This window comes from Cryobacterium sp. M96 (assembly GCF_002929845.1).
Lineage (GTDB): Bacteria > Actinomycetota > Actinomycetes > Actinomycetales > Microbacteriaceae > Cryobacterium > Cryobacterium sandaracinum.
Genome location: NZ_PJJS01000052.1, coordinates 115,344 through 202,820, shown reverse-complemented (window position 1 = coordinate 202,820; position 87,477 = coordinate 115,344). Strand labels below are relative to the sequence as shown.

At 65.7% G+C, this 87,477-nt stretch carries 89 protein-coding genes, 1 tRNA gene and 2 pseudogenes (1 of these 92 cut by a window edge); 49 read left to right on the top strand and 43 right to left on the bottom strand.

All coding sequences use genetic code 11. The features are described from left to right. Nucleotides 1–106: pseudogene (gene sufC, locus CXY79_RS16595) on the top strand (Fe-S cluster assembly ATPase SufC); the annotation flags it as partial. A gap of 4 nt (nt 107–110) precedes the next feature. Next, the gene (locus CXY79_RS12975) at nt 111–440 is read left to right on the top strand and encodes a metal-sulfur cluster assembly factor (protein ID WP_104102197.1); all 330 of its coding nucleotides are present in this window, start codon (nt 111–113) and stop codon (nt 438–440) included. A gap of 60 nt (nt 441–500) precedes the next feature. On the opposite strand, the gene CXY79_RS12970 is transcribed toward CXY79_RS12975, so the two are convergent. Both CXY79_RS12970 and CXY79_RS16590 read right to left on the bottom strand, forming a co-directional pair. Further along, nucleotides 501–2,180, bottom strand: coding sequence for a molybdopterin-dependent oxidoreductase (locus CXY79_RS12970; protein WP_233191469.1), 1,680 nt, complete (start codon nt 2,178–2,180; stop codon nt 501–503). A gap of 829 nt (nt 2,181–3,009) precedes the next feature. After that, nucleotides 3,010–3,333, bottom strand: a complete 324-nt coding sequence (locus tag CXY79_RS16590) for an OsmC family protein (protein WP_233191468.1) — start codon at nt 3,331–3,333, stop codon at nt 3,010–3,012. 384 nt (nt 3,334–3,717) lie between these two features. Here CXY79_RS16590 and CXY79_RS12960 point away from each other — a divergent pair, with 384 nt between their 5' ends. Further along, nucleotides 3,718–4,368 (top strand): TetR/AcrR family transcriptional regulator, encoded by a 651-nt coding sequence (locus CXY79_RS12960; RefSeq protein ID WP_104102192.1) that lies wholly within the window; start codon nt 3,718–3,720, stop codon nt 4,366–4,368. Nucleotides 4,369–4,427: 59 nt separating this feature from the next. After that, entirely contained in the window at nt 4,428–6,026 is a 1,599-nt protein-coding gene (locus CXY79_RS12955; protein ID WP_104102190.1) for an ABC-F family ATP-binding cassette domain-containing protein, read from the top strand. Nucleotides 6,027–6,103: 77 nt separating this feature from the next. Here the strand turns inward: CXY79_RS12955 and CXY79_RS12950 are convergent, their stop codons facing one another. Genes CXY79_RS12950 through CXY79_RS12940 form a run of 3 tightly spaced genes read right to left on the bottom strand, consistent with a single transcriptional unit; the run spans nt 6,104 to nt 7,490 of the window. Continuing rightward, nucleotides 6,104–6,943 (bottom strand): SURF1 family protein, encoded by an 840-nt coding sequence (locus CXY79_RS12950; RefSeq protein WP_104102187.1) that lies wholly within the window; start codon nt 6,941–6,943, stop codon nt 6,104–6,106. Then, nucleotides 6,940–7,188: a hypothetical protein gene (locus CXY79_RS12945; RefSeq protein ID WP_104102184.1), complete on the bottom strand. Its 249-nt coding sequence runs from the start codon at nt 7,186–7,188 to the stop codon at nt 6,940–6,942. The genes CXY79_RS12950 and CXY79_RS12945 overlap by 4 nt, the downstream gene beginning before the upstream one ends. Continuing rightward, entirely contained in the window at nt 7,185–7,490 is a 306-nt protein-coding gene (locus CXY79_RS12940) for a DUF3099 domain-containing protein (protein WP_233191467.1), read from the bottom strand. The genes CXY79_RS12945 and CXY79_RS12940 overlap by 4 nt, the downstream gene beginning before the upstream one ends. Nucleotides 7,491–7,619: 129 nt before the next feature. On the opposite strand from CXY79_RS12940, the gene fabG reads away from it, so the two are divergent. Then, complete coding sequence (gene fabG / locus CXY79_RS12935) at nt 7,620–8,330, top strand: 3-oxoacyl-ACP reductase FabG (RefSeq protein ID WP_104102181.1); 711 nt, start codon at nt 7,620–7,622, stop codon at nt 8,328–8,330. Here the strand turns inward: fabG and serB are convergent. Beyond that, complete coding sequence (gene serB, locus CXY79_RS12930) at nt 8,327–8,974, bottom strand: phosphoserine phosphatase SerB (RefSeq protein ID WP_104102179.1); 648 nt, start codon at nt 8,972–8,974, stop codon at nt 8,327–8,329. The genes fabG and serB overlap by 4 nt on opposite strands. Further along, nucleotides 8,971–10,215, bottom strand: a complete 1,245-nt coding sequence (glgC, locus tag CXY79_RS12925) for a glucose-1-phosphate adenylyltransferase (protein ID WP_104102176.1) — start codon at nt 10,213–10,215, stop codon at nt 8,971–8,973. The genes serB and glgC overlap by 4 nt, the downstream gene beginning before the upstream one ends. A gap of 80 nt (nt 10,216–10,295) precedes the next feature. Here glgC and glgA point away from each other — a divergent pair, with 80 nt between their 5' ends. The 3 genes from glgA (at nt 10,296) to CXY79_RS12910 (ending at nt 12,757) form a co-directional block, all read left to right on the top strand. Beyond that, nucleotides 10,296–11,477, top strand: coding sequence for a glycogen synthase (glgA, locus tag CXY79_RS12920; RefSeq protein ID WP_104102174.1), 1,182 nt, complete (start codon nt 10,296–10,298; stop codon nt 11,475–11,477). Nucleotides 11,478–11,573: 96 nt separating this feature from the next. Continuing rightward, nucleotides 11,574–12,356, top strand: coding sequence for an ABC transporter ATP-binding protein (locus CXY79_RS12915; RefSeq protein WP_104102172.1), 783 nt, complete (start codon nt 11,574–11,576; stop codon nt 12,354–12,356). A 149-nt stretch (nt 12,357–12,505) separates the two neighbouring features. Next, nucleotides 12,506–12,757 carry a type B 50S ribosomal protein L31 gene (locus tag CXY79_RS12910; RefSeq protein ID WP_104102169.1) on the top strand — a complete coding sequence of 84 codons (252 nt, stop codon included), beginning with the start codon at nt 12,506–12,508 and terminating at the stop codon, nt 12,755–12,757. Nucleotides 12,758–12,871: 114 nt separating this feature from the next. Here the strand turns inward: CXY79_RS12910 and CXY79_RS12905 are convergent, their stop codons facing one another. Continuing rightward, a complete protein-coding gene (locus CXY79_RS12905; protein ID WP_104102165.1) occupies nt 12,872–13,558 on the bottom strand; it encodes a 3'-5' exonuclease in 687 nt (228 codons plus the stop codon). A gap of 405 nt (nt 13,559–13,963) precedes the next feature. On the opposite strand from CXY79_RS12905, the gene CXY79_RS12900 reads away from it, so the two are divergent. Both CXY79_RS12900 and CXY79_RS12895 read left to right on the top strand, forming a co-directional pair. Next, nucleotides 13,964–14,863 carry an alpha/beta fold hydrolase gene (locus tag CXY79_RS12900; RefSeq protein ID WP_104102163.1) on the top strand — a complete coding sequence of 300 codons (900 nt, stop codon included), beginning with the start codon at nt 13,964–13,966 and terminating at the stop codon, nt 14,861–14,863. After that, complete coding sequence (locus CXY79_RS12895; protein WP_104102160.1) at nt 14,860–15,996, top strand: glycosyltransferase family 1 protein; 1,137 nt, start codon at nt 14,860–14,862, stop codon at nt 15,994–15,996. Before CXY79_RS12900 ends, CXY79_RS12895 begins: the two co-directional genes overlap by 4 nt. On the opposite strand, the gene CXY79_RS12890 is transcribed toward CXY79_RS12895, so the two are convergent. Both CXY79_RS12890 and CXY79_RS12885 read right to left on the bottom strand, forming a co-directional pair. After that, complete coding sequence (locus CXY79_RS12890; protein ID WP_104102157.1) at nt 15,984–16,583, bottom strand: histidine phosphatase family protein; 600 nt, start codon at nt 16,581–16,583, stop codon at nt 15,984–15,986. The two genes, CXY79_RS12895 and CXY79_RS12890, sit on opposite strands and share 13 nt — an antisense overlap. A 52-nt stretch (nt 16,584–16,635) precedes the next feature. Beyond that, entirely contained in the window at nt 16,636–17,496 is an 861-nt protein-coding gene (locus CXY79_RS12885) for a Sir2 family NAD-dependent protein deacetylase (protein ID WP_104102155.1), read from the bottom strand. 101 nt (nt 17,497–17,597) lie between these two features. Between CXY79_RS12885 and CXY79_RS12880 the strand changes: the two genes are divergently transcribed. Both CXY79_RS12880 and CXY79_RS12875 read left to right on the top strand, forming a co-directional pair. After that, nucleotides 17,598–18,401 carry an RNA methyltransferase gene (locus CXY79_RS12880; RefSeq protein ID WP_104102152.1) on the top strand — a complete coding sequence of 268 codons (804 nt, stop codon included), beginning with the start codon at nt 17,598–17,600 and terminating at the stop codon, nt 18,399–18,401. A 26-nt stretch (nt 18,402–18,427) separates the two neighbouring features. Then, nucleotides 18,428–19,660: a D-alanyl-D-alanine carboxypeptidase family protein gene (locus CXY79_RS12875; protein ID WP_104102150.1), complete on the top strand. Its 1,233-nt coding sequence runs from the start codon at nt 18,428–18,430 to the stop codon at nt 19,658–19,660. Nucleotides 19,661–20,049: 389 nt separating this feature from the next. On the opposite strand, the gene CXY79_RS12870 is transcribed toward CXY79_RS12875, so the two are convergent. Then, nucleotides 20,050–20,838, bottom strand: a complete 789-nt coding sequence (locus CXY79_RS12870) for an SGNH/GDSL hydrolase family protein (RefSeq protein WP_104102147.1) — start codon at nt 20,836–20,838, stop codon at nt 20,050–20,052. Between the two features lie 56 nt (nt 20,839–20,894). On the opposite strand from CXY79_RS12870, the gene CXY79_RS12865 reads away from it, so the two are divergent. Next, nucleotides 20,895–22,709: a DEAD/DEAH box helicase gene (locus CXY79_RS12865; RefSeq protein WP_104102145.1), complete on the top strand. Its 1,815-nt coding sequence runs from the start codon at nt 20,895–20,897 to the stop codon at nt 22,707–22,709. Nucleotides 22,710–22,798: 89 nt separating this feature from the next. Here the strand turns inward: CXY79_RS12865 and CXY79_RS12860 are convergent, their stop codons facing one another. Next, complete coding sequence (locus CXY79_RS12860; RefSeq protein ID WP_104102142.1) at nt 22,799–24,097, bottom strand: PLP-dependent aspartate aminotransferase family protein; 1,299 nt, start codon at nt 24,095–24,097, stop codon at nt 22,799–22,801. Nucleotides 24,098–24,203: 106 nt separating this feature from the next. On the opposite strand from CXY79_RS12860, the gene CXY79_RS12855 reads away from it, so the two are divergent. Continuing rightward, the gene (locus tag CXY79_RS12855; RefSeq protein WP_104102139.1) at nt 24,204–24,683 is read left to right on the top strand and encodes an Lrp/AsnC family transcriptional regulator; all 480 of its coding nucleotides are present in this window, start codon (nt 24,204–24,206) and stop codon (nt 24,681–24,683) included. Nucleotides 24,684–24,786: 103 nt separating this feature from the next. Here the strand turns inward: CXY79_RS12855 and CXY79_RS12850 are convergent, their stop codons facing one another. Then, nucleotides 24,787–24,990: a cold-shock protein gene (locus CXY79_RS12850; protein ID WP_035840308.1), complete on the bottom strand. Its 204-nt coding sequence runs from the start codon at nt 24,988–24,990 to the stop codon at nt 24,787–24,789. Between the two features lie 248 nt (nt 24,991–25,238). After that, nucleotides 25,239–26,075 (bottom strand): DUF3097 domain-containing protein, encoded by an 837-nt coding sequence (locus CXY79_RS12845; protein WP_104102232.1) that lies wholly within the window; start codon nt 26,073–26,075, stop codon nt 25,239–25,241. A 129-nt stretch (nt 26,076–26,204) separates the two neighbouring features. Here CXY79_RS12845 and CXY79_RS12840 point away from each other — a divergent pair, with 129 nt between their 5' ends. The 3 genes from CXY79_RS12840 to CXY79_RS12835 all read left to right on the top strand — a co-directional run bounded on the left by CXY79_RS12840 (nt 26,205) and on the right by CXY79_RS12835 (nt 27,484). After that, a complete protein-coding gene (locus CXY79_RS12840; protein ID WP_104102136.1) occupies nt 26,205–26,918 on the top strand; it encodes an SOS response-associated peptidase in 714 nt (237 codons plus the stop codon). A 69-nt stretch (nt 26,919–26,987) separates the two neighbouring features. Next, nucleotides 26,988–27,152: a hypothetical protein gene (locus CXY79_RS16055; protein WP_158250294.1), complete on the top strand. Its 165-nt coding sequence runs from the start codon at nt 26,988–26,990 to the stop codon at nt 27,150–27,152. 26 nt (nt 27,153–27,178) lie between these two features. Beyond that, nucleotides 27,179–27,484: a hypothetical protein gene (locus CXY79_RS12835; RefSeq protein WP_104102133.1), complete on the top strand. Its 306-nt coding sequence runs from the start codon at nt 27,179–27,181 to the stop codon at nt 27,482–27,484. Between the two features lie 9 nt (nt 27,485–27,493). Here the strand turns inward: CXY79_RS12835 and CXY79_RS12830 are convergent, their stop codons facing one another. Continuing rightward, a complete protein-coding gene (locus CXY79_RS12830; RefSeq protein ID WP_233191466.1) occupies nt 27,494–28,141 on the bottom strand; it encodes a DUF1345 domain-containing protein in 648 nt (215 codons plus the stop codon). A 145-nt stretch (nt 28,142–28,286) separates the two neighbouring features. On the opposite strand from CXY79_RS12830, the gene CXY79_RS12825 reads away from it, so the two are divergent. Beyond that, nucleotides 28,287–29,222, top strand: a complete 936-nt coding sequence (locus CXY79_RS12825) for a DnaJ domain-containing protein (protein ID WP_104102128.1) — start codon at nt 28,287–28,289, stop codon at nt 29,220–29,222. Here the strand turns inward: CXY79_RS12825 and CXY79_RS12820 are convergent. Then, on the bottom strand, nt 29,209–30,117 hold the full coding sequence (locus CXY79_RS12820) for a hypothetical protein (protein ID WP_233191465.1): 909 nt from the start codon (nt 30,115–30,117) through the stop codon (nt 29,209–29,211). The two genes, CXY79_RS12825 and CXY79_RS12820, sit on opposite strands and share 14 nt — an antisense overlap. 19 nt (nt 30,118–30,136) lie before the next feature. Then, nucleotides 30,137–30,289, bottom strand: a complete 153-nt coding sequence (locus tag CXY79_RS16050) for a hypothetical protein (protein ID WP_158250293.1) — start codon at nt 30,287–30,289, stop codon at nt 30,137–30,139. 125 nt (nt 30,290–30,414) lie between these two features. Here CXY79_RS16050 and CXY79_RS12815 point away from each other — a divergent pair, with 125 nt between their 5' ends. Next, nucleotides 30,415–30,777 carry a hypothetical protein gene (locus CXY79_RS12815; RefSeq protein WP_104102230.1) on the top strand — a complete coding sequence of 121 codons (363 nt, stop codon included), beginning with the start codon at nt 30,415–30,417 and terminating at the stop codon, nt 30,775–30,777. 348 nt (nt 30,778–31,125) lie between these two features. Beyond that, a complete protein-coding gene (locus tag CXY79_RS12810) occupies nt 31,126–33,354 on the top strand; it encodes an MMPL family transporter (RefSeq protein WP_104102124.1) in 2,229 nt (742 codons plus the stop codon). Between the two features lie 8 nt (nt 33,355–33,362). On the opposite strand, the gene CXY79_RS12805 is transcribed toward CXY79_RS12810, so the two are convergent. The 4 genes from CXY79_RS12805 to CXY79_RS12785 all read right to left on the bottom strand — a co-directional run bounded on the left by CXY79_RS12805 (nt 33,363) and on the right by CXY79_RS12785 (nt 37,205). Beyond that, nucleotides 33,363–34,505 carry an XdhC family protein gene (locus CXY79_RS12805; protein WP_104102121.1) on the bottom strand — a complete coding sequence of 381 codons (1,143 nt, stop codon included), beginning with the start codon at nt 34,503–34,505 and terminating at the stop codon, nt 33,363–33,365. Continuing rightward, nucleotides 34,498–35,250, bottom strand: coding sequence for an SRPBCC family protein (locus CXY79_RS12800; protein WP_104102119.1), 753 nt, complete (start codon nt 35,248–35,250; stop codon nt 34,498–34,500). The genes CXY79_RS12805 and CXY79_RS12800 overlap by 8 nt, the downstream gene beginning before the upstream one ends. Beyond that, nucleotides 35,250–36,053 (bottom strand): VWA domain-containing protein, encoded by an 804-nt coding sequence (locus CXY79_RS12795; RefSeq protein ID WP_233191464.1) that lies wholly within the window; start codon nt 36,051–36,053, stop codon nt 35,250–35,252. The genes CXY79_RS12800 and CXY79_RS12795 overlap by 1 nt, the downstream gene beginning before the upstream one ends. 465 nt (nt 36,054–36,518) lie before the next feature. Continuing rightward, nucleotides 36,519–37,205: a TetR/AcrR family transcriptional regulator gene (locus CXY79_RS12785; RefSeq protein ID WP_104102113.1), complete on the bottom strand. Its 687-nt coding sequence runs from the start codon at nt 37,203–37,205 to the stop codon at nt 36,519–36,521. A gap of 74 nt (nt 37,206–37,279) precedes the next feature. On the opposite strand from CXY79_RS12785, the gene CXY79_RS12780 reads away from it, so the two are divergent. The 4 genes from CXY79_RS12780 to CXY79_RS12765 all read left to right on the top strand — a co-directional run bounded on the left by CXY79_RS12780 (nt 37,280) and on the right by CXY79_RS12765 (nt 40,636). After that, the gene (locus CXY79_RS12780; RefSeq protein ID WP_104102110.1) at nt 37,280–38,272 is read left to right on the top strand and encodes a nitrilase-related carbon-nitrogen hydrolase; all 993 of its coding nucleotides are present in this window, start codon (nt 37,280–37,282) and stop codon (nt 38,270–38,272) included. Next, nucleotides 38,269–39,294 carry an agmatine/peptidylarginine deiminase gene (locus tag CXY79_RS12775; protein ID WP_104102107.1) on the top strand — a complete coding sequence of 342 codons (1,026 nt, stop codon included), beginning with the start codon at nt 38,269–38,271 and terminating at the stop codon, nt 39,292–39,294. The genes CXY79_RS12780 and CXY79_RS12775 overlap by 4 nt, the downstream gene beginning before the upstream one ends. Before the next feature lie 134 nt (nt 39,295–39,428). Next, complete coding sequence (locus tag CXY79_RS12770) at nt 39,429–39,929, top strand: CarD family transcriptional regulator (RefSeq protein WP_104102105.1); 501 nt, start codon at nt 39,429–39,431, stop codon at nt 39,927–39,929. A gap of 398 nt (nt 39,930–40,327) precedes the next feature. Further along, nucleotides 40,328–40,636 carry a hypothetical protein gene (locus tag CXY79_RS12765; RefSeq protein WP_104102102.1) on the top strand — a complete coding sequence of 103 codons (309 nt, stop codon included), beginning with the start codon at nt 40,328–40,330 and terminating at the stop codon, nt 40,634–40,636. Between the two features lie 500 nt (nt 40,637–41,136). On the opposite strand, the gene CXY79_RS12760 is transcribed toward CXY79_RS12765, so the two are convergent. Beyond that, nucleotides 41,137–41,219 (bottom strand) — tRNA-Leu (locus tag CXY79_RS12760). Between the two features lie 116 nt (nt 41,220–41,335). Here CXY79_RS12760 and CXY79_RS12755 point away from each other — a divergent pair. From CXY79_RS12755 to mshC, 3 genes are read left to right on the top strand one after another with little or no spacing between them, the layout of a single operon-like run. Beyond that, nucleotides 41,336–42,661: a M20/M25/M40 family metallo-hydrolase gene (locus tag CXY79_RS12755; protein ID WP_104102100.1), complete on the top strand. Its 1,326-nt coding sequence runs from the start codon at nt 41,336–41,338 to the stop codon at nt 42,659–42,661. 18 nt (nt 42,662–42,679) lie between these two features. After that, on the top strand, nt 42,680–43,534 hold the full coding sequence (locus CXY79_RS12750; protein ID WP_104102097.1) for an undecaprenyl-diphosphate phosphatase: 855 nt from the start codon (nt 42,680–42,682) through the stop codon (nt 43,532–43,534). Between the two features lie 13 nt (nt 43,535–43,547). Further along, nucleotides 43,548–44,828 (top strand): cysteine--1-D-myo-inosityl 2-amino-2-deoxy-alpha-D-glucopyranoside ligase, encoded by a 1,281-nt coding sequence (gene mshC, locus CXY79_RS12745; protein WP_104102095.1) that lies wholly within the window; start codon nt 43,548–43,550, stop codon nt 44,826–44,828. Here mshC and CXY79_RS12740 read toward each other — a convergent pair. Then, nucleotides 44,825–45,769 carry a proteasome assembly chaperone family protein gene (locus CXY79_RS12740; RefSeq protein ID WP_233191463.1) on the bottom strand — a complete coding sequence of 315 codons (945 nt, stop codon included), beginning with the start codon at nt 45,767–45,769 and terminating at the stop codon, nt 44,825–44,827. The genes mshC and CXY79_RS12740 overlap by 4 nt on opposite strands. A gap of 97 nt (nt 45,770–45,866) precedes the next feature. Here CXY79_RS12740 and CXY79_RS12735 point away from each other — a divergent pair, with 97 nt between their 5' ends. From CXY79_RS12735 to lnt, 10 genes are all read left to right on the top strand, one after another. Continuing rightward, nucleotides 45,867–46,571 (top strand): HAD family hydrolase, encoded by a 705-nt coding sequence (locus tag CXY79_RS12735; RefSeq protein ID WP_369827984.1) that lies wholly within the window; start codon nt 45,867–45,869, stop codon nt 46,569–46,571. Between the two features lie 26 nt (nt 46,572–46,597). Beyond that, the gene (locus CXY79_RS12730) at nt 46,598–47,629 is read left to right on the top strand and encodes a tRNA (adenine-N1)-methyltransferase (protein ID WP_104102090.1); all 1,032 of its coding nucleotides are present in this window, start codon (nt 46,598–46,600) and stop codon (nt 47,627–47,629) included. A 79-nt stretch (nt 47,630–47,708) separates the two neighbouring features. Beyond that, entirely contained in the window at nt 47,709–48,677 is a 969-nt protein-coding gene (locus CXY79_RS12725; RefSeq protein ID WP_104102087.1) for an FKBP-type peptidyl-prolyl cis-trans isomerase, read from the top strand. 34 nt (nt 48,678–48,711) lie between these two features. Continuing rightward, complete coding sequence (locus tag CXY79_RS12720) at nt 48,712–49,773, top strand: YafY family protein (protein WP_233191462.1); 1,062 nt, start codon at nt 48,712–48,714, stop codon at nt 49,771–49,773. Beyond that, complete coding sequence (locus CXY79_RS12715; protein ID WP_104102085.1) at nt 49,770–50,765, top strand: YafY family protein; 996 nt, start codon at nt 49,770–49,772, stop codon at nt 50,763–50,765. The genes CXY79_RS12720 and CXY79_RS12715 overlap by 4 nt, the downstream gene beginning before the upstream one ends. Then, nucleotides 50,766–51,113 carry a hypothetical protein gene (locus CXY79_RS12710; RefSeq protein ID WP_104102082.1) on the top strand — a complete coding sequence of 116 codons (348 nt, stop codon included), beginning with the start codon at nt 50,766–50,768 and terminating at the stop codon, nt 51,111–51,113. Continuing rightward, nucleotides 51,106–51,327 carry a twin-arginine translocase TatA/TatE family subunit gene (tatA, locus tag CXY79_RS16580; protein ID WP_104102079.1) on the top strand — a complete coding sequence of 74 codons (222 nt, stop codon included), beginning with the start codon at nt 51,106–51,108 and terminating at the stop codon, nt 51,325–51,327. The genes CXY79_RS12710 and tatA overlap by 8 nt, the downstream gene beginning before the upstream one ends. Nucleotides 51,328–51,374: 47 nt before the next feature. Further along, complete coding sequence (gene tatC / locus CXY79_RS12700; protein ID WP_104102077.1) at nt 51,375–52,127, top strand: twin-arginine translocase subunit TatC; 753 nt, start codon at nt 51,375–51,377, stop codon at nt 52,125–52,127. A 9-nt stretch (nt 52,128–52,136) separates the two neighbouring features. Continuing rightward, nucleotides 52,137–54,590: an RNA helicase gene (locus tag CXY79_RS12695; RefSeq protein ID WP_104102074.1), complete on the top strand. Its 2,454-nt coding sequence runs from the start codon at nt 52,137–52,139 to the stop codon at nt 54,588–54,590. 9 nt (nt 54,591–54,599) lie between these two features. Then, complete coding sequence (lnt, locus tag CXY79_RS12690; protein WP_104102072.1) at nt 54,600–56,144, top strand: apolipoprotein N-acyltransferase; 1,545 nt, start codon at nt 54,600–54,602, stop codon at nt 56,142–56,144. A gap of 35 nt (nt 56,145–56,179) precedes the next feature. Here lnt and CXY79_RS12685 read toward each other — a convergent pair whose 3' ends face one another. The 4 genes from CXY79_RS12685 to CXY79_RS12670 form a co-directional block, all read right to left on the bottom strand. After that, nucleotides 56,180–56,545 carry an RNA polymerase-binding protein RbpA gene (locus CXY79_RS12685; protein ID WP_104102069.1) on the bottom strand — a complete coding sequence of 122 codons (366 nt, stop codon included), beginning with the start codon at nt 56,543–56,545 and terminating at the stop codon, nt 56,180–56,182. 90 nt (nt 56,546–56,635) lie between these two features. Continuing rightward, entirely contained in the window at nt 56,636–57,379 is a 744-nt protein-coding gene (locus tag CXY79_RS12680) for a glycerophosphodiester phosphodiesterase family protein (protein ID WP_104102067.1), read from the bottom strand. A 6-nt stretch (nt 57,380–57,385) separates the two neighbouring features. Beyond that, entirely contained in the window at nt 57,386–58,345 is a 960-nt protein-coding gene (locus CXY79_RS12675; protein ID WP_369827983.1) for an SPFH domain-containing protein, read from the bottom strand. Nucleotides 58,346–58,365: 20 nt separating this feature from the next. Continuing rightward, the gene (locus CXY79_RS12670) at nt 58,366–58,836 is read right to left on the bottom strand and encodes an NfeD family protein (protein ID WP_174720217.1); all 471 of its coding nucleotides are present in this window, start codon (nt 58,834–58,836) and stop codon (nt 58,366–58,368) included. A gap of 116 nt (nt 58,837–58,952) precedes the next feature. Between CXY79_RS12670 and CXY79_RS12665 the strand changes: the two genes are divergently transcribed. Beyond that, nucleotides 58,953–59,744 (top strand): SDR family oxidoreductase, encoded by a 792-nt coding sequence (locus CXY79_RS12665; protein ID WP_233191461.1) that lies wholly within the window; start codon nt 58,953–58,955, stop codon nt 59,742–59,744. A gap of 58 nt (nt 59,745–59,802) precedes the next feature. Here CXY79_RS12665 and CXY79_RS12660 read toward each other — a convergent pair whose 3' ends face one another. The 5 genes from CXY79_RS12660 to dhaK form a co-directional block, all read right to left on the bottom strand. Next, nucleotides 59,803–60,327, bottom strand: coding sequence for an HdeD family acid-resistance protein (locus CXY79_RS12660; RefSeq protein WP_158250292.1), 525 nt, complete (start codon nt 60,325–60,327; stop codon nt 59,803–59,805). Nucleotides 60,328–60,651: 324 nt separating this feature from the next. Continuing rightward, nucleotides 60,652–60,864 (bottom strand): hypothetical protein, encoded by a 213-nt coding sequence (locus CXY79_RS15745; RefSeq protein WP_134342890.1) that lies wholly within the window; start codon nt 60,862–60,864, stop codon nt 60,652–60,654. 133 nt (nt 60,865–60,997) lie between these two features. Then, nucleotides 60,998–61,684 carry a dihydroxyacetone kinase phosphoryl donor subunit DhaM gene (gene dhaM / locus CXY79_RS12655; protein ID WP_104102056.1) on the bottom strand — a complete coding sequence of 229 codons (687 nt, stop codon included), beginning with the start codon at nt 61,682–61,684 and terminating at the stop codon, nt 60,998–61,000. Nucleotide 61,685: 1 nt separating this feature from the next. Beyond that, nucleotides 61,686–62,324, bottom strand: a complete 639-nt coding sequence (gene dhaL, locus CXY79_RS12650; RefSeq protein ID WP_104102053.1) for a dihydroxyacetone kinase subunit DhaL — start codon at nt 62,322–62,324, stop codon at nt 61,686–61,688. Between the two features lie 19 nt (nt 62,325–62,343). Beyond that, on the bottom strand, nt 62,344–63,345 hold the full coding sequence (gene dhaK / locus CXY79_RS12645; protein ID WP_104102051.1) for a dihydroxyacetone kinase subunit DhaK: 1,002 nt from the start codon (nt 63,343–63,345) through the stop codon (nt 62,344–62,346). A 224-nt stretch (nt 63,346–63,569) separates the two neighbouring features. Between dhaK and CXY79_RS12640 the strand changes: the two genes are divergently transcribed. Further along, nucleotides 63,570–64,334, top strand: coding sequence for an MIP/aquaporin family protein (locus tag CXY79_RS12640; protein ID WP_104102049.1), 765 nt, complete (start codon nt 63,570–63,572; stop codon nt 64,332–64,334). A 123-nt stretch (nt 64,335–64,457) separates the two neighbouring features. Further along, a pseudogene (locus tag CXY79_RS12635) lies at nt 64,458–65,921 on the top strand (FGGY family carbohydrate kinase). A 29-nt stretch (nt 65,922–65,950) separates the two neighbouring features. Here the strand turns inward: CXY79_RS12635 and trpD are convergent. Continuing rightward, on the bottom strand, nt 65,951–67,003 hold the full coding sequence (trpD, locus tag CXY79_RS12630) for an anthranilate phosphoribosyltransferase (protein WP_104102046.1): 1,053 nt from the start codon (nt 67,001–67,003) through the stop codon (nt 65,951–65,953). Between the two features lie 204 nt (nt 67,004–67,207). On the opposite strand from trpD, the gene CXY79_RS12625 reads away from it, so the two are divergent. The 5 genes from CXY79_RS12625 to CXY79_RS12605 are packed head-to-tail and all read left to right on the top strand — an operon-like array spanning nt 67,208 to nt 72,218. Then, nucleotides 67,208–67,777: a heme-copper oxidase subunit III gene (locus CXY79_RS12625; protein WP_241977815.1), complete on the top strand. Its 570-nt coding sequence runs from the start codon at nt 67,208–67,210 to the stop codon at nt 67,775–67,777. Nucleotides 67,778–67,799: 22 nt separating this feature from the next. Beyond that, nucleotides 67,800–68,612, top strand: a complete 813-nt coding sequence (locus CXY79_RS12620; protein WP_104102040.1) for a cytochrome c — start codon at nt 67,800–67,802, stop codon at nt 68,610–68,612. Between the two features lie 55 nt (nt 68,613–68,667). Continuing rightward, nucleotides 68,668–69,741, top strand: coding sequence for a ubiquinol-cytochrome c reductase iron-sulfur subunit (locus tag CXY79_RS12615; RefSeq protein WP_104102037.1), 1,074 nt, complete (start codon nt 68,668–68,670; stop codon nt 69,739–69,741). Beyond that, nucleotides 69,738–71,357, top strand: a complete 1,620-nt coding sequence (locus CXY79_RS12610; RefSeq protein WP_174720218.1) for a ubiquinol-cytochrome c reductase cytochrome b subunit — start codon at nt 69,738–69,740, stop codon at nt 71,355–71,357. Before CXY79_RS12615 ends, CXY79_RS12610 begins: the two co-directional genes overlap by 4 nt. 30 nt (nt 71,358–71,387) lie before the next feature. After that, on the top strand, nt 71,388–72,218 hold the full coding sequence (locus CXY79_RS12605) for a methyltransferase domain-containing protein (protein WP_104102031.1): 831 nt from the start codon (nt 71,388–71,390) through the stop codon (nt 72,216–72,218). A 280-nt stretch (nt 72,219–72,498) separates the two neighbouring features. On the opposite strand, the gene CXY79_RS12600 is transcribed toward CXY79_RS12605, so the two are convergent. The 5 genes from CXY79_RS12600 to CXY79_RS12580 form a co-directional block, all read right to left on the bottom strand. After that, entirely contained in the window at nt 72,499–72,921 is a 423-nt protein-coding gene (locus tag CXY79_RS12600; protein ID WP_104102028.1) for a cytochrome c oxidase subunit 4, read from the bottom strand. Further along, nucleotides 72,922–74,664, bottom strand: a complete 1,743-nt coding sequence (gene ctaD, locus CXY79_RS12595) for a cytochrome c oxidase subunit I (protein WP_104102025.1) — start codon at nt 74,662–74,664, stop codon at nt 72,922–72,924. A 3-nt stretch (nt 74,665–74,667) separates the two neighbouring features. Next, the gene (gene coxB / locus CXY79_RS12590) at nt 74,668–75,555 is read right to left on the bottom strand and encodes a cytochrome c oxidase subunit II (RefSeq protein ID WP_104171124.1); all 888 of its coding nucleotides are present in this window, start codon (nt 75,553–75,555) and stop codon (nt 74,668–74,670) included. A gap of 178 nt (nt 75,556–75,733) precedes the next feature. Continuing rightward, nucleotides 75,734–76,090, bottom strand: coding sequence for an iron-sulfur cluster assembly accessory protein (locus tag CXY79_RS12585; protein WP_104102019.1), 357 nt, complete (start codon nt 76,088–76,090; stop codon nt 75,734–75,736). A 137-nt stretch (nt 76,091–76,227) separates the two neighbouring features. Continuing rightward, nucleotides 76,228–77,649 carry a dipeptidase gene (locus CXY79_RS12580; protein WP_104102016.1) on the bottom strand — a complete coding sequence of 474 codons (1,422 nt, stop codon included), beginning with the start codon at nt 77,647–77,649 and terminating at the stop codon, nt 76,228–76,230. A gap of 73 nt (nt 77,650–77,722) precedes the next feature. On the opposite strand from CXY79_RS12580, the gene CXY79_RS12575 reads away from it, so the two are divergent. After that, on the top strand, nt 77,723–78,283 hold the full coding sequence (locus CXY79_RS12575) for a DUF3043 domain-containing protein (RefSeq protein WP_104102013.1): 561 nt from the start codon (nt 77,723–77,725) through the stop codon (nt 78,281–78,283). A 20-nt stretch (nt 78,284–78,303) separates the two neighbouring features. Here the strand turns inward: CXY79_RS12575 and CXY79_RS12570 are convergent, their stop codons facing one another. Beyond that, nucleotides 78,304–79,449: an alkaline phosphatase family protein gene (locus tag CXY79_RS12570; RefSeq protein ID WP_198411512.1), complete on the bottom strand. Its 1,146-nt coding sequence runs from the start codon at nt 79,447–79,449 to the stop codon at nt 78,304–78,306. Between the two features lie 91 nt (nt 79,450–79,540). Here CXY79_RS12570 and CXY79_RS12565 point away from each other — a divergent pair, with 91 nt between their 5' ends. After that, nucleotides 79,541–82,024 (top strand): DNA topoisomerase (ATP-hydrolyzing) subunit A, encoded by a 2,484-nt coding sequence (locus CXY79_RS12565; protein WP_104102007.1) that lies wholly within the window; start codon nt 79,541–79,543, stop codon nt 82,022–82,024. A gap of 54 nt (nt 82,025–82,078) precedes the next feature. Next, nucleotides 82,079–82,777, top strand: coding sequence for an SDR family oxidoreductase (locus CXY79_RS12560; protein ID WP_104102004.1), 699 nt, complete (start codon nt 82,079–82,081; stop codon nt 82,775–82,777). Nucleotides 82,778–82,797: 20 nt separating this feature from the next. Here CXY79_RS12560 and CXY79_RS12555 read toward each other — a convergent pair whose 3' ends face one another. Further along, nucleotides 82,798–84,879 (bottom strand): type IIA DNA topoisomerase subunit B, encoded by a 2,082-nt coding sequence (locus CXY79_RS12555; RefSeq protein WP_104102221.1) that lies wholly within the window; start codon nt 84,877–84,879, stop codon nt 82,798–82,800. A 173-nt stretch (nt 84,880–85,052) separates the two neighbouring features. On the opposite strand from CXY79_RS12555, the gene CXY79_RS12550 reads away from it, so the two are divergent. After that, nucleotides 85,053–85,289 carry a hypothetical protein gene (locus tag CXY79_RS12550; protein ID WP_104101999.1) on the top strand — a complete coding sequence of 79 codons (237 nt, stop codon included), beginning with the start codon at nt 85,053–85,055 and terminating at the stop codon, nt 85,287–85,289. 55 nt (nt 85,290–85,344) lie between these two features. On the opposite strand, the gene CXY79_RS12545 is transcribed toward CXY79_RS12550, so the two are convergent. The 3 genes in view from CXY79_RS12545 to CXY79_RS12535 are tightly spaced (at most 53 nt apart) and all read right to left on the bottom strand, a layout consistent with a single transcriptional unit that may run on beyond the window. Continuing rightward, a complete protein-coding gene (locus CXY79_RS12545; RefSeq protein WP_104101996.1) occupies nt 85,345–86,073 on the bottom strand; it encodes a type 1 glutamine amidotransferase in 729 nt (242 codons plus the stop codon). Further along, nucleotides 86,070–87,293, bottom strand: a complete 1,224-nt coding sequence (locus CXY79_RS12540) for a MurT ligase domain-containing protein (RefSeq protein ID WP_104101993.1) — start codon at nt 87,291–87,293, stop codon at nt 86,070–86,072. The genes CXY79_RS12545 and CXY79_RS12540 overlap by 4 nt, the downstream gene beginning before the upstream one ends. Before the next feature lie 53 nt (nt 87,294–87,346). Next, nucleotides 87,347–87,477, bottom strand: partial view of an RNA polymerase sigma factor gene (locus CXY79_RS12535; RefSeq protein WP_134570218.1) — the 3' portion only. Its footprint extends 1,177 nt past the window's final position; 131 of the gene's 1,308 nt are visible here — the last part of the coding sequence; the start codon falls outside the window, past its right edge; its stop codon occupies nt 87,347–87,349.

The following is an 87,477-nucleotide window of genomic DNA, read 5'->3' as shown; positions in this document are numbered from 1 at the left end:
CGTCTTCGTCGACGGCCGCATCGCCGAACAGGGCGGCCCCGAACTCGCCGACCGCCTCGAAGACGAGGGCTACGATCGCTTTCTCACCGAATCGAACGTAGGTTAGGCGCATGGTTTCCACGCTGCCCCCGGCGCGCTTCGATGAAATCGAAGAGGCGCTCAAAGACGTCATGGACCCGGAACTCGGTATCAACGTGGTCGACCTCGGGCTCATCTACGACCTGGGCTGGGACGATGAGAACGATGCCCTGATCATCCACATGACCCTGACCTCGGCCGGCTGCCCGCTGACCGATGTCCTCGAGGAGCAGACCGCCGAGGCGTTGGACGGCGTCGTCGACCAGTTCCGCATCAACTGGGTCTGGATGCCGCCGTGGGGTCCCGAGAAGATTACAGACGACGGCCGCGACATGATGCGGGCCCTCGGCTTTTCTATCTGAACTTCCCCTAACGCACGCGAAAACCCCGATCTCCTCCGGAAATCGGGGTTTTCGCGTGCGTTAGATGGACTGCCGATAGCCGAAGAACTCATGGTCGTTGTGGTACCCACCAAACCCCGCACCGATCTCAGAGAAGTCCTCAACGAACTCGATTCCCTTGATCCACTTCACCATCTTGAAACCCAGCTGCGTTTCGTTGCGCAACCGAAGCGGTGCTCCATGCCCGAAAGATAGGGTCTGCCCGTTGAGGTCATAGGCGAGCATGGTCAGTTTGTAGCTCATCTGCTCGATGGGTTGGGCGTCGTAGTACGTGCCACCGTCCGGACCCGCCGCGAAGGAATAGAAAATGACCCATTTCGCCTCGGGTTTCGGCTGCACCAGATCCAGGATCGTCTGCATTGAGATTCCGCCCCACTTCGCGACCCCTGACCACCCCTGAATACAGAAGTGCTGGGTGATCTGATCGTGATGGGGGAGACCCTGCAACTGTGCGAGGTTCAAATCGACGGGGTTCTCGACGAGCCCGTTGACCCGCAGTGTGTAGTCCGCGAAGTTGCCCGCTCGAAGCGCCTGGTATTCCTCGGAGTCCGGGTATTTGCCGTTATGCCAGAAGTACGGTGAAATGTCCTTCTCCATGTACTGGCCGGGGTTCGCGTCGATGTGTTCAAATAGGCGCTGCGCGCGACCGATCAGCGCGAAACCGACCTTCTGCACCACACGAGGATGCCGATAGGTGAAAGGCGTGGCTGCGAGCCATCCTCCGATAACGACGACCATCGAAGCCGCGAAGATCCCGATGCCGACCCACGATTCACTGTCCTGAGACGCATACATGTGGTTGAGGTTGCGCAGGGCCCCTGTGGTCATCACCAGGGTGACGTGCACAACGATGAACATGACGAACCAGCAGAGCACGAAGAAGTGCAGCGAACGGGCCACCTGGATGCTGAACACCGAGCTGATTTTGCGGAAGCGGGTCGACAGTGCGGGGGACATGCCGAGGCCGGTGACCAGGGCGAGAGGTGCCGCAATGAAAATGGTGATGAAGTAGGCGATCAGCTGCAGACTGTTGTAGTTGGTCCACCCGCTCTCGGCCGGCCAGTTCAAAGACAGGTACTGAAGGGCGGCCGACGCGGCGTTGGGGACGACGTCCCAGCTCAGCGGGACCACGCGCATCCACTGCCCCGTCGCAAAGATAAGAACGCAGAAGATGATTCCGTTGAGCAGCCAGACCGTATCGACGCCGAGGTGCCACCACCGTGCGAGACCGATGGAGTGACGGCGCCCCGGCAGCCCGACACCATCGGGCAAGGTGATTGAGTCCTCCTTCGCCGTGTAGAGCGGATCGCTCGGCACCGGCTTCTGCATGCGAAACCAGTCCTTACCCGGTGTCGAGTGCCGGGTCCAGTACAGCCGCGGATGGTCCGCCATGATGCTGACACCGGACCGGATGATGAAGATCATCATGAAGAGGTTCAGGAAGTGTTGCCAACCGACCCACGCCGGGAACCCGACCGGGGCGTTGTCGGGCAGTGCAGTCGCTCCCGGATACTGGCTCATGAAGTCCTGCACCGCGGGCATCTCCCGCAGCCCCTTGGCAATGGCGATCCCCACGATCAGCAGGACCAGTCCAATGGGTATCAACCACAGCAGATTGAACCACTTGTCCGTGCCGATCCGCACCCGCGGGGCAACGCCGTACTGGGCAGGGACCCGGCCGGCCCAGTGGTGATCCACCACGTGGTACCGCTTCGTGTCCAGTTCCTCCCGAAAACTTCTCCGCGTCCCCCCTGCTCCAATGTCTGTTGCAGGAATATTTCGATCAATCGAGTTTGTATCCATACCGTCCCCATTTGAGAAGCAGGACGCCTCCCCAACCGTGTCGGGAGTGCGATCTACAGCACCGTTATGCCCATCTCCTGCTTGCTGCCTGCAAGTATCCTCTAATTAAACGGAATATATTCCGCATTAATCCGGTTAAGCCCCCGAAGGAGTCGATCCGTGCCCTCGGCTTCTTCATTTGATCCGCATTTGATCCACTCCTGATCCACTCACGTCGAAGGGGCACCGGCCATCTGGCCGGCGCCCCTTCGACGTGTCCTGGGCGGTGATCCGATCCTGGTCACTCGTCCGATGTGTTCTCCTCCGTGCCCATTTCCCGAGCGCCCGTCTCAGCGGACGACGCCAACTCAGACGGCTCCCAATTCTCCAAATCGATCAGGGACGGGTGCGGCCAGACGTCGGTCTCACCCTCCTCGAACATGTCGCCCGCAGGGCTGATGGTTTCCTGTTCCTCATCTGAGCCGGACGGGGGAGACCCGTCCGGGTTCGGTTGGGGGTGGTGCGGCTGATTCGTGGTCCATCGTCGACCTCCTCACATTCGTGCAGCGACCGCTGCGGCTGCAGCTGCAGCCGACGGTAGGCCTCCGCCCTGTTCGCCGCGAGACGAGTGGGTGACTGCTTCACGGCGCACGTCGTGGAAGCCGGCGGATGGCCTATCGTGCGCCAGCTTCCACACGGTGCGCCGCGGGACGCGACAGGCCTGACCACCGGTCGGCATCGGATGCGGCTACGCCTTCGTGACGATGACGGACGCGGGAGTGGGGTTCGCGAACAGGTCGAGAACCGGGCAGTGCGCGTTGACGGTTGCCCGCAGCTCCTGGTAGCGCTCATCGGATTCGAGACCGGTGATGGTGATGTGGAGGCGGATCGCTGAGAAGCCGGCCCGCACGTCCTCGCTTATGCCGAACGGTCTCCGCACGTCGAGGTCGCCCTCCGCGGCAATCTCGATCTCGTCGACCTGGATGCCCAGCACCTGGGCGTTGAGGCGGTAGACGACCACCTGGCATAAGAGCAGGGCGCCGAGCGCAATCTCGACCGGGCTGGCTGCCACAGCGTCTCCGGCCAGGGTTCCGGGCTCGTCAGCGGGGAAGACATGCTTGCCGGCCGTGATGCGGGTGGCGACCGAGCCCTCGCCGGCCGCCGCGACCCGGTAGGTCAGTTTCTATTTCGACGCGTCAGCGCTGATGCGCTCACTCCAAGCGGTTCCGGCGGCGCTGAGGCGGCCAGCACGATCTTCGGCACGGGGGGAGAGTGCGGCGGGCGTCTGCACGAGTGTCATGCCTAACCATAGGAGGCCAGTCTGGCCCGGGCACCCCGCCCGGTCACACAACGTTATGGCCGAGCGCTTCCGCATGGTTCCCGGGCCGAAATGCACCCCGCTTGAACTTTATTCCAGTGTGTAGAATGAGATTCTAAGAAGAAGGGTGAAGTCCTGATGAGCATCAAATCGCGCCGGGAGGCTCAGTCGCGCGAGACCCGCACCTTGATCGTGCGGGCCGCGCTCCAGCTGATGCTTGAGCGAGGGTACATTTCCACCACTCTCGGCTCGATCGCCGCCGAGGCAGGCGTCGCGGTGCAGACCATCTACAACTCGGTCGGTGGCAAAGCCGCCGTTCTCTCCGCCGTGCTCGACCGCGCGGCCGCACGTGCACACGAACCGGAAGCCGGCCCCCCACCGCTGCGCAGTCAGATCGCCGAAGCGCGCACGGCCGCCGAGATCGTCCGAATCCTGACCGGCTGGATCGCCGACCTGAACGCCCAGACGTCCGGGGTGCACCGCGTGATCGCCCAGGCGGCCGGAGTCGATGCAGACATCGCGGAGCTGGAGGTGCGGCGTTCAGCCCAGCGACTTCTCCAGTACGGCGAGGTCGCGACCGCGCTGCGCTCACGGCACAGCCTGCGCGGGGGAGTGAGCGACCACGAGGCGGCGGCAACGGTGTGGGCGCTCGGGCATCCACAGGCCTACCGGTCTCTGGTCCTCGACCTCGGCTGGTCGGATGCCGCTTACCGGGACTGGCTGGCGAAGGCGCTCCAGGGGGCACTTTCGCTTCCCGGCGCACACCGAGGCGCAACCGATCAAATATAGTGGATAGTTGGCCCGCTTCGGCCAGAAAATTCTACGACTCCCCTGAACGGACTGTTGCTGTGCTGAGTGTGCAAAATCTCGAAATCCGAGTTGGGGCGCGCGTGCTCATGGAAGACGTCAGTTTCCGCGTTTCCGCCGGTGACAAGATCGGCCTGGTCGGTCGCAACGGGGCTGGTAAGACGACACTGACGAAGACTCTGGCGGGTGAGACAGTTCCGACCAACGGCTCGATCGACCGCACCGGTGAGATCGGCTATCTGCCCCAGGACCCCCGCTCGGGCGACCCGGACATGCTCGCTCGGACCCGAATCCTGGATGCCCGTGGCCTCGGCACGATCTCCCTGGGTCTTGCCCAGGCCGGTATCGACATGGGCAGCGACGACCCCAAGACCAGCGCCAAGGCCATGCGCACCTACGGCAACCTCACGGATGAGTTCAACGCGCTCGGCGGCTACGCGGCCGAGGCGGAAGCCGCGTCGATCGCCAGCAACCTGAACCTTCCCGACCGCATCCTCGACCAGCAGCTGCGAACCCTGTCCGGCGGACAGCGCCGCCGCATCGAACTCGCCCGTATCCTGTTCTCGGCCGCGGAAACGATGATCCTCGACGAGCCCACCAACCACCTCGACGCCGACTCCGTGGTCTGGCTGCGGGAGTTCGTCAAGAACTATCGCGGCGGATGCATCATCATCAGCCACGACATCGAGCTGGTCGGCGACACGGTGAACCGGGTGTTCTACCTCGACGCCAACCGCATGGTCATCGACATCTACAACATGAACTGGAGGAACTACCAGCGGCAGCGCGTGGCCGACGCGGACCGTCGTAAGAAAGAACGCGCCAACGCCGAGAAGAAGGCGTCGACCCTCCAGCTGCAGGCCGCGAAGTTCGGCGCCAAGGCGAGCAAGGCTGCCGCCGCCCACCAGATGGTGGCGCGCGCCGAGAAGCTCCTGTCCGGACTGGACGCCGTGCGGGCAGTCGACCGCGTCGCCAAACTGCGCTTCCCCGAGCCCGCCCCGTGTGGGCGCACCCCGCTGATGGCCACCGACCTCTCTAAGAGCTACGGCTCGCTGGAGATCTTCGCGGCCGTGGATCTGGCCATCGACCGCGGCTCGAAAGTGGTCATCCTCGGCCTCAATGGTGCGGGCAAGACCACACTGCTGCGCATGCTCGCGGGCGTGGATAAGCCGGACACCGGAGAGATCGTGCCCGGCCACGGCCTTCGGATCGGCTACTACGCGCAAGAGCACGAGACGATCGACGTCAAGCGCAGCGTGCTGGAGAATATGGTGTCCTCCTCGCCCAACATCACTGAGATGGAGGCGCGCCGGGTTCTGGGCTCGTTCCTCTTCACCGGCGACGACTCGCACAAGCCCGCCGGGGTTCTGTCCGGTGGTGAGAAGACCCGGCTGGCCCTGGCCATGATCGTGGTGTCGGGCGCCAACGTTTTGCTGCTCGATGAACCGACTAACAACCTCGACCCGGCCAGCCGCGAGGAAATCCTTGACGCCCTGGCGCACTATGCCGGGGCTGTCGTCCTCGTGAGCCACGACGAGGGCGCTGTCGAGGCGCTGAACCCCGAGCGCGTGTTGATCATGCCCGATGGCACTGAGGATCACTGGAACAAGGACTACCTTGATCTGATCATGCTCGCCTGATCACCCTTCCTGAGCACAGCACTGCCCGGGCCGACTGGCCCGGACGTTCGTGTCTCCGTGTCCTTCTGACCTGCCGATCATCTGCCGTCGATGAGCTCGTCCTCGATCTCCGAGTCGCTGCGCGGTTTGGCAGCCTGACGGCGGGCACGCTCGGCGGCGCGAACGCGCTCGTCCGGGTCGTCGAAGTTCACGGCTCGGTACTCTTGCCGGATAGCCCAACCCAGACCGACGAAGCCCATCAGGGCGAACACGAACCATTGGAATGCGTAGGACAGGTGAGGCCCCTCGTCTTTAACCGGGCGGGTGACCGCCACGGGACGTTCGTCCGGCGTCGGTTCCTCGGAAGCCATCAGCCCGTACGCGCCGGTGTACGTCGGAAGGTCCAGCCGGGTGGACACCTCGTCGAGGTTGATCGTCGCGATCTGGTCGCCCGTGGCCGATCTCCCGGCCAACGAAGGCTCACCGGCCTTGAGCCGGGCGGTGACGGTGACAACCCCCGAGGGGGCGGTTGGCACGGATGCCGGGGCGTCGGGGGTCTGCCCGGTCGGCAACCAGCCCCGGTTCACGATGAAGACCGAGCCGTCGGCGAGTAGCAGGGGAGTGAGAACCTCGAAACCCGGGTTGATATTGAGCGGGCGGTTGCGCACGATCAGCTCGTCGTCCGTCAAATACGTGCCGGTCATGACAACGGGCAGCCACTTCTGAGACGCGGAGAACGCGTCCAGGCCAGGCAGAGCCTCGGCCAAGGGAACCGGGTCCGCCGCATAGTTGGTCTCCACTTTGTTCATTTCGGAGAGTGCGTCGGAGCGGCGCGCGAGCTGCCAGAGACCGAGCCCGGAGCAGACGGCCGCAAAGAGGATGGTCAGCGCAAGGTATCCGGCCCAGCGCCGGGTGAACGCAAATTTCCAGCCGATCACGCCGGCCCGGCTTCCGGCTCTACAGCCTCAAGGGAGACCGGAAGAGGCGAGACGGCTAATGGGAAGTCTCGGCTGGCCAGGAAATCGCGGAGGTAATCGACGTGAAGGTCGCAGGCCAGCCAGGTCTTCACGCGGTCTTGAGCGTGAATACGGGGATTGCGCCAGTCCAACCGCCAGTCGGCGTTCTCACGACAGCCGGCGCGCGAGCAGTTCGTCGTTTCGAGATCGGCGCCGAGGCCGATCACGTTCCGCTCTCGTCATTGTCCGGTCCACGAGGCGGCGCCCGGAACACCTGCACGGCTCCCGGTCGGACGACCGTGGACGCCACGGCGCCGCCCTGAACGTTCGCAAAGACGACCGCGAAGTAGGGAAGGGCGATCGCGCCGATGGCGCAGACGAGCAGCCACCAGCCCTGGACGAAGAGCATCAGCACGATGCAGACCATCCGGATGCCCATGGCGATCGAGTATTTGATCATCCGGGCACGACGCAGCTCCTCGGGTGATGGGGGGAGCGAGGTGATCGACTGCTGCTTCATGGATGCCATCGATTCGGTCAGTCGGGGGAGTTTTCCCTGTAAATTCTACGTCTCGTCGGACTTAAACGTAGACGCCCTAAACTGGAAAACACGTGCGTACGGCTGTTCGTTCGCTGAGAAAAAGAGATTGGACCCAGCATGACGACTGGCAGAACTGTCCTTGTCACCGGGGGAAACCGCGGCATCGGATTCTCTATCGCGGAGGAGTTCATCAGGCAGGGACACCGCGTCGCGGTCACCGCCCGCTCTGGGGACGGCCCCAGCGGCAGCCTGACGGTGCGCGCGGATGTGACGGACGCCGCATCCATCGACGCCGCGTTCACCGAGATCGAGGCGGCGCTCGGCCCCGTCGAGGTGGTTGTCGCCAACGCGGGCATCACCAGGGACATGCTGCTGATGCGCATGAGCGAAGACGACTTCACCTCGGTCATCGACACCAACCTCAGCGGCGCCTTCCGAGTCGTGAAGCGTGCGTCCAAGGGGATGCTCAAGGCCCGGTTCGGCCGCATCGTGCTGATTTCCAGCGTGGTCGGCCTGTACGGCTCCGCGGGACAGGTCAACTACTCCGCCTCGAAGAGCGGTCTGATCGGCCTCGCCCGTTCGGTGACCCGTGAGCTGGGCGGGAGGGGCATCACGGCCAACGTCGTCGCACCGGGTTTCATCGAAACCGATATGACCGCAAAACTCTCCGAGTCGCAGCAGGCCGACTACAAGCGCAGCATCCCGGCGGGACGATTCGCGACTCCGGTCGAGGTGGCTCGGGTTGTCACCTGGCTTGCCGGGGACGACGCCGGGTACATCTCCGGCGCGGTCATCCCCGTCGACGGCGGACTGGGGATGGGGCACTAACCGCGCAGACCGAGTATCGGCAGGACCTGGCTCAGGTCGCGGGTATCCAGGGCCAGGTCCGCCTGCGCCCTCACGATCGGTTGCGCGTTGAAAGCGATGCCCAGACCGGCTGCCCGCATCATCGTGAGGTCGTTTGCTCCGTCGCCGACGGCGACGGTCTGGGGCAGGGCTACGCCCTCGAGGGCGGCCCACTCCCGCAGGGCCGCGGCCTTGGCGGCGGCGTCGATGACGGGTCCGACCAGGCCGCCGGTGAGGCAACCGTCGGCCACCTCCAGCCGGTTCGCCCGCCAGTGATCGAGGCCGAAGGCGGCAGCGAGCGGGTCGAGCACCTCGTGGAAGCCGCCCGATACCACCCCGATTCTGCTGCCCCGGGCGTGCAGGCCGTCGATGAGTTCCTGCACCCCGGGAGTCGGGCGGACGAGCCGCCCGACCTCCGCGAAAACATCCGTGGACAGTCCGGCCAGAGTCTTGACCCGGAGCCGTAGACTCTGCGCGAAATCGATCTCGCCGCGCATGGCCTGCTCGGTCACCTCGGCGACGAGAGCCAGCGAGCCGGCCGCATCCGCGAGCAGCTCAATGACCTCATCTTCGATCAGGGTGGAATCGGCGTCCAGGACGACGAGGAAACGAACGAACTCGGTCACGGGTGGACGTGGACTCCCTTGCCGACGACGGTGATGCCGGACTCGGTGACGCTGAAGCCCCGTGCGCGGTCCCGCTCACGATCAATGCCGACTTCCGCTCCGGCGGCGACCACCACGTCCTTGTCCAGAATCGCCCGACGCACGGTCGCACCGGGTTTGATCTGCACCCGGTCGAAGACGATCGAGTCCACCACCTGGGCGCCGGAATCGATGGCGGCCCAGGGGCCGAGAACACTGCGTTCGATGTGCGCTCCCGAAATGACGCAGCCGAGGGAAACGATCGAGTCGATCATGGTGCCGAGGAAGCCGCGTCCGTCCCGGACGAACTTCGCCGGCGGAGAGTTGAGCTGCTGGCTGAAGATGGGCCACTTCTGGTTGTAGAGGTTGAAAACGGGCAGTGCGCTGATCAGGTCCTGGTGTGCCTCGAAGAAGGAGTCGATGGTACCCACGTCGCGCCAGTAGTCGCAGTCGCGGTCGGTGGATCCGGGGACGTCATTGAGCTTGAGGTCGTAGACGCCGGCCTCACCGCGGGACACGAAGTCGGGAATGATGTCGCCACCCATGTCGTGGCTCGAGTCGGCGCGTTCGCCGTCGCGCAGGACGGCCTCGATCAGCGCCTCCGTGTTGAAAACGTAGTTGCCCATGGACGCGAAGACCTCGTGCGGGGCATCGGCGAGGCCGACGGCATCCTTCGGCTTCTCGCGGAAATCACGGATGCGGTCCGGCGTCGCCGCGTCGACCTCGATGACGCCGAACTGGTCGGCCAGACCGATCGGCTGACGGATGGCCGCGACGGTTGCGGCGGCTCCGGAGGCGATGTGAGCCTCGATCATCTGGCTGAAGTCCATCCGGTAGACGTGGTCGGCTCCGACGACGACGACGATGTCGGGCTTCTCGTCATGGATCAGGTTGAGGCTCTGCAGGATCGCGTCCGCGGATCCGCTGAACCAGCGCTTGCCGAGGCGCTGCTGCGCCGGCACCGATGCGATATAAGAGTTGAACAGGCCACCAGAAACGTGCCAGGTCTGGGAGACGTGACGGTCAAGGCTGTGGGACTTGTACTGGGTGAGAACCACGATCTGGGTGAGGCCCGAATTGATCAAATTCGACAGCGCGAAGTCGATCAGCCGGTAATGACCCCCGAAAGGAACGGCCGGTTTCGCACGGTCCTCCGTCAACGGCATGAGCCGTTTTCCTTCTCCGCCGGCGAGCACGATTCCAAAGATCTTCTTTGACTGCATGTCTTTACAGTAGAGCCATTCGTCACGTCGATCCAGCACGAGTGGGTGTGCCTCCGGCCAGCCTGCGCTAGCTTTGCCTCATGCGAGTGGATCTGTTGACCAAGGAATACCCCCCGGAGATTTATGGCGGAGCAGGCGTGCATGTGGCGGAGCTTGTGAAGGCCCTTCGCACCGGCATCGACGTCTCCGTGCGATGTTTCGGCGCGCTCCGCGACGCCGTCGACACCCACGCGTATGAGGTGCCGGCGGAACTGGCCGGCGCGAATGCGACGCTGGCCACGCTCGGCGTCGACCTCCAGATGGCGCAGGACGTGCAGGGCGCCGACATCGTGCACTCCCACACCTGGTACGCCAACGGCGCCGGTCACCTCGCGAAGCTCCTGCACGGGATCCCGCACGTTGTGACCGCGCACAGCCTCGAGCCGCTCCGCCCGTGGAAGGCCGAGCAGCTCGGCGGAGGCTACCGGGTCTCCAGCTGGATCGAACGCACCGCCTTCGAAGCCGCGGATGCCGTCATCGCCGTCAGCGGTGGGATGCGCCGCGACATCCTGCGCAGCTATCCAGCACTTGACGCTGCTCGGGTGCACGTCGTCTACAACGGCATCGACCTCGAACGGTGGAAGCCCACGGACGACCGGGACACCGTGCGGGCACTGGGCATCGACCCGGACCGGCCGGCCGTGGTCTTCGTGGGCCGCATCACCCGGCAGAAGGGGCTTCCCTACCTGCTCCGCGCGGCAGCCCTGCTGCCACCGGAGGTGCAGCTGGTGCTCTGCGCCGGCGCCCCCGACACCCCGGGCATCCTGGCCGAGGTCACGGCCGGGGTCGAGGCCCTCCAGCGCGAACGCTCCGGCGTGGTCTGGATCGATCGCCTCCTGTCGCAGCACGACCTGGCCGCCGTGCTCACTGCCGGCACCGTCTTCGTTTGTCCGTCGGTCTACGAACCGCTCGGCATCGTCAATCTGGAGGCTATGGCCTGCGGGCTGCCGGTCGTCGGGACGGCCACCGGGGGCATCCCCGAGGTGGTCGCCGACGGCGTGACCGGCCGGCTCGTGCCCATCGACCAGGCCACCGACGGAACCGGAACTCCCATCGATGCCGACCTTTTCGTCTCAGACCTGTCGCGCACCCTGATCGAGGTCCTCGCCGACCCGGCCAACGCCGCCGCGATGGGCCGAGCCGGCCGGGTCAGGGCCGAGCAGATGTTCAGCTGGACCCAAATCGCCACCCGCACCCGGGAGATCTACGCCTCACTACTCTGAGTCGGGCTCCGACTAACCGCCCAAACGGGTGCTGCAGGAATGCCCGGCACCCGTTTCGCGTGTCTGGGCATCGGCGGCGGCAGATAACATGGCTTTATGGTCAACGTTCTCCACTTCACCGACGTCTCCGTCGTCCGGGATGGCACACCCATCCTCGACTCAGTGAACTGGAGTGTTGATGACGACCAGCGCTGGGTGATCCTGGGCCCGAACGGCGCCGGCAAGACCACGCTGCTGCAGATCGCCGCCGCCCTCATCCACCCGTCGAGCGGAAGTGCCGTGGTTCTTGACGAACCGATCGGACGCACCGACCTCTTCGAGCTGCGGCCGCGGATCGGGTTCGCCTCGACGGCGATGGCCCGCCGGGTCCCCGCGAACGAGAAGGTCCTCGATGTGGTGATGACGGCCGCGTACTCCGTCACCGGGCGCTGGACCGAAGAGTACGAAGCCATCGATGAGCGCCGCGCCCAGCGGGTGCTGGGCGAGTGGAAGCTCGATACTCTGTCCGACCGTAAGTTCGGCACGCTGAGCGACGGCGAGCAGAAGCGGGTGCAGATCGCGCGGTCCATCATGACCGACCCCGAGGTTCTGCTTCTGGATGAGCCGGCCGCCAGCCTCGACCTCGGCGCGCGCGAGGAACTGCTGCAGCTCCTCGGCGGCTACGCGAGCGAGTCGGGGTCGCCGGCGATCATCATGGTCACCCACCACGTCGAGGAAATCCCCCTCGGCTTCACGCACGTCCTGCTCCTGTCCAACGGCCGCATCGTCAGCGCCGGGCCCATCGCCGACGCGCTGACCGCGGAGTCACTGACCGAGGCGTTCGGTCTGTCCATCGAGTTGCACGAGACCGACGGACGTTTCAGCGCCCGCGCGATCTGACCGCCACCGGATGGCGGTCACAGCCAGTGGATTCTGCTAAACTTGACAGTCGGTCCTCGGGCCGCACGGTTTTTTCTGCCGCACCTGGCGAGTCTGTACTCGCTAATCGAAGCGCAACTCACCAATCGAACAGCAATAAGGAAGTCTTCATGAAGTCTGACATTCACCCCACGTACGCTCCCGTGGTTTTCCGCGACCTCGCGTCGGGTGCGACGTTCCTTACCCGTTCGACGGTCTCCAGCTCCAAGACCATCGAGTGGACCGACGGAACCACGTACCCGGTCATCGACGTTGAGATCTCGTCGGAGTCGCACCCGTTCTACACCGGCAAGCAGCGGATCATGGACTCCGCCGGCCGCGTCGAGAAGTTCAACTCGCGTTACAAGGGCTTCGGCAAGTAGAACCGCGCCATACCGCGGCATCCTGCACATCGAAAGGGCGACCAGCTTCGGCTGGCCGCCCTTTCGATGTTGCTGCTCTGGGTCTGGTGTCGCTGTTGCTCGGGTGCTGCCGGGTCAGCGTTCGGGCCAGCCGCCCGCCGCGACGAACGCGGGGTCGCGTTCGCGGCGCATGTAGGCCTGGAAGCTTTCCGCCTGCTGCACGGACCACTGTGCCTGGAGCAGGTGCAGCTCGCCGACTGTGACCGGCAGGGTCTTCAGATGCGCCCGGGCGATGGCCTGGGCTACTCGGCCGGCCGCGATCGCATCCGCCCCGGAGTCGTGCGCGTCATCGAGGGGCACACCGTAGAACGCACTGGTCACTGCAAGGGTGCGCTTGCCCTTGCGGTACCGGTCGAGGGCCTTGTCGATGACGAGCGGGTCGACCACCGGCGACGGTGAGACCAGCGGGGCAACCCCGTAGCGAATCGACTCGCGGTTGAGCAGGGTGAGGTCGTAGGGCGCGTTGTACGCCACCAGAGGAAGACCCCGGGCGAGGTGCTCCCGGATCGTCGCGACGATCTCGGCCACCCCGTCGGCGGCGACCCGGCCGTTCGCGGCGGCATGCTCGGTCGTGATGCCGTGCACGGTGGTGGCCTGGGCCGGGATCTCGATTCCGGGATCCAGGAGCCAGTCCACGCGTTCGAGCACCTCCCCGGTCACATCGATGATCGCGACGGTGGCCGACACAATGCGGCTCGTCTCCACGTCGATGCCGGTCGTCTCAAGGTCGAAAACGGCGAGGGTGTCACTCCAGTTGCTCATGGGGAAAGCCTAGGGCCGACCACCGTCATCCCCGGGCGCCTCGGGCGTCGGCCCGCTGGCAGGCCGGCCAGCACCGAGTCTTCGATCCGAAAGGCGATCGGGTTGTGGGAAAAGCAGTTGAGGTCCGGCTGGTTCAAGAAGAAGCGGTGGTCGTGGAACCGGCGCCGCACGGAGTCGAGGGCCCAGTTCGAGTTCTCCGTGTCTCTGTGGAGATGCGTCCGGCGTAGTCACCGGTCCCGTCGCCGTTGCGGTCTCCGAAGGAGCGCACCATCAGCTCGGAGGACACGGCGCGGCGGTACCAGCGCGGGTCCCGGGTGACGCTTGATCGGGGCGGTGAAGCTCATTGCGTTCCCTCCCGCCCGAGGGCGTCCGGCGACAGCCGTCGGCCGCCCTAAACTTGGGACGATGAATGTTCCTTCGCCCTACGATTCGCAGCTCGTCCGGATCCCTGTCAGGGTCCGGGACGTCCCGATGCTGGGCAGCGAAACGCGGTATTGGGAGTACGGCGATCCAACCGCGCACACCACCATCGTGATGGTGCACGGCTTCCGCGGCGACCACCACGGCTTGGAGCCCGTGGTCGCCCAGCTTCCTGGATTCCGCATGATCTCACCGGACCTTCCCGGTTTCGGCGAGTCCGGCGTGCTCCAGGGGTGCCGACACGACATCGCGGGCTACGGCCGGTGGCTGGCCGAGTTCGTGGCAGCTCTGGGTCTGACCGGGCGCAGGGTGGTGCTCGGGCACTCGTTCGGGTCGATCATCGTCGCGGCATCCGTCGCAGGGGGACTGCACGCCGACGACGTGGTTCTGGTGAACCCCATCGCCGCACCTGCCCTGGCCGGGCCGCGCGGCATCCTCACCCGCTTGGCGGTGTTCTACTACCGGGTGGCCGCGCGTCTGCCCGAACGGCTCGGCTTTGCCCTGCTGCGCAACCGCGTCATCGTCCGCGTGATGAGCGTGACCATGGCGAAGACGGGGGACCCCGAGCTGCGCCGTTGGATCCACAACCAGCACGACCGCTACTTCTCCGCCTTCGCGGATCGCCGGGTTGTGCTGGAAGCCTTCACCGCATCGGTCGGCTCCGACGTCAGCGAGTTCGCCGGTCGCATCCCGCAGCGCACGCTGCTGATCGCGGCGGAGAAAGACGACATCACGCCGGTCGCAGCGCAATACCGGCTGCAGAAGCTGTTTCCCGATGCCACCCTGCAGGTGATCCCCGACGTCGGCCACCTGATCCACTACGAGGTGCCGGCGCAGGCGGCGGACGCCCTGCGCCGCTTCCTCGGCGCAAGGGAGACGAAGTGAGAATCGTCTTCGATTGCCGTTACACCCGATTCGACCGGCACGACGGCATCAGCCGGTACACGGCCGGGCTGGTCACGGAATTGGGCAAGCTCCACCCGGTCACCATGCTGATCAATGACCACCGGCAGCTCGACCTGCTTCCGGATCTGCCCTGGCAGCTCGTGAGTGCCCCGACCAGCATCCGGGAGCCGTTCATCGCCCTCCAGATCAACCAGCTGAAGCCCGACGTCGTGTTCTCTCCGATGCAGACGATGGGATCCTGGGGCCGGAAGTACCGGCTGCTCCTCACCGTGCACGACCTGATCTACTACCGCAATCGCACCCCGCCGCGGGACCTGCCCGGTTTGCTGCGCCTGATTTGGCGGCTGTATCACCTATCGTGGTGGCCGCAGCGGATGCTCCTGAACCGGGCCGACGGCGTCGTCACCGTCTCCGAGACTACCCGGGACCTGATCCGGGACAACCGTCTGACGCGGCGGCCGGTCACGGTCATCCACAACGCCGCCGACACGCGGTCGACGCCGCCCGCCGGACGTGCCGCTGCGGAAACGGGTCGCCTGGTCTACATGGGCTCGTTCATGCCGTACAAGAACGTGGACACTCTGGTGCGCGCAGCCGCGGAACTACCGGGCCATGAGCTCCACCTGATGAGCCAGGTGAGCGACCAGGAACGGGAACGCCTGACCGCCCTGGCGCCGCAGGCGACGCTGGTGTTCCACAACGGCGTCACCGACGAGGAGTACCTGCGGGTGCTGGGCTCCGCGACCGCGCTGGTCACGGCGTCTCTGGACGAGGGCTTCGGCATCCCGCTCGTCGAGGCGATGAGCCTCGGCATCCCCGTCGTGGTGAGCGACATCCCGATCTTTCGCGAGATCGGCGGCGACGCTGCGCTCTACTTCGACCCGGCCAGCACCGACGCGCTCGCCCTGGCCGTGCGGCGGCTGGGCGCGGGGGAGTGGGCGGCCCGCTCCACAGCCTCCGTCATCGAGGCGGAACGCTTCACCTGGCGCGATTCGGCCCGGCGGCTCCTGGAACTGCTCACCGGCACCGATACCGCGGATGACTCCGGCACGCGGACCGAGACGGCTACGGGCCCCGGCATCGACGCGGAGCAGCCGGTTCAGCCTGTGTAGTGCGTGTTCTCGGCTCGGCCGCGCAGGGTGGCGTCGAAATGCGTCAGCCCCAGCCGACCGTCCCGCCAGACGAAGTCGTGCACCGAGCCGTTGGCGATGATCTCGTTCTGGCGCGGCCGTTCCCCGGCCGTGCTATGGCGCAGCAGGGTTCCGATCACCCCGCCGTGACAGACGACCAGCACAGACTGTCCGGGGCGCGCGGCGGCCAGCAGCCCGAAGGCCGGCAGCACCCGGTCGAGCACCTCCTGGCGCGTCTCGAGGCCGGGAACGGGCACGTCGTCGGGAAAGCGACGCTGTCGTTCGGCGAACGTGAGTCCCTCGATCTGGCCGTGATGGCGCTCGGTGAGCTCCGGAATGACCTCCGGGCTCGGCAAGCCGAGCTCGCCGGCGATGATCCGGGCCGTCTCGTAGGCACGGACCAGAGGGCTCGTCACGATGGTGTCCCAGCGCCGGGATCTCAACCTCAGGCCTGCCTCGGCGGCCTGCGCCCGGCCGGTCGAGTTGAGGGGGATGTCTGTGCTGCCCTGGATCCGCGTGTGCAGGTTCCACTCGGTCTGTCCGTGCCGCACGATCGAAAGTCTGGTCATCCTGCCGTTTCCGTTGTCGCGGGGGTGGGGGTGGTGGTGGACCGGGCCTGTTTCACGCCGGTGCGCCGGCGAGGCGGTCGGCCAGCCCCGCCAGCGACTCCGACGTGCCCGCCTCCAGCTTGAGCAGTGCCCGGCCGTCGCCCTTGGTCTCGCCGCGGTTGATCACGACGATCGGCAGCTTGCGGCGCCGGGCCTGTTCCAGCAGACGGATGCCCGAGTTCACAAACAGGGACGAGCCGGCGATGACCAGGGCCTCCGCACCGGTGACGAGCGCCGTGGCCTCGGTGAACTTCACCGTCGGCACCAGCTCGCCGAAGAAGACGACGTTGGGCTTGAGCATACCGCCGCAGACCGTGCAGTCGGGAATGGTGAAACCGTCGATGTCGGACACCTCCGCATCGCCGTCGGGGGCTGTGCGCACGTCGCCCGGTGTCATCAGTGTCGGGTTGGCCGCTTCGAGGCGCGCGGCCACACTGTCGCGGCCGAATGCCTGACCGCAGTCCAGGCAGACGACGAGGTCCAACGACCCGTGCAGGTCCACGACGTGCCGCGACCCGGCGCGGGTGTGCAGGCCGTCCACGTTCTGCGTGATGACCCCGCTGATCAGTCCGCTCTGCTCCAGCCGGGCGAGGGACCGGTGCCCGAGGTTGGGCTCCGCAGAGCGGAACCGGTGCCAGCCGAGGTGGCTGCCGGCCCAATAACGCTTGCGCGCCCGCTCGTCGCCGACGAAGGTCTGAAAGTTCATCGGGGTGCGCACGGGGGCACCCTTCCCACGGTAATCGGGAATGCCGGAATCGGTGCTCAGACCGGCTCCGGTCAGCACCGCGATGTGGCGACCGCGGAGCACCTCGGCCACGGCATCCAGAGCGGCGGCAGCGGCGCCGATGGCGACCGGAAGCGTTTCGGTGGTCATGGAGCTCCATCCTGTGTACACCGAGTCTAAACTCGCCGGTTTTCGACTGGGGGAGGGAACTGGCAGGCTGGACGGATCATCCCCGTGAAAGGCGTCCCGCTGTGCAGATCGTCCCCATCGAAAACCTTGACCTGCCCGGTCTCGCCGACTACTCGCGCTTGACAGATGTCGCGCTCCGCCGTGTCTCCGAACCGGCCGGCGGGCTGTACATCGCCGAGTCCAGCAAAGTCATCACCCGAGCCCTCGCGGCCGGCCACCGCCCGCGGTCCGTGCTACTGCAGCAGCAGTGGCTGCCCGACGTGCTGCCGCTGCTCGCGGACTGGCCGGACGTGCCCGTGTACGTCGGCGCGGCATCCGTTCTCGAACGGCTCACCGGCTACAACCTGCACCGCGGTGCGCTGGCGGCGATGCACCGCCCGGATCTGGCGCCGGTGCACGAGGTGATCCGGGACGCGCGGCGCATTGTGATCCTCGAGGACATCGTGGACCATACCAACGTGGGCGCCATTTTCCGCTCGGTCGCCGGTCTCGGCGCGGACGCCGTCCTGATCACGCCGCGCTGCGCAGACCCGCTCTACCGGCGCAGTGTGCGGGTGAGCATGGGCACGGTGCTTCAGGTGCCGTGGACCCGACTGCCGGAATGGAGCGAGGCCGCCCCGATGCTGCACGGGGCCGGTTTTCACCTCGCGGCCCTGGCACTGTCCGACGACGCTGTCAGCCTCCCGCAGTTCGCCGGGAACGCGCCGGAACGGCTGGCCCTGATTCTCGGCGCCGAGGGCGATGGGCTCAGCACCCAGGCTCTCTCGGCCGCCGACACCGTCGTGACGATCCCCATGCTCCACGGCGTCGACTCGCTCAATGTGGCCTCGGCCAGCGCCGTCGCGCTGTACGCTCTGCGCGTCTGAACGCGGGCGCTTGGTAGAGTCGTCGGATGCCACTGACCCGACGCCAAACGTTCCTTCGCCGTCGGGTTGCCTTCGCGGCGGCACTGGTTCTCACCCTGGGCGGGGTCGGCTACCTGGCCGGCACGGGGCTGGCCCCGGTGCCGGCCGCGGCCGTCGAACTGATCGAACCGGCCGCGCTCACCCAGCCGGCCGCCGAGCTGATCTGGCCGGATGCCGGTGCGGGCGCCATCGGTGCGGTCGGCTACCCGGGGCTGCTCGGTTCCACCGGCGACCAGGAATCGATGCCGATCGCGAGCATCACGAAGATGGTCACCGCACTCGTGCTGCTCGAGGAGAAACCCCTGAGCCTGAACGAGCCCGGCCCGGACATCCGGTTCACCGACGACGACGTCGACATCTACTACGACGTGCTGGCCGAGGACGGCTCGGTCGCGCCCGTGTCCGCCGGCATGGTGCTCAGCCAGCGTGAGGCCTTCGAGGCCATGCTCCTGCCCTCCGCGAACAACTACAGCATTTCACTGGCGATCTGGGCATTCGGTTCCGTGGATGCCTACCTGGCGGAGGCCGAAACCTGGCTGGCCGCGAACGGTCTGACCGACACCGCGGTGGCCGACACCAGTGGGCTGTCGCCGGCCAGCGTGAGCAGTCCGGGCGACCTGGTCAAGATCGGCAAGCTTGTTTTGGCCGACTCCGTCCTGGCCGAGATCGTGTCCATGGAGACGTCCGACCTGCCGACCGTCGGCACGGTAACCAACACCAACAAGCTCCTCGGCTCCAACGGTGTCACCGGGATGAAGACCGGAACCACGGACGAGGCAGGCGCCTGCCTCCTGTACTCGGCCGACTTCACGGTCGGCGGCGAGACCATCACCCTGGTCGGCGTCATGCTCGGCGGCGACACTCATCCCGAGCTGAATGCGTCGATCGTGGACCTGCTCGACAGCGTCGAACCCGGTTTCCGCGCGGTAAGCCTGGCCGACAAGGGTGCCGCCTACGCGACTTACGCCACCCAGTGGGGGCAGAAGAGTCGGGCGGTCGCCGCGGAGGCGGCCTTCGCCGTGGTCTGGTCGGACACGCCCATCACGGCCGTTCCGGCGGCGCGCCCGGTCACCCTCGGGGAGGTCGGCGACTCGGCCGGTGCGATCGACTTCCAGGTGGGGGAGACCACGGTGAGCGTGCCGCTGGTGCTCGAGCGCGAGCTGACCGACCCGGGTGCCGCCTGGCGCTTCACCCACCCGGCCGAGCTGGCCGCGGGCTAGTCGCACGTGAGGCCGGGCCGAGCCCGCGCGTGTGGCCAACTCAGGACATCCGTCGCCTGCACTCACCGGCCACTGCGGACCAGTGCCGAACCGGTGACGATGCCCGCCCCAGCCGGTCGGATCTCCTGAGTTAGCCACATTTCCGGCCGGATCCGAAGCAGCGCCTGTCGGGTTCAGGCCCACCTCTCGCGCTCCGCCCCGTAGCCCCGTTGCCCGAACGAATTCGACGGAGTTTTTTCTCAAACTCGGCCGTAATCAATCGGAAACCCGCATTTTCGCCAGAATCTCCGTCGAATTGGTTCGACACCGGACGCTGGTGACCGGACGCTGGTGACCGGACACCGTCGGCCGGACGCCGGGCGGCGCGGGCTCGCCGCCGCCGAGCCGGTCTAGTGCCGGGGCTGGCTGAACGGCCGGGCATCTGGGCGCTTGGGCAGCACGTGGTCGCCGGAGGACTGGTGCCGGATACGGCGCAGAACCCACGGCAACAGGTACTCCCGCGCCCACTGCATGTCCTCCGTGCGGGCCTCCCGGAAGGTGCGCCCTGGCATTGGCTCGGGCTTCCGGGGTTCGAGGGCATTGGGCACGTTGAGATCGGAAAGCACCATCCGGGCGACGGTATGGTGGCCGAGGGCGTTCAGGTGCAGCCGGTCCGCAGACCACATGCCGGCATCTTGAATCTCGGTCAGCGACCAGAGGTCGGCGACGACACAGTCATACTTCGTCGCGACCGCGCGCAGGTTCTCGTTATAGATCGCGATCTTGCCCCGAATACCACGGAAAACGGGGGAGAAGCCCACATCGGCGCCCGTAAACAGCACGATGGTGGCGTTATCGCGACTCAGCCGGAGCACCTGCTCCTCGACCCGGGCGGCGATGAGGTCGGGGTCGGATCCCGGCCGGAGTACGTCGTTGCCGCCCCCGGAGAAGGTGATCAGATCCGGATGCAGCGCAAGCGCCGTCTCCACCTGTTCCACGCTGATCTGGCGGATCAGCTTGCCCCGCACGGCGAGGTTCGCGTAGGCGAAGTCCGGTGTGCCCTGGCTGAGCACCTCAGCGACCCGGTCCGACCAGCCCCGGTTCCCACCCGGACTCGTCGGCTCGGGATCACCCACCCCCTCGGTGAAGGAGTCCCCGAGGGCGACATAGCGGGACCACGGATGCATCGGCGTCGTCATTGCTCCATTCTCCCCCCGCATCACGGCAGTCCGTTCACCGGGTAAGTTCGTATGACGTGAATACTCCACCCCCTTTCGGTCCTGCCCAGGGGACGAGTGCAGCCGAGCATCTCTCGCCTTCGTTCCCGGAGCGTGCCGCGTGGGGCACGGCCGGCAAATTGCGGGCCTGGCAGGCGGAAGCGCTGGAAGCGTATTTCGTGCACCAGCCGCGTGATTTCCTCGCCGCGGCGACGCCGGGCGCCGGCAAGACCACCTTCGCCCTGCGGCTCGCCGCCGAGCTGAAGGCCCGCCGACTGATCGACAGCATCACGGTGGTCGCGCCCACCGAGCACCTCAAGCGCCAGTGGGCGGATGCCGCGGCGCGGGCGGGCATCCGGCTCGACCCCAACTTCAAGAACGCCAACGGTCGCTACGGCAACCACTACCACGGCGTTGCCGTCACCTACGCCCAGGTGGCCAGCCGGGCGGCGCTGCACCGGCAGCTGACCCAGTCCAACCGCACCCTTGTAATCCTGGACGAGGTGCACCACGGCGGGGACGCGCTGAGCTGGGGTGACGCAATCCGGGAGGCGTTCGAGCCGGCCACCCGCCGCCTCTCGCTCACCGGCACCCCGTTCCGATCGGACACCTCGCCGATCCCGTTCGTGAGTTACCTGCCCGACGAGCACGGCATCCGTCTGTCCCAGAGCGACTACAACTACGGGTATGGCCGGGCCCTCGAAGATGGCGTCGTGCGCCCGGTCATGTTCATGGTCTACGCCGGGCATATGAAGTGGCGCACCCGCGCCGGCGACGAGATGGAAGCCAAACTCGGCGAGGGTAACACCAAGGACATCACCTCCCAGGCCTGGCGCACCGCCCTGGAACCCACCGGGCAGTGGATCCCCGCAGTGCTGCGCGCCGCCGATTTGCGCCTCACCCAGGTGCGCCACGGCATCCCGGATGCTGGTGGCCTCGTCATCGCCACCGACCAGACCATGGCGCGCGCGTACGCGGCCATCCTGCAGGAGATCTCGGGGGAGTCGGTGACCGTCGTACTCTCCGATGAGAAGGAGTCGAGCGACCGGATCGACGAGTTCGCGCACAACACCTCGCGCTGGATGGTGGCCGTGCGGATGGTGTCGGAGGGGGTCGACGTGCCGCGCCTGGCCGTGGGCGTCTACGCGACCAGCGCCTCCACACCGCTTTTCTTCGCGCAGGCCATCGGCCGGTTCGTGCGGGCCCGGCGCCGCGGTGAGACGGCGTCCATCTTCCTGCCCAATGTGCCCAGCCTGCTCAGCCTGGCCAACGCGCTCGAGCTGGAGCGCGACCACGCCCTCGACCGCAGCAACCGCGACGACGGCGACGACGGCATGTACAACCCCGAAGACGCCATGGTCGCCGACGCCAACAAGTCGGAGAAGGCCTCCGACGACCTCGGCGAGGAATTCACCTGGCAGGCCATCGATTCCCAGGCCACCTTCGACATGGTGATGTTCAACGGCGACGAGTTCGGCGAGCTGGCGGAACCGGGCACCGACGAGGAGTTCGACTTCATTGGCATCCCCGGTCTGCTCGAGCCTGAGCAGGTCTCCGAGCTGCTGCGTCAGCGCCAGCACCGGCAAGCCAAGCGCTCCACCGACCGACGCAAGGATCCCGTCACCGGCGAGGTCGCCCCGGTGGACCCGCCACCGCTCTATCGCACGCTCAAGGAGCAGCGCACGCTGCTGGCGAGCCTGGTGGGCATGTGGTCGAAGCTCGCCGGCGAACCCCACGGCATGGTGCACGCCGAACTCCGGCGCGAGTGCGGCGGGCCCGCCGTCGCACAGGCCAGCGTCACCCAGTTGCAAAAACGGATCGACCTGCTCCGCCGCCGCCTCGGCCGCAGCTGACCCGCGGCGGAACCGCATCTGAGCGTCGCGGGTGCCCGTTCCGGGCGGGAGCGACCCGCTGAACGGCTACTCTCGACCGAATCGGCCTCTCAGGCGACGGCGTCCTGGGGTTCGGCGGCCGCGGTGTTCGGCACCACGACCTTCGCCCCGTCGGGAGTGACGTCCGTCACTACGTCCAAGGCGGCGAGGATGTCGGCGAGCAGGTCGTCGACGTGCTCGAGGCCGATCGAAAGGCGCACGATCCCGGCACCGGGCCGGGCGCCGGCCTCGACCGGGCGGTGGGTCAGGGAGGCCGGATGCTGCACGAGCGAGTCCACGCCGCCGAGGGAGACCGCGTGCGTGATCAGCGTGCAAGCCTCGGTGAAGCGCACGGCCGCATCGAAACCACCCGCGAGGTCGAGGGCGATGATAGACCCGGCCCCGTTCGCCTGACGGCCCAAAAGCCCCAGCGGGTCCTGCCCGGGCAGCCCTGGGTATAGTACCCGGGCCAGTGCGGGGTGACCCGCGAGGCGCTCCGCGACGGCGCCGGCGGTTGCTTGTTGGGCGCGCACACGCACCGGCAGCGTGCGCAGCCCCCGGTGCAGCAGATACGCGGCGAACGGATGCAGCACACCGCCGGTCAGGGCCCGCACCTGGCGCAGGCGCACCATCCAGTGCTCGGGGCCGGAGACCGTGCCGCCCATCACGTCTCCGTGGCCGCCCAGGAATTTGGTCGCACTGTGCAGCACCAGCGTGGCGCCCGAATCGACCGGGCGCTGAAGCACCGGGGTGGCGAACGTGTTGTCGACCAGCACCGGCACGCTGCCGGCCGCCGCGACCACGGCACGGATGTCGGTCAGCGCCAGCGTCGGGTTCGCTGGGGACTCCAGAATGACCAGCCCGGTGTCCGGCCGGATTGCCTGGGCAACCCCGTCGGGATCGACCCACGACACAGTCGTACCGAGCAGCCCGGTGGCGAGCACATGGTCGGTACCGCCGTAGATCGGCCGGAGGGCCACCACGTGGGGCGTGCCGCCGGCCACGGATGCGATCAGCACGGCCGCCAGCGCGGCCATTCCGCTCGCGAAGGCGACGGTGCCCTCGGTGCCCTCCAGGGCCGACAGCGCCGTTTCGAACCGGGCGACTCCGGGCTGCCAGAGTCGCTGGTACACCGCGGAATCGCCCTCGCGGATCGTACCTCCGGTGGCGAGGTTCTCGTAGGAGTCCCCGCCGCACTCGACTCCCGCCAGCGGATTGGTCGTGGAGAGGTCGATCACGGGCACATGCGAACCGGCCGCTGTCAGCCCGGCCATCCCGCCGTGCACGGCAACCGTGTCCGGGTGCGGGGCCGATGGCCGCAGGGCAGGTCCGCGGGGAGGCAGGGGCGGCAGCGGAAGCGTTGGCGTCATGCACAGACACAAACAGATTCTGCCGCACGGCGCAATCATCCCTGCAGACCCTTGCGAATCAGCGAAAGCTTTCGCATAAACTGCTCACGGAAGAAAGAGTAGGCCGATGGAACCGAAGAAAGCCGAAATCGACCGGGTCGACCGGGCGCTCCTGCGTGCGCTGTCCGTCAACGCCCGTGCCTCCGGTGCGGCGCTGGCCGCGGAGATCGGCGTCGCCGAGTCGACCGTGTCGCTGCGCCTGCGCCGGCTGCAGCAGCTGGGGCACATCCGAGGCTATCGCGCGAATATCGACCTGGCCGCGCTGGGCGCGTCCCTGCAGGCGTTGATCTCGGTTCGTCTGGTCAAGCACGCCCGCGTGCAGATCGACGCGTTCCGGGCGGCGGCGCCGCACTGGCCCGGGGTGATCGGCCTGTTCCACACCGCCGGCGCCGACGACTATCTGCTGCACGTGGCCGCGGCGGACGCGTCGGACCTGCGTGACTTCGTCCTGCAGCATCTGGCGGAGCATCCGGCGGTTGCGCACACCGAGACTAACCTTATCTTCGAGTACGTCGACGGTGACGGCTGGCAGGACCTCGTCAAATAGTGAGCTTAACGCAGACAACGCCCCTGCCGAAGCAGGGGCGTTGTCGAAGCTCGTGGGCTACGCGACTCGAAAAGCCGCCTCGCTAGTTGAGCAGTTGCGAACCTTAGAGGGCGCGGATGTTCTCGGCCTGAGGACCCTTCGGGCCCTGGGTTACCTCGAACTCGACCTTCTGGTTCTCGTCGAGCGACTTGTAGCCGTTCGATGCGATCGCGGAGTAGTGCGCGAACACGTCGGCGCTTCCGTCGTCGGGAGCGATGAAGCCGAAGCCCTTTTCAGCGTTGAACCATTTCACGGTACCTGTTGCCATTATGAAACTCCTCCAGGAGTGTTAGAAAGGCCCCGACTTTCGAGGCCGTTCGTCGCGGTATTCGTCGTCCGCTTCCGAAAGGAATACGCCGCGGCGACCGAGGTCACCGCGTTATAAGACGTGCAAGCACTACAACTACTGAGATAACCCTAGCCCACATCGCCGCGGTGCATCCAGATTCCGTGCCAATTCGGTTCCAAAGCGTTACGTTGAATGCAGGTTATGACCCGATCAGGGCGCACCCTGCACTACTCGGTGGTGACGAAGTCGATCAGCTGCTCCACCCGGCCCAGCAGTTGCGGCTCCAGATCGGCGAATGTGCGCACCCGACCCAGGATCCGCTGCCAGGCCCGGGCGATATCGGCCTGGTCCTCGTGGGGCCAGCCGAGGGCCTCGCAGATCCCGTGCTTCCATTCGATGCTGCGCGGAATCGCGGGCCACGTCGTGATTCCCAGGCGGTTCGGCTTCACGGACTGCCATACGTCGATATATGGATGCCCGACCACGAGCACATTCCGGCCGTGCGGTCCGCGCGCCACGGCGTCGGCGATCCGGCTTTCCTTCGATCCGGGCACCAGGTGGTCGACCAGCACCCCGACCCGCCGGGTGGGTCCCGGGCGGAACTCCTGCAGGAGCTCCTCGAGGTTGTCAACGCCCTCAATGTACTCGACGACGACCCCCTCGATCCGTAGATCGGCTCCCCAGACCTTCTCCACAAGCTCGGCGTCGTGCCGGCCCTCGACGAAGATGCGGCTGGCTCGGGCCACCCGCGCCGGGGCATCCCGCACGGCCATCGATCCCGAGGCGGTGCGGGCGCGGCCCTGCGGCGCCGCCCTGACCGGGACGACGAGCACCACCGGCTCGCCGTCAATCAAGAATCCGCCGCCGAGCGGAAACAGGCGCAGTTGACCGTGGCGGTCCTCCAGGGTGACGATCTTCTTCTCGATCCGCACCACAGCACCGCAAAAACCGGTCGCGACCTCTTCGACGACCAGGTCGGGCATGGCTTCCTGCGTCGGAATGACCTTCCGGCCAGCGTCCCGCCAGCCGGGGGAAAGTACATCCGCACTGTACCGATCCTGCATGTTCCGCTCGTCCATTGACGATCTTCCTCGCTCCTGCGCCTCGCCGACACCGGAATCGACGCTAGCGGATGGCCGGCACGGTCTGCGCTCTCAGGCCGGGGTGTCGGCGTCCGGTAGTAACCTGTCTCCATGTGCGGTCGATTCATCATCACGGACACGGCGTCCGATCTCGCCGCGATGTTCGACGTCGAGCACGAGGGCGAGAACCTGCCGGAACCGTCGTGGAACATCAAACCCACCGAAAAGATCCCGATCGTGCTCGAGTCAGCCAAGGCCGGGCCGGTTGTGCGCCGGCTCGAGGGTGCGCGCTGGTCCCTGGTCCCCTCATTCGCGACCGAGCTGCAGTCGTCCTTCGCCACCTTCAACGCCCGTGCCGAAACGGCGGCGGAGAAGCCCACCTTCAAGAGTTCGGTCGCCTCCCGGCGCGCGCTGGTCCCGGCCACGGGCTACTACGAGTGGCACACGGACGGCACCGTGAAGACTCCGTACTTCATCCACTCAGACGACGGTCTTCCACTGGCCTTCGCCGGCCTCTATTCCTGGTGGCGCAATCCGGCCCTGGCCGACGACGACCCGGCCCGGTGGGTACTGTCCGCGACGATTCTCACCCAGGACGCCGAGGGTCCCCTGGCCGCCCTCCACGACCGGATGCCCGTGATCCTGGCGGAAGAATGGTGGGACCAGTGGCTCGACCCCCATACTCCGGGTGACCAGGCCCTGGTCGACGCCGCGGTGGCCGCCGCCCGGGAGACCGTCGGGAGCCTGAGCTATCACGAGGTCGCCCCGGTGCGCGGTGACGGTCCGGAACTCATCGAGCCCGTCGGGGCGCCGTCGACGGTCTGACGCTCGACCGGGTACGCTCGTTTCATCGGCCCGGCGTGCAGTGCGGGCATCGCTCGAAAGGATCGCACCATGAACGCCGTCGCCTTCACCGTCGCAATGGCCATCTTCGTCTTCGGTCTCTGGCTGTTCGGGTTCGCGTTCGAGGTGACGGCCTGGCAGTTGCCGATCTTCCTCAGCGGCATCCTCTGCGTTTCCCTGGCCGTGGCCATCCCGGTGCAGATCCTCCGCGACTAGGTCGCAGCCCCCGGTACCATGTCGGCTTGATCGCGGCGGCCCTCCGGCCCCGAAGTGTCGGCGGAGCCGTTCTCGCGCTCGAACGAGGGTTCGCGCTCGAAGACGCCGCGGGAACGGTCACCAAGCTGGACGTGCTCTCGAATGTTCCCGGCCTGGGGATGAACGAGGGCGGTTGCGACTCGGATGGCCGGTTCCCTGGCCTATTTCCCTGTGCCGGCTTTCCGGCCGCGGCCGGCTACCCCGACGGGCTGACCGTGGACGGCGACGCTGGCGTGTGGGTGGTCGTCTTCGGCGGGAGCGCTGTGCGCCCGGTCCGGGAGTTTGCCGACTGACGGGCCTCGTCAGCGCAACAGGCCGGCCACCAGGTTGATCAGGGTAGCCAAGATGAACGAGCCGAACAGATACGAGAGCAGACCGTGGCGCAACGCCGTCATCCGAATTGCGTGCGTTTGCAGACTGGTGTCTGACACTTGGAAAGTCATCCCGATTGTGAAGGCCAGGTAGGCGAAATCCCCGTAACTCGGTGGCACCGCCTGGTTGAAATCCACCCCGCCGTCGGGCCCGGAGTAGTAGAGCGAGGCATAGCGGAGCGTGAACAGGGTGTGCACCAGAATCCAGGAGAGTCCGACGCTGAGCACCGCCGCCGCCGCCAGGATTCCCCGTGCGGTGACCGAGCTGGTGTCGGTCCCCACCAGCAGGAACACCAGAGCGCCGAGGCTGCCGAGGCTGCTGAGAAGAATCAGGATGTCGGCGGCACCTCGGGACGAATCCTCCCGGGTGGCATGGCTGGCCGTGTTCTGGTTGTCCATGGGGCCGATGGTGATCCACACCCAGGTGACATACGTCACGCAGGCGGCCGCCCAGCCCGCGATCGGAGCCAGGGTCCAGCTCCCGCACACCCCGGCCAGAACAGCGACGACGACACCCACCGCGAACATGCCGATAAGTCGGGTACTCGAGCGGTGGAGGCGTTGGCCGTGCGTCGTCATATGCTGATCGTGCCATGAAATCGGGTCTCTGCGGGCCGAGGCCCGGGGCGCATCCGGTGTTATGCCAGCCAGGGTCGGTAGTGTGAGGGAACGATTGGCTGGCTGTTCCATTGCCGGCCGCACTAACGCTGAAAGAGAACGCTGGATGTCAGATAGCCCGACCGCGGCGTCGCCCTACGAGGTACTCGGCGTCAGCCCGTCGGCAAGTGACGACGAACTTCGTCGTGCCTACCGTCGCCTGCTGCGCCACACGCATCCGGACGTCGGCGGAGACGCCGCCGCCTTCCACCTCGTTCAGATCGCGTGGGAGCGGGTGGGAACCCCGGAGGGGCGCGCCGACTATGACCGCCGTCGGTACCCGGACGCGTTCCCCGAGCCGGAGCGCCCCGCCTACGCCTCCGGAGCCGGCCGTGGGCAGGCCACGCAGGCTGGGCCGCGCGCGCGCATGTACGGCCATCCGGGTGGGGAGGCGCGCCAGCGTTACCTCGAACTGCTTCGGGAATGGGCCGGGCGCGGAACCTCTATCGATGACCCGTATGCCCCGACGCTGATCCGTTCGGCGCCGCGGGAGATCCGGCATTGGCTGGCGAAGGCTCTGGCCGAGGAATCAACGGCGCAACTCGTCTCCGCCCTCGGGATCGGCTTCACGGCCTGGCATGATGTGGCTGCCGGCATGCAGGGCGGCAAGGTCGATCACGTCGTGCTCGGCCCGGCGGGACTGTTCGCGGTCCTGTCCGAGGACTGGGGCGGGCCGGTGCAGCTTCGGCGCGGGGAGCTCGTCGGTGACGCCCTCGGCCCCGATGTTCGTCCGATCGAAGACGTCGAGGGTGTCGTGCGGGCTCTGGCGAAGTCGCTGCGGGTGAGGTTCACCGCTGTGCTGGTCGTGCTGCCCGACGAGGCCCTGACTGACCCTTTGACGGTCCCCGGACGTGGCCGGCGCCCGACCGTGATCACGCTGCCGAGGTCACGGCTGATCGGGGTGCTGCGCAGCGGGCTGCCCGGAATGGACCGCGGCAGCTTCGAGAAGGTGTTCGAGTTGCGGAGCCGCCTGCAGGACGGCATCCGCTTCAGTTCGGAGTAGCCGCTTCGCGCAGGCCCAGCTTGTCGGCCCAGTACCGGAGGAATTCTGCGCCGGCCGCGTCGTGGATCAGGGACCCCTCTACGATCACGGGGTAGGGGCGCTCGAGGATACCGTCGGACGGCCGCACATCCACATGCGAGACGTCATAGCCGGCGGCATGCAGGTGGTCGGCCATCAGGTAGTCGCTGCGCGAGTCGCCGACCGAGCGCCAGACCCGGGGGAGTGTTCCCGATTCGGAGAAAAAGGCCAGCGCCCGCTCCGCGCCGCGGTCCTTGTCCAGGGTGACCGACTCGATGTCGGTCGAGATGATCGTCGGGTCGATCCGGAATCCCACGGTGCCGGCCTGGTCCGGAACGACTCGATCACCGAAACGGATGCCCAGCCCGAGTTCAACCATCACCCCGAATGCGGCCTCGTTGAACTCCACCGCGGCGGCCTGGTACCGGCCGTGGTCGGCATCCGTGCGCTGCTCGACCGAGACCATGGCCTGCTTGGTCTCGTCGAAGAACATCGTGTCGCTGAACCCGTCGACGACGAGGTTGCGCAGCATATCCACGGCAGCGGTCGGCAGGGCCACGCTGTCATCGACGACGATCTCGCCCATCCCCGCGGCAGTGATCGGGAACCAGACGGCTCCCTTCTCGCAGACCCCGTACATGCGCATCGACTCGGGCAGTCCGGCTGCGCGGAGGGGCGCGACAACCTTCTCGCGGATGAATGTCGACGACCGCCCGGTGATGAATGCGATCGGAACGTTGGCTCCGGCCAGGCTGATCAGATCCGTGATGATGCTCGGTATGGCGATGGTCCGGGACACCGGACTGGCGATCGGCCCGTCCACGTCGAGCAGCAGGCCGAGGGGGGAGACGGTATCGCGCATACCCCAGTGTTTCATGGGCGGCCCCTTCGACCGGTCAGCGGGCTTCGACCGTCACCTTCCCGTTGGCGGTCGCCGCGGTGATGGAGCGGCGGGAAGAGGAGTCGCCCGGGACCGACCCGCTGTCACTCTCGCCGTTGGTCGCGCGGGCGTCCACCCGGTAGGTCACCCCGTCCGCCGGCAGCCCCACCGTGATCGCACCGTTGGTGCTCCGGGCCTCGGCCGACGTCGACGGGTCGAGAAAGTCGAGTTTGACGCAGGGAGTGCCGTAGCCGACGAGGCTACCCGGCCCGGGAACGCCTATCCTTGGTCAAGATGATTACCCGACGAATCGCCGCCCTGCGCCTGGATATCCCGATCGAAATGGCGCAGCGCCACGAACTGCCCTCCCGAATGTCGGAGGCTGAACTGGCCGAGATCGAGCGCAACCCGCCGGCGTGGCTCGTGCAGTCTCGGGCCAACCGCACCGGCAAGAAGCCGGTCTGGGTGGAACTACGTTGTGATGTCTGCGGGTTCTCCGAAGCCGCGCGTCCCAAGAAGTGGTGGCCCGCCTTCACCTATCTGACCTGTGACTACCACGGATCCGAGAAACTCCCAGATGCCGCCGCCGGCCTCAGTCGCACCGAGGTCGACGGCATCGGCAACGCATTCATCGGCATCGTCGACGAGGCACCCTAGGTGAGTGTGAGTCCTGGTCGTCTCCGGTCTCGAACCAATTCGACGGAGATTTTAGGTCAAACTCCCGTTTTTTAGCCCACGGGCGCTGTTTAGAGCAGAATCTCCGTCGAATTCGTTCGGGATGAAGTTGTCGCAGAGCCCCGGACTCGACCGACAAGGATCTTGCGGCGCACGTTCGTCCCAAGTGGCAGCGATCAGGCCAACCCGGACTATACCCCCATAGGTATACGGGGCATAACTCCGAGCGTACACCTCCCGCGGTGTGTCCCGGCACCCGACAGGTGTCGGTCCGTCGGCGCCGGGTGGAGTAATTTGGCGGTAGCCGCCTGAGACCGGAGGACTTCTGCCATGCTGCGCACACTGGGCATTTTGATCGCCCGTCACCGGTTCACCTCTCTGCTGCTCTGGGCGCTCACGATCGCCGCGTGCGTGGCGACGGCACTGATCGGGGTGACGGGGGAGAACCTTTTCCAGCGGCTCTCCAGCGCCGGACCCACCGTTGAAGGCGAGGCCAGCCAGGCAGCCAATCTGCTGCAGGGCACCGAGGGCGCAGACACGGAATCTCTCTCTCTGCTGATCCACGACGTCGACCTGTCCTCCCCGGACCTGGGCCTGATCCTCACCGCGGCCACGACCGACCTGTTGGAAGTCGACGGGGTATCAGAGGTCATCAACCCGCTCGCCATCCCACCGCTCCCTGACGGCTCGCCGAACCCGGCTGCGATGCCTCTCCTGGTGCCCGACGGCACCGGACTGTTGCTGAACGCCCAGATGGTGGCACCAGACGGTGACCTCAGTGATGACCTGCTGGGCGAGGTGGAAGAACGGCTCGGCGTGGCGGCCGACGAGGTCCGGCGGCTTGAGCCGGACGCCACCGTGGAAGTCGGCGGAACCCCGCTCCTGGTGGAATCCCTGGTGGCGGTCGCCGAGGCCGACCTGCAGAAGGGCGAGCTGATCGCGTTGCCGATCGCCCTCCTTGTGATGCTGGTCATCTTCGGCGGATTCCTGGCGGCCGGCATCCCGCTGATCGGGGCGTTGGCGTCGATCGCCGGCGCTCTCGGGGCCCTCTTCGGCTTCAGCTACCTGATGGAAATCGACACCACGGTGCTCAACGTCATCACCGTGATCGGGCTGGGGCTCTCCATCGACTACGGGCTCCTGATCGTCAGCCGGTTCCGCGAGGAGTTCCGGGCACTCGTGGAGCGGGCCGGCGACAGCGAAACGCGTACGGAACGTCACGAGCTGATGCTGCAGGCGGTGGGCATCACGGCGGACACGGCCGGCCGCACGGTGCTCTACTCCGGTCTGACCTTCGCCATCGCCACGGTGGGCCTGCTGGTCTTCGAACCGACGATCATCCGTGCCATCGCCATCGGCGCGGTCTCCGTGGTGCTGATCGCCATCCTGACGGCGCTCGTTCTTGTGCCGGCTCTGCTCGGGTACTTCGGCGAACGGCTGCTGAAGCCGGGCCTGCTGACCCGCATCCCCGGCCTCGGTCCCCTCCTGACCCGTTTCGGCGACGTCGCCCCCCGGGAGGGCGTCTTCTCCCGGCTGACTCGCCGCGTGCAACGGGCGCCCGTGCTCGTGGCGCTCGGGGGCATCGCCGTGCTCCTCCTGCTCGGCAGCCCCGCGCTAAACATCAACGTGTCCAGCGGCGGCGCCGACGCCATCCCGAAGGCCTCGACCCAGTACGGGTTCGTCACGGCGCTGAACGACCACTTCCCCCTCGCCACGGCCCCGCTGGTGCAGCTCGTCTCGGACACCGATGAGGCGTCCGCCGCGGCCTGGGCCGAGGAGGTGGCGACGCTGCCGAACGTCACCGGCACGACACCACCGGCCCTGGTGAACGGGCATTGGGTGTCGCGCGTCGGCGTCGACCAGAACGCGGGCCCGGCCGTTGTGCGGGAGATCCGGGACTACCGGCCCGACTTCGACCACTGGGTCGGCGGCACGGATGCCGCGTCGGTCGACTATGTCGACTCATTGGTCGCCGGCGCGCCCTGGGCTGCCCTGATCATCGCCGGGGCCACGTTCCTGCTGCTCTTCCTGATGACCGGTTCCGTGGTCATCCCGCTCACCGCCCTCGTGATCAGCGTCATCTCGCTCGGCGCCTCCGTGGGCATCCTGGTCTGGGGTTTCCAGGAGGGAAATCTCGCAGGCCTGCTCGATTTCGATGCCGATACGATCGCCGGGGTGGACCCTCTGGTTCTGACCCTCGTGCTCACCTTCGGCTTCGGCCTGGCCATGGACTACGAGATGTTCCTGCTCGCCCGGATCAAGGAGCACTACGAGGCGGGTGAGGCCACGCGGCTCGCTATCGAGACGGGTCTGCAGAGCTCGGGCCGGATCATCTCCTCCGCGGCCCTGATCATCGTGATCGTGTTCGCCGGGTTCGCGACCGGCAATCTGCTGCAGATGAAACAGATCGGCGTCGCCCTCGCCGTGGCCGTGCTGCTGGACGCGACCCTCGTGCGCACCATCGTGGTTCCCGCTGTGATGACCTCGCTCGAGAAGGGCCTCTGGTGGGCGCCGAGGTGGTTGCATCCGATCTACGCCCGCTTCGGGATGCGGGAGTAGGGCGGCGGCTACACCGAGGTCGGCTCGTCCAGGTCGTCGTGGTGGATCCGGTCGGCCAGGCTGCCCAACGGCTCTCCGGTGCCGCCCCACTGCTCGGCGATGATCTCCGCGGCGATGGACACGGCCGTCTCTTCCGGGGTTCGGGAGCCGAGATCCAGCCCGATGGGGCTGTGCAACCTTGCCAGCTCCGCCTCGCCCACACCTGCCTCGCGGAGCCGGGTCAGTCGGTCCTCGTGAGTGCGCCGAGACCCCATCGCACCGATGTAGGCGAACGGGCCGCTGGTCAGGGCCACCTTGAGGAGCGGCACGTCGAATTTCGGGTCGTGGGTGAGCACGCAGACGACGGTGCGCTCATCCACGAGCCCGGCCGCGACCTGCTCGGCCAGGTAGCGGTGCGGCCAGCCGACGATGACCTCGTCGGCCTCCGGGAACCGGGCCGGCGTGGCGAAGACCTCGCGGGCATCGCAGACGGTGACACGGTAGCCGAGGAAGGAAGCCAGCCGGGCCAGGGCGGCCGCGAAATCGATGGCGCCGAACACCAGCATCCGTGGGCGCGGGGCGTAGCTGTTGACGAAGACCCGCATGCCCTCACCGCGTCGTTCACCGTCGGGACCGTAGGTGAGGGTGCTGTTGCGTCCGGCGGCCAGCAGCCCGCGAGCATCGTCGCCGATGGCCCGGTTCGCCCGTTCGGAGCCCAGATCGCCGTCGAAGCCGTGCGGCCGGATGATCAGGTGTCGGCCCAGACGGCCGGGATCGGGGTGCGCGATCACGGTCGCGACCCCTACCGGAGCCGATCCGGTGATGTCCTGCTCCACAGCGGCCAGCTCCGCGAAGCTCACCTGGCTGACTGGCTCGACGAAGACGTCGAGGATGCCGCCGCAAGTCAGACCAACGGAGAAGGCGTCGTCGTCGCTGATGCCGTAGCGCACCAGCACCGGCCGCCCATCCTCGATCACCTGGATCGCGAGGTCGTAGACGGCACTTTCGACACAGCCGCCGGAGACCGAGCCGACCACCTCCCCGTCGGCGGTGACCAGCATCGACGCGCCGGCCGGCCGGGGGGCGGACTGGAAGGTGCGCACGACGGTGGCCAGGCCGGCAATGCCGCCGGCCTGCCATCCCGTCAGCAGCGGGTTCAGAACCTCACGCACAGGTGGTGACCCTTCCGGTTTCGCTCATCCGGGTCTTCCGACCGCCGGCGCGGCGGCCGATCCAATAGGCGACAAACGCCACCGCTGCGATCACGCCGAGTAGCCTGGGCAGGCTGCTGAGCTGATCCATCACGATGCCCTTGGCCAGATCGAGGGCGTTCAGGCTGGTCTCCGCGGGCGGCTGCGGCGCCCGGGAGGTAGGCGCCGTCGTGAGGGGCCGGGCCGGCGGTGCGGCGGGCGGAGCCGTCGCGGTTCCCGTCCCACTGACCGTCTCGGCGGTCTGCCCGGTCGTGGCCCCGGCAGCAGGCACCGCCGGTTCCGGAGCCGGACCCGTGACCATGGCCTGCAGGTTCTCGGCGAAGAGGACCATCATCTGGTCCGTGACGCTGCCGATGATGCTGCGCCCCATCGCGGCCACCTTGCCGGAAAGCGCTACCTCGGCACTGACCGTGCCCTGGGTCTCGCCCTCCGCCTCGACAAGGGTGAGGGTGGCCGTGCCCTGACCGCGCCCCTCGATCACGGCGCGGTGCGCGGTCGCATCTCGTTCGAGAACGGTCATCTGACCTCTGTACTGAATGGTCACCGGACCCAATTTCACTTTCATTCCGACCTGATAGGCGTCATCCGAAAGCTTGTTCAGCACCTGTGCCCCCGGAACGCAGCCGGCGACACGTTCGAAGTCCATCAGAGTCTTCCACACCTCGTCGATCGGTGCGACGACGGAGAACGTGCTGTTGATGTCCATCAACGGGTCCTCGTATTCTCGTATGGGTCCGAACGGTCGGCGCGAATCGCCGCCGCCACTTCTGCCAGGGCCGCATAGCTGTGCCCGCTGACGAACGCGTCGACAAAGGACAACGCGGCCGCCATGCCTCCCACCACCGGCTGGTAGTTTAAAACGATCTTCCTGGGGTTGACCCAGATGATGCGGTAGGCCAGGCGCCGCAGGCGGGCCATCTGGGTGTGCACCCATTCCGGGTCGTCCAGCGCCCACCCATCCGAGATGATCACGACGACGGCCCCGCGGGCGAGGCTACGTCGACCCCAGGCATCCGTGAAATGGCGGATGCTTTTTGCCAGCCTGGTGCCGCCTGCCCAGTCCTGGGTGCTGGCGGCAGCCCGTGCCAGAGCTTGGTCCGGGTCGCGCACCGCGAGCTGACGGGTCAGCCGGGTTAATCCGGTCGAGAAGATGAAGGCTTCGGCCTCGGCCTCCGCGATTGCACCCTGCAGGAGCGACAGGAAAACCCGCGTGTACGCCTCCATCGACCCGGACACATTGCACAGCAGGATCAAACGGCGCAGTCGCGTGCGCCGGCGCCGGTAGATCAGGCGCACCGGTTCCCCGCCGCTGTGCTGCGCCGCCCTAACCGTGCGGCGCAGGTCCAGCCTCGGGGCGCTCCGGGAGCTCTTCCGGGTGCGGCTGCTGACGCGTTCCGGCGTGGCGAGGGCGATCCGGCGCACCAGGCGACGCATCTGGGCGACCTCGTCCGGAGCCAGGACCGGCGGCTGGGGCAGCGGCGCCTGGTCCGCCGCGATCGCGCAGCACAAAGTCCAGTTCGAAGAGCTTGTTGATGTCGATCAGCCACTCGGGTCTGGCCAGACGGAGCTCCATCATCGGCTGACGACTGTGCCCGCCCGCGATGACCCGGGACTCCGGACCATGGCGCTCGAGTCAGGTGATCGCATCGTCGACCGTGCTGGCGCGCACATAGTCGAAGGAAGCTGGAATCTGCACAGTGGCCTCCACTTCGAAAAGGTGCCCGGCGGCAGCGATAGGCACGGAACTGTGTCACATAGCGCTCCGGGGCCGCCGGGTTGTCAACGCGAATCGGGACGCCTCCGGGCCGCCGGGGAGTCGGCCGCCGGGAGCGACCGTCCCGCAGCGGAGAACGTCGAGGGTTCAGTGGCGGTCCCGCAACGGGAAAGGCCCCGGCGACGAATCGCCGGGGCCTCATGCACTGTCTCAACCAGCGCCCGTCCGTTCACAGCAGAACCATGACCGGAAGTCTGTACTCAGTATACAGGCACGGTGATCGGTGCCGGGGGATGGTCAGGTTCGGGTCGGCGGCCGGAGTCGTCCCCGGGCCCGAGGGCCCCGGAGCGCAGCCCCAGCTCGTGTTCGGCGACGGTGCGCACGAGACCGCGCAGCCGCTGTGCATGGCCGTAGCGCACGATGGCGTGCGCGTTCAGCCCGTCGATGATCGCCAAAAGCTGCCAGGCGACGGCGTCCGGGTCGATCGCCCGAAATTCGCCGCGCGCGCAGCCGGTGTGCAGCAGGACGGCCAGGAACGCCTGCCAGGCGTCCATCTGAACGCCCACCTCCACGGCGAGCGCAGGGTGGCGTCGGCCGAGGCTCCAGGCGTCGAGCCAGACCGCGGTCACGGTGCTGCGTTCGGGTCCGAGCAGAGTGTCGATCAGCGTCTGCAGGGCCGCCACGGCTGTCTCGCAGGGCGCCAGCTCCTCCGCCACCTCGCCGATCTCGGCGGCCACGATCGCCCCGAAAGTGGAAGCCACCAGGGAGTCCATGCTCGGTTGGTAGTGACTGACCAGGGCCGGGGTCACCCCGATCCGGGAGGCGACCGCACGCAGTGTGAGGGCCGACAAGCCTTCGTCAAGGGCGATCTCCCGGGCGGCGCGGGCGATTTCCGCCGCCCGCTCGATCGGTGCTTTGCGCCGCGATGCGCTCGGATCGGTTGACATGAAACCTGAGTCTATATATCTTTAGCCAACGGTTATTGATCAAGTGATCAATAATTCCGCAGGGAGGTCTCGTCATGCTCGTGATCAACGCGCCCGGCATCGCCGAACCGCTGACCCGCACGTCGGGCGAGGCCCGGCCGCCGCTCCGGGTCGGGCTCGTGCAGCACCGCTGGCACGTCGACGAAAACACGCTGCGCGCGGAGCTGGCCGAGGGCATCCGTCTGGCCTCCGATCAGGGTGCCCGCGTCGCCTTCCTGCCCGAGCTGACGCTGCGCAAATACCCCGGCAACTCACGGGCACAGGGTGTGCCGAAGCTGACGGCCGAGGACCTGCTGACCGGACCGACCTTCGCCTTCGCGGCTGAGCAGGCCAAATTGCACGGCGTCGTCGTGCACGCCTCCGTCTACGAGAGACCGGACGCAGAGGATGCACCGGAGGACCCGCGTGGTTACAACACGGCCATCCTGGTCTCGCCGACCGGTCGGCTGCTCGGTCGCACGCGCAAACTGCACATCCCGGTCACCGAGGGCTACTACGAGGACACCTGGTTCCGACCGGGCCCAGCCGAGGACGCGTATCCCGTCTATGCGCCGGAGGAACTGGGCGGTGCCCGGATCGGGCTGCCCACCTGCTGGGACGAATGGTTCCCCGAGGTGTCGCGGCTGTACGGCCTCGGCGGCGCCCAGCTGCTGGTCTACCCCACGGCGATCGGCTCGGAGCCCGGCTTCCCCACGTTCGACACCCAACCGCTCTGGCGGCAGGTGATCGTGGCCAACGGGATCACCAGCGGCCTCTTCATGGTGGTGCCCAATCGTCACGGCGACGAGGGCGACCTGACCTTTTACGGCTCCTCTTTCATCTCTGACCCCTACGGTCGTGTGCTCGTGCAGGCTCCCCGTGACGAGTCCGCGGTGCTGGTTGCCGACCTCGACCTGGCACAACGGGAGGAGTGGCTCACGCTGTTTCCCTTCCTGGCCACCCGACGGCCGGACAGCTATGCGGGGCTGACCACGCCGGTCGACCCGGCTCATCCGTTCGGTGCGATGGTGACGTCGGGGGAGTCGTGACCTGGCTGATGCCGGCGGAGACCGCGCCGCAGGACCGGGTCTGGATGGCATTCCCGGTGGACGGCTACACGCTCGGCACGGATGCGTATTCCGCCGACGAGGCGCGCGGCACCTGGACCGCGGTTGCCCACGCGGTCCTCGAATTCGAACCCGTCACCATGGTCGTCGACCCGGCCGAGGTGGCGACCGCTCGGCGGTACCTCTCCGCGGAGATCGAAATCATCGAGGCACCACTTGATGACGCCTGGATGCGCGACATCGGCCCGTCCTTCGTGCTGGGTGATGACGGGCAGCTGGGGGCGGTGGACTGGGCATTCAACGGTTGGGGTGCCCAGGATTGGGCGCGCTGGGGCAAAGACATGGAGGTAGGCAGGCTCGTCACCGCCGCCTCTGGCGCGAGTGCGATCTCCTCGGTGCTCGTGAACGAGGGCGGCGGCATTCACGTCGACGGCGCGGGCACGGTGCTGGCCACGCAGACCGTTCAACTGGATCCGGGCCGGAACCCCTACGTCGACCGGGCGAGGATAGAGGCCGAGTTCGCCCGTACCCTCGGCGCCACCCGCCTGGTCTGGCTGCCGCGCGGCCTGAGCCGGGACCAGCAGCGCTACGGAACCCGCGGCCACGTCGATATGGTGGCCGCCCTCCCGTCGCCCGGAACGGTGTTGATACACGCGCAGAACGACCCGGCCCACCCGGACTATGCCGTGACCAGGCAGCTCCGCGCCGTTCTCGCCGAGGAGACGGATGCGGCGGGCCGGCCGTTCACCATCGTCGACCTGCCGGCACCGGCCGCACTCACGGACGAGGACGGCTTCGTGGACTACAACTACGTCAACCACCTCGTCGTCAACGGCGGCGTGATCGCCTGCGGCTTCGGCGAGGAACGGGCCGACCAGGTCGCCCGGGAGATCCTGGCCGCGGCGTATCCGGGCCGAACGGTCGTGTCGGTCGAGGCGCGGCCGTTGTTCGCGCGCGGCGGCGGCATCCACTGCATCACCCAGCAGCAGCCATCGGCCGGGTAGTACGCCGCGCCACGCTTGCTGCCGCAAGGTGAACGTTCAGGGGACTGTGGCACAATTGACAGGTTGGCCGCCGGGAATTCGGCTAGTCGGCGCCACCGAGACGCCGCATGCAGCACGATCTGAATCGAGTCAGTTTGAAGTTCATCGTTGGGGAAACCCTCGTCTATCCGCACCACGGTGCGGTCACCCTTACCGAGCTCTCCACCATAACGCTGAAGGGCGTCGCCCAGCCGGCGATGACGCTGCGCGTGCATTCGTCGCAGCTCACAATCCAACTTCCCATCGCGAATGCGGGGCTTGTTGGAGTGCGTGACGTCATCGATGCCGCTGGGCTGGAAGAGGTCTACAAGGTTCTACGCGAGCCGTTCACGGAGGAAGCAACGAACTGGAGCCGCCGGTTCAAAGCGAATCAAGAGAAGATGGCGAGTGACAGCGTGACGCGCGTCGCCGAAGTCGTCCGGGACCTGTGGCGCCGCGAACAGGACGGCGGCGTGTCCGCCGGTGAGAAGCGGATGCTCGCCAAGTCCCGTCAACTCCTCGAGTCTGAGCTGGCGCTGGCGCTCGGCACATCGCCGGAAGACACCGTCCTGGCTTTGGACGAGGTTCTCTCCGGAGCCCTCACCGAAGCGGTCTAGGCCGGCGCGGCGGTTCGACGCCCAAGCGATCCACCGACACGACGAAGTGTCGGATGCCTTCCACGAGTGGGTGCTCGGGCCGTCGATGATCTACCTCCGCCCGTGCTTTCCGCGACCCGGTACATCCCTGACGAGGTGCAGGAGAACTAATACCGGCTCCTGGCCGAGAAATTGCGGCCGAAGCCCGTCGACCGACTCCTCGAAGTCGGATGCGGCTGCGGCTGCGGCGCTTGGCCTGCCTGAGGGGAACAAGCGGTTCGCGCGGTCATGGATGGCTCTCCGAATGTGTCTTCCGCCCGTTGTCCAGATAGCCACCGAGGAGTATCCTCCGCAAAGGTGGGGCGGGACGCTGGCTCACCCGATGCCAGGCGGGTCGTCCCTTGTTGAGAGGATTACTCATGAAACGCATGGTACTGGGGTGCGTTGTCGCACTCGGACTTGTTTTCGTCGGCGCCACTTCGGCTCAGGCTGGCGAGACCAGTGGCAATGGCAGTCCGGTCCCGGGCGCAACGAACGCGAGTTCGGCGTGCGCCTATTCGGGCCGGGACCTCCCCGATGCTGAGGAAAACCAGCCGCCCCAATTCAACGACGACTTCGTCACGGACGGGCGCGTGCAGAGCTACGGGCGGTTCGTCAGCCACGGCTTCAAGGATCTGGTGCCCAGCCCGGGCGAAGCCTGCCGCGGCAACGTGACGTTTGAGGAATAGGCTGCCAAGCCGCGACCTCGGGCAACTGCGAGCACAGCCCCTACGATCTTCCCTTGGTCGCTGACCTCTGGCCGCGACGCGGCCGGTCAGAGGGCCATCATGATCGTGACGGCTTCGCGGTTGCCCCGTCACGGTTGGCGACGGGGATGCGTCGGAGTTCACCGTGCGGTCGAAGACCCTCCGGGATCGACGGTCCCGTCGAGGATCGCCGGCATGAGGTGTGCGATCCAGGCGCGCACGGGAGAGGAGCCGATGATCGGTTGACAGTAGGTGGCACCAACCAGTTCTTCAGTGGCGATCGCCTGCGGGGAAAGCGGGCGGCGCCGAGCATGTCGGCGGTGAGGCTGCCGCCGGCGGACCTCCGATACGGGGTGATGGCGAGGAGACTGCGTTCCGGCCGGAGAAACGTTCGACCATAAAAAAATAGGCCGCGCAACCGGTATCGATTGTCGCGACCTATTTCCACATGACGAGTCGGAATGATCCGAATCTAATTTCTGTGCCCGAGGGGGGACTTGAACCCCCACGCCCATAAGGGCACTAGCACCTCAAGCTAGCGCGTCTGCCATTCCGCCACCCGGGCCGAGTGTTCCAGCGGCCGTTCCCGGCCGCCGAATATGTAATCTAGCACGGATTTCGAGGCCCTCCAGCCGCGCCCACCGTCGCCCGCCGGCGGCGAGGCCCGGTAGCGTGACACGCATGCTTTCCTTTGCTGACAACACGCCGGCCGACGCTGCACTGGACCTCACGGCCACGATCGCTCGCGACCTCATCCGTTTCGACACGACCAACTATGGCGAGGGCCGTTCGAACGGCGAAACGGATGCCGCCGAGTACGTCGAGGCGAACCTGCGGTCTCTCGGCCTCGCCCCGCAGCTGTTCGATTCAGAACCGGGCCGCACGAGTGTCGTCGTGCGCGTTCCGGGTCGTGACAGCAGCCGCGGGGCGCTGGTGGTCCACGGCCACCTCGACGTCGTTCCCGCTGACCCGGAGGCCTGGTCGGTGGACCCGTTCGCCGGCGTGATCAAGGACGGCCTCCTGTGGGGCCGCGGAGCCGTTGACATGAAGAACATGGACGCCATGATGCTCGCGTCGCTCCAAAACATCCTCGGCTCCGGCCAGGAACCGGCCCGTGAACTGATCGTGGCGTTCTTCGCCGACGAGGAGGCCGGGGGAGTGCTCGGCTCACACTACCTCGTCGACACCCGTCCGGAGCTCTTCAAGGGCGCCACCGAGGCCATCAGCGAGGTCGGGGGCTACTCGATCACGCTCGGCGGTCAGCGTGCCTACCTGCTCCAGACGGGCGAGAAGGCGCTGATCTGGATCAAGCTTGTGGCGCGGGGCGAGGCGGCCCACGGGTCCCGGCTGATCCGTAGCAACGCCGTGACCCGGCTCGCCGAGGCTGTCGCCAAGGTCGGACGACGCGAGTGGCCGATCCGTCTGACCGAGACCACCACCCAGCTGTTGGCGGAGCTGGCACGGGTGCTCGACGTCGACCCCCAACGTGTTGGTCCCGACGAGCTGGCCCTCGCCACTGGCACGGCATCGGGCTTCATCCAAGCGAGCCTGCGCACCACGACCAATCCCACCGTTCTGCACGCCGGGTACAAGCACAACGTCATCCCGGACCGGGCCGAGGCGCTCATCGACATCCGCACCCTGCCCGGCGACGAGGATTCCGTACTCGCCGAAGTGGCCGCGCTGGTCGGCCCCGACATCGAGATCGTGATCATGCACCGCGACATCGGTCTCGAAACAGAATTCGGCGGGCCCCTCGTCGACGCGGTCGTCGAGACCCTTGGCCGACACGATCCGGGCGCTCCGGTGCTGCCCTACCTGCTCTCCGCCGGCACGGACAACAAGGCCCTCAGCACCCTCGGGATCAAGGGTTACGGTTTTGCCCCGCTCAAGCTCCCCGCCGACCTCGATTTCCCGGCGATGTTCCACGGGGTCGACGAACGGGTGCCTCTCGACGCGTTAGTGTTTGGCAGGCAGGTCCTGACCGACCTGCTCTCGAACTACTGAACAGCAAAAGGGCATTTCGTGAACTTCATCGACGCACTCATCCTGGGACTCGTGCAGGGACTTACCGAATTCCTCCCGGTCTCCTCCAGCGCCCACATCCGTATCGTCGGGGAATTCCTAGGAACCGGAGGTGACCCGGGAGCCCGCTTCACCGCGATCATCCAGATCGGTACCGAGGCTGCCGTGGTGATCTACTTCTGGCGCGATATCGTGCGCATCATCGGGCAGTGGTCCAAGTCCCTCGTCGGCAAGGTTCCGCGCGCCGACCCGGACGCGCGGATGGGCTGGCTGATCATCCTCGGATCGCTGCCCATCGTGGCGCTCGGCCTGCTCTTCCAGGACCAGATCGAGTCCTCGCTCCGCAACCTGTGGATTACCGCCAGCGTGCTGATCGGCTTCGGCCTCCTGCTCGGCATCGCCGACTACGTCGGGGCCAATCGCCGCCGGCTGGGCGACCTCACCGTGCCCCATGGCATCGTCTATGGCTTCGCCCAAGCCCTCGCGTTGATCCCCGGCGTATCCCGCTCGGGAGGCACGATCACCGCCGGCCTGTTCATGGGGTACGAGCGCGCCGCCGCCGCCCGCTACGCTTTCCTGCTCGCCATCCCGGCCGTTCTCGGCAGCGGGCTGTTCCAGGTGTACAAATCGATCGTCAAGCCGTGCCTGGAGGGTGCGACAAACTGCACCCCGGAGATTTTCGGCCCGTGGGACACCCTGGCGGCCACGGTCATCGGCTTCGTCGTCGCCCTGTTCGTGATCAAGTTCTTCATGAGCTATATCTCCAGACGTAGCTTCCTGCCGTTCGTGATCTACCGCATCGTGCTCGGCCTCGTGCTGATCGGCCTGCTGGTGACGAACACCATCCCCGCCTAGTTAGGCTGGGAGGATGCGTGCCTGGCGACGACCCGAAATTCCGCAACTCCCCGGTCAGTCCGGCGCACCCTGGCTGCACGATACCGCCACCGCGGCCCTGATCGAGGCCAAACCCACTGACGTCGCCCGGCTGTACGTGTGTGGGATCACCCCCTACGACGCCACGCACCTCGGCCATGCGGCCACCTACCTGGCCTTCGACACTCTGCAGCGGGTCTGGCTGGACGGCGGCTATCGGGTGCACTACGCCCAGAACGTGACGGATGTCGACGACCCGCTCCTCGAGCGAGCGGCCGCCACCGGCGTCGACTGGGCGGTTCTCGCCGAGTCGCAGGTGAACCTCTTCCGCACCGACATGGAGGCACTGGGGATCATCCCGCCGAACGACTATGTCGCCGTCACCGAGGTCATCGACGAGATTGCGGATGCCGTGGCCCAGCTCTGGGATGCCGGCCTCGCGTACCCGGTCCCCGTGGACGCGGCCGCCGCAGGCGCGCCCGAGCCGACGGAGGCCGCCGGTTCCGACATCTACTTCGACATTGAGGCCGCGCAGCGCGCGACCTCGTGGACGCTCGGCGACGAGAGCAATCTCGACTCCGAGGCCATGCTCACCCTGTTCTCCGAACGCGGGGGAGACCCGGCCCGTCCCGGCAAGCGGGACGTCCTCGACCCGCTGCTCTGGCGCTCGGCCCGCCCCGGGGAACCGTCCTGGGCGTCGCGCGTCGGCGCCGGCCGTCCGGGCTGGCACATTGAGTGTTCGGTCATCGCACTGAAGGAACTCGGCACGGACTTCACGGTGCAGGGCGGCGGCAGCGATCTGATCTTCCCGCACCACGACATGAGTGCGGGGCACGCGGCAGCCCTATCCGGGCATCCGCTGGCCGGCGTCTACAGCCACACCGGCATGGTGGCCTATCAGGGCGAGAAGATGAGCAAGTCGCTCGGAAATCTGGTGCTCGTGTCCAAACTGCGCACCGCGGGAACCGACCCGCGAGCAATCCGCCTGGCCCTGCTCGACCAGCACTACCGCGCCGATTGGGAGTGGACGAACGCGCACCTTCGGGCGGCGGTGGCCCGCCTCGCGACCTGGACCGCGGCCTTCGGGACAGCGGGCACGGCCGGAACCCTCGACACGCACGCGGTCATCGAACGGCTGCGGGCCGCCCTCGCCGCCGACCTCGACACCCCGAGCGCGCTGGCGGTCGTGGATGCCGCCGCAGCCGACTCCGACAGAGTCGACGATCCGGCACTGCTGGCCCGCGCGGTCGACGCGCTGCTCGGCGTGGCTCTTTAGGGCTGGCGGGGCGAGTCGGTCGGCGGGCGCCCCTCGCCGGGGCCGTCCCGGCCATCGCCGCGCTTGCGCAGGTATTTCTCGAATTCCTGGGCGATCGCTTCGCCGCTGGCCTCCGGGGAATCGACCGTGTCGCGAGCCTGTTCGAGCTGCCCGATATAGGCCGCCATCTCGTCGTCCTCGGCCGCCAGCGTGTCGATGCCGCTTTGCCATTCATCGGCCTCGCTCACCAGGTCGCCGCGCGGGATGACGACATCGATGATCTCCTCAAGCTTGTCGATCAGTGCCAGCATCGCCTTCGGCGACGGCGCATTGTGCACGTAGTGGGGGACGGACGCCCAGATCGACAGGGTCGGAATGCCGACCTCCTCCGCGGCGATCGCGAGCACGCTCAGGATGCCGACGGGGCCTTCGTAGGTGCTGCGCTCAACCTGAAGTTCGGCCCGTACCTGCGGGTTGTCGCTGGAGACGAAGATGGAGATAGGCCGGGTGTGAGGAACGTCGGCCAGCATCGCCCCGAGGAAGACGATGCCGCCGACATCCGCGGCGAGGGCGGCGTCGAGAATCTCTGCGGCGAATCCCTTCCAGCTGCGGGACGGTTCCGTTCCAAGGAGCAGATAGATGTTTCCGGCGTTCGTGCCGCTGACGCGCAGCTGGGCGTCGTCGGCCAGGGGAGCCCCGGCCTCGGCGGGGGTCGTCGGTCCGTAGAGCACCGCACCCGGCCACTCCAGTTTGCGCCGGCCGTCTTCCCCGCCGGCCGAAATGGTGGGCCGGTTGAACTGATAGTCGAAGTAGATCTCTGGGTCGATCTCCGCGACCGGGGAGACATCCAGCAGATCCTTCAGGGTGCCCACGGCGCCGGTCGCCGCGTCGCCGGCGTCGTTCCAACCCTCGAACGCCACCACCAGGAGGCGACCGTTGAGGAACCCATTAGCCTCTGTCACTGTCCGAAACCTCTTTCGACGGGGTGCCCCGCACGGCGCACCATCCATCAAGGATAGGCGGTGCCCCCTACACTTGAACTCCGTGAACGCGATCCGAATCAATTCCCCCCTGCCTGCGGCCGTGCTCTGGGACATGGACGGCACCATCGTGGACTCCGAGCCGTACTGGATGCGGGCCGAGACGGAACTGGTCGAGTCCTTCGGCGGCGTCTGGTCGCACAGCGACGCCATGCTGCTGGTCGGCTCCGGCCTCGAGGGTTCCGCGGTCATCCTGCAGGATCGGGGCGTCGATCTGGCCGGCGACGCCATCGTGCACCGGCTCACCAGCCGTGTCCAGGAACTCCTGAGAACCTGCGGTGCCCCGTGGCGGCCCGGCGCGCTCGAGCTGCTCGCCGAGCTCAAGACCGCCGGCGTCCCCATGGCGCTGGTCACCATGTCACAGCAGCGGATGGCACGACAGATCGCCGAACTTGTCGGATTCACCGCCTTCGACACCATTATCGCCGGCGATATGGTCACGAACAGCAAGCCGCATCCAGAGGCGTACCTGACGGCTGCCGGGCTGCTCGGCGTCGACCCCGAGCACTGCATCGCGGTCGAGGACTCCATTCCGGGCATCGCGGCCGCCGTGGCATCCGGGGCCGTCGTCGTCGGCGTCCCGCACATGGTCTCCCTGCCCGAGAGTGCGCACTACGAGCTCTGGCCGACCCTCGCCGGTCGCACTCTGCACGGTTTCACCTCGCTGTACACCGCCCGTCGCGGATCCCTCGGCCACAAGCCGGCCCCGACCGACCCACACTGACCCGAGAGCAAGGACGTAACGCACGCATGAGCGACAATCAGGTCATCCAAAACAGTGGACCCTTCCGGATCGGCGACCGGGTACAGCTGACCGGACCCAAGAACAAACTGAACACGATCACCCTGGAACCAGGCAAGGTCTTCCACACCCACCGGGGAATCCTGGCGCACAATGACGTCATCGGTGTCCCGGACGGCTCGGTCGTCACGAACAACGTCGGCGTGGAGCACCTCGCCTTGCGGCCGTTGCTGAACGACTTCGTGATGTCGATGCCGCGAGGCGCTGCCATCATCTATCCCAAGGACGCCGCCCAGATCATCGCGCAGGCCGATATCTTCCCGGGGGCGACTGTGGTGGAGGCCGGCGTCGGTTCCGGCGCCCTGTCGCTCTGGCTGCTGCGCGCCATCGGCCCCGCCGGGAGGCTGGCCTCATTCGAACGCCGCAGCGAGTTCGCGGATGTCGCCCGTGACAATATCGCGACCTTTCTCGGGTCTGATCCCGCCAACTGGAGCATCACGCTCGGCGACCTCGCCGATACCCTCCCCGACACGATGCCGGCCCAGAGCGTGGACCGGGTCGTGCTCGACATGCTCGCGCCCTGGGAGTGCCTGGGCTCTGTTTCGGACGCGCTCAAGCCAGGCGGAGTGCTGCTCTGCTACGTGGCCACGGTGACCCAACTCTCGCGGGTGGCCGAGGCCATTCGTGCGACCGCTTTATACACGAACCCGGACTCGAACGAGACCATGGTTCGCGGGTGGCACGTCGAGGGTCTCGCCGTGCGGCCCGATCACCGGATGATCGGGCACACGGGTTTCCTGATCACGGCCCGCCGTCTCGCCCCCGACACGATTCTTCCCGAATTGAAGCGCCGTCCGTCGAAGACCGACTTCTCTGATGCCGATGTGGAGGCCTGGACGCCGGGCGCCCTCGGCGAACGCAGTGTCAGCTCGAAGGTCATGCGCAAGCGCGTGCGGATGGCCGAGACAGGCGCGGCCATCTCGAAGGCTCGCGGGCTCGACGCGGGCGAACCCGACGACCTCGCACCCAACGCCCGTTAGGATTGTTTCGGCCTGTCATCCGGCCCCGAATTTGCCCCTGTCCCGCACAATCACCTGCCCCACACTGAAATGAGATCCCGTGCGTAGAGCTCCTGCACTCATCGCTTCCGCTGGCCTGCTGGTCGCGGTCCTCACCGGCTGCAGCACCCCCGTCGACGCCGCAGACTGCCAGGCGCCGGTCACGAAGGGGGCAGCGTCGAAGCTCGTGTCGGTGTCGGGCGAATTCGGCTCCGCGCCGACGGTGGACTTCCCGACCCCGTTGAAGACGGACTCCACCCAGGCCAGTGAGATCATCGCCGGCACGGGTGCCGGTCTCGTCCCGGATCAGCTGGTCAAGCTCGACCTCAGCCTCTACAACGGTACGACGGGTGCGTTGATCAGCGCGGGCGAGTACGACGGGGTCAACCAGGCCAGCATCGTCCTGGACGACGAACAGTCGCTCCCGGGCCTGGCGATGGGCCTGGAGTGCGCCCAGGTCGGATCCCGGCTGGCTCTCATCGTCTCCCCGGACGACGGGCTCGGTCCGGCCGGCGGAGACCCCAACAGTGGCATCGGCGCCGACGACTCGCTGGTCTTCGTGATCGACGTCGTGCGAGCCAACCTGCTCCGGGCCAACGGCGCCAACCAGTCGGTCGCGAGCGGGCTTCCGTCCGTTGTCCTTGCGACTGATGGAACCCCCGGCCTCACCATTCCGTCGAGTGAGCCGCCGACCGAGCTGCAGATCGGCGTCCTCAAGAAGGGCGATGGCGAGCAGGTCGCGGAAGGCGACACTGCGACCCTGCACTACACGGGCGTGCTCTGGAACGAGAACACGGTCTTCGATTCCAGCTGGCAGACCGGGAAACCGGCCGAGTTCCTGATCGTGGACGGTTCGAAGACCGAGGGCGGGCTGATCCCCGGGTTCGCCCAGGCCATCATCGGGCAGACTGTCGGTTCGCAGGTCATCGCCGTCATCCCGGCCGATCAGGCTTATGGTGATGAGGCCTCGCAAAAGATCCCCGCAGGCTCAACGCTCGTGTTCGTCGTCGATATCCTCGGCGTGAACTAAGTCTCGGCCTAGAAGCGGCGGATAGACTCGCAGCGTGCCGTCCACCATTGAAAAGAACAGCCGTGTTTCGGTAGAAGAACGCCTGTTCAGCCTGGTACTTGCGCTTATCGCAACGGAAGTCGGGTTGACCAAGGCCGATATTCTGTCCACCGTGCAGGGGTACCGCCAGCGCTATCTCCCCGGCGGAGACAACGCGAGCCTGGAGCGGCAGTTCGAACGAGACAAAGACGACATCCGCGAACTGGGCATTCCGCTCGAGGTGGTTGAGCCGCCGGACGATCCCGGGAGCAACCACCATTTGCGCTACCGCATCCCCAAGGGACTCTACGAGCTTCCGGTGGGCGTGACTTTCAGTCCGGACGAGCTCATGCTGCTGAAGCTTGCCGCGACGGTCTGGCGGGAGGGCTCCCTGTCTGCGGAGTCCAGGCGTGCGATGACTAAACTGCATGCGCTGGGCATCGACTCGAGCGATCCCGTGCTCGGTTACTCGCCGTCCCTGCGCGTGCGGGAGGCGTCCTTCGAACCGCTCAGCAAGGCAATGGATCGCGGTCAGGTTGTGGCATTCCTCTATCTGAAGCCCGGCGAGGCGGCGGCGCGCCGCCGTCAGGTCGAGCCCCGCGCCATGGTGTTGCACGACGGACGATGGCACCTGTTCGGCACCGACCAGGATGCTGCGGCAACCCGCACGTACCTGCTCTCCCGGATCGTGGGCCCGGTGGTGACGGTCCCCGGAGCCTCGTTCGTGGCGCACGGTGACGGTCAGGGGCAGGAAGCGCTCAGCGAGCTCGAGGCGCTGTGGACCGCCAACATCGCCGTGATCGCCGCCCGGCCGGGCAGCGATGCCGCGGTGAGACTGTCGAAACGAGTCGCCCCGGGAGAGATTCGAACGAACGCGGACGCATCCGCTCTCCACCTGAACTTCACCGATCTCAACGTGTTCGCCGACGAGCTCGCCGGCTACGGCCCGGAGGTTCTGGTGCACTCGCCCGCGGCCCTGCGCACGGCGGTCCGGTCCCGCCTGATCACCGTGCGGGATGCCCACACCGATTTCGATCTGAATGTGCACCCGGATACCACGACGGCGGCCGACGAATGAACGGCGGTCCGGCACTCGGAGCATCCGACAAGCTGACCTTCCTCCTGGCGCTGGTTCCCTTCCTGATGGACCATGACCGCATCAGCGTGACCGACGTCGCCGCGCACTTCGGGGTGTCGCCTGACCGGGTGCGCGACGCGGTCAATCTCATCGCGGTTTCCGGCATCCCCGGGGAAACCCGCCAGTACCTGCACGGCGACCTGTTCGATATCCATTGGGACGAGTTCGAAACGAACGACCTCATCGTGCTCACCCACCTCGTGGCCATCGACGACTCGCCGCGCTTCTCCGCCCGGGAAGCCGCCGCGCTGATCGCCGGCCTTCAATACCTGTCGTCGCTACCGGAGAATGCCGACGTCGACGCGATCGCGTCGCTGATGGCGAAACTCACCCGCAGCGCCTCAGCGGCTCCCAGCCAAGTTGCCGTCTCCGGCACGGATGCCCGCAGCAGTATTGCGGTCGTGCAAGCCGCGGTCCGCGGCGGAGTACAGATCGAGTTCGACTACCTGAATGCCCGCGGCGAGAATGAACTGCGCCGGGTCGACCCGTGGCGCATCCAGTCTGTGGACCGGGACTGGTACCTGCGCGGCTGGTGCCACCTCCGCGAAGCGGCCCGCACCTTTCGCCTCGACCGAATGAGCGATCTGCACGTGACCGACGTGCCGACCAACCCCCGGTCCGCCGATGCTGTGCCGACCGAGACCCTCTTCGAGGGCTCCGCGTCCGACCAGGATGTGACGGTTGAACTCCCGACGTCTGCCGTTCCGCTGCTCGCAGACTACGCACCATACGGCGCCCCCGGCGCACACGGGGACCGCGTGCGGAGGACACTCAAAGTGGCTCACTATCACGGCCTCAAACGCCTCGTCACCGGCCTCGCCGGAGTCGTGGAAGTGGTTGACCCGGCCGAGGCGCGCGCGGTCGTGCGCGAGTGGGCGGCCGCCGGCGTGGCCCGCTACGACGAGTCCGAACCGACAGACGCGGGGGAGTAGATGATGCCGTGGTGGTCGTGGGCACTGATCTGGATCGGCCTGGTGCTCGGCCTGCTCGCGATGCTGGCCTGGTTCGGATTCGCCCTGTTCAAGAAGGTCATGGCCACACTGGAGGCCCTTCAAGAACTCGGCGATCTTGTCGCTGACGTCACCCGGGGGCAGGAGCTGCCGCCGTCGGACCGGTTCCAACCGGCCGTCTTCACAAAGCCCGCCGACCTCTACCGCGCTCTCGAACTGGTTCAGCGTGACCGGGCGCAACGTCGACAGCGGCGGCGGGATTCCTCGATCGCCAGAGGTAAACTGTTTATAACTCAACCATTGACCCAGAGGACAGATACTGATGCTTAACAACCTGACCGGATGGCACTTCCTGATCATCCTCGTCATCGTTCTGCTTCTGTTCGGTGCGCCCAAGCTTCCCGGCCTCGCCCGCAGCCTCGGGCAGTCCATGAAGATTTTCAAGAACGAGATCAAGAGCGATAAAGAAGACGCCGAAACCACCGGCAGCGCTGACGACTCTTCGAAGGCCGCCGGCACAGCCGACCCGACGACGAAATCGTAAGTCCCGTGGCGGGGCGAATCCCTCGGCGCACGGCCACTGATGGAAAAATGTCGCTGGGCCAACATCTGCTAGAGCTGCGCAAGCGTCTCTTCCTCGCTGCGGCAGGAATACTGGTTGGTGCGATCGTCGGCTGGTTCCTGTCCGATTTCGTGTGGGACGCCCTGCGCGAGCCGATCTACGCCATCATCGAGGCGCAGGACCGCACGGCTCAGCTGAACTACCCAGACATCACTAGTGCCTTTGACCTGAAGTTGAAGATCGCCTTCTACGTGGGGCTCGTCGTGTCCAGCCCGGTCTGGCTCTTCCAGATCTTCGCGTTCCTGGTTCCCGGCCTCACCCGCATCGAAAAGCAGTACACCTTCGGCTTCCTCTTCACCGCCATTCCGCTGTTCCTGGCGGGCTGCGCTGCGGGATGGTTCGTTCTGCCGAACATCGTCGGACTGATGACGAGTTTCGCACCCAAGGAAGACGCCGCTCTCATCGTCGCGCAAAGTTACCTCGATTTCGTGTTGAAGCTCATGATCGCGATCGGTGTGGCATTCGTGCTCCCCGTCTTCATCGTTCTGCTCAACCTGGCCGGAGTGATCAGTGCTCAGTCGATCATCAAATCCTGGCGGATCGCAGTGCTGTTGATCACGCTGTTTACCGCGATCGCCACCCCCGCTGCCGACGTGATCTCGATGTTTCTTCTTGCCATCCCTATGGTCCTGCTTTACTTCGCCGCCTATGGAATCGCGTTCCTCCACGATCGACGTGCCGCCCGCCGCGCCCGTTCCCTCGAACAGGAGTTGGCGCTCTGAGCGCATCCGATGACCAACCTTGAATCGCCCGCGGAACGCTATGCCGCCTCCCGAGCCCGCGCCGGCCGGCCCCGCCTGGAGTCATTCCGCACCGGGCTCCGCTTCGGACTGGATCCCTTCCAGCTGGCCGCTTGCGCGTCTCTCGAGGACGGTAACAGCGTGCTTGTGGCCGCGCCCACGGGTGCCGGCAAAACCCTGATCGCCGAGTTCGCGATCTATCTGGCAATGCAGAGCTCACGGAAGAAGGTCTTCTACACCGCCCCGATGAAGGCGCTGAGCAATCAAAAGTTTCAGGAACTCGTCGCAGAATACGGGGTGGATGCCGTGGGCCTGCTCACCGGCGACACGAACGTGAACCCGCAGGCCCGCATCGTGGTCATGACGACCGAAGTGCTGCGCAACATGCTCTACGCCGATTCGGACCTCCTCACAAACCTTGCCTTCGTCGTGTTGGACGAGGTCCACTTCCTGGCCGACCGGTTCCGCGGTGCCGTCTGGGAAGAGGTCATCATCCATCTGCCCCAGGACGTACGTCTGGTCTCGCTCAGCGCCACGGTCTCAAACGCCGAAGAATTCGGCGACTGGCTGCAGGCCGTCCGCGGCGAAACGGATGTCATCGTCTCCGAAGAGCGGCCGGTTCCGCTCGAACAACATGTGCTGGTCAAGAGCAAAATGATCGACCTCTTTGACGCAGCCGGCCTGGCCGGGACCCACCGGGTGAACCCGGAGCTGGTGCGGCTGGCCCAGTCGGGCGGGCGCGCACCCGGCGTCCGCTCGGCGAACGGACGCCGGGGCGGCGACCGCGAACGCGGCCGGGGGACCCAGCCGCGTGGCGGTTTCGAACCGGGGCGGATGGACCGCTCCGACATCGTGCGGCTGCTCGAGGGCAAACACCTGCTCCCGGCGATCTTCTTCATCTTCAGCCGAGTCGGCTGCGACCAGGCGGTCCGCCAGGTACTGCGGGCCGGCGTGCGCTTGACCGACGCTCAGGAGCGCGAGGAGATCCGGCAGATCGTCGACGAGCGCTGCCGTACGCTGCTCGACGAAGACCTCGGCGTGCTCGGCTACTTCGAGTGGCTCGACGGCCTCGAGCGGGGTGTCGCCGCCCACCACGCCGGGCTGCTTCCGGCGTTCAAGGAGGTCGTCGAGGAGCTGTTTCAGAAGAAGCTCCTAAAGGCCGTCTTCGCCACGGAAACCCTGGCGCTCGGCATCAACATGCCGGCCCGTACGGTGGTGCTCGACAAGCTCGAGAAGTTCAACGGCGAGGCGAGAGTGCCGGTCACCCCGGGGGAGTACACCCAGCTGACCGGTCGGGCCGGGCGGCGCGGCATTGACATCGAGGGCCACTCGGTGATCCAGTGGGCTTCCGGACTCGACCCTCAGACGGTGGCGTCACTCGCGTCTCGACGCACCTACCCGCTCAATTCCAGCTTTAAGCCGACCTACAACATGGCCGTCAACCTGATCGACCAGTTCGGTCGGGAACGCACGCGTGAGGTCCTCGAGTCCTCGTTTGCCCAGTTCCAGGCCGATCGGGCGGTCGTCGACCTGGCACGCAGAGTGCGCCAACAGGAAGAGTCACTGACCGGGTTCGCACAATCCATGGTCTGCCACCTGGGCGACTTCACCGAATACTCCGCCATCCGTCGCAATCTCACCGACGTCGAGCGCCAAAATGCGGCGGGGGAGACCGGCGCCCGTGCGGCGCGCGAGCGCCGCCAGCGCGAACTCGGCAGCCTGCGTAAGCGCATGCGCGAGCATCCGTGCCATAGCTGCCCTGAGCGCGAGCAGCACGCACGGTGGGCACAGCGCTGGTGGACGCTGAGGCGAGACACGGATACCCTCACCCAGCAGATTACGACACGCACCGGCGCCGTCGCACGCGTCTTCGACCGGGTGACCGAAGTTCTCATGGGCTACGGCTATCTCCTCGAGAACCCCGACGGCACGGCCACGCTCAGCCCGAGCGGCCTGATCCTGCGGCGCATCTACGCGGACCGTGACCTCCTGGTAGCGGAATCGCTGCGCCGGGGCCTGTGGAACGACCTCGACCCAGCGGGTCTCGCCGCCATGGCCTGCGCTCTCGTTTTCGAACCCCGCCGCGAAGAGGGTTTGATCGACGAACGCTACCTGCCCAAGGGCGCCTTCCGCGAGGCCCTGCACGAGACCCAGGAGTTGTGGAGCCGCCTCGATGATCTCGAACGCGATCACAAGCTTCCCGGCAGCAACCCCCTCGCGGTGGGACTCAGCCTGGCGATATGGAAGTGGGCGCGAGCCGGTTCGCTCATCGACGTCCTGGATGAGGCCGAGATGGCGGCGGGCGACTTCGTGCGCTGGACGAAGCAGACCATCGACCTTCTGGATCAGCTCTCGGTCGTGGCCGACGACCCCGTCGGCCGCACCGCTCGCAAGGCCATGGATGCGATCCGCCGTGGGATCGTGGCCTACTCGTCAGTCGCCTAGGCTGATGACGTGATCTCGGGGACCCTTCGGCCATTGGCCCTCCCGTTGCCGGCCGCTATTCTGCTCGCCGCGGCGGCCGGCGCGATCCTGGACGCCGGGTTTCCCGATCGGTCGTGGTGGATTCTGGCCCTGGTCGGAGTCTTCCTGATGCTCTTCGCCCTACTGGGGCGTGGTTTCTGGTCCGGCCTGCTCATCGGGTTGGTGGCCGGATCAGCGTTCTGGTTGATCCACATCAGCTGGCTGACGCTCTATCTCGGACCTGTGCCCTGGCTGGCACTGGCCGGCTTGCAAACCATATTCTTCTGCATCAGCCTGGCGCTGATCGGTGTCGTGCTCGAAACGGGGCCGCGGGTGTGGCCGACCAGCTTGGGCCGCCTCGGCGTGGTGCCGGTGGTCGTGGCTGGGCTGTGGACGGCGCGGGAAGCACTCGCCTCGGTATGGCCGTATGGCGGATTCGCTTGGGGCAGGGTGGCCATCTCCCAGTCCGAGAGCCCGTTCAATTCACTGGTGGCCTGGGTCGGCATGTCGGGGCTCAGCTTCGTCCTGGTCTGGCTTTGCGCCCTGGCTCTGCAGTTGCTCCGCGAAACCCCGGTGCGACTCACCGTGCGCTCAGGCATCGCCGCAGGGGCAATCGCGGTCGTATTGGTCGTACCGGCCTGGCCGACGGTACAGACGGGGGAGGTGCGTCTGGCTGCCATCCAGGGTGCTTCGGATGCCGGTCTGTTCGCGCGCTACTCACCGGGGCAGATCCTGGCGGATCACACTTCGGCGACCTTGGCCGTCATCGACGAGGAGGTCGACTTCGTCGTGTGGCCGGAGAACGCCAGCGACATCGACCCCCTTCGTTCAACGGATGCCGCCAAGAACCTGGACTTCCTCAGCCGCCGGATGGGCGTCCCGATCATCGCGGGAGCGATAACGCAGCGGAACAACAAGATCTACAACAGCTCTCTGCTGTGGCAGGAGGGGGAGGGCGCCGTCGACATCTACGACAAGGTGCATCCGGTGCCCTTCGCGGAGTACATGCCGGACCGTGCGTTCTGGCGGCCATTTGCTCCCGAGCTGATCGACCTGGTCGCGCGCGACTACGCCATCGGCACCCGGGACAACGTTTTCGACATCAACGGGATCGTGGCGGGACTCGCCATCTGCTTCGATATCGCCGACGACCAGCTCGTTCAGGAAATGGTCGACGACAAAGCCGAGATCATCCTTGCCCAGACGAACAACGCCGACTTCGGCCGCACCGACGAGAGCGTGCAGCAGTTGGCCATCGCGCGACTCCGAGCCATCGAAGCCGGGCGCACGGTCGTGAATATCTCCACCGTGGGCACCAGCGCCATCATCACGCCGGATGGTGCCACGCTCGACAGTCTGCCGACCTGGCTGCCCGGAGCGATGGTGCAGTCAGTTCCCCTGAGCGACACGGTCACCCCGGCGATGGCTGCGGGACGGGTAATCGAGTGGCTGGTGTGCGGCCTCGGCCTTGCCGGGTTTGTACTGTGCTCTCGTAGCGCGCTGCGCGCCCGACGGAATCGGGCGCGTAGCATGTGATCCTGATCAGTTCAGGCGGCGCGAAAAAGGGCCGATCAGGCGCCGATCTTCTGCTGTCCGCGACGCTCCCGCAGGAACGTCAGCCGTTCCTCAAGGAGTTCCTCGAGCTCGGCCCGGGTGCGTCGCTCCAGGAGCATGTCCCAGTGCGTACGCGGTACTTTCTCGTCGGAATGGTCAACTATCACCGGTTTGGAGTCAACCAACCGGGTTGCTGTCTGTGAACAGAAGCGACATTCCCATTCGTCAGGAGCTTCCGCCTCTGCCGAGAAGATCATGACCGTCTCCCGTGCGCACGTCGCACACAGATACGTGTGACTAACTCGTGGTGAAAAAGTTACGCCCTCTTCGCTCTGAAGGCTTTGTGCGCCTAACCTCATGCCACGCAAACTGCGATCCGCCATCGTATGGTCTCCTCTCGCGATACACCTTCTAGGTATAAACCATCAAGCTGGACGTTATCTTTCCGTTATGTGACTTCTCGGAGCGAACTCTCAGGCTCGCGCCGCGATGATCGCCACGGCCAGGTCGCACCGGTCGGTGACGATCCCGTCGACACCGAGGTCCAGGAGCCGGATCATGGACTCCGCATCGTTGATGGTCCAGACATGCACCTCCACCTCGGCCGCGTGCATGCCGCGAATGAAGCGGGGAGTGAGGATGCGAAGGAAACGAACCGCCTCCGGCACCTGCACGGCGGCAAAGCTCCTCAGGGAGTGCCGAACCGGAGCGGCAAGGCCCAGTTCGGCGGCCAAAACGGCGCGCATCAAGACCGACGCGGATGCCGATGTGGCCACCCCGGGGAGCAGCGCAGCCGTGCGGCGACGGCGGTTCTCGGAGAAAGAGGTGATCAGCACCCGGTCGATGGCGCCGGCGTCCCGGACCGCCGCGGCCGTGGCCTCGACGGCGGCCAATGATTTGACGTCGATGTTGAACCGGGCCTCCGGGAAGACGTCAAGTCCCTCGCGAAGGGACGCGAAGGATTGCCCCTGACCGAGTCCGACCCGGCGCAGCTCACCCATGGTGAGCTGATCGAGGCGAATGCGGGTTCCGGCCACATCGTGTTCAGCGTCGTGGCTGAGCACGGCGATTCCGTCGTCCGTGGCGTGGACATCCGTCTCGATGTGGGTCGCGCCGACCGCGAGCGCGTGCCGGAACGCCAGCAGGGTGTTCTCCGGTGCATCAAGGGAGAGGCCGCGATGGGCGAAAACGCGCGGCCCGACCCCCTCGAGGTACATCGCCGCCTACGCCTCCGGGACGGCGGGGGACCGGCCGGCCGGCCCGGCCTGCGCGGTCTGCGCGGTCTGCGCGGGGGCGGCCGAGCCGCCGACGGCATGGCCGAACGCCGCCCCGATGCCGTTCATCGCGGCGGTGAGTTCGCTGGGCACGATCCACAACTTGTTCGCACTGCCCTCCGCGAGCTTGGGGAGGGTCAGAAGGTACTGATAGGCCAGGAGCTTCGGATCCGGGTCACCGTCGTGGATCGCCCTGAATACCGTGGTGATGGCCTCCGCCTCACCCTGGGCGCGCAGAACGGCTGCCTTCGCGTCACCCTCCGCCGACAGGATGGCGGCCTGCCGAGCTCCCTCGGCCGTCAGAATCGCCGACTGCTTCGTGCCCTCGGCGGTCAGGATGACCGCGCGGCGGTCACGCTCGGCGCGCATCTGCTTCTCCATCGAATCCTGGATGGACAGGGGCGGGTCGATCGCCTTCAGCTCCACCCGTCCGACTCGGATACCCCACTTGCCGGTCGCCTCGTCCAGCACGATCCGTAGTTGCCCGTTGATATTGTCGCGGCTGGTCAGCGCCTCTTCAAGGTTGAGGCCACCGACCACATTGCGCAGGGTCGTCGTCGTGAGCTGCTCGACCGCGCCCAGGTAATTCGCGATTTCGTAGGTGGCGGCACGTGCATCCGTGACCTGAAAATAGACCACGGTGTCAATAGACACCACGAGATTGTCCTCCGTGATCACCGGCTGCGGGGGGAAGGAAACGACCTGTTCGCGCATGTCCAGCAAGGGTCGCACCCGGTCGATGAAGGGAACCAGGATGTTCAGGCCCGGCTCGAGCGTCTTGTGATACTTGCCCAGACGCTCGACAACGCCGGCGTTGGCTTGCGGGATGATCTTGATGGCCCGGACAAGAACGACGACGACGAACACCCCGAGTACCAAGAGGAGGGCGGCAATGAAGATTTGCCCAATGAATTCACCGGTGGAGAGCACTATGTGATGTTCCTTTCCGAGGGATGAACGACGGCGGTGGAGCCTTCGATCGCGGTCACGCGAACAATCTCACCGGGTTCGGCGGATTGCGTGTCGGTGTCGGGGGAGAGGCGGGCTGTCCAGGTTTCGCCGTTGGCCAGTTTGACCATTCCACCCGAGGGGCGAACGGTGGACAGTACTTGTGCGGTCATGCCGAGCAGTGCGGCGACATTGCTCGGTGTGTGATCGGCACCCTTCCTCATCAGCCGCAGGAGAACCGGGCGTATGAGCAGGATGAGGAGCACGGATACCACGGCGGCCGTGACGATCTGGAGCCACCACACGGCTCCCAGCAGGTTCGCCCCCAGGCCGGCCAGGCTTCCGACAGCAATCATCAGAAAGGTGAACTCGAGCGACAGCAGCTCGATGATCACACAGACGAGGATGAAGACGAGCCACACGATCCACAAGTAGTCGGTCAGGTCAGCCATCAATTTTGGAGCCTCTCACGTGACGTTTCCCTATCGAAGCTATCACCTGCTCGTTGGCCGGAGTCGAGACTGGCCGAGGCTGAGTCCCGCCGCTCATGTTGGTAGGGTTGGGCGTTGTGACTACTGCACCCAAAAATCCCCTCGACGCCGGCTCTCTCATCGGCAAACGCGCCCTGGTCACGGGGTCGTCCCGTGGTGTCGGAGCGGCCACCGTCGGCCTCCTCGCCGAGGCGGGCGCCAGCGTCGCGATCAACTTCCGTAACAAGGAGGCACGGGCGATCAAGGTCGCCGATGCGATCCGCGCCGCAGGTGGCACGGCAATCACGGTCGGCGCAGATCTGACGGATGCTGCATCCGTCGAGTCCATGTTCGAAACCATCCGTGCGGAGTTCGGCGGCCTCGACATCCTCGTCATGAACGCCTCCGGTGGCATGGAAAGCGGCATGGCCGAGGATTACGCCATGCAGCTGAACCGGGACGCCCAGGTCAACCTGCTGCACGCGGCACGGCCCTTGCTCGCTCCGGGTGCCCGCGTGGTGTTCGTCACCAGCCACCAGGCCCACTTCGTCGAGACCACGACCACCATGGCCGAATACGAGCCGGTCGCCCGGAGCAAGCGCGCCGGTGAGGATGCACTGCGCGCCCTCATCCCCGAGTTCGCCGAGGCCGGCATCGGTTTCGTCGTTGTCTCCGGCGACATCATTGAGGGCACGGTCACCGCCGTCCTGCTCGAGCGAGCCAGCCCGGGCACCATGACCGCGCGTAAGGATGCCGCCGGCCGGCTGTACAACGTCAGCGAATTCGGCGCCGAGGTTGCGTTGGCGGCCGTCGAGGCCGTGCCGGAGAACAACACCAGGTACGTCGGGGACATCGCGGACTACGTCGGCGAAGCCGCCAGTCGAAACTGACGTCGCGGGCAGCACGTGCAGTGCGGCCTGGCGAATGCCGTGCGGCCGCGCCGAGCGGCTACGCCGTATCGAGTGTCGGCGACCGGCCCCGGCCGAACATGAAGGCCTGCGCCAGTTGGATAATCCCGGACAGAACGAGGAACACTCCGCCGATCGTGACCAGAATGGTGACCGACTCGACGGGGGAGAAGAGCACCACGACGCCGGTCACGACGGCGATGGCGCCGAAGACCGCACCGAACCACCTGCTGGAGTCCGGAGCCGTCTCGACCAATCCGGCCACACCTTCCACGATCCAGGAGCTCCCGATGAGCATCCCGAGCACTGCCAGGGTGTCCAAAGGGTTTCTGATTGCCACGATACCGCCGACGATCAGCAGCACGCCGAGCAGGATGTTCACAACCCGGCTACCGCCGGACGCACCCTGTGTGAATAATCCTCGGCCTACGTGAACGATGCCGCTGATCAAAAAGTACAGGCCGAAGAGGATCTTGAGGGAGCCGACGGTGGCGTCCGGCCAGGACAGGATCAGGACGCCGACGACCAGGGCCAACAGGCCGGTGCCAGCAATGGCCAGGCGCACACCGGTGATTTCTGACGTGCTGAGCGCTCTCTAATCCAACGACAGATCGAAGGCCGTAACGGTAATGGGCATTTCAGCTGCCTCTCGGATTCTGGGAACGTGCCGTGTCGCACAAAGTAGTCGAGTCCGGCCAGCACGTCCAGACCTCTTCATTGGTTGACCGATAATGCACATTATGTCAGCACAGACGATGCTTTCGCCTGACCAGGTGAGGCATAGGATCACTTCCGAAGCGTCATGCATCGTGCCGGAATGTGTCCAGCGGTGGATTAGGACCCTTGTGCAGACATTTGGCGACGGTTAGCCGAACCGCCGCCGCCGGACTCATTCTGGGCGGTCGATTTCCTTGTCGGTGTTCTCCGGTTCGTGCGGGCGCAGGACCATCCCGAATTCGTTCACGGGCAGGAACGCGTCCCGGTCCCACGCGCCCGGATGCGGCACGGGGCACGTAAGGATAGTGTCATGGGCGCCGCGCTCGATCAAATGTGCACGCATGGTCTGCCCACAGACCGGGCATTCCTTCAGATCAGTCGGCACGTCCGTATCCGCGAATCGCGGATCCACTCGGTCGGAGTGGCGAGTAGGACTGCTCACCGGCGGTTCCCTGTCTTTGTCCATGTGCTCAGACTACGCCGAGTTTCAAAATCGACCAGATGCGTGTGCTTTGCGTCTATTCTTCTCCGAAGCCCGATTCCAGAAGGTCTCCCAGAGCGGCTACGGCTGCCGCTCCGGCCTCATCCGAGGAGGAGATCTTCGCGGTCATGCCGCGGATGAGTCCGAGTGACATCACGGCGAGCAGACTGGATGCATCCCTGCCGTTCACGGTGACTCGTGCCTCGAACGTATTGGCGAGCTTCACGAAGTCAGCAGCCGGTCGGGCATGCAGACCATCCTTGTTCACCAGGGTAACGGTTCGCGTGACCACCGGCGGCAGCGCTGGTTCCGCCCCAGCTGCGGAGACGGCCCCGGCTGCGGATTGCGCGGCCCGCACGACAGACTCGATGTCTCCCCCAATCTCGGCGGCGGCGGCCGCAGCCACACCCCCCTCGACCAGAGGCGCATCCACGATTCGTACTCGGGCACGCGCCGCGTCTCCGAGGAAATCCAACGCGGTTTCGGCCGTCAGGATCGCGGAGCCCAGGTCGCAGAGGAGCACGACGCCGGCGCCGGCGTCAGCCTGTGCAATGCCGCTGACCACCTTCGTGAAGCTCGTGCCGATACCCCCGTCGTCTGTCCCACCGGCCGGGACCATCCTCGTTTGGGGTGCCATCTGAGTTGCCAGATCGAGGAGACCGTCGGCGATCTTCGAGCTGTGGGAGATGAAAACGAGGCCGACAAGCCCCTCTGTGGCGGTCATTTCAGGCGGTCGCTGCGGTGTCGGCAGCTGCTCGCAACAGCAGGGCCGAAGACTGCGCTCCCGGGTCGCGGTGACCGATGGCCCGTTCGCCGAGGTAGCTAGCCCGTCCCTTGCGCGCAACCCAGGGTTCCGTCGCCTCTGCCCCTGCCTCGGCGGCAGCTGCCGCCGCCATCAAAATCGCCAGGTCGTTCGCACCGTCGGCACGGGCTGCTTCGGCGGCGTCGACCGCCGGAGTCCAGGCATCGACCATGGTCTTGTCTCCGGGTTCCGCCTTGCCGCGCAGGACGATGCCGTCTCGCGCGGCCGCCAGGAATGCGACTAGAGCGGCCCCGTCAAGATCAGCCGAGCCGGTGATGGCCACGGCCGCCTTGAGGAACGCTGTTCCATACAGTGGACCCGCCGCACCGCCCACGGTTGAGATCAACGTGGTTGCGACGAGTTTGAAGACGTCCCCGGGGTTCGCCTCGGACGAAAGGTCATCGAGTTTCAACAGCACCGCCTGGAAACCGCGGTCCATGTTTTCGCCATGATCACCATCGCCGATTTCACGGTCCAGATCAATCAATTCCACACGGTGCTCATTCATTACCGCCGCGCTGGTCCTGATCCAGGCTTTCGCCCACGTGCCGTCTAGCTTCATTGGATCTCCTTCTACCGGCCTATCGTCCCCACCGTAGCGCTGCCGTCTGGACCGGCGCATCCCACAGGGCAGTCAGTTCGTCATCGAGTTTCAGCACGGTGATGGATGTTCCCTGCATCTCGAGAGACGTCGTAAAGTTCCCGACGAGTGTCCTGGATACTTCGATCCCCTGTTCGGCCAACACCTCGGCGGCCCGTCGAAACACGATGTACAGCTCGATTTGCGGTGTGCCGCCCATTCCGTTGACGAAGAGCAGCACCTCGTCCCCGGCTACGAACGGGATGTCCTCAAGGATAGGGCCGAGGAGCCGGTCGACGATGGCGTCGGCCGGCTCCAGCTTGATCCGCGCGCGCCCCGGCTCGCCGTGGATGCCGATCCCGATCTCTATCTCATCGTCGGCGAGCGTGAAGCTGCCTTCCCCGGCGTGGGGAACAACGCACGGCGTCAGCGCCACACCCATCGAACGCACACCGGAGATGACCCTCTCTGCGATCGCGGCGACAGTCTCCAGGGCGTCTCCGCGCTCAGCCGACGCTCCAGCGATCTTCTCGACCAGGACCGTTCCGGCCACGCCACGTCGCCCGGCCGTGTACAGCGAGTCCTTCACGGCGACGTCGTCGTTGACGATCACCGAGCGGACCTCGATTCCGTCCGCGGCGGCGAGGTCGGCGGCGGTCTCGAAATTCAAGACGTCCCCGGTGTAGTTCTTGACGATGTGGAGCACCCCCGCTCCCCCATCGACCGCCTTCGTCGCGGCGAGGATCGGGTCGGGTGTCGGTGAGGTGAAAACGGCCCCGGGTACGGCTGCGTCCAGCATCCCGAACCCGACGAACCCACCGTGAAGTGGCTCGTGTCCGCTTCCTCCTCCGCTGACCAGACCCACTTTCCCGGCAACGGGAGCTTCCGTGCGCACGATGTAGGTCGGTTCCGTCGAAATCCGGACGATATCGGCGTGGGCCGCGCCGAACCCGGCCACGGCCTCAGCGACGACGTTCTTGGGATCATTGACGAGTTTCTTCATGTCTCTTCCTTCGATCGAGGTGGTTGGACGGCCCGTCGACGGGCTGTTGTGGAGCGCTATGCACTTTAGGCTCAACCTACGCGCTGCCCTCGCTGCCGGTAAGGGGCGGTGAATTACGCGTCCACCGGCCCATTCCGCTGCGTTAATCGCCGCGCTATGGTAACGCCGATCGCTCACCGCTCTGGGTCGCTCCGGCATCTTCAGCCTCACCAAGAAAGGTCAACGTGGACAATATTGGAGTCGTATTCTTATCGGAAGTGCTGGGCACGGGGATACTCGTCCTCCTCGGAACCGGTGTGGTCGCCAACGTCGCGCTGGCCAAGAACAAGGGCCTCGGCGGCGGATTCCTCATGGTCACCATCGGGTGGGGTTTCGCGGTCTTCGCCGGTGTCATCGTCGCCTACAACTCTGGTGCACACCTTAACCCGGCAGTCACCCTCGGCCTGGTGACATCGGGTGCGACGGAGTTCGGTTCGGGCGTTCCCGTGAACTTCCTGTCTGTCCTCACCTACATCGCGGGTCAGCTCCTCGGCGCCTTCATCGGAGCCGTCTTTTGCTGGCTGGCCTACAAACAGCACTTCGACGCTGAGCCCAACTCCGCCAACAAACTCGGCGTCTTCTCGACCGGTCCGGCCATCCGCTCCTACGGATGGAACCTGACAACCGAGATCATCGGCACATTCGTGCTTGTCTTCGTCGTTCTGGCGTTCGGTGGCGGGCGCCAGGGCGAGAGTGGCGGACTGGCCGCGCTCGGCGCACTGCCCGTCGCGCTGCTAGTTATCGTCATCGGCACCTCGCTCGGTGGGCCGACCGGATACGCCATCAACCCGGCTCGTGACCTGGGGCCCCGCATCGCGCACTTCGTCCTGCCGATCAAGGGCAAGGGAACGTCTGATTGGGCCTATTCCTGGGTTCCTGTCGTGGGTCCGGTCATTGGCGGCATGCTCGCCGGATGGGCTTCCCTGTTCCTATTGCCCGTCCTCACGTAATCCTTCCCGCGGGCCGGTTCAGTCATTGAATCGGCCCGCGCTGTGTGGCTTCACGCAGCGGCGTGCGCCGCGTCAAGCACTGATTCTCGCAATCCAAGGAGGTATTCCAAGGCCGAAGACGTAATCGCAATCGCAATCGACCAGGGAACCACGAGTTCCCGAGCGATCATCATCGACAACGCAGGCTCGGTGATCGCGATCGGTCAGCACGAGCACGAGCACGAGCACGAGCACGAGCACGAGCAGATCTTCCCTCGGGCCGGCTGGGTCGAGCACGACCCGATGGAAATTTGGGACAACACCCGTGAAGTGATCGGCCAGGCTTTGTCCAAGTTGAACCTGACTCGGCATGACATCGAGGCCGTGGGAATCACCAACCAGCATGAGACCGCAGTGGTCTCGGACCGCCGCACCGGGCTGCCCGTCGACAACGCGATTGTCTGGCGAGATACCCGCACCCAGCCCATCGTGGACCGTCTCGTCGCCGACGACGGAGTCGAACGGTTCAAGGCCCAGGTGGGGCTCCCCCTGGCGACGTACTTCTCCGGAACGAAGATCGTCTGGATTCTCGAGGACGTGAATGTCGCGCGCGCAAGGCCGAAGCCGGCGATCTGATGTTCGGCACGACGGACTCCTGGGTGCTGTGGAACCTGACCGGCGGTCTCGAAGGCGGCGTGCACGCGACGGACGTGACCAACGCCAGCCGCACCAAGTTCATGGATCTCGAGACTCTGCAATGGGACGACGATATCCTCGCCGCCTTCGGGGAACCCAAGTCGATGCTGCCCGAGATTCGTTCGTCGTCCGAGGTCTACGGCATCGCGAGCGGCCACTGCCGGCCTTCGACCAAGGTGAGGCGAAGAATACCAACGGCACCGGTGCCTTCCTGATCTTCAACACGGGCACCGATATCATCCACTCCAAGAACGGTTTGCTCACCACGCTCGGCTACAAGCTCAGCGACGCCGAACCCCACTATGCGCTGGACGGCTCCATCGCGGTCACCGGCTCCCTCGTGCAGTGGCTGCGAGACAATCTGGGAATGATCAGTACCCCCGAGGAAATCGAGACGCTTGCCAAAACGGTCGATGACAATGGCGGCGCCTACTTCGTGCCCGCCTTCTCCGGACTCTTCGCGCCGAACTGGCGCTCGGACGCCCGTGATGCCCTCGTCGGCCTGGTCCGATTCGTGGACAAGGGCCACATCTACCGCGCCGCCCTCGAGGCGACCGCGTTTCAGACCCGGAAGGTCCTGGACGCGGTTGACGCCGACTCGGGTGTTCCATTGACCGAGCTGAAGGTTGACCGGGCATGATCGGCAACAACACGCTGATGCAGTTCCAGGCCGACATCATCGGCGTGCCAGTGGTGCGACCGGTTGTGGCCGAAACCACGGCTCTCGGCGCCGCGTACGCCGCCGGACTGGCGGTCGGGTTCTGGGGTGACCTTGACGAACTGCGGGCCAACTGGCAGGAGGACAGCCGGTGGACCCCGCAAATGGGCGAAGAAGAGCCGAACCGACAGATGCTCAACTGGAAGAAGGCCGTTACCAAGACGTTCGGCTGGGTTGACGAAGACGTCGTCTAGCTCGTCTCGTTTTGTCTGGGCCAGCCGGGTCACACCCGACTGGCCGCGACCCACTCAGCGAGCTTGGCCGTGGCCGCACCGGAGTCGACTGCCTCCGCGGCCACAATTATTTTAGTGCGAAAGCGCTCGATAATATTGACTTGAGACTGCGCGGGATCGTTTGCAAGGTCAAACGCGACCAGGCCGGCGGCCGCGTTCAGCAGGACGATGTCACGCACCGCACCGACCTCACCGGCCAGCACTGAATGAACGACGGCCGCATTGTGCTCAGCGTCCCCGCCAACGAGCTCATTGATCGAGGCCCGTCGGATTCCTAGGTCACGCGGATCGATGTCGTGCTCTGTCACCAGGCCCCGCGACACCTCCCAGACATGGCTGTGGCCCGTCGTGGTCAGCTCATCGAGACCGTCGTCACCGCGGAAGACCAGGGCCGTCGCCCCGCGTGTCTGGAATACACCCACGATGAGCGGAACTCGGTCCAGGTTTGCGACTCCCACTGCTGACGCCTCGGGACGGGCCGGATTGCACAACGGGCCGAGGTAGTTGAACACCGTGGGGATGCCGAGCTCCTTGCGCGCAAGCGCTGCGTGGCGGAACCCCGGGTGAAAAGCGGCAGCGAAGGCGAAGGTGATCCCGGCCGTATCCAGAATGGCAGCAACCTTGTCGGCAGACAGTGACAGGTCAATGCCGAGGGCAGCAAGCACGTCCGACGAACCGGACGCCGAGCTTGAGGCCCGGTTGCCGTGTTTGATCACGGGAACGCCGACCCCGGCGCAGACGATGGAGGCCATCGTCGAGATGTTGACGGTGCCGAACCGATCCCCACCAGTGCCGACGATGTCCAGGGCCATCGGGTTCACCGCCAGCGGTACGGCATGGTCGAGGATCGCATCCCGAAACCCGACGATTTCGTCCACGGTTTCGCCCTTGGCGCGCAGGGCTACGAGGAAGCCGGCCAGCTGCGCCGGAGTTGCCTCCCCCAGCATGACCTGCTCCATGCTCCACGCGGCATCGGAGACGCTGAGGTCCTTCCCCGAAAGCAGAGCACTGAGGACGTTTGGCCAGGACTGAATTTCAAGCATGGATCGATTTTAGCGAGATCGACGATCCGTCCCGAATTCGCTTCCCGGGGCGCGTTTGTTCCAATCAGGTAGTCATTCCGGTAATTGAGCGACAGGTCCGCCCCGATGACAATAACCGATACGCAAATCGGCCATAATAGAAGAGTGACGAGTCCATCAATTACCTACACGGTCAATGCGCCCGTTGTTAACCGGCCCAACAGCGTGGCTGTTGGCACAATCGTCTGGTTGGGCAGCGAAGTCATGTTCTTCGCCGGGCTCTTCGCCATCTACTTCACGCTGCGGTCGACGTCGCCTGAATTGTGGTTATTCGAGACGGAGAAGCACGGCTTCGGATTCGCCCTTGTGAACACACTGATCCTCGTGTCCTCTTCGGTGACCTGCCAGTTCGGAGTGTTTGCGGCAGAACGCCTGCAATCACGCTCGACCGGATGGAAACCGAGCCAGTGGGGCATGGTCGAGTGGTTCTTCCTCACCTACGCCCTCGGCGCCATATTCGTGTCCGGTCAGGTCTTCGAGTACGCGACTCTCGTTTCCGAGGGCGTCTCGCTTACCAGCAACGCGTACGGATCCGCATTCTACCTCACCACCGGTTTCCACGGTATTCACGTGACTGCCGGCCTGATCGCGTTCCTGCTCGTCATCGGGCGCGCCTTCGCGGTCAAGAACTTCGGTCACAAGGAAGCAACGAGCGCCATCGTCGTGTCGTACTACTGGCACTTCGTCGACGTTGTCTGGATCGGGCTGTTCCTCGTCATTTACGTTCTTAAATAGAAAGTCGGAGTGGACACCACGTATGACCACGATTAGCACACCGAAGCAGTCCGACGGTCGCAAAGCCGGCCGTCGCAGCCCGCTTGCCAGCGTCGCCCTCATCGCGATCGGACTCCTCTTCACCGGGGGCGCATACGCGGCTTTCAGCACGAGCACGGCCAGTGCGGAGACGAACGCTGCGTCGCAGCAAACCGTCGGCGAAGGGCAGAAACTCTTTGCGGCCAACTGCGCCACCTGTCACGGATTGGAAGCAGCGGGCACCAATGCTGGCCCCAGCCTGATCGGCGTCGGCGCTGCATCGGTCGACTTCCAGGTGGGCACCGGACGCATGCCGATGCAGTTGAACGGACCGCAGGCTGAGAAGAAGGCGGTCCAGTTCACAGACGAGCAGATCGTGTCGCTCGCCGCTTACGTGGCGTCCCTTGCGCCGGGTCCGGCACTTCCGGATCCGTCTCTCCTCGACGCCGAGGGCGATGCCGCCAAGGGCGCCGAGTTGTTCCGCATCAACTGCGCAATGTGCCACAACGTCGCCGGCGCCGGTGGTGCCCTCACTCAGGGCAAGTATGCGCCTGCCCTGGCCGGGGTTACGGAGAAGCACATCTACGAGGCCATGGTCACCGGCCCGCAGAACATGCCCGTGTTCAACGACATGAACATTTCCCCGGAGAGCAAGCGGGACATCATTACGTACCTCAAGTACCTGGACAACAACCCGTCCCCCGGTGGATTCGCTCTGGGTGCCCTCGGACCGGTCTCGGAAGGTCTTTTCCTCTGGATCTTCGGTCTTGGGTCGATCGTTGCCCTGACGGTGTGGATCACCGCCAAGTCGAACTGATCACCGACCAGGTCTGACACAAACTGTTTTATGAGAATTCCGATGAAGGAGAACAATGGCCAAGGACGATAACAGCGGGAAGGACTTGACCGCTGCTGACTCGTCGAGCGTCGGGCATGAGGGGGCTCCCGCAGGCACCGCCGTCGTCGTACGGGATGCCGTGGCCAATCCGGGTCTCCCCCCGCACCGACCGCGCGTCACCGACCTCAACCCCAGCGCGGAGCGTCGCGCCGAGCGAACCGTCTACACGCTCTTTTACCTGTCGATCGTGGGCAGTGTGTTCGCGATCGTGGCGTATATGGTCTTCCCGATCATCCCTGAGGAACCGGATTCGGTTCGTCTGAACAACCTCTTCATTGGTCTCGGCCTCACTCTCGCCCTGCTGGCAATCGGCATCGGCGCCGTGCACTGGGGCAAGGCGCTCATGTTCGACCACGAAGGCGTCGACGAGCGCCACCCGGTGCGGGGGTCGGACGAGACCCGCGAACGCGCGGTCGAGATCTTTCACGAGGCCAATGTTGAATCGGGCATCGGTCGCCGTACGCTCATCCGAAACAGCCTCATCGGTGCCTTGATCGCCTTTCCGCTGCCGGCCGTCGTGCTGTTTCGCGGCTTGGGCCCGCAGGACACCAATCCGGCTGCAGCTCTCGAACACACCATGTGGAAGAAGGGCACCAGGCTCGCGATCGACCCCACGGGCACACCGATCAAGGCCTCCGACGTCACCCTCGGCTCGGCCTTCCACGTGATTCCGGAAGGACTGCAGGACCTCGGCCACGGCAAACTCGAAGAGAAGGCCAAGGCCGCAGTTCTTCTGATGAGGCTGAAGCCGGAAGACATCAATGAGCCCGCCGACAAGAAGGACTGGTCGTACGACGGCATTGTCGCCTACTCAAAGATCTGCACGCACGTCGGATGCCCGGTCGCGCTTTATGAACAGCAGACCCACACGCTCCTGTGCCCCTGTCACCAGTCGCAGTTCGATGTGACGAACCAGTGCGAAGTCATCTTCGGACCGGCCAAGCGCCCGTTGCCGCAGCTGCCCATCACGGTAGACTCCGAGGGATATCTCATTGCACAAAGCGATTTCACTGAACCCGTCGGACCGAGCTTCTGGGAGCGGAATTGAGCACTACAACTACGACTACTGACTTGGTCGAAACAAAGAAGTCCGGTGGCCTCACCGGGGCCGCCGCGAACTACATCGACGAACGCACCAGCATTTCGACCGCAGTTAAGGAACTGGGTCGCAAGATCTTCCCCGACCACTGGTCTTTCCTGCTCGGTGAGGTTGCCCTCTACAGCTTCGTCATCATCCTGTTGTCCGGTTCGTTCCTCACGTTCTTCTTCAGCGCTTCGATGACGCCGGTGGAGTACGACGGTTCGTACATGCCACTCAAGGGTGTGGAGATGTCTGCCGCGATGGCATCCTCCCTGGACATCTCCTTTGATATTCGTGGCGGGCTCCTCATGCGCCAGGTCCACCACTGGGCAGCACTGCTCTTCGTGGCTGCAATCGGCTTGCACATGCTCCGCATCTACTTCACCGGTGCGTTCCGCAAGCCGCGCGAGCTCAACTGGGTCATCGGGTTTGTTCTGTTCATCCTGGCCATGGCCGAAGGATTCACCGGGTACTCCCTCCCCGACGACCTGCTCTCCGGAAACGGCTTGCGTATCATCGACGGAATGGTCAAGGGCATCCCGCTGGTCGGAACCTGGATTTCGTTCCTCCTCTTTGGCGGAGAGTTCCCGGGCGAGGCGATCGTTGGACGCTTGTACTCCCTCCACATTCTGCTGCTGCCGGCCATTATCGTGGCTTTGATCGCGATGCACCTGCTCTTCGTCGTCGTACACAAGCACACGCAGTACCCCGGTGCCGGACGCACCAACCAGAATGTAGTCGGCTACCCGGTTCTTCCCGTGTACGCGGCCAAGGCCGGTGGCTTCTTCTTCATCGTCTTCGGCATCGTGATGCTGATGGCGTCGCTGTTTACAATCAACCCCATCTGGAACTACGGTCCCTACGATCCCTCCCCCGTTTCGGCCGGAACACAGCCGGACTGGTACATCGGTTTCGCTGACGGCGCCCTGCGCCTGATCCCGCCGGGACTCGAGATGGTCTGGCTGGATCGCACCTGGTCCTTCAACATCCTGATCCCGTTGGTTTCGCTGGGCCTGTTCATCCTGGTCGTGCTTATCTACCCGTTCATCGAGGGGTGGGTCACCGGAGACAAGCGTGAGCACCACATCCTCGACCGTCCCCGGAACGCCCCGACACGCACCGCGATCGGTGCCGCCGGAGTCACGTTCTACGCGGCGCTGTGGGCCACGGCCTCCTCGGACATCATCGCAACGCACTTCAAGGTGACGATGGAAGGCGTGATCCACACCATGCAGTTCCTGGTGATTGTGGGGCCCTTCATCGCCTTCTTCGTGACGAAACGTATCTGCCTGGCTTTGCAGAAAAAGGACCGTGAGATCGTTCTGCACGGTTACGAGTCCGGGCGTATCGTGCGTCTACCCGGTGGCGAGTACATCGAGGTTCACCAGCCCGTTGATGAATACGAGCGCTGGAAGCTGGTCAGCTACAACGACTATAAGCCGCTCATGATCCGCCCGAACGCCAAGGGCAAAATCACGGTGGGCCAAAAGGCTCGTGCCGGACTGTCCCGCTGGTTCTTCGAGGACCGGATCGAACCGGTATCGACCACTGAACTCGTACGGACGCACGACCACCACCACTAGGCTCCGGCCGCGAACACAGAACGGGCATCGATGTCCCTCCAGACCCTGTCGGAGTGGCTTCGGTGCCCGAACTGTTTTCTTCCGCTTTCCCCCGCCGAGCCGCTGACGCTGCGCTGCGGGGCCGGTCACTCCTTCGACGTGAACAAGCGCGGATACGTGTCACTGGCAGGCGGTTCGCGCCGGCTGATCGGCGATAGCGTCGCGATGGTCGACGCGAGAGCACTTTTCCTCGAGACCGGCTGGTACGAGCCGCTGCGCAGCCGCCTTGCTGAGAGGGTGGCGGCTGAGAACCCCTCCCGGGTCATGGACATCGGCTGTGGAACCGGATACTACTTGCAGGGGGTTTTCGCGCTCTGTCCAGATGCGCGCGCCCTGGGAATAGACCTTTCCCCCGTGGCGGTCGGGCGCACAGTGAGCGGCCGGGACAACATCGACGGGCTCGTGGCGGATGTCTGGTCCCCGCTGCCGGTGCGGGACGCATCAGCAGATGTACTCCTTAACGTATTCGCTCCCCGGAACCCGTCTGAATTTCACCGGGTCCTGCGCGAAGACGGTCTGCTCGTCGTCGTCGTGCCGCACGCGTCCCACCTGCAGGAGCTCAGGGCGTCCGGTCTGGCGTTGGACGTGCCCGCGAACAAAGGCGAGCACCTGTCCGAGGCGCTGTCCCCCGCCTTCGAACTGGAAACACGGGACGAGTTGTCGTCTTCGCTGCGCCTCAACCCGGCCCAGACATCCGCTCTGATCGGGATGGGTCCGTCAGCTCACCACACGGATTTCGACGCGCTGACGGTCCATCTCAGCGGCGTGCAGACCGTCACGGCGTCCTTCGAGTTACTCGGCTACCGTCGCATCACGATCTGAAGCCCGGCAGCCACGCGTAGCGTCCCACGACCTGAGCGAATTCGACGGAGATTCTGTCAGAATCGCACCTCGACGGGCCGGAAAGACGCGTATACCGGAGAATCTCCGTCGAATTCGTTCGAGGCCGTGCGGGCGGGAACTGTGGATCAGGCTGCGTGGACCTGGGAAATTGCCCGAACGTGTCACTCCGAAGCGATGTGCCGGGCATGAACACAGGCGGCGCCCAGAACCTGGGTTCTGGACGCCGCCGCTTGTGCCCGAAGCACGTATTCGGTTCGGATCAGCGAGCGAAATTGCCCCGATAGTACTCGTATACCCAGCCGACGAGGCAGATGACCCCGATGCCCAACGCGATGATCGAGATCCACACGCCGACAGCCAGCCCCATGAAGAGCAGAGCAGCACTGGCAGCCAAGAGGATGGGCCACCAGCTCCACGGGCTGTAGAAACCAACCTCCGGGTCGCCGTCGTCGATATTCGCGTCAAGACGATCTTCAGGAAGCTCGCCACCCTGAGCACTGTGCACCCGGCTCAGGTAGAACGCGACGAAGCTGAAGAAGATCGCGCACAGGCCGAGTGTGAACGTCCCCGCCCACTCGATCTTGTTCTGGTTAGGGTCAAGAAGACCCCAGACCACATAGGCCGTCGTGACCACCACGAAGAACCCGCTCAGAACCCAAAGGAGATTGACGTTGGCTCTCATTTACTTCGTCCTTTTCGACGCTACGTCGTACGTGGGGGCATCCGGGGCGTCCTTCGCCGGCCCGATTCCGACTGTCATGGGCGCCTCCGGGTGGTTCAGGTCAAACGCGGGGCGCTCGGACCGGATGCGCGGGATGGAGGTGAAGTTGTGGCGCGGCGGCGGGCAGGAGGTAGCCCACTCGAGCGAGCCGCCGTGGCCCCACGGGTCGTTCACGGTGACCTGCGGTGCCTTACGGGCGGTGATATAGACGTTCAGGAAGAACGGGATCATCGAGATCGCGAGAATGACCGAACCGACCGTGGACAACTGGTTCATCCAGGTGAAGCCGTCTTCGGGCAGGTACGACGCGTACCGACGCGGCATGCCGACGACGCCCAGCCAGTGCTGCACCAGGAAGGTGGTGTGGAAACCGATGAAGAGGAACCAGAAGTGCCACTTGCCGAGGCTCTCATTGAGCATCTTGCCGGTCCACTTCGGCCACCAGAAGTAGAACCCGCTGAACATCGCGAATACCACGGTTCCAAAGATGACGTAGTGGAAGTGCGCGACGACGAAATAGGTGTCCGAGACGTGGAAGTCGAGCGGCGGCGAGGCAAGGATGACGCCGGTGAGGCCACCGAAGGTGAAGGTGACCAGGAAGCCGAGGGCCCACAACATGGGCGTTTCGAAGGTCAGCGAGCCACGCCACATGGTGCCGATCCAGTTGAAGATCTTCACCCCGGTCGGAACGGCGATCAGCATGGTCATCAGGGAGAAGAACGGCAGCAGGACAGAGCCGGTGACGTACATGTGGTGCGCCCAGACCGCCACGGACAGCGCCGCGATGGAGATGGTCGCGTAGATGAGGGTCTTGTATCCAAAGATCGGCTTGCGGCTGAAGACCGGGAAGACTTCCGAAACGATGCCGAAGAACGGCAGCGCGATGATGTACACCTCAGGGTGACCGAAGAACCAGAACAGGTGCTGCCACAGGATGGCTCCACCGTTGGCCGGATCGTAGATGTGCGAGAGGAAAATGCGGTCGGACGCGGCGGCCAGAAGGGCTGCGGCGAGAACGGGGAAGGCCATCAGGATGAGGATCGACGTGACCATGGTGTTCCACGTGAAGATCGGCATCCGGAACATGGTCATTCCGGGGGCGCGCATCGTGATTACCGTGGTGATGAAGTTCACGGCGCCGAGAATGGTGCCGAAGCCGCTCAGCCCGAGCCCGACCATCCACAGGTTGCCACCGACGCCTGGGGAGAACGTCGTACTGGCCAGAGGCTGATAGGCGAACCAGCCGAAGGATGCGGCACCCTGCGGAGTGAGGAATCCACCGACGGCGACGAGACTGCCGAAGAAGAAGGCCCAGAAGGAAAAGGCGTTCAACCGGGGGAAGGCCACGTCGGGGGCGCCGATCTGCAGCGGCATGAGGGAGTTGGCGAACCCGAAGAACAACGGCGTAGCGAACATCAGCAGCATGATCGTGCCGTGCATTGTGAAGAGCTGGTTGTACTGCTCCTTCGTCTGGACGACCTCGAGGCCGGGGGCGAAAAGCTGTGCGCGGATAACCAGTGCCATGACACCGGCAAGACAGAAGTAGACGAACGACGTGATCAGGTACATGTACCCGATGACTTTGTGGTCAGTGGAGGTGATCCACCGGACGATGACGTTGCCCTTGCGCTCGACACCGGTGGGCCGACGCGGGGCAGTGGGGGCTGCCGGCGCGGAAGGTGCCGTAGTGGTAGTAGTAGTCATGGACTAGTTGCCCTCCTGCTCGGTTGGTGCTGTCGTTCCTGGCAGATTTTGGTTGCGTGCGTAATCGAGGCCGAGCTGGCCGTCGTTGCCTGCAGCACGCAGGGAGTCGATGTACGACTCGTAGTCTGCCTCGGACACGACCTCGACCGTGAAGAGCATCAGCGAGTGATTCTCGCCGCACAGTTCGGCACACTTTCCGTCATAGGTGCCGATGCGCTCCGGGATGATCGACATGTAGTTGGTCTTGCCGGGGATCATGTCTTTTTTGTACAGGAAGTCAACGACCCAGAATGAGTGGATGACGTCGCGGGCGTCGAGCGCCAGTTCAACCTTCTGGCCGACCGGCAGGACGAGCGTGGGGATCTCAGACTGAACCAGCGAACCGGCGGGGCCGTCGACGTCGGGCTGGCCCTGGATGCCGGCACTGTAGACGTCTTCGTTGACGTAGTTGAAGTCCCAAGCCCACTGCTTGCCGATGACCTGGATTTTGACCTCCGGCTCATCGAAACGAGCCTCGATCTCTGCCTGGTCCCGCGCGGTGAAGGCGAAGAAGCCGACCACGAGAATAAGGGGAACGACCGTGTAGAAAATCTCGATCGGCATGTTGTAACGAAGCTGCACCGGAAGGCCGGTCTGACCCTTGCGGCGGCGGTAGACAACGACGGCCCAGATGATGAGCCCCCAGGTGATGAGCCCCACAATCATCAGAACGATCCACGACGTGGTCCACAGCCCGGAGATGCGCTCCGTCTGGTTGGTTACCGCCGGCTCACCCTCGATGAAGCCGGGGAGGTAGCCATGAAGCTGGGCTTGCGAGCAACCTGCGAGAACGAGGGCCAACGACGCTGCGATCGGAATTGCAGCCCATCGGAGACGATGGTTTTTGCGCACCAGTAACCTTTCGGTGAGACTCGACGACACTTGACTGGAAGTGCTTCTATAGACTTCCAGCCTACTGCGGGTGGCACGTTCCGTTGTGCAAGAACCGGCCTCCGAGATAACGAATTCGCCGCCAGTCATAGTATTTGCGGTGATACGAGCCCGTCGCGCTTTGTCTGGCGCCGGTGGGTCAGCTGAAGGAATCTCCACATGCGCAGCTTCCGCCGGCGTTCGGATTGTCGATCGTGAACCCCTGCTTTTGGATGGTGTCCTCGAAGTCGATGGATGCCCCGTCCAGGTAGGGGACACTCATTTTGTCAACGACGATCTCTACCCCATCGAAGTCGACGAGAGCGTCACCGTCGAGTAGCCTCTCGTCGAAGTAGAGCTGGTAGATGAGGCCGGAGCAGCCGCCGGGTTGAACGGCAACGCGCAGGCGAAGGTCCTCGCGGCCTTCCTGGGCGAGCAGGGTGCGTACCTTGTCAGCGGCGGTGGCGCTCAGGCCAACGCCATGGGCGGCTGTGCTGGCGACGACTGTGTCGGTCATGGTGCTCCTCAGTGTTCGAGTCGTTTTCACACGGTTTTTCGCGGCGGCTGGATGTCCGGTGGTGGCCACGAAGATTGTACCGACCACAACCGGGAATACACCCTCTGCATTCCCGGATTTCTGCGCTCTCGGTCGGGTCAGCTCCCGGTGCGCTGATTCAGACGGCCGAGTAGGAAGGCCTCACTGAGGATGGCCCGCTTGAACACTCCGAGATGCAGAGATTCGTTGGGGCTGTGCGCCCTGGAATCCGGGTCCTCGACCCCGGTGACCAAGATCTGAGCATCCGGAAACACCCGCACCAGGTCGGCGATGAAGGGGATGGACCCGCCGACGCCGATGTCCACCGGGCTTTCGCCCCAGGCTTCGGCCATGGCGCTCCGCATCTCAGCGACGGCCCAGCCGCCCGTGTCGACCAGGAAGGCCTCCCCCGTGTCGACGTCATCGATGTCGATTCGGGCGCCGAATGGAGCCTTGGCGTGCAGATGCGCCTCGAGCGCACGGAACGCTTCGTCCGCCGACTGACCGGGAGCGATCCGGGTGCTTAGGCGAACGGTGACGGCCGGGGTGAGCGTGTTCGACGCGTTGGCCACGGACGGCGCGTCGATCCCGGTGATTGTGATGGCCGGCTGGGACCAGATCCGGCTGAGCACCGAGCCGTGACCGATCGGGCCGACGCCGTCGGTGAGCCCGGTTTCCAGGCGGAGCTGCTCCACCGAGTAGTCCGGAGTCGGAACATCGATGCTCGTCAGCCCGCGGACCGCGACGGCGCCGTCGTCGGCGTACAGGCTGTCGAGCAGACGAACGACGGCCATCATTGCGTCGGGAACCGCTCCCCCGAACATGCCCGAGTGCGACGCGTGGTCAAGGGTGCGTACCGTCAGTCGGAACGTGACATTGCCGCGCAGCGCCGTGGTCAGTGCGGGGGTGTTGATGTCCCAATTGTTCGAATCTGCGACGACGATGGCGTCCGCGCGCAGGGACTCCCGGTTCTCCTCCAGGAAGGTGGTGAAGGACCGGCTGCCGAACTCTTCCTCGCCTTCGATGAAGAGCGCCAGGCCGAGGTCGAAATCGGGTCCTTCTGCTTCCACGAGAGCTCGGATCGACGCGATGTGGGCCATGACTCCCGCCTTGTCGTCCGCCGCACCGCGTCCGTAGAGGCGGTCGCCACGCACGGTCGGTTCGAACGGGTTGGAGTCCCAGTCCGCATCCTGGCCGGGGGGTTGCACATCGTGGTGCGCATAGAGCAGAACCGTCGGGCGCCCGTTGCGTGCCGCGCGCGTGGCCAAAACGGCCGGATGGCCGAGTTCGGCACCGCCCGGGATCCCGGCTCGCTTGATCTCGACCGATTCGAACACCCCGAGGTCGCGGACCAGGACCGCGACGGCATCCGCGCTGGTGGCCACCTGAAGTGCGTCGAAGGCATCCCAGGAGACGGAGGGAATCCGCACCAGGGAGCACAGGTCGGCAATGGTCGTGGGAAGGCCGCGTTCGACTGCCGCACGAAGAGCCGGGGCGGCCGGTGAGATTGCCGGGGGCGCTGTTTCTTGAATATCGGTCATCAGGTAATCTTAAGGCAACCAATTGCAAGGAACTGATGTGGCTAAGCCTGTGAACCCAGACGCACAACCATCCATGGAGACCCCGGACGAGACCAGGTCTCGCCTCGCGGCCACCCACCCTGTCGGCAAAGGGCAGGCGACGCCCAGCCGCAAGCAGCAAGAGGCTCTGAATCGGCGCCCGCTTGTTCCAGATGACCGCAAGCTCGCGGCCAAGCAGGCCAGAGGCAAGGCCGCCGAGGCTCGCGAGCGTGCCCGGGTGGGTATGGCTGCCGGAGATGAGAAGTTCCTCCCCGTGCGCGACCGCGGTGTGCAGAAGCGCTTCGTGCGCGACTTTGTCGACGCCCGCTTCAACGTGGGCGAATTCATGATTCCGGTGATGTTTCTGGTCATCCTGCTCAGCGTATTCCCCGACGCGGCCGTGCAGACGTACGGAATCCTGGGCCTGTGGGCCTTCGTCATCGTCGCCGTTGTCGACTCCGTCATCCTGGGCTTTATCGTCACGCGCAAGCTCAATGCCAAGTTCGGCGCTGAGAAAGCCGAGCGTGTGCGCTGGTACGCAGCGATGCGTGCACTGCAACTGCGTGTGCTTCGCCTGCCGAAACCACAGGTCAAGCGCGGCCGCTACCCCGCCTGACGCCGGAACTTCTCACGCGCTCAGGCGGAGAAGGTCCCCGACCTGATCAAGGGCACGCGGAGTTCCTCGTCCGTCAGCGATCCGTGCTGACCGATCATCGAACGTGCGGACTGATTCGGCTCGCGGGAGTCGTAGTAGGCGATGAGCTTGCGCGCGGCCACGATCACGTCGCCGATGCGAGGCAAAACCTCGGGTGCAACATCGCCGAACAGCCCGGACTCGACTGCTTCCGCGCGGCTGAAGACCCAGGCGCGGTGGCCTTCAATACCGCGCCACGTATCGGCGAGGGCCGCGCCTGAGTCGGAACCGAGTTCGGGTTCGAGGTAGAGGTGCAGGCACCGGGGATCCCCGCCGATGTGGCGGACGCCGCCGATGAGTTCGGGGACCGTGTCGAAGAGCACGTGTCTGGTCATCGGGACGTCGATGATTCCGTGGTCGGCCGTGACGAGGAGACCCTCATCGGCTTTCAGTGCGGCTGCGAAGCGGGCGGCCGCGCCGTCGAGGTTCTCCAGCGCGGCCAACCACCGTTCGGACTCCCAGCCGTGCGCGTGGGCGGCCACATCCAGCTCGGGGACGTAGACGTAGACGAGGGCGCGCGGCTCGGTGTCCAGAAGGTGTCGCGCGGCGGCAAACCTGTCGGACACGCTCTCCGCGGGTACGTAGTGCGCGCCGCGAAGCGCCGCCTGGGTGAAGCCGGATGTGGTGTACCGGCGGGGTCCGATGGCGAAACCGCGGATGCCGGCATCCGCGGCCCGTTCGAAGACGGTGCGCGCACGCTGCCAGGTCTCCGGTCGCATGTCGTCGTCCCAGCCGGTCAGCTGGTTCACCACACGGTCCCGGTCGGCGTCTCGGACCCGGTAGCCGACGAGTCCGTGCTGCCCGGGTGCGACACCCGTGGTAAGGGTCGTGATGCCTGCAGCCGTGGTGGATGGGAAGACGCCGTCGACCACGCTGGACTTGGTCAGTAGCGAGTTCAGGAATCGGGCGTGCCCAGGACGGGCTCGGAGGGAACTGACGCCGAGGCCGTCCGCCAGAAGGACGACCGCCTTGTTCGTCTGGCCGAGGTCCAGAATGTTGGAAAGGCCCTCGATCGATGACAGGGAACTTGTGAGAACGTCGGCAAGGCGCAGGGTGCCGAATTGGCGGGCCGGTAGCATGGGGGGCATCGTGCCAAGTCTGACATAGACAGGGCCGGATCGATCCAGCGCCTACCCGACAGCGCGCGTCCCTCAACGCACGCCTCACCAGAATTCACGAATGAGCCGTTCAGACAGCACCACGCCCGCCACGTTCACCGAGCGCATCGAAGACGTCGATGTCTCCACCGAGATGCAGGGCTCGTTCCTCGAATACGCCTACTCGGTCATCTACTCCCGGGCGCTCCCGGACGCCCGGGACGGGCTCAAGCCAGTGCAACGGCGCATCCTTTATCAGATGAGCGAGATGGGGCTCCGCCCCGATCGCGGCCACGTCAAGTCGGCGCGGGTCGTCGGCGAGGTCATGGGAAAGCTGCATCCGCATGGCGACACCGCGATCTATGACGCTCTCGTGCGCATGGCGCAGGCGTTCACGCTCCGGGTCCCTTTGATCGACGGCCACGGCAACTTTGGCTCGCTCGATGACGGGCCGGCCGCCCCGCGGTACACCGAGGCCAGGCTGGCCGCGCCGGCCCTGGCCATGACGGAAAACCTCGACGAAGACGTCGTCGACTTCGTACCCAACTACGACAACCAGCTCACCCAGCCGGACGTTCTCCCGGCCGCCTACCCCAACCTGCTCGTCAACGGCGCGAGCGGTATCGCCGTCGGCATGGCCACCAACATGGCTCCGCACAACCTGATCGAGGTCGTCGGCGCGGCGCGGCATCTGCTCGCCCACCCAGACGCGACCCTCGAGGACCTGATGGAGTTCGTCCCGGGGCCTGACCTGCCCACCGGCGGCACGATCGTCGGGCTGACGGGAATCATGGATGCCTACGCAACCGGGCGCGGCAGTTTCAAGACCCGGGCGCGGGTATCCGTCGAAGCCATCACCGCCCGCAAGGCCGGTCTCGTGGTCACCGAACTTCCCTATCTGGTCGGGCCCGAGCGGGTCATCGAGAAGATCAAGGACGGGGTCAATTCCAAGAAGCTCAGTGGCATCTCCGATGTCACCGATCTGACGGACCGCACCAAGGGACTCCGTCTCGTCATCGGGATCAAGACCGGTTTCAGCCCGGAGGCCGTGCTCGAGCAGTTGTACCGGGTGACCCCGCTCGAGGACTCCTTCAACATCAACGCGGTGGCCCTCGTCGACGGCGGCCCGCAGACACTGGGTCTGCGGGAACTCCTGCTCGTCTACATCGGACACCGAATCGAGGTCGTGACCCGGCGCTCGGCCTACCGACTGGCCCGACGAACGGAGCGTCTGCATCTCGTCGAAGGCCTACTGGTGGCAATCCTGGACATCGACGAGGTGATCCAGGTCATCCGCGCCAGCGACGACAGCGAGCAGGCGCGCGCCAAGCTGATCGACGTTTTCGACCTGAGCCAGATTCAAGCCGAGTACATTCTCGAGCTCCGCCTGCGGCGCCTGACCCGCTTCTCACGCATCGAACTCGAAACCGAGCGGGATCAGCTGCTGGCGGAGATCGCGGCGCTGAAGAAGCTTCTCGGCAGCAGGGCCTCCATCCGCACCCTGGTGTCCGACGAACTGGCCTCGGTGGCCGAGCGTTTCGGCACGCCGCGGCGAACCCTGTTGACCGAGGCCAAGGCGAATGTCGCCGGCGCCAACAGCGCCGCCGCCAAGCGGAAGGCCGCCATCCTCGAGGTGACGGACACCCCGACCCGGGTCTACCTCAGCGTGACGGGTAAGATCGCCCGGGTGGAGATTCCGGCCGGCACCACTGTCCAGCCGGAGCGGATCACGCCGGCTCAGAGGCGCAGCAAGCATGATGCCGTCCTGTCCGTTCTGGACACGACCAGTCGCACGGAGATCGGAGCGGTCACCAACCTGGGACGGCTCATCCGCTTCTCCCCCGTCGACCTCCCCTTGCTGCCGCCGACCTCGGTCCAGCTCGGGGCCGGCGTACGCGTGCGCGACTACCTGGCCCTGCCCAACACGGCGGAGAAGATCGTCGCGCTCGTCGCGCTCGATTCCAAGCATTCGATCGTTCTCGGGACCAGACAGGGCATCGTGAAGCGCGTCACCCCCGGCGACTGGGCAAACAAACCCGATTTCGAGATCATCGCGCTGAAGCTCAATGACATGGTGGTCGGCGCGGCGCAGGGTGCGGAAGACGACGAACTCGTCTTCATCGCCTCCGACTCACAGCTGTTGCGTTTTCCTGCCGGGTCGGTGCGCCCGCAGGGGCGCACCGCCGGCGGTATGGCGGGCATCAAACTGGCCGCGGACGCGCACGTGGTGTATTTCACCAGCGTGGAAACGCACGGCGCTGCGGCGCTCGTGGTTGCGACCGTCGCGACCGGCAGCCACACCCTGCCCGGAACAGACCCGGGCAGCGCCAAAGTGTCCGACTTCTCCGAGTACCCGGCGAAAGGCCGGGGAACGGGTGGGGTGCGCTCCCAGCGGTTCCTGAAAGGCGAGGACACCGTCTCCGTCGCGTGGGTGGGGCCTCTGCCGGCCCGGGCGGTCGCGTCGGACGGCACACCCCGCATGCTTCCTGAATCAGGGTCGCGACGTGATGCGTCCGGGGCCATGCTCGACTCCGTGATCGGCGCCATCGGCGCCCGGATCGGCTGACGCCCGAGCTCGATCTCCAGCCATGTGCGGAGGGTGGTGCGTTATGGTGGCCAGATGACACACCTCGACGATTCCGCCATTCTCGTCCTCGGCGCCTCGGGGGGTCTGGGAAGTGAAATTGCCCGACTTCTGGCTGCCGGCGGCGCCCGACTCGTCCTGAGCGGGCGCAACCAGGCGAAACTTGAGGCGCTCTCGATTCCCGGAACCCCGCTCGCCGCCGACCTCACCGATCCGGACGCAATCACGACTCTCGTCGCCGACGCGATCAGCGTGAACGGACGGCTCGACGGCATCGTCAACGCGTCGGGGGTCGTTGCCTTCGGACCGGCGATCGAGGTGAGCGATGAGACGCTCGCCGAGCTGTTCGCCGTGAACACGCTGGCACCGATCCGCCTGCTCCGTGCGGCTCGGGCCGCGCTGAGCGAATCCGCAGAGCAGGGGCGAGAGCCCTTTATCGTCACCCTCAGCGGCGTCGTCAGCGAGAGCCCCACTGCCAACCTCGCCGCATACTCGGCGTCCAAGGCCGCCCTCGCTGCCTTCGGCCAGGCCGCCGGCCGGGAACTGAGGCGTAGCGGCATCCGCATTCTGGACGCGCGGCCCGGTCACACCGAGACCGAACTCTCCACTCACCCGATCTCCGGAATCGCCCCCCGCCTGCCGGCCGGCTACCCTCCGGTCGTCGTCGCCCAACGCGTCGTCGACGCCATCATCAACGGCGAACGCGACTTGGCGAGCACATCGTTCCACTCGTAGCCCCCCCCCCGGTCGGGGCGTCACACGTCGATACGGTCGCGACTCAGTTTGTCCGAGCTCTCGATGATGAATTCCTTGCGCGGCGCGACGTCGTTGCCCATCAGAAGCTCGAAGACGTTTCCGGCCATCTCCGCGTCGGCGACCCGCACGCGGCGCAGCGTGCGATGCGCCCGCTCCATCGTCGTCGTCGCGAGCTGGTCGGCATCCATTTCGCCGAGGCCCTTGTAGCGCTGGATCGGATCCTGGTAGCGCTTGCCGCTTTTCTTGAGTCCGGCGAGCACGGCCTGAAGCTCCACCTCCGAATATGTGTAGATGGTCTCGTTCGGCTTCGTGCCCGGGTTCATCACCACGACCCGGTGGAGCGGCGGTACGGCCGCGAAAACGCGTCCCTCCGTGATCATCGGGCGCATGTAGCGGAAGAACAGAGTGAGCAGCAGCGTGCGGATGTGCGCGCCGTCGACATCCGCGTCGCTCATGATGATGACCTTGCCGTAGCGCGCGGCTGACAGGTCGAAACTTCGTCCGGACCCGGCGCCGATCACCTGGATGATCGACGCGCACTCGACGTTCGACAGCATGTCGGCAACGGATGCCTTTTGCACGTTCAGGATCTTGCCGCGAATGGGGAGGAGTGCCTGGTGCTCGCTGTCCCGGGCGAGCTTGGCCGTGCCCAGGGCGGAATCTCCTTCGACGATGAAGAGCTCGCTCGTCGAGACATCATTGCTGCGGCAGTCGACCAGTTTCGCGGGCAGGGACGAGCTCTCCAGCGCGTTCTTCCGGCGCTGGGTTTCCTTGTGGGCGCGAGCCGAGATTCGCGATTTCATCTCGGCCACGATCTTGTCCAGCACCACCGCGGCCTGCGTTTTGTCGTCGCGCTTCGTGGACACGAAACGCTCGTTCATGGCTTGGGCGACGACGTTGGCCACGATGGCGCGAACCGCGGGGGTGCCGAGCACCTCCTTGGTCTGCCCCTCGAATTGAGGCTCGGGAAGCCGCACGGTGAGCACGGCTGTGAGGCCGGCCATCACGTCGTCCTTCTCCAGCTTGTCCGACCCCATTTTGAGCCGTCGAGCGTTCAGCTCGACCTGCGCACGCAAGAACTTGAGCAGGCCCGCGTCGAACCCGGCCTGGTGCGTTCCGCCCTTCGGGGTGGCGATGATGTTCACGAAGCTGCGGACGACCGTATCGTAACCTGTCCCCCAACGGAGGGCGATATCCACGGCACAGTCCCGGACCAGCTCGGTAGGCACCATGGCACCCGTCGGGGTCAGCACCGGGACAGTCTCCCGGAAGGTCCCGTTTCCGGTCAGTCGCCAAGTGTCGGTGATCGGGCTGTCGGTGGCGAGGTGATCGACGAACTCCGAGATCCCGCCCTCGAACATGAAGGACTCGAGCACGTGCACGTCTGTGCGCTCGTCTACGATCTCGATCCCCAGGCCCGGGACGAGAAAGGCCGTCTGACGCGCTCGCTCGAGCAATTCCTCGGTCTGAAACGACGCACCCTTCGTGAAGATCTGACGGTCGGCCCAGTAGCGCACCCGCGTCCCGGTCACACCGCGCTTGACCTTGCCGATGACGCGTAGTTCGCTCTGCTTCTCAAAGGGCGTGAACGGCGCGTCGGGGCTCTTCTTCCCCGAGTCCGCGAAAATCCCGGGTTCGCCGCGGTGGAACGACATGGCCCAGGTCTTGCCGTCACGGTCGACCTCGACATCGAGGCGCTCGGACAGGGCATTGACAACGGATGCGCCCACGCCGTGGAGGCCACCGGACGCGGCATACGATCCGCTGCCGAATTTGCCGCCGGCATGCAGTTTGGTGAAGACGACCTCGACGCCGGTCAGTCCCGTCTTCGGCTCGATGTCAACCGGAACGCCCCGAGCCGTGTCGCGCACCTCCACGCTCTCGTCAGCATGGAGCACGATGTCGATGCTGGTGCCGAAGCCGCCCAGTGCCTCGTCGACCGAATTGTCGATGATCTCCCAGAGACAGTGCATGAGGCCGCGCGAGTCGGTGGACCCGATGTACATGCCCGGGCGTTTGCGAACCGCTTCCAGTCCTTCGAGGACTGACAGGTGGCGGGCAGAATAATCAGAAGATCTCACAACGATCAAGAATACCGAACCAACGCCCTCCCCCCGGTCATCAACACCCGATTGAAGTGCGCTACGCGGTGAGCGAAATAACGGGCAACCGACTCGATAACCTTGCCAGACCGTGTTTCCATTAGATACAGGTTAAATTGGTATCAGTTGGTATCAGTCTGGAGGAGGAAACCATGTCCCAGATCGCAGCCGCAAATGGTGCCGTCAACAACGAGAAGGCTCCCCACCAGCTCACCGCGGCAGACCGCTGTGATGCATGTGGAGCCCAGGCCTACATTCGTGTGGTGGTGAATAACAGTGAACTGCTGTTCTGCGCGCACCACGGCCGTAAGCACCAGGAGAAGCTCGCCGCCATCGCGGAGAGCTGGCACGACGAGTCGAGCCGACTCCTCGAGGACCAGCGCTCCTAGCGGTATCGGTCGGCCTCAGGCAGCTCTAGCTGTCCTGCGACCGGCCAATGGGCCTCTATTCCATGGGGAGTCCGAGCCGCACCGCAATCTGATTGCGTGCGGCTCGTGCCATTTCGTCGGCAGCCAGTGAATCGTCACCGGGCAAATACTCGTGACCGATACGAGCGAGGGCCGCACGCAGCAGGTGGTCGGCCAGTCCGGGGTTTTTGGCGAGAACGGGACCGTGAAGATGGGTCCCGACGACGCTACCCATGACCAGTCCCTCCGCACCCGCGCCATTGCCCGATCCGGAGAGCACCTGGCCGAGCGGTGCCGCCTCGCCACCGACATAGCTGCGCCGATGATTTTCGAAACCGATCAGACGTCCGAACCGGGAGGCGACCACGATGTCATCCGTGGCCCGTGCCGGCATCGGGACGGCGCGACCGGCCACGATGCCCAGCCCCTCGACAACGGATCCGTCGGCGAGTTCGATTCCCCAGCTCAGAAGTTCCCAGCCGGTTCCGACCAGGAGGATGGGGACACCCGCGGTGGCCCAGGTGCGCAGCTCCGTGGTCATCGTCGCGAGGATGTCCCTGGCGCGCACCATGTCGGAGTCGGAGCCCGATCCGACGACGACGGCATCGACCTGGTCCGGCAGATCGGCCGCGGAGCGCACCTCCACGACCGTGGCGTCGGCACCGGCCCATCGGGCCCGCTGGGCGAGAACGCGGGCGTTGGCGGCATCGCCGTTGGTGCCCAGGAGTTCGGGAAGCAGCGACACGATCGAGAGCGGACGGGTCATTCCTGCTCCTCCTTGTTAGTGACGAGCCCCAGATGCGTCCTGGTGCGTCGCATGGAGTCTGCGGAGAAGATGATCGTCTTCAAACCCGCCAGCGGTTCGGGCAGGGCCAGGAAATCGTCCAGGGCCAGGCCCAGGTTCGGCTCGATGCGGTCGACGACGACGTCGTCGTATACCAGCTGAAGGGCAATATCGTGCGCCTTCGAACCGGATGCGATACGGACCCGGCCCAGACCCGAGGTGTTGACGGGCCAAAAGTAGGACGGGTCGCGCACGTCTGACCCGATTGCGATGAGGATCTGCTCGGTCTTCGGCTCGAGGCTGTCGACGTTCAGCTGAAAACTGGCCGGGTTCTGCACCAGTACGAATTCCACCTGCTGGCCTCGAACCGTGACGATCTCACCACGGCCGAAGACCGGTGGGATGGCCGAGATGGCGTTGATGGCCAGCACCGGATCGAAGCGGTCGCCGAGCGCGGCCTGCGCCGTGCACAGCGCGGTCAGGGCGTCGACGGCATAGTGCGTTCCGCGGGCGGGCAACCCGAGCGGGTAATCCACACCCGCAATGCTCACGGTGGCGCGGCGGCCCTGCACCGAGGTGAGGAGCATCCCCTCCCCCGCGTCCAGCCTGGTGGCGGTGGTCGCACTGTAGCCTAAGCCCCGCGGATTGTCGGCGAGAACGTCGGCGGACACGCCGTAGCGCGCGACTGCCGAGGAAACGGGCAGGCGTGCGGCGAGGTCGGTCAAATACTGGTCGTCCGCGTTGACCACGACGGTTCCGGTGGCTCTGGCGGCGATCTTGGCGAGCATGGCCGCGACCATGTTCGAGTCATGAAATCGGTCGATCTGGTCGACCATGACGTTCGTCAGCGCAACGACGCGCGGCGTCAACGTACCAGAGATCAGGGCTCCGTGGCCCTCATCCATCTCCAACACGGCGATGTCGCCCGCGATATGACCGCTCAGGCTGGCCTGCTCGAGCAGCGCGGAGGTAAGACCCTGGCTGATGTTGGCCGTGGACTGGTTGGTGAAGACAACGGTACCGTGAGCGCGGAGCGCTGCGACCAGCATCTTGGTCGTCGTTGATTTGCCGCTCGACCCGGTGACGATGACCAGGCCGCCCGGAAAGCTGTTCAGGCTGCGCGGAAGGAATCCGGGTGCGATCCTGTTGACCACGAGACCCGGGATCGCGGATCCGCCGCCCGGCTTCCGCCACCGGGCCAATTTCCGTACGATGCGTCCCAGAAGAATCGCCGGTGCGTAGCGCAAAACGAGCTCTACTCGAGGTAGTCGCGTAGGGACTGCGACCGTGAGGGGTGACGCAGTTTGGCCATGGTCTTCGACTCGATCTGACGGATGCGCTCACGCGTCACGCCGAACGTGTCGCCGATCTGGTCGAGGGTCTTCG

Coding starts and splice junctions, on each gene's coding strand:
- CXY79_RS12975 (WP_104102197.1), top strand. CDS start 111: ATGGTTTCCACGCTGCCCCCGGCGCGCTTCGATGAAATCGAAGAGGCG.
- CXY79_RS12960 (WP_104102192.1), top strand. CDS start 3,718: ATGAGCATCAAATCGCGCCGGGAGGCTCAGTCGCGCGAGACCCGCACC.
- CXY79_RS12940 (WP_233191467.1), bottom strand. CDS start 7,490: ATGGCATCCATGAAGCAGCAGTCGATCACCTCGCTCCCCCCATCACCC.
- fabG (WP_104102181.1), top strand. CDS start 7,620: ATGACGACTGGCAGAACTGTCCTTGTCACCGGGGGAAACCGCGGCATC.
- glgC (WP_104102176.1), bottom strand. CDS start 10,215: ATGCAGTCAAAGAAGATCTTTGGAATCGTGCTCGCCGGCGGAGAAGGA.
- glgA (WP_104102174.1), top strand. CDS start 10,296: ATGCGAGTGGATCTGTTGACCAAGGAATACCCCCCGGAGATTTATGGC.
- CXY79_RS12915 (WP_104102172.1), top strand. CDS start 11,574: ATGGTCAACGTTCTCCACTTCACCGACGTCTCCGTCGTCCGGGATGGC.
- CXY79_RS12910 (WP_104102169.1), top strand. CDS start 12,506: ATGAAGTCTGACATTCACCCCACGTACGCTCCCGTGGTTTTCCGCGAC.
- CXY79_RS12905 (WP_104102165.1), bottom strand. CDS start 13,558: ATGAGCAACTGGAGTGACACCCTCGCCGTTTTCGACCTTGAGACGACC.
- CXY79_RS12900 (WP_104102163.1), top strand. CDS start 13,964: ATGAATGTTCCTTCGCCCTACGATTCGCAGCTCGTCCGGATCCCTGTC.
- CXY79_RS12890 (WP_104102157.1), bottom strand. CDS start 16,583: ATGACCAGACTTTCGATCGTGCGGCACGGACAGACCGAGTGGAACCTG.
- CXY79_RS12885 (WP_104102155.1), bottom strand. CDS start 17,496: ATGACCACCGAAACGCTTCCGGTCGCCATCGGCGCCGCTGCCGCCGCT.
- CXY79_RS12875 (WP_104102150.1), top strand. CDS start 18,428: ATGCCACTGACCCGACGCCAAACGTTCCTTCGCCGTCGGGTTGCCTTC.
- CXY79_RS12870 (WP_104102147.1), bottom strand. CDS start 20,838: ATGACGACGCCGATGCATCCGTGGTCCCGCTATGTCGCCCTCGGGGAC.
- CXY79_RS12860 (WP_104102142.1), bottom strand. CDS start 24,097: ATGACGCCAACGCTTCCGCTGCCGCCCCTGCCTCCCCGCGGACCTGCC.
- CXY79_RS12855 (WP_104102139.1), top strand. CDS start 24,204: ATGGAACCGAAGAAAGCCGAAATCGACCGGGTCGACCGGGCGCTCCTG.
- CXY79_RS12850 (WP_035840308.1), bottom strand. CDS start 24,990: ATGGCAACAGGTACCGTGAAATGGTTCAACGCTGAAAAGGGCTTCGGC.
- CXY79_RS12845 (WP_104102232.1), bottom strand. CDS start 26,075: ATGCAGGATCGGTACAGTGCGGATGTACTTTCCCCCGGCTGGCGGGAC.
- CXY79_RS12840 (WP_104102136.1), top strand. CDS start 26,205: ATGTGCGGTCGATTCATCATCACGGACACGGCGTCCGATCTCGCCGCG.
- CXY79_RS16055 (WP_158250294.1), top strand. CDS start 26,988: ATGAACGCCGTCGCCTTCACCGTCGCAATGGCCATCTTCGTCTTCGGT.
- CXY79_RS12830 (WP_233191466.1), bottom strand. CDS start 28,141: ATGACGACGCACGGCCAACGCCTCCACCGCTCGAGTACCCGACTTATC.
- CXY79_RS12825 (WP_104102128.1), top strand. CDS start 28,287: ATGTCAGATAGCCCGACCGCGGCGTCGCCCTACGAGGTACTCGGCGTC.
- CXY79_RS12820 (WP_233191465.1), bottom strand. CDS start 30,117: ATGAAACACTGGGGTATGCGCGATACCGTCTCCCCCCTCGGCCTGCTG.
- CXY79_RS12815 (WP_104102230.1), top strand. CDS start 30,415: ATGATTACCCGACGAATCGCCGCCCTGCGCCTGGATATCCCGATCGAA.
- CXY79_RS12810 (WP_104102124.1), top strand. CDS start 31,126: ATGCTGCGCACACTGGGCATTTTGATCGCCCGTCACCGGTTCACCTCT.
- CXY79_RS12800 (WP_104102119.1), bottom strand. CDS start 35,250: ATGGACATCAACAGCACGTTCTCCGTCGTCGCACCGATCGACGAGGTG.
- CXY79_RS12785 (WP_104102113.1), bottom strand. CDS start 37,205: ATGTCAACCGATCCGAGCGCATCGCGGCGCAAAGCACCGATCGAGCGG.
- CXY79_RS12780 (WP_104102110.1), top strand. CDS start 37,280: ATGCTCGTGATCAACGCGCCCGGCATCGCCGAACCGCTGACCCGCACG.
- CXY79_RS12765 (WP_104102102.1), top strand. CDS start 40,328: ATGAAACGCATGGTACTGGGGTGCGTTGTCGCACTCGGACTTGTTTTC.
- CXY79_RS12755 (WP_104102100.1), top strand. CDS start 41,336: ATGCTTTCCTTTGCTGACAACACGCCGGCCGACGCTGCACTGGACCTC.
- mshC (WP_104102095.1), top strand. CDS start 43,548: ATGCGTGCCTGGCGACGACCCGAAATTCCGCAACTCCCCGGTCAGTCC.
- CXY79_RS12730 (WP_104102090.1), top strand. CDS start 46,598: ATGAGCGACAATCAGGTCATCCAAAACAGTGGACCCTTCCGGATCGGC.
- CXY79_RS12715 (WP_104102085.1), top strand. CDS start 49,770: ATGAACGGCGGTCCGGCACTCGGAGCATCCGACAAGCTGACCTTCCTC.
- CXY79_RS12710 (WP_104102082.1), top strand. CDS start 50,766: ATGATGCCGTGGTGGTCGTGGGCACTGATCTGGATCGGCCTGGTGCTC.
- tatA (WP_104102079.1), top strand. CDS start 51,106: ATGCTTAACAACCTGACCGGATGGCACTTCCTGATCATCCTCGTCATC.
- tatC (WP_104102077.1), top strand. CDS start 51,375: ATGTCGCTGGGCCAACATCTGCTAGAGCTGCGCAAGCGTCTCTTCCTC.
- CXY79_RS12695 (WP_104102074.1), top strand. CDS start 52,137: ATGACCAACCTTGAATCGCCCGCGGAACGCTATGCCGCCTCCCGAGCC.
- CXY79_RS12685 (WP_104102069.1), bottom strand. CDS start 56,545: ATGGCGGATCGCAGTTTGCGTGGCATGAGGTTAGGCGCACAAAGCCTT.
- CXY79_RS12680 (WP_104102067.1), bottom strand. CDS start 57,379: ATGTACCTCGAGGGGGTCGGGCCGCGCGTTTTCGCCCATCGCGGCCTC.
- CXY79_RS12670 (WP_174720217.1), bottom strand. CDS start 58,836: ATGGCTGACCTGACCGACTACTTGTGGATCGTGTGGCTCGTCTTCATC.
- dhaM (WP_104102056.1), bottom strand. CDS start 61,684: ATGACCGCCACAGAGGGGCTTGTCGGCCTCGTTTTCATCTCCCACAGC.
- dhaL (WP_104102053.1), bottom strand. CDS start 62,324: ATGAAGCTAGACGGCACGTGGGCGAAAGCCTGGATCAGGACCAGCGCG.
- dhaK (WP_104102051.1), bottom strand. CDS start 63,345: ATGAAGAAACTCGTCAATGATCCCAAGAACGTCGTCGCTGAGGCCGTG.
- trpD (WP_104102046.1), bottom strand. CDS start 67,003: ATGCTTGAAATTCAGTCCTGGCCAAACGTCCTCAGTGCTCTGCTTTCG.
- CXY79_RS12620 (WP_104102040.1), top strand. CDS start 67,800: ATGACCACGATTAGCACACCGAAGCAGTCCGACGGTCGCAAAGCCGGC.
- CXY79_RS12615 (WP_104102037.1), top strand. CDS start 68,668: ATGGCCAAGGACGATAACAGCGGGAAGGACTTGACCGCTGCTGACTCG.
- CXY79_RS12605 (WP_104102031.1), top strand. CDS start 71,388: ATGTCCCTCCAGACCCTGTCGGAGTGGCTTCGGTGCCCGAACTGTTTT.
- CXY79_RS12600 (WP_104102028.1), bottom strand. CDS start 72,921: ATGAGAGCCAACGTCAATCTCCTTTGGGTTCTGAGCGGGTTCTTCGTG.
- ctaD (WP_104102025.1), bottom strand. CDS start 74,664: ATGACTACTACTACCACTACGGCACCTTCCGCGCCGGCAGCCCCCACT.
- CXY79_RS12585 (WP_104102019.1), bottom strand. CDS start 76,090: ATGACCGACACAGTCGTCGCCAGCACAGCCGCCCATGGCGTTGGCCTG.
- CXY79_RS12580 (WP_104102016.1), bottom strand. CDS start 77,649: ATGACCGATATTCAAGAAACAGCGCCCCCGGCAATCTCACCGGCCGCC.
- CXY79_RS12575 (WP_104102013.1), top strand. CDS start 77,723: ATGGAGACCCCGGACGAGACCAGGTCTCGCCTCGCGGCCACCCACCCT.
- CXY79_RS12570 (WP_198411512.1), bottom strand. CDS start 79,449: ATGCCCCCCATGCTACCGGCCCGCCAATTCGGCACCCTGCGCCTTGCC.
- CXY79_RS12565 (WP_104102007.1), top strand. CDS start 79,541: ATGAGCCGTTCAGACAGCACCACGCCCGCCACGTTCACCGAGCGCATC.
- CXY79_RS12560 (WP_104102004.1), top strand. CDS start 82,079: ATGACACACCTCGACGATTCCGCCATTCTCGTCCTCGGCGCCTCGGGG.
- CXY79_RS12550 (WP_104101999.1), top strand. CDS start 85,053: ATGTCCCAGATCGCAGCCGCAAATGGTGCCGTCAACAACGAGAAGGCT.
- CXY79_RS12545 (WP_104101996.1), bottom strand. CDS start 86,073: ATGACCCGTCCGCTCTCGATCGTGTCGCTGCTTCCCGAACTCCTGGGC.